The organism is Pseudomonas sp. ASL3 (assembly GCF_056680425.1).
This window is the reverse complement of sequence record NZ_CM155281.1, coordinates 4,287,501-4,402,843: the sequence shown is the minus strand read 5'-3', so window position 1 is coordinate 4,402,843 and position 115,343 is coordinate 4,287,501. Positions and strand designations below refer to the sequence as shown.

At 57.8% G+C, this 115,343-nt stretch carries 95 protein-coding genes and 7 pseudogenes (2 of these 102 cut by a window edge); 56 read left to right on the top strand and 46 right to left on the bottom strand.

Translation table 11 applies throughout. From position 1 onward, the window contains the following. Positions 1–558, top strand: partial view of an amino acid ABC transporter permease gene (locus AC1MEE_RS20365; RefSeq protein WP_480411365.1) — the 3' portion only. Its footprint begins 540 nt before the window's first position; 558 of the gene's 1,098 nt are visible here — the last part of the coding sequence; its start codon lies beyond the left edge, outside the window; it ends in the stop codon at positions 556–558. 10 nt (positions 559–568) lie between these two features. Beyond that, positions 569–1,333, top strand: coding sequence for an amino acid ABC transporter ATP-binding protein (locus AC1MEE_RS20360; RefSeq protein WP_480411364.1), 765 nt, complete (start codon positions 569–571; stop codon positions 1,331–1,333). 93 nt (positions 1,334–1,426) lie between these two features. On the opposite strand, the gene AC1MEE_RS20355 is transcribed toward AC1MEE_RS20360, so the two are convergent. The 4 genes from AC1MEE_RS20355 to AC1MEE_RS20340 form a co-directional block, all read right to left on the bottom strand. Then, positions 1,427–1,744: a hypothetical protein gene (locus tag AC1MEE_RS20355; protein WP_480411363.1), complete on the bottom strand. Its 318-nt coding sequence runs from the start codon at positions 1,742–1,744 to the stop codon at positions 1,427–1,429. Positions 1,745–1,832: 88 nt separating this feature from the next. Beyond that, entirely contained in the window at positions 1,833–2,138 is a 306-nt protein-coding gene (locus tag AC1MEE_RS20350; RefSeq protein WP_480411362.1) for a hypothetical protein, read from the bottom strand. Beyond that, complete coding sequence (locus tag AC1MEE_RS20345; RefSeq protein WP_480411361.1) at positions 2,135–2,848, bottom strand: DUF4225 domain-containing protein; 714 nt, start codon at positions 2,846–2,848, stop codon at positions 2,135–2,137. The genes AC1MEE_RS20350 and AC1MEE_RS20345 overlap by 4 nt, the downstream gene beginning before the upstream one ends. Next, complete coding sequence (locus AC1MEE_RS20340; protein WP_480411360.1) at positions 2,836–3,330, bottom strand: Hcp family type VI secretion system effector; 495 nt, start codon at positions 3,328–3,330, stop codon at positions 2,836–2,838. Before AC1MEE_RS20340 ends, AC1MEE_RS20345 begins: the two co-directional genes overlap by 13 nt. Before the next feature lie 119 nt (positions 3,331–3,449). Between AC1MEE_RS20340 and glnQ the strand changes: the two are divergent. The 7 genes and pseudogenes from glnQ to AC1MEE_RS20305 form a co-directional block, all read left to right on the top strand. Then, positions 3,450–3,545, top strand: a pseudogene (glnQ, locus tag AC1MEE_RS20335) (glutamine ABC transporter ATP-binding protein GlnQ); the annotation flags it as partial. A gap of 354 nt (positions 3,546–3,899) precedes the next feature. Further along, complete coding sequence (locus AC1MEE_RS20330) at positions 3,900–5,324, top strand: IS1182 family transposase (protein ID WP_480410535.1); 1,425 nt, start codon at positions 3,900–3,902, stop codon at positions 5,322–5,324. Between the two features lie 602 nt (positions 5,325–5,926). Continuing rightward, a complete protein-coding gene (locus AC1MEE_RS20325; RefSeq protein WP_480411359.1) occupies positions 5,927–7,222 on the top strand; it encodes a CynX/NimT family MFS transporter in 1,296 nt (431 codons plus the stop codon). An 89-nt stretch (positions 7,223–7,311) separates the two neighbouring features. Further along, positions 7,312–7,788 (top strand): nuclear transport factor 2 family protein, encoded by a 477-nt coding sequence (locus AC1MEE_RS20320; RefSeq protein WP_480411358.1) that lies wholly within the window; start codon positions 7,312–7,314, stop codon positions 7,786–7,788. Positions 7,789–7,997: 209 nt separating this feature from the next. Continuing rightward, positions 7,998–13,430 (top strand): NEL-type E3 ubiquitin ligase domain-containing protein, encoded by a 5,433-nt coding sequence (locus tag AC1MEE_RS20315; protein ID WP_480411357.1) that lies wholly within the window; start codon positions 7,998–8,000, stop codon positions 13,428–13,430. 114 nt (positions 13,431–13,544) lie between these two features. After that, positions 13,545–13,862, top strand: coding sequence for a GIY-YIG nuclease family protein (locus tag AC1MEE_RS20310; RefSeq protein ID WP_480411356.1), 318 nt, complete (start codon positions 13,545–13,547; stop codon positions 13,860–13,862). A gap of 84 nt (positions 13,863–13,946) precedes the next feature. Then, the gene (locus AC1MEE_RS20305) at positions 13,947–14,879 is read left to right on the top strand and encodes a glutathione S-transferase family protein (protein WP_480411355.1); all 933 of its coding nucleotides are present in this window, start codon (positions 13,947–13,949) and stop codon (positions 14,877–14,879) included. Positions 14,880–15,208: 329 nt separating this feature from the next. On the opposite strand, the gene AC1MEE_RS20300 is transcribed toward AC1MEE_RS20305, so the two are convergent. Further along, entirely contained in the window at positions 15,209–15,559 is a 351-nt protein-coding gene (locus AC1MEE_RS20300; RefSeq protein WP_480411354.1) for a glutaredoxin domain-containing protein, read from the bottom strand. A gap of 6 nt (positions 15,560–15,565) precedes the next feature. Further along, on the bottom strand, positions 15,566–16,567 hold the full coding sequence (gene yejK, locus AC1MEE_RS20295) for a nucleoid-associated protein YejK (protein WP_480411353.1): 1,002 nt from the start codon (positions 16,565–16,567) through the stop codon (positions 15,566–15,568). A 416-nt stretch (positions 16,568–16,983) separates the two neighbouring features. On the opposite strand from yejK, the gene AC1MEE_RS20290 reads away from it, so the two are divergent. Further along, entirely contained in the window at positions 16,984–17,265 is a 282-nt protein-coding gene (locus AC1MEE_RS20290) for an HU family DNA-binding protein (protein ID WP_480411352.1), read from the top strand. A 146-nt stretch (positions 17,266–17,411) separates the two neighbouring features. Here the strand turns inward: AC1MEE_RS20290 and rlmF are convergent, their stop codons facing one another. The 5 genes from rlmF to AC1MEE_RS20265 form a co-directional block, all read right to left on the bottom strand. Beyond that, positions 17,412–18,380 (bottom strand): 23S rRNA (adenine(1618)-N(6))-methyltransferase RlmF, encoded by a 969-nt coding sequence (gene rlmF / locus AC1MEE_RS20285; RefSeq protein WP_480411351.1) that lies wholly within the window; start codon positions 18,378–18,380, stop codon positions 17,412–17,414. Positions 18,381–18,560: 180 nt separating this feature from the next. Continuing rightward, positions 18,561–21,407, bottom strand: coding sequence for a valine--tRNA ligase (locus AC1MEE_RS20280; RefSeq protein ID WP_480411350.1), 2,847 nt, complete (start codon positions 21,405–21,407; stop codon positions 18,561–18,563). A gap of 151 nt (positions 21,408–21,558) precedes the next feature. Continuing rightward, complete coding sequence (locus tag AC1MEE_RS20275) at positions 21,559–22,032, bottom strand: DNA polymerase III subunit chi (RefSeq protein WP_480411349.1); 474 nt, start codon at positions 22,030–22,032, stop codon at positions 21,559–21,561. 7 nt (positions 22,033–22,039) lie between these two features. Beyond that, the gene (locus AC1MEE_RS20270) at positions 22,040–22,468 is read right to left on the bottom strand and encodes a DNA polymerase III subunit chi (RefSeq protein WP_480411348.1); all 429 of its coding nucleotides are present in this window, start codon (positions 22,466–22,468) and stop codon (positions 22,040–22,042) included. Positions 22,469–22,538: 70 nt separating this feature from the next. Further along, positions 22,539–24,029: a leucyl aminopeptidase gene (locus tag AC1MEE_RS20265; RefSeq protein WP_480411347.1), complete on the bottom strand. Its 1,491-nt coding sequence runs from the start codon at positions 24,027–24,029 to the stop codon at positions 22,539–22,541. A gap of 328 nt (positions 24,030–24,357) precedes the next feature. Between AC1MEE_RS20265 and lptF the strand changes: the two genes are divergently transcribed. Both lptF and lptG read left to right on the top strand, forming a co-directional pair. Further along, complete coding sequence (lptF, locus tag AC1MEE_RS20260; RefSeq protein ID WP_480411346.1) at positions 24,358–25,479, top strand: LPS export ABC transporter permease LptF; 1,122 nt, start codon at positions 24,358–24,360, stop codon at positions 25,477–25,479. Beyond that, positions 25,472–26,533: an LPS export ABC transporter permease LptG gene (lptG, locus tag AC1MEE_RS20255; RefSeq protein WP_480411345.1), complete on the top strand. Its 1,062-nt coding sequence runs from the start codon at positions 25,472–25,474 to the stop codon at positions 26,531–26,533. The genes lptF and lptG overlap by 8 nt, the downstream gene beginning before the upstream one ends. Before the next feature lie 129 nt (positions 26,534–26,662). On the opposite strand, the gene AC1MEE_RS20250 is transcribed toward lptG, so the two are convergent. The 18 genes and pseudogenes from AC1MEE_RS20250 to gap form a co-directional block, all read right to left on the bottom strand. Then, a complete protein-coding gene (locus AC1MEE_RS20250; RefSeq protein WP_480411344.1) occupies positions 26,663–27,151 on the bottom strand; it encodes an RDD family protein in 489 nt (162 codons plus the stop codon). A gap of 95 nt (positions 27,152–27,246) precedes the next feature. After that, a complete protein-coding gene (locus AC1MEE_RS20245) occupies positions 27,247–27,459 on the bottom strand; it encodes a cold-shock protein (RefSeq protein WP_480411343.1) in 213 nt (70 codons plus the stop codon). Between the two features lie 329 nt (positions 27,460–27,788). Then, entirely contained in the window at positions 27,789–28,913 is a 1,125-nt protein-coding gene (gene gcvT, locus AC1MEE_RS20240; protein WP_480411342.1) for a glycine cleavage system aminomethyltransferase GcvT, read from the bottom strand. 73 nt (positions 28,914–28,986) lie between these two features. Continuing rightward, positions 28,987–30,363, bottom strand: coding sequence for an L-serine ammonia-lyase (locus tag AC1MEE_RS20235; RefSeq protein ID WP_480411341.1), 1,377 nt, complete (start codon positions 30,361–30,363; stop codon positions 28,987–28,989). Positions 30,364–30,574: 211 nt separating this feature from the next. Continuing rightward, positions 30,575–33,439, bottom strand: a complete 2,865-nt coding sequence (gene gcvP, locus AC1MEE_RS20230) for an aminomethyl-transferring glycine dehydrogenase (protein WP_480411340.1) — start codon at positions 33,437–33,439, stop codon at positions 30,575–30,577. Positions 33,440–33,448: 9 nt separating this feature from the next. After that, entirely contained in the window at positions 33,449–33,832 is a 384-nt protein-coding gene (gcvH, locus tag AC1MEE_RS20225) for a glycine cleavage system protein GcvH (protein WP_480411339.1), read from the bottom strand. A gap of 335 nt (positions 33,833–34,167) precedes the next feature. Further along, a complete protein-coding gene (locus AC1MEE_RS20220; RefSeq protein ID WP_480411338.1) occupies positions 34,168–35,676 on the bottom strand; it encodes a sigma-54-dependent transcriptional regulator in 1,509 nt (502 codons plus the stop codon). Between the two features lie 337 nt (positions 35,677–36,013). Continuing rightward, positions 36,014–36,367: a DUF5064 family protein gene (locus AC1MEE_RS20215; RefSeq protein WP_480411337.1), complete on the bottom strand. Its 354-nt coding sequence runs from the start codon at positions 36,365–36,367 to the stop codon at positions 36,014–36,016. A gap of 75 nt (positions 36,368–36,442) precedes the next feature. Further along, positions 36,443–37,372 (bottom strand): carbamate kinase, encoded by a 930-nt coding sequence (arcC, locus tag AC1MEE_RS20210; RefSeq protein ID WP_480411336.1) that lies wholly within the window; start codon positions 37,370–37,372, stop codon positions 36,443–36,445. A gap of 166 nt (positions 37,373–37,538) precedes the next feature. Continuing rightward, positions 37,539–38,546, bottom strand: a complete 1,008-nt coding sequence (locus AC1MEE_RS20205; protein WP_480411335.1) for an ornithine carbamoyltransferase — start codon at positions 38,544–38,546, stop codon at positions 37,539–37,541. 24 nt (positions 38,547–38,570) lie between these two features. Further along, on the bottom strand, positions 38,571–39,827 hold the full coding sequence (gene arcA, locus AC1MEE_RS20200) for an arginine deiminase (protein WP_480411334.1): 1,257 nt from the start codon (positions 39,825–39,827) through the stop codon (positions 38,571–38,573). A 33-nt stretch (positions 39,828–39,860) separates the two neighbouring features. Further along, positions 39,861–41,288, bottom strand: coding sequence for an arginine-ornithine antiporter (gene arcD / locus AC1MEE_RS20195; RefSeq protein ID WP_480411333.1), 1,428 nt, complete (start codon positions 41,286–41,288; stop codon positions 39,861–39,863). Between the two features lie 304 nt (positions 41,289–41,592). After that, on the bottom strand, positions 41,593–43,845 hold the full coding sequence (gene secF, locus AC1MEE_RS20190; protein ID WP_480411332.1) for a protein translocase subunit SecF: 2,253 nt from the start codon (positions 43,843–43,845) through the stop codon (positions 41,593–41,595). Positions 43,846–43,998: 153 nt separating this feature from the next. Continuing rightward, positions 43,999–44,442, bottom strand: a complete 444-nt coding sequence (locus AC1MEE_RS20185; RefSeq protein WP_480411331.1) for a YbaN family protein — start codon at positions 44,440–44,442, stop codon at positions 43,999–44,001. 65 nt (positions 44,443–44,507) lie between these two features. Then, positions 44,508–44,711: pseudogene (locus tag AC1MEE_RS20180) on the bottom strand (biliverdin-producing heme oxygenase); the annotation flags it as partial. Then, entirely contained in the window at positions 44,692–46,950 is a 2,259-nt protein-coding gene (locus AC1MEE_RS20175; RefSeq protein ID WP_480416285.1) for a TonB-dependent hemoglobin/transferrin/lactoferrin family receptor, read from the bottom strand. The pseudogene AC1MEE_RS20180 and the gene AC1MEE_RS20175, both read right to left, overlap by 20 nt. A gap of 554 nt (positions 46,951–47,504) precedes the next feature. Further along, on the bottom strand, positions 47,505–48,023 hold the full coding sequence (locus AC1MEE_RS20170; RefSeq protein ID WP_480411330.1) for an RNA polymerase sigma factor: 519 nt from the start codon (positions 48,021–48,023) through the stop codon (positions 47,505–47,507). 103 nt (positions 48,024–48,126) lie between these two features. Next, positions 48,127–49,128 carry a type I glyceraldehyde-3-phosphate dehydrogenase gene (gene gap, locus AC1MEE_RS20165; protein ID WP_480411329.1) on the bottom strand — a complete coding sequence of 334 codons (1,002 nt, stop codon included), beginning with the start codon at positions 49,126–49,128 and terminating at the stop codon, positions 48,127–48,129. A 221-nt stretch (positions 49,129–49,349) separates the two neighbouring features. Between gap and edd the strand changes: the two genes are divergently transcribed. From edd to AC1MEE_RS20110, 11 genes are all read left to right on the top strand, one after another. Next, the gene (edd, locus tag AC1MEE_RS20160) at positions 49,350–51,176 is read left to right on the top strand and encodes a phosphogluconate dehydratase (RefSeq protein ID WP_480411328.1); all 1,827 of its coding nucleotides are present in this window, start codon (positions 49,350–49,352) and stop codon (positions 51,174–51,176) included. After that, on the top strand, positions 51,173–52,129 hold the full coding sequence (locus AC1MEE_RS20155) for a glucokinase (RefSeq protein WP_480411327.1): 957 nt from the start codon (positions 51,173–51,175) through the stop codon (positions 52,127–52,129). Before edd ends, AC1MEE_RS20155 begins: the two co-directional genes overlap by 4 nt. Positions 52,130–52,192: 63 nt before the next feature. Then, complete coding sequence (locus AC1MEE_RS20150) at positions 52,193–52,930, top strand: response regulator (RefSeq protein ID WP_480411326.1); 738 nt, start codon at positions 52,193–52,195, stop codon at positions 52,928–52,930. Then, positions 52,920–54,380: an ATP-binding protein gene (locus tag AC1MEE_RS20145; RefSeq protein ID WP_480411325.1), complete on the top strand. Its 1,461-nt coding sequence runs from the start codon at positions 52,920–52,922 to the stop codon at positions 54,378–54,380. The genes AC1MEE_RS20150 and AC1MEE_RS20145 overlap by 11 nt, the downstream gene beginning before the upstream one ends. Before the next feature lie 150 nt (positions 54,381–54,530). Then, the gene (locus AC1MEE_RS20140; protein WP_480411324.1) at positions 54,531–55,823 is read left to right on the top strand and encodes an ABC transporter substrate-binding protein; all 1,293 of its coding nucleotides are present in this window, start codon (positions 54,531–54,533) and stop codon (positions 55,821–55,823) included. A gap of 126 nt (positions 55,824–55,949) precedes the next feature. Further along, positions 55,950–56,858 (top strand): carbohydrate ABC transporter permease, encoded by a 909-nt coding sequence (locus AC1MEE_RS20135; RefSeq protein WP_480411323.1) that lies wholly within the window; start codon positions 55,950–55,952, stop codon positions 56,856–56,858. Further along, a complete protein-coding gene (locus AC1MEE_RS20130) occupies positions 56,851–57,696 on the top strand; it encodes a carbohydrate ABC transporter permease (protein WP_480411322.1) in 846 nt (281 codons plus the stop codon). Before AC1MEE_RS20135 ends, AC1MEE_RS20130 begins: the two co-directional genes overlap by 8 nt. A 4-nt stretch (positions 57,697–57,700) precedes the next feature. Then, positions 57,701–58,864, top strand: coding sequence for an ABC transporter ATP-binding protein (locus AC1MEE_RS20125; protein WP_480411321.1), 1,164 nt, complete (start codon positions 57,701–57,703; stop codon positions 58,862–58,864). A gap of 120 nt (positions 58,865–58,984) precedes the next feature. Further along, a complete protein-coding gene (locus AC1MEE_RS20120) occupies positions 58,985–60,334 on the top strand; it encodes a carbohydrate porin (protein WP_480411320.1) in 1,350 nt (449 codons plus the stop codon). Between the two features lies 1 nt (position 60,335). Further along, on the top strand, positions 60,336–60,419 hold the full coding sequence (locus AC1MEE_RS20115) for a carbohydrate porin (RefSeq protein WP_480416284.1): 84 nt from the start codon (positions 60,336–60,338) through the stop codon (positions 60,417–60,419). A gap of 160 nt (positions 60,420–60,579) precedes the next feature. Beyond that, a complete protein-coding gene (locus tag AC1MEE_RS20110) occupies positions 60,580–61,446 on the top strand; it encodes a D-hexose-6-phosphate mutarotase (protein ID WP_480411319.1) in 867 nt (288 codons plus the stop codon). Between the two features lie 122 nt (positions 61,447–61,568). Here AC1MEE_RS20110 and AC1MEE_RS20105 read toward each other — a convergent pair whose 3' ends face one another. Then, on the bottom strand, positions 61,569–62,429 hold the full coding sequence (locus AC1MEE_RS20105) for a MurR/RpiR family transcriptional regulator (RefSeq protein ID WP_480416283.1): 861 nt from the start codon (positions 62,427–62,429) through the stop codon (positions 61,569–61,571). A 228-nt stretch (positions 62,430–62,657) separates the two neighbouring features. Here AC1MEE_RS20105 and zwf point away from each other — a divergent pair, with 228 nt between their 5' ends. The 4 genes from zwf (at position 62,658) to AC1MEE_RS20085 (ending at position 66,602) form a co-directional block, all read left to right on the top strand. Further along, the gene (zwf, locus tag AC1MEE_RS20100; protein WP_480411318.1) at positions 62,658–64,127 is read left to right on the top strand and encodes a glucose-6-phosphate dehydrogenase; all 1,470 of its coding nucleotides are present in this window, start codon (positions 62,658–62,660) and stop codon (positions 64,125–64,127) included. Then, positions 64,114–64,827, top strand: a complete 714-nt coding sequence (pgl, locus tag AC1MEE_RS20095; RefSeq protein WP_480411317.1) for a 6-phosphogluconolactonase — start codon at positions 64,114–64,116, stop codon at positions 64,825–64,827. The genes zwf and pgl overlap by 14 nt, the downstream gene beginning before the upstream one ends. Next, positions 64,824–65,525: a bifunctional 4-hydroxy-2-oxoglutarate aldolase/2-dehydro-3-deoxy-phosphogluconate aldolase gene (locus AC1MEE_RS20090; protein ID WP_480411316.1), complete on the top strand. Its 702-nt coding sequence runs from the start codon at positions 64,824–64,826 to the stop codon at positions 65,523–65,525. The genes pgl and AC1MEE_RS20090 overlap by 4 nt, the downstream gene beginning before the upstream one ends. Positions 65,526–65,756: 231 nt before the next feature. After that, positions 65,757–66,602, top strand: a complete 846-nt coding sequence (locus AC1MEE_RS20085) for an intradiol ring-cleavage dioxygenase (protein ID WP_480411315.1) — start codon at positions 65,757–65,759, stop codon at positions 66,600–66,602. Positions 66,603–66,643: 41 nt separating this feature from the next. Here the strand turns inward: AC1MEE_RS20085 and AC1MEE_RS20080 are convergent, their stop codons facing one another. Beyond that, positions 66,644–66,871: a DUF3820 family protein gene (locus AC1MEE_RS20080; RefSeq protein WP_480411314.1), complete on the bottom strand. Its 228-nt coding sequence runs from the start codon at positions 66,869–66,871 to the stop codon at positions 66,644–66,646. A 229-nt stretch (positions 66,872–67,100) separates the two neighbouring features. Between AC1MEE_RS20080 and AC1MEE_RS20075 the strand changes: the two genes are divergently transcribed. Further along, complete coding sequence (locus tag AC1MEE_RS20075; RefSeq protein ID WP_480411313.1) at positions 67,101–67,571, top strand: PA2169 family four-helix-bundle protein; 471 nt, start codon at positions 67,101–67,103, stop codon at positions 67,569–67,571. A 64-nt stretch (positions 67,572–67,635) separates the two neighbouring features. Here the strand turns inward: AC1MEE_RS20075 and AC1MEE_RS20070 are convergent, their stop codons facing one another. Both AC1MEE_RS20070 and AC1MEE_RS20065 read right to left on the bottom strand, forming a co-directional pair. Further along, entirely contained in the window at positions 67,636–69,165 is a 1,530-nt protein-coding gene (locus AC1MEE_RS20070; RefSeq protein WP_480411312.1) for a sensor domain-containing diguanylate cyclase, read from the bottom strand. A gap of 362 nt (positions 69,166–69,527) precedes the next feature. Further along, the gene (locus AC1MEE_RS20065) at positions 69,528–70,061 is read right to left on the bottom strand and encodes a BRO-N domain-containing protein (protein ID WP_480411311.1); all 534 of its coding nucleotides are present in this window, start codon (positions 70,059–70,061) and stop codon (positions 69,528–69,530) included. 515 nt (positions 70,062–70,576) lie between these two features. Here AC1MEE_RS20065 and AC1MEE_RS20060 point away from each other — a divergent pair. The 3 genes from AC1MEE_RS20060 to AC1MEE_RS20050 are packed head-to-tail and all read left to right on the top strand — an operon-like array spanning position 70,577 to position 75,365. Continuing rightward, a complete protein-coding gene (locus tag AC1MEE_RS20060; RefSeq protein WP_480411310.1) occupies positions 70,577–72,946 on the top strand; it encodes a type VI secretion system Vgr family protein in 2,370 nt (789 codons plus the stop codon). Continuing rightward, on the top strand, positions 72,946–73,812 hold the full coding sequence (locus AC1MEE_RS20055; protein WP_480411309.1) for a VRR-NUC domain-containing protein: 867 nt from the start codon (positions 72,946–72,948) through the stop codon (positions 73,810–73,812). The genes AC1MEE_RS20060 and AC1MEE_RS20055 overlap by 1 nt, the downstream gene beginning before the upstream one ends. 2 nt (positions 73,813–73,814) lie before the next feature. Beyond that, positions 73,815–75,365 carry a type VI immunity family protein gene (locus tag AC1MEE_RS20050; protein WP_480411308.1) on the top strand — a complete coding sequence of 517 codons (1,551 nt, stop codon included), beginning with the start codon at positions 73,815–73,817 and terminating at the stop codon, positions 75,363–75,365. A gap of 1,149 nt (positions 75,366–76,514) precedes the next feature. Here the strand turns inward: AC1MEE_RS20050 and AC1MEE_RS20045 are convergent. From AC1MEE_RS20045 to AC1MEE_RS20025, 5 genes are all read right to left on the bottom strand, one after another. Next, a complete protein-coding gene (locus AC1MEE_RS20045) occupies positions 76,515–76,727 on the bottom strand; it encodes a hypothetical protein (protein WP_480411307.1) in 213 nt (70 codons plus the stop codon). A 270-nt stretch (positions 76,728–76,997) separates the two neighbouring features. Further along, on the bottom strand, positions 76,998–78,362 hold the full coding sequence (locus tag AC1MEE_RS20040) for a heavy metal sensor histidine kinase (protein WP_480411306.1): 1,365 nt from the start codon (positions 78,360–78,362) through the stop codon (positions 76,998–77,000). Further along, a complete protein-coding gene (locus AC1MEE_RS20035; RefSeq protein ID WP_480411305.1) occupies positions 78,352–79,029 on the bottom strand; it encodes a heavy metal response regulator transcription factor in 678 nt (225 codons plus the stop codon). Before AC1MEE_RS20035 ends, AC1MEE_RS20040 begins: the two co-directional genes overlap by 11 nt. 10 nt (positions 79,030–79,039) lie before the next feature. Continuing rightward, entirely contained in the window at positions 79,040–82,153 is a 3,114-nt protein-coding gene (locus AC1MEE_RS20030) for a multidrug efflux RND transporter permease subunit (protein ID WP_480411304.1), read from the bottom strand. Next, positions 82,150–83,310: an efflux RND transporter periplasmic adaptor subunit gene (locus AC1MEE_RS20025; RefSeq protein ID WP_480411303.1), complete on the bottom strand. Its 1,161-nt coding sequence runs from the start codon at positions 83,308–83,310 to the stop codon at positions 82,150–82,152. The genes AC1MEE_RS20030 and AC1MEE_RS20025 overlap by 4 nt, the downstream gene beginning before the upstream one ends. A gap of 389 nt (positions 83,311–83,699) precedes the next feature. Between AC1MEE_RS20025 and AC1MEE_RS20020 the strand changes: the two genes are divergently transcribed. The 8 genes and pseudogenes from AC1MEE_RS20020 to AC1MEE_RS19985 all read left to right on the top strand — a co-directional run bounded on the left by AC1MEE_RS20020 (position 83,700) and on the right by AC1MEE_RS19985 (position 90,869). Continuing rightward, entirely contained in the window at positions 83,700–84,062 is a 363-nt protein-coding gene (locus tag AC1MEE_RS20020; RefSeq protein ID WP_480411302.1) for a hypothetical protein, read from the top strand. A gap of 404 nt (positions 84,063–84,466) precedes the next feature. After that, positions 84,467–85,048: a fimbrial protein gene (locus AC1MEE_RS20015; RefSeq protein WP_480411301.1), complete on the top strand. Its 582-nt coding sequence runs from the start codon at positions 84,467–84,469 to the stop codon at positions 85,046–85,048. Between the two features lie 60 nt (positions 85,049–85,108). Further along, positions 85,109–85,858 (top strand): fimbrial biogenesis chaperone, encoded by a 750-nt coding sequence (locus tag AC1MEE_RS20010; protein ID WP_480411300.1) that lies wholly within the window; start codon positions 85,109–85,111, stop codon positions 85,856–85,858. Positions 85,859–86,102: 244 nt separating this feature from the next. Continuing rightward, a pseudogene (locus AC1MEE_RS20005) lies at positions 86,103–87,659 on the top strand (fimbria/pilus outer membrane usher protein); the annotation flags it as partial. A gap of 35 nt (positions 87,660–87,694) precedes the next feature. Then, positions 87,695–88,726 (top strand): annotated as a pseudogene (locus AC1MEE_RS20000) (fimbria/pilus outer membrane usher protein); the annotation flags it as partial. Then, positions 88,723–89,514 carry a fimbrial biogenesis chaperone gene (locus AC1MEE_RS19995; RefSeq protein WP_480411299.1) on the top strand — a complete coding sequence of 264 codons (792 nt, stop codon included), beginning with the start codon at positions 88,723–88,725 and terminating at the stop codon, positions 89,512–89,514. The pseudogene AC1MEE_RS20000 and the gene AC1MEE_RS19995, both read left to right, overlap by 4 nt. Then, positions 89,511–90,500 (top strand): fimbrial protein, encoded by a 990-nt coding sequence (locus AC1MEE_RS19990; protein ID WP_480411298.1) that lies wholly within the window; start codon positions 89,511–89,513, stop codon positions 90,498–90,500. The genes AC1MEE_RS19995 and AC1MEE_RS19990 overlap by 4 nt, the downstream gene beginning before the upstream one ends. A 117-nt stretch (positions 90,501–90,617) precedes the next feature. Beyond that, entirely contained in the window at positions 90,618–90,869 is a 252-nt protein-coding gene (locus AC1MEE_RS19985; RefSeq protein WP_480411297.1) for a hypothetical protein, read from the top strand. Between the two features lie 3 nt (positions 90,870–90,872). On the opposite strand, the gene AC1MEE_RS19980 is transcribed toward AC1MEE_RS19985, so the two are convergent. From AC1MEE_RS19980 to AC1MEE_RS19965, 4 genes are all read right to left on the bottom strand, one after another. Next, complete coding sequence (locus AC1MEE_RS19980; RefSeq protein WP_480411296.1) at positions 90,873–91,634, bottom strand: YkgJ family cysteine cluster protein; 762 nt, start codon at positions 91,632–91,634, stop codon at positions 90,873–90,875. A 294-nt stretch (positions 91,635–91,928) separates the two neighbouring features. Next, entirely contained in the window at positions 91,929–92,249 is a 321-nt protein-coding gene (locus AC1MEE_RS19975) for a hypothetical protein (protein WP_480411295.1), read from the bottom strand. Between the two features lie 69 nt (positions 92,250–92,318). Further along, on the bottom strand, positions 92,319–92,774 hold the full coding sequence (locus AC1MEE_RS19970) for a GNAT family N-acetyltransferase (RefSeq protein ID WP_480411294.1): 456 nt from the start codon (positions 92,772–92,774) through the stop codon (positions 92,319–92,321). 44 nt (positions 92,775–92,818) lie between these two features. After that, positions 92,819–93,718, bottom strand: coding sequence for a chemotaxis protein CheW (locus AC1MEE_RS19965; protein WP_480411293.1), 900 nt, complete (start codon positions 93,716–93,718; stop codon positions 92,819–92,821). A gap of 351 nt (positions 93,719–94,069) precedes the next feature. On the opposite strand from AC1MEE_RS19965, the gene hmpA reads away from it, so the two are divergent. The 7 genes from hmpA (at position 94,070) to cyoE (ending at position 101,328) form a co-directional block, all read left to right on the top strand. Then, positions 94,070–95,251, top strand: a complete 1,182-nt coding sequence (hmpA, locus tag AC1MEE_RS19960) for an NO-inducible flavohemoprotein (RefSeq protein WP_480411292.1) — start codon at positions 94,070–94,072, stop codon at positions 95,249–95,251. A gap of 289 nt (positions 95,252–95,540) precedes the next feature. Further along, entirely contained in the window at positions 95,541–96,050 is a 510-nt protein-coding gene (locus AC1MEE_RS19955; protein WP_480411291.1) for a disulfide bond formation protein B, read from the top strand. A 474-nt stretch (positions 96,051–96,524) separates the two neighbouring features. Next, on the top strand, positions 96,525–97,463 hold the full coding sequence (cyoA, locus tag AC1MEE_RS19950; RefSeq protein WP_480411290.1) for a ubiquinol oxidase subunit II: 939 nt from the start codon (positions 96,525–96,527) through the stop codon (positions 97,461–97,463). Between the two features lie 3 nt (positions 97,464–97,466). Further along, positions 97,467–99,446: a cytochrome o ubiquinol oxidase subunit I gene (cyoB, locus tag AC1MEE_RS19945; RefSeq protein ID WP_480411289.1), complete on the top strand. Its 1,980-nt coding sequence runs from the start codon at positions 97,467–97,469 to the stop codon at positions 99,444–99,446. A gap of 3 nt (positions 99,447–99,449) precedes the next feature. Next, on the top strand, positions 99,450–100,067 hold the full coding sequence (locus tag AC1MEE_RS19940) for a cytochrome o ubiquinol oxidase subunit III (RefSeq protein WP_480411288.1): 618 nt from the start codon (positions 99,450–99,452) through the stop codon (positions 100,065–100,067). After that, entirely contained in the window at positions 100,068–100,430 is a 363-nt protein-coding gene (gene cyoD, locus AC1MEE_RS19935) for a cytochrome o ubiquinol oxidase subunit IV (RefSeq protein ID WP_480411287.1), read from the top strand. Between the two features lie 10 nt (positions 100,431–100,440). Further along, the gene (gene cyoE, locus AC1MEE_RS19930; protein ID WP_480411286.1) at positions 100,441–101,328 is read left to right on the top strand and encodes a heme o synthase; all 888 of its coding nucleotides are present in this window, start codon (positions 100,441–100,443) and stop codon (positions 101,326–101,328) included. Between the two features lie 144 nt (positions 101,329–101,472). On the opposite strand, the gene AC1MEE_RS19925 is transcribed toward cyoE, so the two are convergent. Continuing rightward, the gene (locus tag AC1MEE_RS19925; protein ID WP_480411285.1) at positions 101,473–101,727 is read right to left on the bottom strand and encodes a type II toxin-antitoxin system Phd/YefM family antitoxin; all 255 of its coding nucleotides are present in this window, start codon (positions 101,725–101,727) and stop codon (positions 101,473–101,475) included. A 171-nt stretch (positions 101,728–101,898) separates the two neighbouring features. On the opposite strand from AC1MEE_RS19925, the gene AC1MEE_RS19920 reads away from it, so the two are divergent. After that, the gene (locus AC1MEE_RS19920) at positions 101,899–102,537 is read left to right on the top strand and encodes a phosphatase PAP2 family protein (protein WP_480411284.1); all 639 of its coding nucleotides are present in this window, start codon (positions 101,899–101,901) and stop codon (positions 102,535–102,537) included. A 275-nt stretch (positions 102,538–102,812) separates the two neighbouring features. After that, on the top strand, positions 102,813–104,444 hold the full coding sequence (locus AC1MEE_RS19915) for a diguanylate cyclase domain-containing protein (protein ID WP_480411283.1): 1,632 nt from the start codon (positions 102,813–102,815) through the stop codon (positions 104,442–104,444). Positions 104,445–104,534: 90 nt separating this feature from the next. Here the strand turns inward: AC1MEE_RS19915 and AC1MEE_RS19910 are convergent. After that, a pseudogene (locus AC1MEE_RS19910) lies at positions 104,535–105,362 on the bottom strand (extracellular solute-binding protein); the annotation flags it as partial. A gap of 442 nt (positions 105,363–105,804) precedes the next feature. Here AC1MEE_RS19910 and AC1MEE_RS19905 point away from each other — a divergent pair. The 5 genes from AC1MEE_RS19905 to AC1MEE_RS19885 all read left to right on the top strand — a co-directional run bounded on the left by AC1MEE_RS19905 (position 105,805) and on the right by AC1MEE_RS19885 (position 109,665). Beyond that, the gene (locus tag AC1MEE_RS19905) at positions 105,805–106,572 is read left to right on the top strand and encodes a COG4705 family protein (protein WP_480411282.1); all 768 of its coding nucleotides are present in this window, start codon (positions 105,805–105,807) and stop codon (positions 106,570–106,572) included. 29 nt (positions 106,573–106,601) lie between these two features. Beyond that, on the top strand, positions 106,602–107,051 hold the full coding sequence (locus AC1MEE_RS19900; RefSeq protein ID WP_480411281.1) for a hypothetical protein: 450 nt from the start codon (positions 106,602–106,604) through the stop codon (positions 107,049–107,051). Between the two features lie 144 nt (positions 107,052–107,195). Further along, positions 107,196–107,861, top strand: coding sequence for a response regulator transcription factor (locus tag AC1MEE_RS19895; RefSeq protein WP_480411280.1), 666 nt, complete (start codon positions 107,196–107,198; stop codon positions 107,859–107,861). Further along, positions 107,837–109,270, top strand: coding sequence for an ATP-binding protein (locus AC1MEE_RS19890; protein WP_480411279.1), 1,434 nt, complete (start codon positions 107,837–107,839; stop codon positions 109,268–109,270). Before AC1MEE_RS19895 ends, AC1MEE_RS19890 begins: the two co-directional genes overlap by 25 nt. 23 nt (positions 109,271–109,293) lie before the next feature. Next, on the top strand, positions 109,294–109,665 hold the full coding sequence (locus AC1MEE_RS19885; protein WP_480411278.1) for a hypothetical protein: 372 nt from the start codon (positions 109,294–109,296) through the stop codon (positions 109,663–109,665). Between the two features lie 116 nt (positions 109,666–109,781). Here the strand turns inward: AC1MEE_RS19885 and AC1MEE_RS19880 are convergent. Continuing rightward, positions 109,782–110,770, bottom strand: a pseudogene (locus AC1MEE_RS19880) (LysR substrate-binding domain-containing protein). Between the two features lie 117 nt (positions 110,771–110,887). Between AC1MEE_RS19880 and AC1MEE_RS19875 the strand changes: the two are divergent. Continuing rightward, positions 110,888–112,057 (top strand): M20 aminoacylase family protein, encoded by a 1,170-nt coding sequence (locus AC1MEE_RS19875; RefSeq protein WP_480411277.1) that lies wholly within the window; start codon positions 110,888–110,890, stop codon positions 112,055–112,057. Positions 112,058–112,138: 81 nt separating this feature from the next. Then, positions 112,139–112,927, top strand: a complete 789-nt coding sequence (locus tag AC1MEE_RS19870) for an ABC transporter substrate-binding protein (protein WP_480411276.1) — start codon at positions 112,139–112,141, stop codon at positions 112,925–112,927. A gap of 193 nt (positions 112,928–113,120) precedes the next feature. Here the strand turns inward: AC1MEE_RS19870 and AC1MEE_RS19865 are convergent, their stop codons facing one another. Next, a complete protein-coding gene (locus tag AC1MEE_RS19865) occupies positions 113,121–114,518 on the bottom strand; it encodes an amino acid permease (RefSeq protein ID WP_480411275.1) in 1,398 nt (465 codons plus the stop codon). An 813-nt stretch (positions 114,519–115,331) separates the two neighbouring features. Here AC1MEE_RS19865 and AC1MEE_RS19860 point away from each other — a divergent pair. Beyond that, positions 115,332–115,343 (top strand): annotated as a pseudogene (locus AC1MEE_RS19860) (L-talarate/galactarate dehydratase) (its annotated part continues 174 nt past the right edge of the window); the annotation flags it as partial.

Here is a 115,343-nt window from a genome sequence, read left to right as displayed (position 1 = left end):
CTTGGACGGCGCTCGAACCTGCCGGCGATTCGGGTCGTTTGCGTGACCTTCATCGAGTTCTGGCGCGGTGTGCCATTGATCACCGTGCTGTTTATGTCCTCGGTGATGTTGCCGTTGTTCCTGCCTGAAGGCATGAGCTTCGACAAGTTGCTGCGGGCGCTGATCGGGGTGATTCTGTTCCAGTCGGCCTACGTCGCCGAAGTGGTGCGTGGCGGTCTGCAGGCGATTCCCAAAGGTCAGTACGAAGCGGCCGCGGCGATGGGCCTGGGTTACTGGCGCAGCATGGGCCTGGTGATCCTGCCGCAGGCGTTGAAGCTAGTGATCCCGGGGATCGTCAACACCCTGATCGCGCTGTTCAAGGACACTTCCCTGGTGATCATCATCGGCTTGTTCGACCTGCTCAACAGCGTCAAACAAGCGGCCGCCGACCCGAAATGGTTGGGTATGGCCACCGAAGGCTATGTCTTCGCGGCACTGGTGTTCTGGATCTTCTGTTTCGGCATGTCCCGCTACTCCATGCATTTGGAGCGTAGATTGGACACAGGCCACAAGCGTTAGGAGTTTTGTGATGAGTGAAGCGATCAAACAGCCTCTGGGCGCCGAAGGCATGATCCAGATGCAGGGCGTACACAAGTGGTACGGCCAGTTCCATGTATTGAAAGACATCAACCTGAACGTACGTCAGGGCGAGCGTATCGTCCTGTGCGGGCCGTCGGGTTCGGGCAAGTCGACCACCATTCGCTGCCTCAACCGTCTGGAAGAGCACCAGCAGGGTCGTATCATCGTCGACGGCACCGAGTTGACCAGCGATCTCAAGCAGATCGAAGCGATCCGTCGTGAAGTGGGCATGGTGTTCCAGCACTTCAATCTGTTCCCGCACCTGACCATCTTGCAAAACTGCACGCTGGCGCCGATGTGGGTGCGCAAGATGCCCAAGCGCCAGGCCGAAGAAATCGCCATGCACTACCTTGAGCGTGTGCGGATTCCAGAACAGGCAAACAAATTCCCGGGCCAGCTTTCCGGTGGTCAGCAACAACGGGTGGCGATTGCCCGCGCGCTGTGCATGAAGCCGAAAATCATGCTGTTCGATGAGCCGACCTCGGCCCTCGACCCGGAGATGGTCAAAGAAGTACTCGACACCATGGTCGGCCTCGCCGAAGACGGCATGACCATGCTCTGTGTCACCCACGAAATGGGCTTTGCCCGTACCGTGGCGAACCGGGTGATCTTCATGGACAAGGGTGAAATCGTCGAAGAAGCCGCGCCAAACGACTTCTTCGACAACCCGCAAAGCGACCGCACCAAGCTGTTCCTGAGCCAGATTTTGCATTGATTCAGCGGCAGGTTGCATAAAGAACCCGGGCTTAGGTCCGGGTTTTTTATGGGTCGTGAGGGGACTGATTTATTTTCAGCGCTTCATCGAAAATTAATCTGCTTTTGATTGCTTTCGTGAAAACCATCGTTTGCTTTTCCACGGAAAAGGAATTGCATAGGTATAAGCAAAGGTCATAAAAAATGATAGCCATCCCATCACTGAGTTGTCTTTTATGCCTATGAATGGGATGTATTCTTTTTCAATAAATTTCATGTGCATAAACATAAAGATAGAATTGTATATGACGACTCCCCAAAATTTAGGAGTGGAAAAATTGCTGCCGGAAAATGCAAATTTAGCCCACAATGATGGCAGGTAAAAAAGGATGCTGAGGAACGTGAATCCGGTATAGAACATAATGTTGTTCATTGTTTATCTTTTCATTCTTTCCGCATCCTATCTGCTATTACTACTTCCGTGTTCTTGCTGGACGAATACTAATGGTCATCGACGACAGTTATTTTCGCGAAAGCCACCATTTGACGTTCCTTTTGACAGGGAGCGCGAAGGCATGAGCAAATATGCAAAAAAATGCAACCCACCCAATAAGTGGATATTCTGAAATTATGTCGGGACGATGCCCCAAGAACAAAAAATCATTATTTTTAACGATATCTATGTAAGGAATGGCGAAGAGCGCATTGAATGCCAGGCAGAAATAAAGCTTGATATGGTTTAAGTCGTCCCCGGATATACGTATTTTTAGATAGTAGGCAGCGGCAATACCACCAGCAGCCAGTAAAGGGAAAAGCCAAGAAATCATTTGTCAATCTCTTGATGTATTTGCATTACTGTTTGGGCGTCGATAAATACCTCTAGGCCCATTGCGGGAGCTCCCATCTGTGTATATGACCGGACGAAGTCTGTTCGAACATATCTAAACAAGCGCCAGGCATCCGGTTTTAATACCAACCGACCAAGACTATATGCGGCCAATCCTAGATCGGTTATACCGTAGACGACATTCCCTTCGCGAACGCCGTACCCAAAGAGTTTTGCTGCTCCTTGATAGCCCTTCCTAACTAGTCCCTCTGTATCCGTACGACGCTCCTTAAGATTAATTCCGCTTTCATACACGTTATTGGCACCATGTAACATCAGCGGAACACCGACGAATGCGCACAAAGTTCCCAAAGAGGCATAGCAAATCCCACCACCTGTGACGACTTGCACAGTACCAGCGATAATTCCAGCCCCTTTTTGCGCTATATCCCAAGACTGACCTATCAAGCTGTCCTGCTCTTTCTTTATCTCCTTAAGCCCCTGCTCAGGACTTTTCACCCCCTGCTCAACATCCCTGACAATACTCCGCGCATAATAAGCAACCTCACGGTTGAATTGCAGCCGAAGTGTTCCATCCTGTAGGTATCGCGCCCCGAGCGTGCAGGCTTGGTTCATCAAGTAACTGGCCGCGTGGCTGACTTGCCAAAAATCAAAGCTGCTGGGTGTTTGGTGTTTACTTAACTGTCCCATTCGGTATCGCTCCATATACTCCACCCACTGGTTTTTGCCAGATGGTGTGTCCAGGTAATATCACGGTAGCGAATAGCAATATGCTCTTGAGCCTCCGCGTCGTTTTGCAAGATGGCATGGGGGATGTCCATGGTCAGATCAGCAATCAGGCCACCATTTATTTTGACCGTATAGAATTTTTCATAAGTGCCAGACGAAGCAATTCGGTAGAAGTTAATCTCGCAGGTGACAATTTCTCGGGTTGCTAGAGCCTGAGCCAGCAAAGGAGATGATTTGTCAATATTCTTGGTGATGACTATCGGTCGGTGTGTGGTGTGATTGACATTTCCAATGTTAGACATGTTGTGGCTGAAAGACAGCACCATTATTTCGTCCAGGTGCCCAATCTGGCACTTGTTACCAATAGAGTCCTGGCTTGAGCAGCCTGCTGAAATAAGACCTTGAGTCTTGCCCGTGATAGTCATGTAACCGTGATTAGCCATAAAGCGATTATCCTGATGAGTTTGCCGACTATTCTATTGCGAATAGTTTTGGGGGGTATGTAGGAGGTTTCCGAATTTCTTGCGCTTATTTGGGAAAACTTATGAAACGTGCATACCCCCGTTTTTTCGTCATGGACAAGGGTGAAATAGTCGAAGAAGCCGCGCCAGACGACTTCTTCGACAACCCGCAAAGCGCCCATACCAAGCTGTTCCTACGCCTGGACACAAGCGGGCTTGTAACTACGCGTCCCGCCGTGAAGGCGGTCTATCAGGCACGCCGCGTCAAGGGATTCGCAGGCAAGCCTGCTCTCATCAAGTAACCTGTAAGTCATTGGTTTTAATTAATTATCTTCGGATATTCTGGATCGACTGTGGGAGCAGGCTTGCCTGCGAAGAGGCCAGTCGTGCAAAGAAGAGCGTCATGACTTGCGGAATATTTGAGCCTGATCCAATGCATTCGCAGCGGGACGCGTAGTTGCAAGCCTGCTCTCACACAGACTGTGTGAAAACCTGGCAATTCTTGCAACGGTCTAAGAAAATGCCTTCATCGGAAGATTGGGGGCATTTTTGTGGCATACATCCAAGGCATAGCGCGCGATCAGAGCAGTCTTTTTCCGGTGTCGCTGGAAGAATCCATTCCGGTAGACCACTTGGTCAGAGTCATTGATGCCTATGTCACCCAGCTCAATCTGCGGGAGCTGGGATTCGACAAGGCTGTCCTCAAGGGCAACGGGCGCCCGCCCTATGATCCGGCAGACCTGCTCAAACTTTATCTCTACGGCTATTTCCTCAGCATCCGTTCGTCACGCCGCCTCGAAGCCGAATGCCTGCGCAACATCGAAGTCATGTGGCTGCTCAATCAGCTCGCACCTGACTTCAAAACCATCGCCGATTTCCGCAGAGACAACGGTGCCGCATTCGCCGCCATCTGCCGACTCTTCATTCTTTTTTGCCGTGAAGTGGGGCTAATCGCCGGCAAGCTGGTTGCTATCGACGGCAGCAAATTCAAAGCCGTGGCCTCCAAGCGCCGTCATATGAGCCTCAAGCACCTTAAGCGCGATGAGGAAATACTGAACAAGAAGATTACCCAGTACCTGGCGGAGCTTGATCGGGCGGACAAAGACGACGCCGATCAGCCTGTGGATAAGCAGAAAGTCAAAGCCGCTTTGGCCCGTCTGAGCAACAAACGAGACAACAACCTGACCCGTCAGCAGGTGATGAAGGCGCTGGAAGTCGAGCAGTTCATCAGCACCGAAAGCGAGGCGCGGATGATGCGGGCGCCGCAAGGCATGGCCGTGGCGTACAACGTGCAGACGGCGGTGGATGCCGAGAACGGCTTGATCCTGCACCACGAAGTGACTCAGGACGGCGATGACCGCAAACAGCTTGAACCCATGGCCAAAGCGGCTAAAGAAGTACTGCAACAGTCAGAGCTGACGGTAGTGGCCGATGCCGGATATTCCCACGGCAAACAATTCCAGGCCTGTGAAGACGCGGGTATCACGGCGTATGTGCCGCTGAATCGAACGATCAACACGCGGGGCGGGGACGTAAAATTCTTTGACCGCACCCAGTTTACGTATGAGGCCCTGGACGATCAGTACCGGTGCCCGAATGGCAAGCTACTGACGCTGACGCAACTGAATCGCGGCACGCGTATTTACCACGCACTGCCCAGTGACTGCGCCCACTGCCCGCTGAAAAGTCAGTGCACCAAGACCTCCCGCCGGAAAGTAACGCGGCATGCGCATGAGGCCGCTTTTGAGCGAATGGAGCAGCGCATGCAGGCGCATCCGGAGAAGATGGTTGAACGAAGGTCCATCGTTGAACACCCCTTCGGCAACCTCAAGCAATGGATCATGGGCAATGGACGGTTCTTGCTACGCCAACTGAAAGGCGCGCGAATAGAGATGTCGCTGGCGGTGCTTGCCTATAACTTTAAAAGGGCGATCAATGTGCTGGGTGCGCGTGAAATGATGGCGAAGATGGGCTAAGCAGCCTTTTTTTGCGCCTGACAAACGTCCCAGGACTGGCCATGGAGCGCTCAAAACGCTTTGTCCCGGCGACGTGAAAACGAACAGCGATGATTTCGGGATCAAAGGCCAAAAACCAACGCCCCGACAAGTCGGGGCGTTGGTTTGAAACATGATCGTCAGGTTTTCACACAGCCTGCACAGATTCAGAGCGAACCCAACACCGTGTTTGCTGCGCGACAGCGCAGCGTCGAAAACGCGGCGAGGCCTCTCATCAAACAACCTGTAACTGATTGAAACATAAGGGTGGGTTTTCTACAGTCTGTAGGAGCTGACTTGAACTGCGATAGGCCGGGGTCGCGTCCGACACGAAGGACCTTCCAGCGATATCGTGTCCACCCTATTTGCGACTGCTTCGCAGCCGATCGCAGACAAGTCAGCTCCTACGCCCTCCCGGGCAGAAGCGGGACCGAGTTTGCTGCGCGACAGCGCGGCGTCGAAGACGGGGCGGGGCCTCCCACAGACAGTTGAAAGTGTGTGTGCAATCCCGCCCCAAACTTGTGTTCTCTGCCGATCTACAACAGGATGCCCAGCCAGCCTATAAATCCTGACCAGATAATCAAATGACGACCCAGTTGCCTCAGGCGAGCACCCTCCAAGCCAATGCTTCCTTGCCTCACGAGCTCGATGAGTTGCTGATCGATGCCGAGGCCGACGATGAACAGGTGCAACAAAGCCACCCGGTATTGAAGCGTCCCTGGTTGCTGCTACTGGGTCTGGTGCTGGTGGCCTTGAACCTGCGTCCGGCGCTGTCGAGCATGGCGCCGCTGCTCAGCGACGTGTCGAAAAGCCTCGGGTTGTCGGCGGCCAAAGCCGGGTTGCTGACCACCTTGCCGGTGCTGTGTCTGGGCTTGTTCGCGCCGATGGCACCGCTGCTGGCACGGCGCTTTGGCAGTGAGCGTGTGGTGCTGGGCATTCTGCTGACCCTGGCGGGCGGCATCATCCTGCGCAGCTCATTCGGGGAAGCCGGACTGTTCGCCGGCAGCATTCTGGCCGGGGCCAGCATCGGCATCATCGGCGTGTTGCTGCCGGGCATCGTCAAACGCGATTTCGCCAAACAGGCCGGGACCATGACCGGCGTTTACACCATGGCCCTGTGTCTGGGTGCAGCGATGGCGTCGGGCTCGACCGTGCCGTTGAGTCAGCACTTCGATGACAGCTGGTCCATGGGCCTCGGTTTCTGGGTGATCCCGGCGCTGGTCGCGGCGGTATTCTGGTTGCCCCAGGCGCATCAGGGGCACGGCTTGCATCAAGTCGCCTACCGTGTGCGCGGATTGCTGCGTGATCCGCTGGCCTGGCACGTCACCTTTTATATGGGCCTGCAATCATCGCTGGCCTATATCGTGTTCGGTTGGTTGCCATCGATTCTGATCGGTCGTGGCCTGTCGCCGACCCAGGCAGGTCTGGTGCTGTCCGGTTCGATCATGGTGCAACTGATCAGTGCCCTGACTGCGCCTTGGCTGGCGACACGCGGCAAGGACCAGCGTCTGGCGATTTTGATCGTGATGCTGCTGACGCTCGGCGGCTGTTTCGGTTGCCTGTACGCGCCGCTCGACGGTCTGTGGGGCTGGGCCATTGTGCTGGGCCTGGGGCAGGGTGGCACCTTCAGCCTGGCGCTGACTTTGATCGTGCTGCGCTCGCGGGATGCCCATGTCGCGGCCAATCTGTCGAGCATGGCTCAAGGTTTCGGTTACACACTGGCCTCCCTGGGACCGTTCGCGGTGGGCATCATCCATGACCTGACGGGGGGCTGGAATGCCGTGGGCTGGGTCTTCGGTGTGCTCGGTCTGGGGGCCACCGTCTTCGGGCTGGGTGCCGGGCGCGCACGGTATGTACAGGTCACCAGCGAGAAAGTCTGACTGCCGGTATTCCCGAGGCTAATGCCGATGGTCAGGTACTGGATTGCCGACTATCGTGCACGCATCTTTCTTTCCTATAGGGCTGCTACATGAGCGATGCCAACAGCGCGGTGATCACTGAGTTCTACCAGGCCTTCAACCGGCTGGATGCCGAGGCCATGAGTGCCTGTTACACCGAGGATGTAGTGTTCAGTGATCCCGTGTTTGGCGAGCTGCGCAGTCGGCAAGCCGGTGATATGTGGCGCATGTTGACCTCGCGGGCCAAGGACTTTTCCGTGACCTTCGACAACGTGCGCGCCGATGAACGAACCGGCGGTGCCCATTGGGTCGCGACCTACCTGTTCACCCAGACCGGCAACACCGTGGTCAACGATATCCAGGCGCGCTTTGTGTTTCGCGACGGCAAGATCTGCGAGCACCACGACCACTTCGACCTGTGGCGCTGGTCGCGTCAGGCGCTGGGCACCAAAGGCCTGCTGCTGGGTTGGACGCCGCTGGTGCAGAACGCGATCCGGGCGCAGGCGCAGAAGGGATTGAAAGTCTTTCAGGCCGGACGAGGGGACTGATTTATTTTCAGCGCTTCATCGAAAATCAATCTGTCCCCGTCCTGGCTCCTGATCTCAAAAGCGTTGGGGACAGATTGGTTTTTAAAAAAGCGCAAAAACAAATCAGTCCCCTCACGTAGTACTGCACACGTAGTATTTATCTAAGCTTTTTTGTGCGCCGCTATCGATACCGTCACTTCCTTATTGTTCAGCAGTAAGGAAAGTGCGACATGACCATCACCCCGATTTCACCGACGCTCGAACGGCTACAGCAACAATTCAAGCAAGACCCGGTGCTTGAACTCATCCAGAAAAACCTGCCTCCCGCCTTCGTCCAGGCTTCGCCTCAAGCGCAACAAGACTACTGCCGCGCGCTGTTGGCCAGTCGGCTGGCCAAGGCCAAACTGAAACAGCTACTCAAACCGCTCAAGGGCCTGACCGAGTTTGCCGCGCCACTGCTGAGCAAGGCGCTGGACGACCGATTCGGGCCAGGCCTCGACATCACGAACGACACGCTGGCGACCAAAGCTCTTCGCTTTAAGGAGTTGTCACTCTTGGAAGCGGCCCTGCATAACTTTGAGGCGAAAGAGTCCGTGGCAGGCGGCTTGCGGGCTGACTTGGTTCTCCGGGGCGGGATGGACCAGCCGAAAAAGATCACCCCCGAACAATTCGCCGATGTATGCCGCCATGTGAATCTGGGTCGCCAATACCAGGACCACCTCGCCAGCGTGCTCGAACCCGACGCTGCGCCGGGGGACGCTTCGGATGCCGCCCGTTTTAATGCCCGGTCGGTATTCATCCTCAACGACAAAGCCGAAATGGAGGTTTGCGCGCGCGCGGCCCTGATCAAAAAGACCATTAGCGAGGCGGCATGCTCGGCGGTGGTGGCGGTCGCCAGGCAGCAACCTGAGCCCCGGTTCAACGGCGAACTTATTCTCCTGGAGCGTCTGACGCTGTTCGACTTCGATATCCCGAGGGTAGTGCTGATCAGGCCGCAGCGTACATGGACATTTACCCAAGTGCCGCTGGTGCTGTACATACCGCAGGACCCGGTCAACCCGCTGAAGGAGTACGCCAACCTCACTGAACTGGAGGACGATCTTCGAAGCCGATTGATGGACGCGTCTTATCGTTCGTTTTTTGCGCGCTTTATCGGTGAACGAAAACGCGTCGAATTCTTCAGTCGACTAGAGCGGCATCTGTTCCCCCTCACTCCCCTCGATGGCAATCGCTGGACCACGGGCCTCTGGGAACGTTTACCGGATTACAAGGCTGATCTGGTCCTCGATACCGAGGTGATTGAAGGCAACCTGTTCAGATGGATGTACACCTATCAAATGTTCTTGCTCAAGGACAATGCTCGGTTCCTGGCCGTGCCGACCGAAGACGAAGACGCAAAAAGCCGTCAGGAACGACTCAAGTCCTGGTTGGCTATGGGCATGAATATCGCCAATGTCGCCGCCTTTTTTGTGCCGGGTCTGGGTCAGATCATGTTGGCCCTTGCGGCAGTGGATCTGGTCAGCGAGGTGTACCACGGCCTCGAAGACCTGAGCCACGGTGACCTTGAAGAGGGTCTCGATCATTTGATGGGGGCTGCCGCGAATCTTGCGTTCATGGTCGCGTTGGGCAAAGCCGCGGGTGCGGCAGAACTGCCTGAACCTGCGCCGCTGACCAGCAATCAGTTCGTGGGTCAGGTGATCCCCATCAAACTGCTTAATGGCAAGACTCGACTCTGGAAACCGGAGCTGACGCCGTTTCAGTCCTCGATGAAACTTCCCGAAGGGGCGACGCCGGATATCGAGGGTGTGTTCGAGCAGGAGGGGAAAAAGTACCTGTCGATCGATGATCAACTCTACGAAGTCCAGCACCGGCGTGACCTGAACAAATGGTCGATAAAACACCCGGACAATGGCTATCTTTTTTCTCCCGAGCTGGAGAGCAACGGCGTCGGAGCCTTCCGGCACGCAGGCGAGAAGCCGGAGCAATGGGCCAGGGACAGGCTGTTCAAGCGCCTGGGGCATTCCGTGTCGGGGCTGTCCAACGCCACCGCCGAGCAGATTCTTGCGGTGACGGAGGCCGACGAGTCGTTACTGGTCCAGGTTCATGCACAAAGTGCAGTGACGCCCGGCCAACTGAGCGACACGATCAAGCGTTTCCAACTGGATCTCCAGCTGGAGACCTTGGCAACATCGTCGACCAAGACTCGCGCTGAGCTGTTTGAACAACGCTACCGCGCCAGCGAGGTGTCCAGCGACCCCTTGGTGCAATTGCTGCAGCGCGACTTCCCTACACTGCCGTTGTCGGCGGCCGAAGATCTGCTGGCCACCTCTCTTCCTGCTGAAAGACAACAGATGCTGGAGATGGCGCGCGTTCCGCTGCGTTACGCCGAAGCCGCTGCCTGGCATGTGCGACAAACGCGACTGAACCGTGCCCTTGAAGGCTTTTACCTGAAGTCAGTCGTGAGCCCCGACACCGAAACCCTCAGCCTGCACTTATTGGAGTCCCTGCCGGGTTGGTCCGATCAGGTGCGGCTTGAAGTTCGTCAGGGTTCTGTTCATGGAGTAGTGCTCGACAGCATTGGCAGCGAACACGCCGCGGAGTTCAAGACGCTGGTCAAATTCGAGGGCGGTTATCAGGCCTTCGACGCACAGGGCCATGCACTGAACAACCTGGCTCGCGAAGGCAACAACCTGTATGACTCCATTCTGCATGCTTTGCCGGACGGGCCTCGTCGGGCGATGGGGTTCCCTCATGTCGCCCAGGGTCCGGCGCTGGCCGAAGCGCTTGCAAAGCTCGCGACCAGTGATCGCATCCGAACGGCTGGTCTGCTCGGGCAACGCGAGGAACTGCTGAAGTTCAACGCGCCCAAGCGCATGAAAGAGGGGCGTCTGGGTTATGACCTGAGCGGCAGGGGCAGGCTTTCGGGGGATATTCTCGAAGAGCACTTGCTGGACAAGATCCGTCTACTCGACCTGCAATGGCTGACCCCGGAGCAGGTTCTCGCCGACATGCGCAGCACCGGCCTGTCCAACGCGGACATCAATGCCCGATTGTCTGTGCTGATGGACGAGCGGCATGCGTTACGCAACAGCCTGTCGAACTGGGCCGAGGCCACCAGCACGTTCCCGAGCATGAGCGAAGCGCGAGTGGCAGGCAGAACCCGAATCGGTAACACGATCGAGTCCTTTTGGCAGCTCTCCAGTGTACCCATGACACCGGCGTCTTCAACGTTGAGCCTGAACGGCGTGGCCTTGTCGGATTTTCCGACGCAACTGCCGGATTTTTTCTACTCGCGTATTCAACGTCTGCAACTCGTTGATACGGTTCGCACTGTCGATCCGGTTGCTTTTCCGGCGCGTAGCCAGGCTCATCCGCACCTGTTGGAACAATTCCTGAGTCGTTTTCCACACATCACATCACTGGAGATCACACGGTCGGGGTCCGCTATTTATCGGCTGCCCAACTACTATGACCTCCCGCGCGTGATTTCAACCAGCCTGCCGCGGTTGAGAACGTTAAGCCTGATCAACCAGAATGCGTTGCTCAGCCCCAGGGATATCAACCTGTTCGGCGGATTATCCGACCTTGAGCGCCTGGATCTGAGCGGTAATTTCGTTTCGACAGAGCCCGGTGATGTCCATCTGAACCTTCAGCAGTTGAGTCTGGACCGAGCAGGCATGGCAAATTGGCCCGCGTGGCTCGACACGCTAGTGCCCGGGCAGATACGGGAGCTGTCACTTGTCGACAATCACATCACCCACTTGCCTGATCATCTATTGAGCAATCCGCTCAACCCGCAACACACGACGGCTGTCTCGCTCCAGGGCAATCGATTACCCCGCAGTACCATCATTGAAGCTCGCCTTCGCGAAGCGGGGCCCAATCGCTCATTCCGGTTCAGTCTGGATATTCCTGCCGACCTCCAGTCGCAGTTGGAGACATTGCTGGACGAGCAGGCCGCATTAGACGATGCATTGCGTGATTGGCCAGCTGCCTCGAGCTCGACGGCGCCTTTGAGCGAGGCGACAGTGCAGTCCAGAAGACAGATCGGTGACACCGTGATGAGGCATTGGCGTAATACCGTTACAGGGCAAGCGTCGCTGCCGGTACGCCTGGAGTCCATCGAGCTGGCCGACTTTCCGCGGCTATTGCCCGAAACCTTTTATCGCAACGTCAACGGCATCGAACTGCGCAATGTGGCGGCCAGTGTGGAGCAGCTCAGTCAGTTCCTTCGACAGTTTCAGCAGCTCACCAGTCTCGACATCGTGGGCCATGTTCCGCCGTTAGTTACGCCTCCCCAAGTATTGGCCGAGCTGCCCAACCTCAGGGAATTGGGGCTGGTGAATCAGGGCATGCTGTTGGACCAACAGGCCATGGAATTCGTCAGTCGCTTGAGCAGGGTGGTGCATCTTGATCTGAGCGGCAATCGAATGGGGCAGGTTGTAGATTCGCCGGTGTTGAGAGACCACTTTTGGCAGTCACTGGCGCTGGACAATACCGGATTGCAACACTGGCCTGAATGGCTCACCGAATTGCTGCCGGGAAACATCAGTTCGTTGTCACTGGCGCGGAATCAAATCACTGAACTACCGACGGAAATCCTCGATAACCCCTATAACGATTGGTCGCATACTGAGATATCGTTGGAAGGTAATCCATTGTCAGGGGAAACGATGATAGCGGCTCATGTCTCTGACTACGGGAACCGTAGATCCTTCAGTTTCTATATGGATTTACCGGACGATATCCTGAGCATGCCGACTGAAAGGACCTCCTCGGAATCGGATGCTTCGGAACATGGACATGCCGCTGTCAGTCCGGTCGCTGTCAACCCGGCGCTATGGATCGTGGGTTCAAGCGAACAAGTCGTCGCGCGACGGGCCTTGTGGGACCAGCTCGAAACGGCTGACGATGCGCCCTTCTTCATGGCATTGATCGGTCGTCTGCAGGAGTCAGCCGATTTTCAGAGGGCGCGTGACGCACTGACTCATCGGGTCTGGCACATTCTCGGCGCCGCAGCCCAAGACGCGGAGCTGCGTGCGCTGCTCAACGCCATGGCCGAAGAAGCCATTGCCAGCCGAACCTGCGGCGACGGTGTCAGGCTGGAGTTCAATCAGATGGAAGTGCAGGTATTCACCCGTGATTCGCTGCGTGACGTGGTGCCTGCCGAGCGAGGCTCAACGCTTTATCGACTCATGCGACGGTTGTTCCGCCTGGATGAAGTCGATCGTTTCGCACGCCGCAATACGCGTAACCGAGATGAAGCAGAGGTGCGGCTGTCCTACCGTCTGGGCCTGGCAGAGCGGCTGGATTTACCGCTTCCTCCCGGAAACATGCTTTATCGAACGTTGGCCGGCGTTACCAACGAAGAGCTGCTCGACGTTCAGGCCAGTGTGTTGGAGAGCCAGAATGGCGAAGCATTTCTGAGCGCCGCCGCGAACCGCGACTTCTGGACTGTCTATCTCCGAGAAGAATACTCCCTGGAGTTCACGCAGCTGCAGGCCGGCTTTGAGCTGAAGCGAGTACAGCTGGAAGACCAGTTCCCCGAGATCAACGATGAATATCTGGAGTGGGCCAAGGCCCTGGATACTCAACAAAAAGAGAAGGAGTTGAACCTGATCAAACAACTGACTCATCGCGAGGGTGTCAGGTACAACGAATAAGGTTTGGGTGCCCTTGAAGCCTGCTTCCACAAAAGTGGGAGCAGGCTTGCCTGCGAATGGCCTGATGGGATGTGTCTGTTAGAATCGCCCAGCCCATTTTTGTCGACAGGCGCCATGCCAGAATCACTCTCTACTGCCCGCTGCGAAATACCCATAGCGACCAGCGCCGCAAAGCCCTGGTTCGTCTACCTGGTGCGCGCGGCCAACGGTTCGTTGTACTGCGGGATCAGCGATGATCCCCAGCGCCGCTTCGCCGCCCATCAACGCGGCAAGGGGGCACGGTTTTTTTATTCAAGCCCTGCCGTAGCGCTGGTGTATGTCGAGGCTTGCGTGGACAAAGGCGAGGCGTTGCGTCAGGAGCGGTTGATCAAAAAACTGAAGAAAAGCGCCAAGGAAGCACTGGCCCTGAGCATGGTTCATCTACCTCGGTGATAAGCAGGTATCAGGTGTATCGGGTAGGCTGCCAAGGGTTTGCGCGCTAAGCTGGGGTTTCCATCTCGCTTGGCGGAGTCCAGCATGTCCGAATTGATCCTGCACCATTACTCCACGTCGCCGTTCTCCGAAAAAGCCCGCTTGATGCTGGGTTTCAAAGGGTTGTCGTGGCGGTCGGTGGTGATCTCGCCGATCATGCCCAAGCCTGATCTGACAACGCTGACCGGCGGCTATCGCAAGACACCGGTGCTGCAAGTGGGCGCGGATATCTATTGCGACACGGCGATCATCGCTCGCCGTCTGGAGCAGGAAAAAGCTTCGCCAGCGTTATTTCCCGAAGGCCAGGAATTCACGGTCGCAAGCTTCGCGGCCTGGGCCGACTCAGTGATCTTCATGCATTCCATCAGCCTGGCCTTTCAGCCAGCGTCCGTTGCTCAACGTTTCGCCAGGCTGCCACCTGAAGGCGTCAAAGCCTTCGTCACCGACCGTGCCGGGTTGTTTACGGGGGGCAACGCCGTGCGCGTTCCTCTGGAGCAGGCACAACACCAATGGCCGACATTGATGGCGCGCCTGGAGCAACAGCTCGAGCGCAACGGCGACTTCCTGTTCGGGGAGCCGTCACTGGCTGACTTCTCCATGGCCCATGGCCTGTGGTTCCTCAAGCAAGCCTCGGTTACCGCACCGTTGGTCGATGACTACCCGGCCATCGCTGCGTGGTACAAGCGCGTGGAAGGTCTGGGGCATGGCGCGTTCAAAGCGCTGGACTCGGCCGAAGCGCTGGACATCGCACGTAACGCCACACCGGCACCGCTGCCGGATGAAGACTTCACCGACCCGAACGGCTTCACCGTCGGCCAGAAAGTCGCCATCAGCGCGACGGACTATGGCGTCGACCCGGTAGAAGGCGAGTTGGTGTTCAACGGCAGCGAAGAACTGATCCTGCGTCGCGAAGACGAGCGTGCCGGTGTGGTGCATGTGCACTTTCCGCGGTTTGGGTTTCGGATCGAGGCGCGCTGAGTCCATCTTCTGTAGGAGCGGGGGGGACGCCTAGTTCTTGCCCGCGATGGACCGCGCAGCGGTCCTGGAATCAGCGAGCGCGATTCTGGCAGTAGAACTGTGTTCAGCATTTTGGGGATCGCTTCGCAATCCATCGCGGGCAAGCGCGCTCCTACACAGGCTGTGTGAAAACCCCAACAGAAAACTGAACTGCGCGTTCGTACGTCAATTCAGAAATAGATCGGCTGCTGGACAGACCTGGATTTCACGTAGGAACGCGATTTTCAGGTCGGTTTTTAATCAGTTAATCGGTCGCGGAGGTTTTCACACAGCCTGTACAGGTGAAGCTTTTACTTCAATGCCGCCAATATCGCCTCTTCACTGAATCCCCTGATCAACGTGCCATTCACATCGATCAGCGGGATGCCACGTCCACCCAACGCTTCGTAGGTCTTGCGGCCCTCAGCTGATTTCTCGATATCGAACTCTTTGTACGGGATGCCCTTGCTGTCGAGGAAGCGTCGGGTCTGTTTGCAGTAGCCGCACCAGTCGGTGGCGTACAGGGTGACCCTGGCCTGCGCCTGGCTTTGCGTCGCCACGGCGGAGGATGGGTTGAAGAAGTGTTCGATCTTGCCCCAGTTCTGGTAGGCCACAACCACCAGCATGATCAAGACGAACTTCTTCAGCGTGCGCATGAGCATGGGGGCTTACCGCCGTTTCAACTGGTCGGTCAATTGGGTCGGCAGGCCCTTGATGATCAAGGTGCCCGCTTCTTCGTCGTATTCGATCTTGTCGCCCAGCAGATGGGCTTCAAAGCTGATCGACAGGCCCTCTGCGCGGCCGGTGAAGCGCCGGAACTGGTTGAGGGTGCGCTTGTCCGCCGGGATCTCCGGCGACAGGCCGTAGTCCTTGTTGCGGATGTGTTCGTAGAACGCCCGTGGCCGCTCTTCGTCGATCAACCCGGAAAGTTCTTCCAGGCCCATAGGCTCACCCATCTTGCTCTGGCTGCTGGCGTAGTCCACCAGGGTCTTGGTTTTTTCGCGGGCGGACTCTTCCGGCAGGTCTTCGCTTTCGACGAAGTCGCTGAACGCTTTGAGCAGGGTGCGGGTTTCACCCGGGCCGTCGACACCTTCCTGGCAACCAATGAAGTCGCGGAAGTATTCAGAAACCTTTTTCCCGTTCTTACCCTTGATGAAGGAAATGTACTGCCTGGACTGCTTGTTGTTCTGCCATTCGGAAATATTGACCCGTGCGGCCAGATGCAATTGGCCCAGGTCCAGATGGCGCGAGGGCGTCACATCCAGGTCGGCATTCACCGCCACGCCTTCGCTGTGGTGCAGCAGGGCGATGGCCAGGTAGTCGGTCATGCCTTGCTGATAGTGGGCGAACAAGACGTGACCACCGACCGAGAGGTTGGATTCTTCCATCAGCTTTTGCAGATGCTCGACCGCGATCCGGCTGAACGCGGTGAAGTCCTTGCCGCCATCCAGGTACTCCTTCAGCCAGCCGCTGAACGGGTGCGCGCCGGATTCGGCGTGGAAAAAGCCCCAGGCCTTGCCTTGCTTGGCGTTGTAGCTCTCGTTGAGGTCGGCGAGCATGTTCTCGATGGCCTGGGACTCGGCGAGTTCGGAGTCGCGTGCGTGGAGGACTGCTGGCGTACCGTCGGGTTTTTTGTCGATCAGGTGGACGATGCAATGACGGATCGGCATGGGCTTCTCGGCTGGGGTAATCGGAGTATGAAGAGCGGCGTGGGAGCCTGCGCTCAATTCAAAGTCGGCAAGTGTAACGCACCTTGGGCACTGCAGATGTGTCCCGCAAGCCCCGGTTTTTCGCCTGAATCGGGCATTTCCCCGGCATTTTTCACGCGATAGCACTCTAAAGCTGACCAAATGGGTAGGTAGGTGCGGATATTTGATCGTCTCTGTGCTAGTTTTGCCCGGTCTTGCGCATCTGAAGAGCGCTGAGCATGCAGTTTGTACGCGTCAGGTCGAACCAAAGTCCGATTTCAGTATCTACATTTCGCGATTAATCGTGGCTGCAACTGGAGGGCCAGGTACATTGCCTGGCCCCAGGCCGACGCCTCATTCTGCAATCCACATGAATTTGATAGGGAAGGAACACCACCATGGCAATGACTAAAGACCAACTGATCTCCGATATCGCTGAAGCCATCGACGCGCCGAAAACCACCGCGCGCAACGCTCTCGATCAACTGGGTCAAATCGTTGCTGATCAATTGGAAAATGGCGGCGAAATCACTTTGCCAGGTATCGGCAAACTGAAAATCACCGAGCGTCCAGCTCGCACTGGCCGTAACCCATCGACTGGCGCAGCCATCGAAATCGCTGCCAAGAAAGTCGTCAAGTTCGTACCGGCCAAAAGCCTGAGCGACTCGGTTAACAAGTAAGCATCTGCTTGCTGTAAAAAAGCCGTGCTCCGGATCACTCCGGGCACGGCTTTTTTGTGTCCGCTATTCGCAGGCAAGCCTGCTCCCACAGGGTATGTGATCTTCTGTGGGAGCAGGCTTGCCTGCGAATGGCTCGACGCGGTGCGTCAGCCTTTCGCCGCCGCCCAGCGCGTCTCACGCCAGATCCGCTGCTGCGTGTTGTCGAGAAAAGTCCAGGCCACGAAGCGGCTTTGCTTCTGACCCTGCGACATCTCAACCACGCGACTGTCGAAAACCCCGGCTTTCTTCAGCGTGCTCCGAATCGTCGGCAAGTTCGAAGCCTTCGACACCAGGGTGCTGAACCAGAACACCTGACGCGCCACCTGTTTGCTTTCGTTGATCAGTTGCGTGACGAAGCCGATCTCGCCGCCTTCGCACCACAACTCCTGCGACTGCCCACCGAAATTCAGCACCGGCAATTTACGCTTGGGATCAGCTTTGCCCAGGGCGCGCCATTTGCGTTGGCTGCCACGTTGCGCTTCGTCCAGGGACGAGTGGAACGGCGGGTTGCACAGGCTCACGTCAAAGCGTTCGTCGCTGTGTAGCAGGTCCAGCAGGATCTGCTGGCGATTGCCCTGCAGGCGCAGGCTGATGGCCTTCTGCAGGCCATTGGACTTGACGATAGCGGTCGCGGCGGCAACGGCGGTGGGATCAATCTCCGAGCCGAGGAACTGCCAGCCGTAATCGCTGTGGCCGATCAGGGGATAGACGCAGTTGGCGCCCATGCCGATGTCCAGCGCCTTGATCGAAGCGCCACGGGGAATCACACCCTCATTCTTCTCAGCCAACAGGTCGGCGAGGAAGTGCAGGTAATCAGCACGGCCCGGGATCGGCGGGCACAGATAGTCTGCCGGAATGTCCCAATGGGCGATGCCGTAGAACGACTTGAGCAGCGCGCGGTTGAACACGCGGACGGCGGTCGGGTTGGCAAAGTCGATACTTTCCTTGCCGTATGGGTTGATCACCACGAACTGCGCCAGCTCCGGGCTGCTTTTGATCAGTTTCGGAAAGTCGTAACGGCCCTGGTGGCGGTTGCGCGGGTGCAGCGTGGCTTTGGGTTTGTCTGGGGTTGTCATGGCATTCGATTCTGTGGGTGCAGGTGCATCACGCTGTAGGAGCGCGCTTGCCCGCGATTGCTATAGATCAGGCACCGCGTTTTATGATCAAAACCTTCGGTGTCAGGGCTGGCCATATCGCGGGCAAGCGCGCTCCTACAGAGAAGCTGGCCCGCGAACGAGCCAGCGTTGATGTCGCCCTTACAAACTGGCGATGCGTGCGTGTTGCTCAGCCAGTTTGCCCAGCGCCTGTTCGGCTTCGGTCAGCTTGCTGCGTTCCTTGGCGATGACGTCAGGCGGTGCCTTGTCAACGAAGGCGGCGTTGGACAGCTTGCCGCCCACACGTTGCACTTCGCCCTGCAGACGCTGGATTTCCTTGTCCAGACGCGCCAGTTCAGCAGCCTTGTCGATCAGGCCCGCCATCGGCACCAGCACTTCCATCTCACCCACCAGCGCCGTGGCGGACAGCGGCGCTTCTGCGCCAGCAGCCAATACGGTGATGGATTCGAGCTTGGCCAGTTTTTTCAATAGGTGGTCGTTTTCGTCCAGGCGACGCTGATCTTCGGCGTTGACGTTCTTGAGGAACAATTGCAGCGGCTTGCCTGGGCCGATGTTCATTTCCCCACGAATGTTGCGGGTGCCGAGCATCAGGCCCTTGAGCCATTCGATGTCGTCTTCGGCGGCCTGATCGATGCGCGTTTCGTTGGCCACGGGCCACGGTTGCAGCATGATCGTCTTGCCGCTCACGCCAGCCAATGGTGCCAGGCGCTGCCAGATTTCTTCGGTGATGAAGGGCATGAACGGATGAGCCAGACGCAGCGCCACTTCCAGTACGCGAACCAGCGTGCGACGGGTGCCGCGCTGACGCTCGATCGGTGCGGTTTCGTCCCACAGCACAGGTTTGGACAGTTCCAGGTACCAGTCGCAATACTGGTTCCAGATGAACTCGTACAAGGCCTGGGCGGCGAGGTCGAAACGGAACTGGTCGAGTTGACGGGTCACTTCGGCTTCGGTGCGTTGCAGCTGCGAGATGATCCAACGATCCGCCAGCGACAGCTCCACGGCTTCGCCGTTCTGGCCACAGTCTTCGCCCTTGTCCAGAACGTAGCGTGCCGCGTTCCAGATCTTGTTGCAGAAGTTGCGATGGCCTTCGACGCGGCCCATGTCGAACTTGATGTCGCGGCCGGTGGAGGCCAGCGAGCAGAAGGTGAAGCGCAGGGCGTCGGTGCCATAGCTGGCGATACCGTCGGCAAACTCCTGACGGGTCTGCTTCTCGATTTTCTTTGCCAGTTGCGGCTGCATCATGCCAGTGGTGCGTTTCTGCACCAGTTCTTCCAGCTCGATGCCGTCGATGATGTCCAGCGGGTCAAGAACGTTGCCCTTGGACTTGGACATCTTCTGACCCTGGCCGTCGCGCACCAGACCGTGCACGTAGACGGTCTTGAACGGAACCTGCGGCGTGCCGTCTTCGTTTTTCACCAAGTGCATGGTGAGCATGATCATCCGGGCGACCCAGAAGAAAATGATGTCAAAGCCGGTGACCAGCACGTCGGTGGAGTGGAACTTCTTCAGGAACTCGGTCTGTTGTGGCCAGCCCAGGGTGGAGAAGGTCCACAGGCCCGAGCTGAACCAGGTGTCGAGAACGTCGTTGTCCTGTTGCAGCGCAACGTCCGGCCCCAGATCGTGCTTGGCACGGACTTCGGCTTCATCGCGACCGACGTAGACTTTGCCCGACTCGTCGTACCAGGCCGGAATGCGGTGGCCCCACCAGAGCTGACGGCTGATGCACCAGTCCTGAATGTCGCGCATCCAGGAGAAGTACATGTTTTCGTATTGCTTGGGCACAAAGGCGATGCGGCCATCTTCCACGGCGGCGATGGCGGGTTCCGCCAGCGGCTTGGTGGAGACGTACCACTGATCGGTGAGCCACGGCTCGATGATGGTCCCGGAGCGGTCGCCCTTGGGCACTTTCAGTGCGTGATCATCGACGCTCACCAGCAAACCGAGGGCATCGAACTCAGCGACGATCTGCTTGCGCGCTGCGAAGCGATCGAGGCCGGCATAAAAGGCGGGCAGGGTGCCATCGACCTGCTCATTGAGCGTGCCGTCGATGTTGAACACTTGCGCGACAGGCAATACGGCGGCGTTCTTGTCGAAAATATTCAGCAGCGGCAGGTTGTGGCGCTTGCCGACTTCATAGTCGTTGAAGTCGTGGGCCGGGGTGATTTTTACGCAGCCGGTGCCGAATTCGGGGTCGCAGTAATCGTCAGCGATGATCGGGATGCGCCGGCCTACCAGCGGCAGCTCGACAAACTTACCGATCAGGGCCTTGTAGCGCCCGTCTTCCGGGTTCACCGCAACGGCGGCGTCGCCGAGCATGGTTTCCGGGCGCGTGGTGGCGACGATCAGGTAATCCAGGCCATCAGCGGTTTTGACGCCGTCGGCCAGTGGATAACGCAGGTTCCACAGGTGACCTTTCTCGTCGTGGTTTTCCACTTCCAGATCGGAAATCGCTGTGTGCAGCTTGGTGTCCCAGTTGACCAGACGCTTGCCGCGATAGATCAGACCGTCTTCATGCAGGCGCACGAACGCTTCTTTCACCGCTTCCGACAGGCCGTCGTCCATGGTGAAGCGCTCGCGGCTCCAGTCCACGGATGAACCCAGGCGACGGATCTGCCGGCTGATGTTGCCGCCAGACTGGTCCTTCCATTCCCAGACTTTCTCGAGGAATTTCTCACGACCCAGGTCGTGACGGTTCAAGCCCTGGGCTTCGATCTGACGCTCCACCAGCATTTGCGTGGCGATACCGGCGTGGTCGGTGCCCGGCTGCCACAGGGTGTTGCGACCCTGCATGCGGCGGAAGCGGATCAAGGCGTCCATGATCGCGTTGTTGAAGCCGTGACCCATGTGCAGGCTGCCGGTGACGTTCGGCGGCGGAATCATGATGGTGTACGAGTCACCCGCGCCTTGCGGAGCGAAATAGTTCTCGGACTCCCAGGTCTGGTACCAGGAAGTTTCAATGGCGTGCGGCTGGTAGGTCTTATCCATGCGCGGCGGGACCCTAATAGGCATTAATTCAGGAAAGCCGGCAAGTATAGCGGGAGGGGCAGTTGCAAGCCATAAGCGGCAAGCCGCAAGCTACCAGCGGTGGGCCGGTGGCACGGAATCCTCTTGCAGCTTGAGGCTTGCAGCTTTTAGCTCAGCCCTGATATTGACTCAACAACCGCTCCATCCGTGCATCGAGGCGGCGTTTGATTTCGGTTTCGATATGCGGGGCGAAGTCGTCGATCACGTCTTGCATGATCAATTGCGCGGCGGCGCGCAGTTCGTCGTCCAGATGCAGCAGAGTGTCCGGATTGGAATTGGCTTGCTCGGATTGCACCGCTTCGGGTTCGGGCGTCAGGGTCGGAATGTCCGCCTCGTCGTCTTCGAAGTCTAAAGCCTCTACGGCAACAGGCTCAGTTTCAACATGCCTGGTTTCAACGACGTCGGCCCGGGCAGCAGCGGCCGCCTGAGCACCCACCACGTCGAACAACAGCGGAATTTGCACCTCGGTGGCGACGGTGTCGGTCAGCAATGGAGGTTGCAGTGAATCATCGCCGAGCAGTTGGCGGATCGACTCGAGGTCATCCAGCAGATGCGCGGAGTCTTTCAGGTGTTTTGAAGTATCCATCATGTGCTCAGAAACGCTGTAAACGGTGATCTTGCGGAGGATAACCCTGTTCACGATAGAAACGGAAACTCTCTCGTGCGGCCTGACGAATTGCAGGATCTTCTACGACGACTTCCGCCACGCGGGCAAAACGCTTGAAAAAATCGGGGATGCGCAGGTCCAGATTGATCAGCAAATCCTGATGTTGCCCTGGGTCATCACCCAGGCCCAGCACGATGGGGGCGTCCTGATCGTCTTCCGCGGCGCCATGGGGCACGAAACTTTCGCCTTTGAAGCGCCACAGTCGTGCGTCAAGGTCCTCGCGCTGGGCGGCATCGCTGCAATGCACGTACACCTGATGCCCCAGGCGCCAGGCTTTTTCGCTGAGTTTGCAGGCGAAGTCCAGGCGCGCCAGAGGATCGGCGCTGGGCAGGATATAAAAGTCGACTTGGGTCATGTCAGTTGTCAGTTCCAAAGCGCAGGGCGCAGGGCGCATCAGCCAGGCGGCCAACACGCCCACAGGCGCTTTACGCGCCGACGCGGTCGAGCAGGTATTGAGTCAGCAACGGAACCGGACGGCCAGTGGCGCCCTTCTCCTTGCCGCCGCTCAGCCACGCGGTGCCAGCGATGTCCAGGTGCGCCCAGTTGTAAGCCTTGGCGAAGCGTGACAGGAAGCAACCCGCCGTGATGGTGCCACCTTTGGGGCCGCCAATGTTGGCAACGTCGGCGAACGGGCTATCAAGCTGCTCCTGGTACTCATCGAACAACGGTAATTGCCAGGCGCGGTCGTCGGCCTGTTTGCCGGCGTCGAGCAGTTGCCCGATCAACGCATCGTTGTTGCCCATCAGGCCGGAGGTGTGGCCGCCCAGCGCGACGATGCAGGCGCCGGTCAGGGTCGCGATGTCGATCACTGCTTGTGGCTTGAAGCGTTCGGCATAGGTCAGGGTGTCGCACAGCACCAGACGGCCTTCGGCGTCGGTGTTGAGGATTTCGACGGTCTGGCCGCTCATGGTGCTGACGATATCGCCCGGGCGCGTGGCGCGGCCGCTCGGCATGTTCTCGGCGCAGGCCAGCAGGCACACCAGGTTGATCGGCAATTGCAGCTCGAGCACAGCACGCAGGGTACCGAACACACTGGCGGCGCCGCACATGTCGTACTTCATTTCGTCCATGCTGGGGGCAGGCTTGATGCTGATGCCGCCGGTGTCAAAGGTGATGCCTTTGCCGACCAGCACGTACGGCTGTTCGCTTTTCTTGCCGCCCTGGTAGTTCATCACGATCAGGCGCGGTGGTTGTTCGCTGCCCTGAGCCACAGCCAGGAACGCGCCCATGCCCAGTTCCTTGAGCTTCTTCTCGTCGTGGATCTCGACTTTGAGGTTCTTGTGTTCTTTACCCAGAGCCTTCGCTTCTTCGGCCAGATAGCTCGGGTGGCAGAGGTTAGGCGGCAGGTTGCCCAGGTCACGGGTGAAGGCCATGCCCGTGGCGATGGCGGCTGCGTGAGTCGCGGCGCGCTCAGTGTCAGCCTGTGCTGCTTTGGTGGTCAGCAGGGTGATTTTTTTCAGGGCGCGAGGGTCGGCTTTCTGGCTCTTGAAACGATCGAACACGTATTCACCGTCGGCCAGGGTTTCTACCAGCAGGCGCGCTTTGCCATAGGCATCGCGATTCTTGACGACCAGTTCATCGAGGGCCAACACCGCATCGCTGCCACCCAGGCCTTTGAGTACGGACAACACGCCGCTGACGACTTTGCGGAACTGACGGTCAGACAACTCGTCTTCTTTACCCACGCCAACCAGCAGCACGCGCTCGGCTTTCAGGTTGGGCAGGCTGTGCAGCAACAGGCTTTGACCGACTTTGCCAGCCAGATCGCCACGCTTGAGAACGGCGGCAATTGCGCCACCACTGAGGGTGTCGAGGCTTTTTGCGACGACGCCGAGTTTACGACCTTCTGCGACGGCGACCACCAATGTGGCGGTTTTCAAGGTTTCTGGACTTGCACTTTTTACAACGAATTCCATGTCGGGGTCCCCGAATAAACTGTGAGTTTTCGCAGAATAAATGACGCGCGCAGTCACAGAGAGGTATCTCGTATCTGTGAAACTTGCGGCAAGGCCCGCAGTTTGACCCTGACGCACGGACCCTGACAACCCTTCGCTCGCTACGTTACACACTGTCAGGATATTGCTGTATCGAGCGTCTATAGAGAGTGCGCAGTGACATACACCCCCAATCACAGGATAATGCCGCATATTTTTTAGGTGGTTCGCCTTTGCGAACCTGTAATCATCGTGGCTGATTGGTTTTTTTGTTTGGCCGCCTGAGCCTGACAACCCTGGAGTGTCTGGTTTGATTGTTTTTCGTTATCTGTCCCGAGAAGTGCTGGTTACCTTGAGCGCTGTCAGCGCTGTGTTGTTGGTAATCATCATGAGCGGACGTTTCATTAAATACCTGGCGCAAGCCGCATCGGGCATGCTCGACCCCGGCGTGCTGTTCATGATCATGGGCTTTCGTATGCCCGGTTTTTTGCAACTGATCCTGCCACTGGGTCTGTTTTTGGGCATTCTTCTGGCGTATGGGCGGCTGTATCTGGAAAGCGAGATGACCGTACTGGCCGCCACCGGCATGAGCCAGCGACGCCTGCTGTGGATGACCCTGGCGCCAGCGACATTGGTTGCGTTGTTGGTGGCCTGGTTGAGTCTGGGGTTGGCACCGCAAGGATCCGCGCGGGTTGCGCTGATCGCCAATCAGCAGGATGCGCTGACTGAATTCGACACGCTGGTCCCCGGCCGATTCCAGGCGCTGCGCGACGGCTCACGGATAACCTACACCGAGACGCTTTCCGAGGACCGCGCGCGTTTGGGCGGGGTATTCATCTCGGAAAAACGCATGTCCCAGGACAAGACCAAGCAGCAGGGGATCTCTGTGCTGGTCGCCGAGAAGGGGCACCAGGAGGTCCGGCCTGACGGTACCCGCTACCTGATTCTGGAAAACGGTTATCGCTATGACGGCAACCCTGGTGAGGCCAATTACCGCGCCATCAAATACGACACCTACGGTGCGCTGTTGCCCAAACCGGAGATCAGCGAGGAAGTCACCGACCGCGAGGCAATTCCTACCCGCGATCTGTTCGGCAATGACAACCCTCGCTACAAGGCCGAATTGCAGTGGCGACTGTCACTGCCGTTGCTGGTGTTCATCGTGACATTGATGGCGGTCCCGCTGTCCCGGGCCAACCCGCGTCAGGGACGTTTCCTCAAGCTGCTTCCGGCGATTCTTCTGTATATGGCTTATCTGACCATTTTGATTGCCGCTCGAGGCGCGATGGATCGCGGCAAAATTCCGTTCGGTCTGGGGCTGTGGTGGGTGCATCTGCTGTTTCTGGGTATCGGACTGATGTTGCTGTACTGGGAACCTCTGCGGCTGACGATGGCGAGTCGTCGCAGCCTGAAGGAGGTGGCCCATGGTTAAAATCGATCGCTACATAGGCAAGAGTGTTTTAGTCTCGATTCTTGGGGTACTGGGCGTCATTCTGGCGCTGGCCTCGCTGTTCTCGTTCATCGATGAAGTGAACGATATCAGCGAAAACTACACCTTGGCCGACGTTTGCTCCTTCGTGCTGTTGACCGCGCCTCGGCGTGTCTACGATATGTTGCCGATGGCTGCTCTGATCGGCTGTCTGGTCGGCCTGGGCAGTCTGGCCAGCAACAGCGAACTGACCATCATGCGCGCAGCGGGTGTCTCCATCGGGCGCATCGTCTGGGCCGTGATGAAGCCTATGCTGGTGCTGATGCTTGCTGGCGTGCTGATTGGCGAGTATGTCGCCCCGGTCAGTGAAAACAAGGCTCAGGCCAACCGTTCCTATGCTCAGGGTATCGGTGACGCACAAACCGGCAGATACGGCCTGTGGCACCGTCAGGGCGAAGAATTCATTCACATCAACACCGTGCAGCCCAACGGGTTGCTGTATGGCGTGACACGCTATGGCTTCGACGATCAACGCCATATGCAGTTCGCAAGCTTTGCCAAAAAGGGCACGTTCCACAACGACTACTGGGAACTGAACGACGTGACGACGACGTTCTTCCACGACGGCAGTACCGAAGTCATCACTGCCCCGTCCCTGCGCTGGGACGTCGCCCTCAGCCCGCAATTGCTTGACACCGTGGTCCTGCCGCCGGATGCGCTGTCGATCAGCGGCTTGTGGAGTTACGTGCATTACCTCGCTGATCAGGGCCTGAACAACAGCAGTTACTGGCTGGCATTCTGGACCAAGGTCTTGCAACCGCTGGTCACGACGGCGCTGGTGTTGATGGCGATTTCGTTCATCTTCGGTCCATTGCGCTCGGTGACCCTGGGTCAGCGAGTGTTTACCGGGGTGCTGGTCGGGTTCACGTTCCGCATCGGCCAGGACCTGCTCGGGCCGTCGAGCCTGGTGTTCGGTTTCTCGCCACTGTTCGCGGTGCTGGTTCCTTCCGGGATCTGTGCCGTGGTCGGGATCTGGCTGCTGCGTAGAGCTGGTTGAGGTCAAGGGGACTGATTTATTTTTCGCGCTCTTTGAAAAATCAATCTGTCCCCGGCGGCACCAGGGACAGATTGATTTTCGATGAGGCGCTGAAAATAAATCAGTCCCCTCACGACTGATTTCCCCTTCTTACTTCTTCTGCTTGGGTATCTGCACCAACTGGCTGTTGGAATAGATGTCATGCCAGCTGCGCTTCTGCTTGTCGACCAGCACCCAGACAAAACCCAGTCCCCCACACAGCCATGAGCCGATGGCGACAACGAAGCGCAACAGTGCCTGCCACAGGCTGATGCCGGTACCGTCTGCGTTCTGCACGCGAATGCCCCACACCTGCATGCCGAGGGTCTGACCTGAGTGGGTCCAGAACTTGGCGAAGAAGCCGAACAGCACAAACAGTAGAATCGTCGAAAGCAGCGGATCGCCATCCATTGAGCCGGATTCGGACAAGGCGCGCAATTTGGCTTCGCCCATAAAGGCCATCAGGATCAGCTTGTAAATGAAGGTCGTGACCATGAGCAGGGCGATGCACAGCAGGGCGTCATAAAACATCGCTGCCAGGCGACGGCCCAGGCCCGCAATGGGGAAGTCGCCTTGTGGGCGGAGCAGGTGTGTCGACATGGCGGACTCTCGGCAGCAAAAGAATTCATTTTACGGAATCCCGGCCATAAAAAAGCCCCTAATGTCACCATAAGGGGCTTTTTCGCTTCTGCTATTTAGTCTGCGGCTTGCACTTCATCTGCCTGCAGGCCTTTCTGGCCCTGAACCGAAATGAAGGTCACTTTCTGGCCTTCTTTCAGGCTCTTGAAGCCGCTGCCCTGAATAGCGCGGAAATGGACGAACAGATCCGGACCGCTCTCTGGAGTGATAAAACCAAAACCCTTTTCGTCGTTAAACCACTTGACGGTACCGCTCTGACGATTCGACATTTTCTTATTTCCCTGGAGCTTGAATTAATGACAGCCCCTTTCACCTGAAAGAGTACTGGGCTGGTTGCAGGAAGTAAGAAGCGTAGAGCGGGATGTAGCAAATATTGGCGCTACTGCCCAGGTCACGATTCAAGCGACCCATGCAAACACAGTTCAGAAACTCTACGCTAACTTCGGCCGAAAAAACAACCCCTGCCCAGGCCCGGTTTCAGGCGCTCTCAGGGGGTGTTTGAAAAGTTTTACCGATGGGAGAGGATCGATAGTTTTTGACCCATTTCCGCCGTTATAAGCAAAAAGCGCTGTGGACTAACAGCGCTCTTGAATCGCCCTTAACCGCGATAGTAACGCTGCGCCACGAACGGCATTTTGCTGACTTTCATCGGCACTTTCTTGCCCCGTACGATGGCCCAGACTTCGCTGTCTAGAGCGGTGTGAGCAGTGTCCAGGTAGGCCATGACCAACGGCCCGCCGAGGCTCGGACCGAAGCCGCCGCTGCTGACGGTGCCGATGACTTTGTCATGGGCATCGACGATTTCCGCGCCTTCACGTACCGGCGTGCGCTCTTGTGGCAACAGGCCGACGCGCTTGCGGCTCACACCGGTTTGCTGTTGGGCGAAGATCTTTTCTGCACCGGGGAAACCGCCGGCACGCGCGCCATCGGCACGTCGAACCTTGGAGATCGCCCACAACAGGCTGGCCTCAATCGGCGTGGTCTCGGTATTCATGTCGTGGCCATACAGGCACAGGCCGGCTTCCAGACGCAGAGAGTCCCGGGCACCTAGGCCGATGGGCTCGACTTCCGGCTCAGCCAGCAGATGGCGGGCCAGGTTTTCTGCTTGATCGGCCGGAACCGAGATTTCAAAACCGTCTTCACCGGTGTAGCCGGAGCGGCTGACGTAGCAGTCGGTGCCCAGCAAGCTGACACGGGCAAACTGCATGAAGGTCATCTGAGCCACTTCCGGGGCCAGACGCGCGAGGACGGTCACCGCTTCCGGACCTTGCAGAGCCAGCAGGGCGCGCTCTTCGAACAGTGACTGGATCTCGCACTGGCCAGCCAGATGCTTTTGCAAGTGCGCCAGATCGTCATCCTTGCAGGCTGCGTTGACCACCAGGATCAACTCGTTGTTGCCGAGGTTGGCGACCATCAGGTCATCGAGGATGCCACCGCTCTCGTTGGTGAACATTGCGTAGCGCTGCATGCCCCTGGGCAAGTCGATGATGTCCACCGGTACCAGGGTTTCCAGCGCCTTGGCGGCGTCGGCGCCGGTCAGGCGAATCTGGCCCATGTGCGACACATCGAACAGTCCGGCCTGGGCGCGGGTGTACAGGTGTTCCTTGAGTACGCCAGCGGGGTATTGCACGGGCATGTCGTAACCGGCGAACGGCACCATTTTGGCACCGAGTTCGCGGTGCAGGGCATGAAGTGGCGTGGTTAACAGTTGTTCGGTGGACATTGAAGGACTCCTTGGATTTTTCCCGGACTCGCCTGCAGAAAAGACGAATCCAGTCGATGTCATGAGGCTGTTTTCAGCACTCGATAATATTCACGGCCAGCCCGCCTCGGGCGGTTTCCTTGTACTTGCTTTTCATATCGGCGCCGGTCTGGCGCATGGTGCGGATCACTTTGTCGAGGGAGACATAGTGCTGACCGTCGCCACGCAACGCCATGCGCACGGCATTGATGGCTTTGACCGAACCCATGGCATTGCGCTCGATGCAGGGCACCTGCACCAATCCACCAATCGGGTCGCAGGTCAGGCCCAGGTTATGCTCCATGCCGATTTCGGCAGCGTTTTCCACCTGCTGGACATTGCCGCCCAATACTTCGCATAACGCCCCGGCCGCCATCGAGCAGGCCACGCCCACCTCGCCCTGACAGCCGACTTCGGCGCCAGAAATCGAGGCGTTTTCTTTGTAGAGGATGCCAATCGCCGCCGCCGTGAGCAGAAAGCGCACGACGCCGTCTTCGTTGGCGCCGGTAATAAAGCGCATGTAGTAATGCAGCACCGCCGGGATGATGCCCGCCGCGCCGTTGGTGGGTGCGGTGACAACCCGGCCGCCATTGGCGTTTTCTTCATTGACCGCCAGGGCGTACAGGTTGACCCAGTCGAGCACCGACAGCGCATCGCGCAAGGCCGCTTCCGGGTTTTGGCACAGCTGACGGTGCAGCGCTGCGGCCCGGCGTTTGACCTTCAAGCCGCCTGGCAAGATGCCTTCATTGCGGCATCCCGCTTTCACGCAATCCTGCATGACCTGCCAGATGTGCAGCAGGCCCTGGCGGGTTTCCGCTTCCGGGCGCCAGGCGGCTTCGTTGGCCAGCATTAACTGACTGATGGACAAGCCATGAGTGGTGCAATGGCTGAGCAAATCCTTGGCGCTTTTGAACGGGTAGGTCAGCGGCGTGCTGTCTTCGACGATCCGGTCAGCGCCGGCGGCGTCTTCATCGACGACAAAACCGCCACCGACCGAGTAATACTCGCGGCTGCGAATCTGCAAGCCGGCGCCATCGAAGGCACGAAAGATCATGCCGTTGGGATGGTATGCCAAGGGTTTGCGGATCATGGCCAGGTGTTGTTTTTCGACGAATTCGATGCTGTGTTCGCCGAGCAGGTTCAAGCGTCCGCTGCTGCGAATCTGATGCAGGCGTTCGGCGATGGTCTCGGTATCGACCGTGTCGGGGTGCTCGCCTTCAAGGCCCAGCAGCACCGCTTTGTCACTGCCATGGCCCTTGCCGGTAGCACCCAGCGAGCCATACAGCTCGACCTTGATGCAGGTCGTTACCGCCAGCAAGTCGTCGCGGCGCAGACCTTCGGCGAACCGGGCTGCAGCCCGCATCGGGCCCACGGTATGCGAGCTGGAGGGGCCGATGCCAATCTTGAACAGGTCAAACACGCTCAGTGACATGGTTGCACTCCGGTTTTTTGTTGTTGTGAGTGAGGTGTATCTGACACACCGCGTGAAGCCATTCGCGAATAAATTCGCTCCCACAGGATCCGGCTCTCCGGATGATTTGTGGCAGGCGCAGAACCTGTGGGAGCGAATTTATTCGCGAAGGCGGCGTGTCAGGCACACCGCATAAACAGGGGCCACTGCTTGCACAGTAGCCCCATCCCGATCAGGCGTCTTGATAGCTCTCGATGGACGGGCAGGCGCAGACCAGGTTGCGATCGCCAAACACGTTGTCGACGCGACCCACCGGTGGCCAGTATTTGCCTTCGATCAACGAGGCAACCGGGTAAACCGCTTGCTCACGGCTGTACGGATGCGTCCACTCACCGACGATTTCGGCAGCGGTGTGTGGCGCGTTTTTCAACGGGTTGTCTTCCTTGTCCAGCGCACCGTTTTCCACTGCGCGAATCTCTTCGCGAATGCGGATCATGGCTTCGCAGAAGCGGTCCAGTTCTTCCTTGGATTCGCTTTCGGTCGGCTCGATCATCAAGGTGCCAGCTACCGGGAACGACATGGTCGGGGCGTGGAAGCCAAAGTCGATCAGGCGCTTGGCCACGTCATCGACGCTGATGCCGCTGCTGTCCTTGAGCGGGCGCAGGTCGAGGATGCATTCGTGAGCCACCAGACCATTGCTGCCGGTGTACAACACGGGGTAATGCTCTTCCAGACGACGGGAAATGTAGTTGGCATTGAGGATTGCCAATTGCGAAGCGCGTTTGAGGCCTTCGCCACCCATCATGCGGATGTACATCCAGGTGATCGGCAGAATGCTTGCGCTGCCGAACGGTGCTGCGCTGACCGCGCCTTCCTTGCGCTCCATGTGGCCGTGGCCAGGCAGGAACGGGGTCAGGTGCGATTTGACGCCGATCGGGCCAACGCCCGGGCCGCCACCACCGTGGGGGATGCAGAAAGTCTTGTGCAGGTTCAAGTGCGACACGTCGCCGCCGAACTTGCCCGGTGCGCAGAGTCCGACCATCGCGTTCATGTTGGCGCCATCGATGTACACCTGGCCGCCGTTGTCATGGATGATCCCGCAGATTTCGCGGATGCCTTCCTCGAACACGCCGTGGGTCGACGGGTAAGTGATCATCAGCGCCGCCAAATGTTCGCGGTGCTCGATGGCCTTGGCGCGCAGGTCTTCGATATCGACGTTGCCGCGTGCGTCGCAAGCGGTCACGACAACACGCATGCCAGCCATGTTGGCGGTGGCCGGGTTAGTGCCGTGGGCCGAAGACGGGATCAGGCAGATGTCGCGACGGTCTTCGCCACGGCTTTGGTGGAAGGCACGAATCGCCAGAAGGCCAGCGTATTCACCCTGGGAACCGGCGTTAGGCTGCAACGAAATGGCGTCGTAACCGGTGGCGGCGCAGAGCATCGCCTCCAGTTCGTCAGTCAGTTGCTGGTAGCCCTGGCTCTGCTCGGCAGGCGCGAATGGGTGCAGGTTGCCGAACTCGGCCCAGGTCACCGGGATCATTTCGCTGGCGGCGTTGAGCTTCATGGTGCACGAGCCCAGCGGGATCATGGTGCGGTCCAGCGCCAGGTCCTTGTCAGCCAGACGACGCAAGTAGCGCATCAGCTCGGTTTCGGAGTGGTAGCGGTTGAATACCGGATGGCTGAGGATCGGCGATTGACGCAACAGCGCGGCAGGCAGGCGCGATTCGACGCTGGAGGCCAAGGCGGCGAAGTCCGGCAGGCTCTGGCCATCAGCCGCGAACACTTGCCACAAGGCTTCGACGTCGGCCTGTTGGATGGTTTCGTCGAACGACAGGCCGAGGCGCTGGGCGTCGATTTCACGCAGGTTGATCTGTTGTGCGCGAGCCTTGGCATGCAGCGCGGCCGTGTCGGCACCGGTGACCAGGGTCAGGCTGTCGAAGAAGAACGTCTGTTCGACGCTCAACCCCAACTGGCTCAGGCCCTGGGCGAAGATCGCGGTCAGTTGATGGGTGCGTTTGGCGATTTTCGTCAAGCCGCGTGGGCCGTGGTAGACCGCATACATGCTGGCGATGTTGGCCAACAGAACCTGCGCGGTGCAGATGTTGCTGGTGGCCTTTTCGCGACGGATATGTTGCTCGCGGGTTTGCATGGCCAGGCGCAAGGCTGGCTTGCCGTGACGATCGACCGACACGCCGACCAGGCGGCCCGGCATGTCGCGCTTGAACGCATCGCGCGTCGAGAAGTAAGCGGCGTGCGGGCCACCGAAGCCCAGTGGCACGCCAAAGCGTTGCGCGCTGCCGATGGCCACGTCTGCGCCGAACTCACCCGGTGGGGTCAGTAAGGTCAGGGCCAGCAGGTCAGCAGCAACGGCTACCAGTGCATGAACCGCGTGGAAGCGCTCGACCAGCTCGCGGTAGTCGAACAGATCACCGTTGCTTGCCGGGTATTGCAGCAGTGCACCGAAATATTCGCTGACATCGCTCAATTCGCTTTCATCAGCGACCACGACAGTGATGCCCAGAGGTTCGGCACGCGTGCGCAACACGTCGAGGGTTTGCGGGTGGCAATGGCTGGAGGCGAAGAACAGGTGGCTGCTCTTGTTCTTGCTCAAGCGTTTGCAGAAGGTCATGGCTTCAGCGGCAGCCGTGGCTTCATCGAGCAACGAGGCGTTGGCGATGGGCAGGCCGGTCAGGTCGCTGATCAGGGTCTGGAAATTCAGCAGCGATTCCAGACGGCCCTGGGAAATCTCTGGCTGGTAGGGCGTGTAGGCGGTGTACCAGGCCGGGTTTTCCAGCAGGTTGCGCAGGATCGGTGCCGGGGTGTGGCAGTTGTAATAGCCTTGGCCGATGTAGGTCTTGAACAGCTGGTTTTTGCTGGCGATGGCCTTGATCGACGCCAGGGCGTCGGCTTCGCTTTGCCCGGCAGGCAGGTCGAGCACGCTGGTGCCCTTAATGCTGTCGGGGATGACGCTGGCGCTCAACGCTTCCAGGGAGTCGAAGCCCAGGGTGGCGAGCATGGCTGTTTCGTCAGCCTGGCGCGGGCCGATGTGGCGCGCGATGAATTCGTTGGCGGTGCTCAACTCGATACGGTCAGTCATGTCTGTTCCTCAGGCGTCGGCGTTGGCTTTGATCAGGCGGTCGTAGGCGTCTTGATCGAGCAAGGCGTTGATGGTATTGGCGTCTTCCGGGATGAAGCGGAAGAACCAGCCGGCGCCCAGTGCGTCTTCGTTGACCAGTTCAGGGGTTGCATCGAGCGCGGCGTTGACTTCGACCACTTCGCCATTGAGCGGCATGTTGATGCTGCTGGCGGCCTTCACTGATTCAACCACCGAGGCTTCGGCGTGTTGCGTGTAAGCCTGCAGTTCCGGGAGTTGCACGAACACCACATCACCCAGCGACTCTTGCGCGTAAGGGGTAATGCCAACAGTGATGCTGCCATCCGCTTCGGCACGCAGCCATTCGTGATCGACCGTGAATCGCAACTCGCTCATAAAAACTCCTCAAGGGGCAAAAGCTCGTGACCTGCACGAGTGTCATGGGCAAGTACATAGCAAGTTTGCGGCCAATGTTGGTTAATCGTTATAAATCAACAAGTTACTGTGTTTGTCGAAGGAGGGTATGCTTGTGCTGTAGCGAAATCGCTACAGTTGATAGGCGATATAAAGCCCTTACAGAATCAAAGCCTTACTGAGCACGGGCAAGGGGGCTCTGTAGCGAAATCGTTCCGCTGTAGTGGTTTCAGTACAGATTTGAGGCGGCTTTTCGCAGGCAAGCCTGGCTCCCACAGGGTGCGCGTGATTTTTGTGGGCAGGCTTGCCTGCGAATATCAACCTTTCCCCGGTATCCCATACTTGCGCAGCCGATGGGCGATGGCGGTGTGGGAGGTTTGCAGGCGGCTGGCGAGTTGGCGGGTCGAGGGGTAGTTGACGTAGAGCTTTTCCAGCAGGGTTTTCTCGAAGTCCTCGACGGCCTGTTCGAGGCTGGCGACTTCGCCGTCGCTTTGTCGGGCCACGGAGGTGCCGGCGATATCCAGATCGCCGATATCCACCAGCGAGCTTTCGCAAATGGCCGCTGCGCGGAAGATCACGTTCTGCAACTGGCGCACATTACCCGGCCAGCGATTACCCAGCAGCGCCGGATAAGTGCCTGGCGTCAGGCGGCACACCGGTCGTTGAATCTGCGCACAGGCCTGCTCCATGAAGTAACGCGCCAGCAGCAGGATGTCCTGTCCGCGTTCACGCAGTGGTGGCACTTCCAGGTTGAGCACGTTCAAGCGATAGAACAAGTCTTCGCGGAAGGTACCTTCGCTGACCATCTTTTCCAGATCGCGATGGGTGGCACTGAGAATCCGCACGTTGACCTTCACTTCACGATCGCCCCCGACGCGGCGAAAACTGCCGTCATTCAGAAAGCGCAGCAGTTTGGCTTGCAGGTACGGCGACATTTCACCGATCTCGTCGAGAAACACTGTGCCTTGGTTGGCCAGCTCCATCAGCCCCGGTTTGCCACCTCGTTGCGCTCCCGTGAAGGCGCCGGGGGCGTAACCGAAGAGTTCGCTTTCGGCGAGGTTTTCCGGGAGTGCCGCGCAGTTTAGGGCAAGAAAGGGGGCGCTATGACGGGTACTGATGGCATGGCAGGCGCGGGCCACCAGCTCTTTACCCGTACCGGTTTCGCCCTGAATCAACAAAGGCGCGTCGAGGGCTGCCACTCGCTGCGCGCGGGTCTTGAGCGTACGGATCGGTGGCGATTCGCCCAGCAGTGAGTCGAAACCATCCGTGTGATCATGGTGCAGCGCGGCCAGACGCTCGCCGATCCGGCTGGGTAGATACAACGTCAGCAGCGCGCCGGCATCGGTTATTGGCGTGGCATCAAGCAGCAACGCCTCGCCATTGAGCGTGACTTCGCGCAAGGGCAGGCGAAAGCCGTTTTCCAACAGCGCGGTTTGCAGGCTGGGGTCAGCGAACAATTCGGCGACGGATTCACCGGCAGGTTCGCGTCCGCACAGCGCAATCAGCGCCGGGTTGGCCAGCAGCACATGGCCGGCGCTGTCCAGTGCCAGCACCGGGTCGGCCATGGCGGCGAGCAGGGCATCCAGTTGCAGGTGGCGACGCTGGCCGGGAAGGATGTCCACCACGGTAATCGCTTCGACACCACGCACCCGGAACAACGCATCCTTCAACTCTTCGAGCACCTCTGGGCTGAGGGTCGGGGCATCGATGTAAACGTTGGGTGGTACCATCTCCACCGCGTCCAGATTCAGATTCCGTCCACCCAGAATGGCCAGTACTTCCTGGGTGATACCAACGCGGTCGATAAAGCAGACATGGATACGCATGGGGCGAATAAGGTTCTGGACAGCAGGGGCGGCAAGTATGCCAGCAAATTGATGGGTGGCGCGTCAGGCACTCTGCGCTGGATCATTCGCAGCGGGACGCGTAGTTGCAAGCCTGCTCCCACAGATTCTGTGGGCGACGCTAATCCTGTGCAGGCTGTGTGAAAACCCCAACAGAAAACTGAACTGCATGTTCGTACGTCAATTCTGAAATAGATCGGCTGTTGGACAGACCTGAATTTCACGTAGGAACGCGATTTTCAGGTCAGTTTTTAATCAGTTAATCGGTCGCGGAGGTTTTCACACAGCCTGTGTGGGAGCAGGCTTGCCTGCGAAGCGGTCACTCCAAATGCTCGGGCTTCACCGGGTCGCCTGACTTGATGTTGAGCTTCTCGCGGATGTCTTCGAACATCGCATCGTATTGACCGTGCATCGTGCGCAGGTCTGCGCCCTTCGGCATACCATGCTTGACGGCGATGTGGAACGCTTCGCTGGCAAAATTGAAGGCCATATCCTTGGGCAATTCAAACTCGTCCTTGAACGCGTTGCCTTTGATCTCGCCCTCCATGACGAAATGCATCGAAGCACCTTCCTTGGGGTCCTGTCGCACTTCGTAGTGGATGTGGATGTCGTAGCCAAAATCGTGGGGCTGCATCGGAGCGCGAGTGATATGCAAATGACCAGGCTCGAACACGTGCGTTGCTCCTTTACGGGACATAAGTGAGGGGTAGACCTTGCGGTCTACCCCGGGTTCACTGGTGGGTAGCGCTCAGCGGTAGGTAATGCCGTGGGTGGCGCTGCTGATCCGGGTCCCGGCGTTACCGTTGACGATGTCTTCGATATCCGCCAGTGAGCCGATTACCGCTACTTTGCCGGTGTTGCGTGCGAACTCGCAGGCTGCCTGCACTTTAGGCCCCATGGAGCCGGCGGCAAAGCCCAGTTTTTCCATTTCATCGGGGTGGGCGTGGGCGATGGCTTTCTGCGTAGGCTTGCCCCAGTCGATAAAGGCGGCATCGACGTCGGTGGCGATCACCAGCAAATCACTCTCCAGCTGCTCCGCGAGCAAGGCCGAGCACAGGTCTTTGTCGATCACCGCTTCCACGCCCTGCAGCTTGCCGTCCTCACCATACATCGTCGGGATGCCGCCGCCACCGGCGCAGATCACGATGCAGCCTTTCTCCAGCAGCCACTTGATCGGGCGGATCTCGAAGATGCGCTGGGGTCTCGGACTGGCCACCACGCGTCGATATTTGTCGCCATCCGGGGCGATGGTCCAGCTTTTTTCCTCGGCCAGGCGCTCAGCATCCTGCTTTGAATAGACCGGGCCGATGGGCTTGCTCGGGCGCTGAAAGGCCGGGTCTTTGCCGTCCACTTCGACTTGTGTCAGCAGGGTGGCGAAGGGCACTTCGATCGGCAGTATATTGCCCAACTCCTGTTCGATCATGTAGCCGATCATGCCTTCGGTTTCGGCGCCCAACACGTCCAGCGGGTAAGGGGAGACCGACGTATAGGCCGCTGCCTGCAAAGACAACAGACCCACTTGCGGACCATTGCCATGGGCCACCACCAGTTCGTTACCGGGGACAATGTTGGCGATTTGTTCGGCGGCGATGCGGATATTCAGCCGTTGATTGTCCGCAGTCATCGGCTCGCCACGGCGGAGCAGGGCGTTACCGCCCAGTGCAACGACGATACGCATGGTGTTTTTCCTTTATGAGGGAGTAGCGCAAAACCGTGTAGGAGCTGCCGAAGGCTGCGATAAGGTCGGCACGACCTTCGCGATTTCAATAACACGACCGCTTCGCGCTGGAGCGCCAGCCCGGTCGATCGCAGCCTGCGGCAGCTCCTACAAGTTTTGCGGCGTATCAACCGGCCAACGCCGACACCAGAATCGCCTTGATCGTGTGCATGCGGTTTTCCGCCTGCTCGAAGGCAATGTTGGCCGGTGACTCGAAGACCTCTTCGGTGACTTCAACCCCGTTGGCCAGATGCGGATAACGGCTGGCGATGTCTTTACCGACCTTGGTCTCGCTGTTGTGGAACGCCGGCAGGCAGTGCATGAATTTCACCCGGGGATTGCCTGATGCTTTCATCATCTTGGCGTTGACCTGATACGCCAGCAGTTGCTCGATGCGCTCGTCCCAGGCTTCCACCGGTTCGCCCATGGAAACCCAGATGTCGGTGTGAATGAAATCCACGCCCTTGACCGCTTCCCTGGGATCTTCGGTGATTGTGATGCGCGCGCCGCTTTCCTCGGCGAAGGCTTTGCACTGGGCAATGAAGTCAGGATGAGGCCAGAGTGCCTTGGGGGCGCCGATGCGTACGTCCATGCCCAGTTTGGCACCGATCATCAGCAGCGAATTGCCCATGTTGTAGCGCGCATCGCCGAGATAGGCGTAGCTGATGTCATGCAGCGGCTTGTCGCTGTGTTCGCGCATGGTCAGGGTGTCGGCAATCATTTGCGTCGGGTGGAATTCGGCGGTCAGGCCGTTGAACACCGGCACGCCAGCGAATTTGGCCAGCTCCTCGACGATTTCCTGTTCAAAACCACGGTACTCGATGGCATCGAACATCCGGCCGAGCACGCGAGCGGTGTCTTTCATGCTCTCTTTGTGGCCGATCTGCGACGACACCGGGTCGATGTAGGTGACGTGGGCGCCTTGGTCATGGGCCGCGACTTCGAAGGCGCAGCGGGTGCGGGTCGAGGTTTTTTCGAAGATCAGTGCGATGTTCTTGCCTTTGAGGTGCTGCTGCTCGGTACCGGTGTACTTGGCGCGCTTGAGGTCGCGGGACAGATCGAGCAGGTAGTGCAGCTCACGGTTGGTGTGGTGCATCAAACTCAGCAGGCTGCGGTTGCGCATATTAAAAGCCATCGTAAATCTCCCTTAAATAAACGATTAGTAATCGATCGGATCGCGAATGATCGGGCAGGTCATGCAGTGACCGCCGCCGCGACCGCGGCCCAGTTCGCTGGCGCTGATGGTGATGACTTCGACGCCGGCTTTGCGCAGCAGGGTGTTGGTGTAGGTGTTGCGGTCGTAGCCGATGACCACGCCTGGTTCCAGCGCGACCACATTGTTGCCGTCATCCCATTGCTCGCGTTCGGCGGCGAAGCTGTTGCCGCCGGTTTCAACCACGCGCAGGGCTTTGAGATTGAGCGCCGCGGCCACGGTGCAGAGGAAAGAGGTCTCTTCGCGACGGATGTCGATGCCGCCTGGCTTGCTGTCATCGGGGCGCAGGCTGAACGCGACAATCTGGTTGACCACTTCCGGGAAGATCGTCACCAGGTCGCGGTCGCAGAAGCTGAACACGGTGTCCAGGTGCATCGCGGCGCGAGATTTCGGCAGGCCGGCGACGATCACCCGCTCAACCGCTTTGTTCTTGAACAGGTTCTGCGCCAGTTGGCCGATGGCCTGGCGTGACGTACGTTCGCCCATGCCGATCAACACCACACCGTTGCCGATGGGCATGACGTCACCGCCTTCGAGGGTGGCGCTGCCGTGATCCTGGTCCGGGTCGCCGTACCAGATCTGGAAATCGGCGTTGACGAAATCCGGGTGGAATTTGTAGATGGCGCTCGCCAGCAGGGTTTCCTGACGACGCGCAGGCCAGTGCATGGGGTTGAGCGTGACGCCGCTGTAGATCCAGCACGTGGTGTCGCGGGTGAACTGGGTATTGGGCAGCGGCGGCAGAATGAAGCTTGAATGGCCGAGAAAGTCGCGGAACATCTCGATGGTCTTGCCACCAAAACTGTTTGGCAGATCGTCGGCGGACACACCGCCAATCAGAAATTCGGCGATCTTGCGCGGCTCCAGGCTACGCAGCCAGCCACTGACTTCATTGACCAGGCCGATGCCGACTGTATTCGGTGAAATCTTGCGTTCGAGAATCCAGTCCAGCGCTTCGGGAATGGCGACGATGTCGGTCAGCAGGTTGTGCATTTCCAGCACGTCGACACCGCGCTCACGCATTTTGGTGACAAAGTCGAAGTGGTCGCGCTTGGCCTGATTGACCCATATCACATCATCGAACAGCAGCTCGTCACAGTTGTTTGGGGTCAGGCGTTGATGGGCCAGGCCGGGTGAGCAGACCATGACTTTTTGGAGTTTGCCGACTTCAGAGTGGACGCCGAGTTTGACTTTATCCGTGGACATATCAGTGCTCCTCCATTGACTTAAGCAGGGGGGTTACAGGGTCAGGAAGCCGTCGTAGAGACCATAGGCGGCGACCAGCGCGCCAATGACTACGGCGGCAAAGATCAATTTCTCCAGGTGGGTGAAAACGGGTTGGCCAGTCTCATGTTTGGCCTTGGCGAACAGAATCACGCCGGGGGCGTAGAGCAGGGCCGACAGCAGCAGGTATTTCACCCCGCCGGCATACAGCAGCCACAGTGCGTAGATCAGCGAGACGGCGCCGATGATCAGGTCTTTCTTGCGCTCGGCCAGCGCTTTTTCGTAGGTCTCGCCGCGCACCGCCAACAGCAGGGCATAGGCCGCCGACCACAGGTACGGCACCAGAATCATTGAGGTGGCGAGGTAGATCAGCGACAGGTAGGTGCTGGCCGAGAACAGGGTGATGATCAGGAACACCTGAACCATGGCATTGGTCAGCCACAGGGCATTGGCGGGCACCTGATTGGCGTTTTCCTTTTTTAGGAAAGCCGGCATGGTGTGGTCTTTGGCCGCGGCGAACATGATCTCGGCGCACAGCAGCACCCATGACAGCAGCGCCCCGAGCAGGGAAATGACCAAGCCAACGCTGATCAGCACCGCGCCCCAATGCCCGACCACGTGCTCAAGTACCGCGGCCATGGACGGGTTTTGCAGTTTGGCCAGTTCGGGCTGGGTCATGATCCCCAGCGACAACACGTTCACCAGCACCAGAAACAGCAGCACGGTGATAAAGCCGATGATCGTAGCTTTACCCACATCCGAACGTTTTTCGGCGCGGGCCGAGAAGATGCTCGCGCCTTCGATGCCAATGAACACCCAGACGGTGACCAGCATCATGTTGCGCACCTGATTCATCACACTGCCCAGATCCGGGTTACCTATGCCCCAGATGTCAGCGGTGAAGATGTTCAGCTTAAAGGCGAAGAAGGCAATCAATACGAACAACAGCAGCGGCACGACTTTGGCGACGGTGGTCACCAGGTTGATCAACGCCGCTTCCTTGATCCCGCGCAACACCAGAAAATGCACGGCCCAGAGCAAAACCGAAGCGCCGATGATCGCGGCCGGTGTGTTGCCCTGACCGAAAATCGGGAAGAAATAACCGAGGGTGCTGAACAGCAGGACGAAGTAGCCGACGTTGCCCAGCCAGGCACTGATCCAGTAACCCCAGGCGGACGAGAAACCCATGTAATCGCCGAACCCTGCTTTAGCGTAGGCGTAGACCCCGCCATCAAGATTGGGCTTGCGATTGGCCAGCGTCTGAAACACGAACGCCAGGGTCAACATGCCCACTGCGGTAATGGCCCAGCCAATTAAAATCGCCCCTGCGTCAGCACTGGCTGCCATGTTCTGCGGCAGCGAGAAAATGCCCCCGCCAATCATTGAACCCACGACCAGGGCGACTAATGCGCCGAGTCGAAGTTTGCCGGGAGATTCAGACATTGCGCAGCTCCATCCAGGAGAAGTAATGCTGAAAAGGTAGGTCCGATAGCCGCGCTGAACGATGACCCAGATCAACTAACTGCCTTGTTTTTCGTGACAGTTAATGATCCAGTGAGTTTTCCGATTGAAAATGTCGCATGACGATAAAAGCCCTGCACAGCGCTATTTCATTGGGCATTCCAGTACCGCGGCATAATAAAAAAGTTCAAATTTTATTCAGGTTAGTTATGAGCGTAGTGTGAGTGTGTGTGCGCTATTAAACGTTCGACTGATTGACATAGTTAACCCGGTTGAGGGTTGTAATCTATCCGTGTGTCAAAACGTGGGCTTGTGCCTGGGGTGCTTGTTTTCGGGCAATTTGCGCCAAAAGCCCTTGTAACGCTGCAACGCAATCTACGGGTACCGGCCTGCTCGAGCGGACCTGTGACAAGGCCCGGTCGATCGCTTTGTCCACGATAGTCCAATCGGACGTGTTAAGGCTGCGCAGGTTTTCCTCGGCCAGATCCCATTCGTCTTCAAGCTGTTCCATGCGCATCCTGGCACCCGTCATATCGCCTTTCTGGACCAGGATCAGAGAATCGCGGGCGATTTTCGCAAAGGCGGAAAGATCGCCCAGGCTGGTGTTTTTATCCTGACTGGTGCCAGAGGGGGTGGCTGGCGGAATGAGTACCCAGCCGGTGGCGCCGACGGCAACGAGGACCATGATCGATGACAGCAGCAGGATTGAAGCCTTGCGTGAGTCGCCTTCTGCCGCACGCTGGGTAGCCGGTTGCAGCGCCAGCCACAGGTAGCTGGAGATAAACAGTGAGGAGCAGGTGCCGCACATCAACCCGATCAACAGGGCAATCGAGAACATTTGCAGCGGCGCGCAGGCGAAAAAGTACAGACTGGCAGAGGTTATCAAGACGGTCAGCAAGGTATATATCGAACGTCCAAGTGTCTGCTCGATACTGCGATTGACCAGTCCCGACAGCGGCGTCTGGCTGTCGGGTCCCTCTAAACGCAGGTTTTCACTGATACGGCTGAACATCACGACTTTGTCATTGAGTGAATAGCCGATCACCGTGAGGATCGCTGCGAAGTAGGTGATGTCCACCTCGAGTTTGCCCAGGGCGAAGATGGCTGACACCAACAGAATATCGAGAATCATCGGCACGATGGTCGCCACAGCGATACGCCAGGTGAAGCGTGCGCTGATGAACGCGGTGATGCTCGCCAATGCGATCAAAATGGCCAGGACGGCATGACGGGTGAAATCGCGAGCGATCATCGGATCGATGACGCTTTCTTCAAACACAGCCTTCGGATGCTTGACCTGGAAAGCGCTGATCACATTCTTCAGTTGCTCAGGCTGCAAGACTTCATCGAAGCGCGCGGCAATATGAGTGTTCTGCACGCCGCCTATCGCGAGGGCAGAGGGCACGACCCCGGCGTCGCTGAAGATTTGCGAGGCATGCTGTGGACCGATACGGTGAGGCAAATCGATATCCAGCGCTGTGCCTGCCGTGGAGTCGATCTCCATGTTCAAGCCATGGGCGCGGTAGTACAGGCTGCCGCTGATGATGGTCAGCAGCGCCACCAGGATAGCCACCTTGCCGATGCCGGCGAAATCGAAGGGACTGGCGTTTTTTTCCGTCGTTGGCTTGGGTTTGCCGATCAACCTCCGGGAGGTCAGCCAACCGCTGTCTGCCAGCCACAGCGCCAGTTGTCGGACCAGCAGGAAGTGGGTGGTGATGCCGACCACGATGCTCGCCAGTATCGTCAGGGAAAAGCCCTGAATGGGTCCGATACTGGCGGCAAAAAGCACGATCATTGCCAGAACGGTCACCAGATTGGCGTCGCGGATGGTGAGCAGCGACTGATCGAAGCCGCGCATCACCGCTTCTTTAAGGTCGTCGGTATGGTTCAGCTCTTCGCGGATCCGTTCGAAGCAGATGATGCTGGCGTCTACGGCAATACCAATGCCGAGAACGAACGCCACGACCGCCGAGAGTGAGAAGGTGGCATGGGCGGAGTTGAACAGGATCAACAATCCCCACACATAGACGATGGTCGCCAGCGAGGCGATCAGCCCCGCTGTCCGGTAGAGACCGATCAGCAGCAGGAAGACGGCGCCAATCGCGATCAGACCGGCGAGTACGGTTTGTTCGAATGCGGTAGGGCCGAGTACGCTGCCGACGGTTTGCGTGTATTTCTCGGTCAGCTGCGTCGGCAACCCTTGAGGATCACTCAGGCTGGAGCGTGATTCCTCGGCGGATGTCAGCCCGGCCAACCTGAGGCGTATATGATTTTGTCCTTCGATTTTTATCTCTGGCTCAGGCATGCCAAGGCTGTCAGCCCGTTTGCGCAGCGTATCCACCGTATCCTGCAAGTCTTGCTGGATGAGCGGCCTGTGCCCGGCCAGGGGATCGACGACGTAATAAATTTCATAACCGCCGCGAAACTCCAGCCCCATGCGGACCTGTTGCACCACCGAGGTAAACGTCAGGCCAACCAATGCGACCAGAACGGTCATCACGAGGGTAAACAAGAGCCTGCTTTGCAGCGTGCGGGTCATGGGGTGAGCTCTGGCAATTTCTGAAGTCAATTCGCAGGAACAGATGATCCCCGAGAACGTTTTTCCCCGAGCTTATACAGTGAGTGGTCAACGTTGCGTTAAAAACCTTGGTAAACGATCTGACGGTGAGATGCGAATTTCCCTTCACACCACTCAGGCGGGATCCGATAGTCCGGCCGGGGGAACCGGCTCTGGCCGCGACCAGATCCACAGATTGCCCAGGCTCATGCCGAAGAGGGCGAGGTAGACCGGCCAGCCATGATCGAGCAGGGTCAACATGACCCCGGCGCACAGCAGCATACTGATCGTGGCGCTGATTTTGGCGCGGCGGGCGACTAGGCGGCCATTGCGCCAATTGCTCAGGATCGGCCCGAACAGACGATGGTTTTCCAGCCAGGCGCTCAGGCGCGGCGAGCTTTTAGTCGCTGCCCAGGCGGCCAGCAGGATGAATTCCGTAGTGGGCAAACCGGGCACGACGATAGCGATCAAGCCTATCCCCAGGCTGACGTAAGCCAGGATGCCGAACAACAGGCGTGAAAGCCTGGACCCTGGAGGTTTGCCGGTCTTGGTCTCGATGGTCATGAGGCGTCTGTCCATTTAACAACCCGGCAAGTTTAACAGGGCTGGCCGGGCTTGATGCATTCAGGCCAGTCAGGGCTTGGGCGTGCATAACTCCCCAAGGTGTCGAACGGGGCGTTGGCTTTGACCGCCTTGTCGAGTCGCTCGTGAGGTGCGTGGGTGATCTGGTTCAGGCGTTGCGAGCGCAGGGCAGGGCGATTCTGTTGAGTGGTCATCATGTCTTCCTTGCAAAAAAATGCGCCACGATAAGCGGCGCAGCGAACGGGCCTAGATATTCCACACCACATTGACGCCGAAGTTGCGACCCGGTTGGGTCAGGCGATCGAGGCTGGCCGGGCTGGTGGCACCCGCTTCACCAGTGCTGTCGTAACCGCGCACGTCATCCCAACGCCAGTATTTCTTGTCGGTCAGGTTGTACAGGCCGGCATTGACGGTCACGTCGTCGGTAACTTTGTAGTACCCGGTCAGGTCGAGTACGCCGAAGCCCGGCGACTTGAATTGATTGGAGGTGCCATCCGGTGCTTTGAACACGGCTTTGCTGTCGTCGACCCGGTCCTTGCGCTTGACCAGGGTCCAGCTCAGCAAACCGCCGTAGCGGTTCTGGTCATAGCCCAGACCAAAGACGCCGGTCAGCGGGTTGACACTGTTGATCGGCTTGCCGGTGTCGTCGTTGCGACCATAGGCATAAGCCACCGAACCCTGGGTGTACAGACCTTCTGGTGCGCCAAAGGCGTCGAGGTTCAAGCGGCCCTTGACCTCGGCGCCCTTGATGGTGGCGTGCTTGATGTTGTTGGCCTCGAACGCCGTTTGAGCGTCCCCCGGTTTGATCGCGTCCTCGTTGATGAAATCGCGGTAGGTGTTGTAGAACACTGCGACGTCAAAGGACCCGGATTCGAAATTGCCCCGTAGGCCGGTTTCGTAACTTTTGCTTTTTTCCGGTTCCAGGTTCGGGTTGGGTTCGACGGTGTAGCCCTGAGGGAGGTTTTCAAAACGGCCATACAGCGCTTTGGCGGTCGGCGTGCGGAAACCCTCGGCGTATTGGCCATACCAGGTGTATTGGTCAGTGATCGCGTAGGTCACGCCAAGCTTGGGCGACAGGCGATGCCAGGTCTTGTTTTTGTCGCTGACCTGGCCTTTACCATCCGAGGCGACGGTGTTGAGAAATTCCTGGGTGATGTGCGGATCGAGTCGAGTGTAGTCGTAGCGCACGCCTGGCAGGAAGGTCCAGTCATTCCAGCGAATCTCGTCCTGAGCAAAGAGCCCGTAACTGTTGATGGTTGGGTTGGGGAAGTCACTGGAGGGCTTCAAGCGATCCGCCGGGCTGTCCGCACCGATCGCCCGGCAACTGCCCAACACTGCTGCGCAGGCACCACTGCCGGTGCGCAAACCGGTGACTTTTTGCTGCTTGATGGTGGTGCCGTAAGTCAGCACATGGTCGGTGTCGGCAATCGCAAAGGCCTTGTCCAGTTGGGCGTCGAAGACCCACTGTTTTTCGTTGTAAGCGCTGTTGCGGTCTCGCCAAACGAGGCGCGGCGGAGCGCCACGTGGCGGTACGTTATTGAGCTCACGAGTACTTTGATCGGTCTTGGCGATCTGATAGTTCAGGCTCCATTTGACGTGATCGGCCAGCAGGCTATCGAGGGTAAAGTTGTGCTCAAGACCGAAGCGCTCACGGGTAATGGTGTCGTTACCGTTGCGCGATTGGTACATGCCGGCAGGCATGCCGTTGCGAAACGGCCCACCCACCGCGCTTTTCTGCTGGGTGTCGCGATCATCCTTGTAGTGTTCGTAGATCAGGCCCAGGCGTGAAGCTTCGCCATAGTTCCAGCCCAATTTGGCCAGTACGTTGGTGGTGCGCACGTCTTCGGGGTTGGCTTCGGTGCGTTGCAGGCCCAGAGCATTGTTGCTGCCGTAGGATTCGGTTTCGTGACCGTTGCGCTGGCTCAGGTGCAGCAGGCCGTCGACCTCTTCATGGCGACCCGCGACCGTGGCTGAGGTCAGCCAGCTGTCATCGGCCGAGCTGTAGCCGGTTTTCAAACGGGCGCCGACGTCTTTGCCGGGCTTGATAATGTCGTCCGGGTCCAGGGTGAAGTAACTGACCGCACCGCCGATGGCGCTGCTGCCGTACAACACCGAGGCCGGGCCACGGAGGATTTCCACGCGCTTGACGATTTCCGGGTCGACGTAATTGCGCCGAGTCTGGGCGTAGGGGCCGCTGAAGAAACCGTCCGGGACCTCGACGCCATCGACCTGAGTCAGCACCCGGTCACCGTCGATGCCACGGATGTTGTAACCGGTAGTGCCGGCACGCTGGCCTGCGCCGCCCACCGAAACACCGGGCTCATAACGCACCAGGTCGCGGATATTGTTCACGTTCTGGCGGTCGAGTTCCGCTCGGTCATGAACGGTGACGGTGCTCGGTACCGAATTCACCGCCTGTTCCTGACGCGTTGCGCTGACCGTCATCTGCTGCAAGGCCACTACGCCCGCGGTAGGTTTTTCCAGCACGACGTTGTCGTTGTCCATGCTGCTCGCTGGCTGCTCGCCCGTTGTTGCAGCGATGACAGAGGGGCTGTACGTAGCCGCCGCAAAGACCGCGACGGTGAGCAAAGAGAGGGTGAACGTCTGGCTTTTGTTGAAGGTTTTGTTAACGGCTGTGGCGGGGGAATTGAACGGTGACGGCATCGATAACGTTCCCTGTCGTGCGGGGTTTATAGTTGAGAACTGATCAGTAATGAAAATCAGTTGCATTGGCTATAACTAAACGAACGACAAACGGCTATCGCGTAAAAAAAACTTCTGCTCAGTTCAGGGTTATCAGTGTGGGCAATCTCTGCTCATGCTCCTTCAAATAACCTGTAAGCAATTGATAAATAATATTTTTATTTTCTGATATTTTCGGCTAGGCGCCGATCTCCTGTAGGAGCTGACTTGTCTGCGATCGGCTGCGAAGCAGTCGCAAATAGGCTGGACACGATATCGCTGGAAGGTCCTTCGGCCCTTTTCGCAGACAAGTCAGCTCCTACAAGGGACCGTGTTTGCTGCGCGACAGAGCGGCGTCGAAGACAGCCCGGGAGCCTCTACACATGGTCCAGCCGGGTTGCCACGGCGACACAGATTGCCATGATCAGCTTGAGTTCCTTTTGCACCGTGCTGGGGGAAATATTCAGCTGCTCGGCGATCTCCAGATAGCTGCAACCGTGCAGGCGGCTCAGGGTGAAAATCTTTTGCTGCCGGGCGCTCAGTTGGCTGAGGCTGGCAGCCAAACGCTCCAGCAGGCGCTTGGCATGGGTCGCCTCTTCGGCGGTGCTGTGCTGTTCAACGACTTTCTGGACCACGTCCAGCGGCACGTCCTCGACCAGGGTTCGGGCCTGAATCCGTTGCGCGCGCAAATGGTCCAGCGCCAGATTACGTGCGGTCTGGTAGACGAAGGGTTCCAGATGATCGATCGGCCGTTCGCTCAAGGCTCGAGTAACGCGCAGGTAGGTGTCCTGCAACAAATCCTCAGCGGTACAGTGGTTGCTCACCATCCGGTGCAAGGTGCGCAGCAGAACCACCCGCTGGGCGAGAAAGACTTCGTTGAAGCGTGATTGACTCACGAGAGTACCCGACCAGAAATGCAAAGGACAATAATGATTATCATCCGCAAAACTGATCAAGCACTTATCTGTGACCGTTTATGAACGAGGGCCGGGCGCTGTGTTACCGGGCGTTATGCAGCGCCAGGCAGTTATCCAGCATGCGGTTGGAGAACGCCCATTCGTTGTCATACCAAGCCAGCACTTTGAGCAGCTTGCCGCTGACTTTGGTGTGGTTGGCATCGAAAATTGACGACAGCGGGTTGTGGTTGAAGTCGTGGGAAACCAGCGGCAGGGTGTTGTAGCCGAGGATTTTCGAGTGGCGGCTGGCTTCCTTGAAGATCGCGTTGACCTCATCGGCGGTGGTTTCGCGCTTGAGCTGCACGGTCAGGTCCACCAGTGACACGTTGATCACCGGCACCCGTACCGACATGCCGGTGAGTTTGCCCGCCAGTTCCGGCAGCACCAGGCCAACCGCTTCAGCCGCGCCGGTCTTGCTCGGGATCATGTTATGGGTGGCCGAACGCGCGCGGTATGGGTCGGTATGGTAGACGTCGGTCAGGTTCTGGTCGTTGGTGTAGGCGTGAATGGTGGTCATCAAACCGCTTTCAATGCCCAATTCACGGTTCAGCACCTGCGCAATCGGCGCCAGGCAGTTGGTGGTGCAGGAGGCGTTGGAAATGATCTGGTGCGATTGACGCAACACGTCATGGTTGACGCCGTAGACGACGGTGGCGTCCGCGCCCTTGGCCGGGGCCGAGATAATCACTTTGCGCGCGCCGGCGGTAATGTGCGCCACCGCTTTGTTGCGGTCGGTGAACAGGCCGGTGCATTCGAACACCACATCGATGTTTTCCGCTTTCCACGGCAGTTCGGCCGGGTTGCGAATCGCGCTGACTGCAATCCGGTCGCCATTGACCGTCAGGCTTTCGCTGTCAAACTCGACGGTGCCGCCGAAGGGGCCGTGAACGGTATCGAATTGCAGCAGATGCGCATTGATCGCGCTGTCGCCCAGATCGTTGATGGCGACGACCTGCAGGTCCTGTCGGTAGCCTTGGGTATAGAGTGCTCGTAGGACATTGCGGCCGATGCGGCCAAAACCATTGATTGCGATACGAAGGGTCATACAGCCGTCCTCTTTTGAATTTGTTGTTGGAATTACAAGATTATTCGCATAAAAATAGAAAACAAGCCTTTTTAATGGCAATATTTTGTTTTATCTACAACGAGTAGCCCGTAAGCCCAGTCCAGTTGTTCAAAATTCAGCCTTTGCTCAGCCTAGGCCGGACCGTCGATAATTGGAATAATCTGAACGGGTCACCTATCCGCTAACCTGGAGTTCATCACATGCATCCCCGCGTTCTTGAGGTAACTGAGCGACTGATCGCCCGTAGTCGTGCGACACGCGAGCGCTATCTGCAAATGATTCACGGCGCTGCCAGTGATGGCCCGATGCGCGGCAAGCTGCAATGCGCCAACTTCGCCCATGGCGTGGCCGGCTGCGGTACCGAAGACAAGCAAAGCCTGAAGATGATGAATGCGGCCAACGTGGCCATTGTTTCGTCATATAACGACATGTTGTCGGCGCATCAGCCGTACGAGCATTACCCGGAACAGCTCAAGCAGGCCCTGCGCGATATCGGCTCGGTCGGCCAGTTTGCCGGTGGTGTACCGGCGATGTGTGATGGTGTGACCCAAGGCGAGCCGGGCATGGAGCTGGGCATCGCCAGCCGTGAAGTGATCGCCATGTCCACTGCCATCGCGCTGTCGCACAACATGTTCGACGCGACCTTGTGCCTGGGAATCTGCGACAAGATCGTACCGGGCCTGCTGATGGGCGCCTTGCGTTTTGGTCACCTGCCGACATTGTTCGTCCCGGGTGGGCCGATGCCGTCGGGGATCTCCAACAAGGAAAAAGCCGACGTCCGTCAGCGCTACGCCGAAGGCAAGGCCAGCCGCGAAGAGCTGCTGGAAACGGAGATGAAGTCTTACCACAGCCCTGGCACCTGCACGTTTTACGGTACCGCCAACACCAACCAGTTGCTGATGGAAGTGATGGGCCTGCATTTGCCGGGTGCTTCGTTCGTCAACCCGTACACCCCGCTGCGCGATGCCCTGACTCGCGAAGCGGCGCACCAGGTCACGCGTTTGACCAAGCAGAGTGGGCAATTCATGCCGCTGGGCGAAATCGTCGATGAGCGCTCGCTGGTCAACTCGATCGTCGCCCTGCACGCCACGGGCGGTTCGACCAACCACACCCTGCACATGCCGGCGATTGCCATGGCTGCTGGCATTCAGCTGACCTGGCAGGACATGGCTGATCTGTCCGACGTGGTACCGACCCTGACCCACGTCTATCCGAACGGCAAGGCCGACATCAACCACTTCCAGGCGGCCGGCGGTATGTCGTTCCTGATTCGTGAATTGCTTGAAGCCGGGCTGTTGCACGAAAACGTCAACACCGTCGCCGGTTTCGGCCTGAGCCGTTACACCCGCGAGCCGTTCCTCGAAGACGGCAAACTGGTCTGGCGCGAAGGCCCGATCGAAAGCCTGGATCAAGACATCCTGCGCCCCGTTGCGCGGCCATTCTCGCCCGAAGGCGGTTTGCGCGTGATGGAAGGCAACCTCGGCCGGGGCGTGATGAAGGTCTCCGCTGTCGCGCATGAACATCAGATCGTGCAGGCTCCGGCGCGGGTGTTCCAGGATCAACAAGAGCTGGCTGACGCGTTCAAGGCTGGCGAGCTGGAACACGACATGGTGGCGGTGATGCGCTTCCAGGGGCCGCGCTCCAACGGCATGCCCGAATTGCACAAAATGACGCCGTTCCTCGGCGTGCTGCAGGATCGCGGGTTCAAAGTCGCACTGGTCACCGATGGACGGATGTCCGGCGCGTCCGGCAAGATCCCGGCAGCGATTCATGTCTGCCCCGAAGCGTTCGACGGTGGCGCTTTGGCGCTGATTCGTGATGGAGACATCATTCGCGTCGACGGCGTTAAGGGTACATTGCAAGTTCTGGTCGAACCGGCAGAATTGGCGTCCAGAGAGCCAGCGGTCGGTCTGCTCGACAACGGTGTCGGTTGCGGACGCGAGCTGTTTGGCTTCATGCGCATGGCTTTCAGCTCGGCAGAGCAGGGCGCCAGCGCCTTTACCTCAGGTCTGGAGACGCTTAAGTGAAATTGGCTTTGGTCGGTGATATTGGCGGTACCAATGCGCGTTTTGCCATCTGGGAAGACGATCAATTGCATTCAGTCCGGGTCTTCCCGACCATCGATTACGCCAGCCCGGAAAAAGCCCTCGAGGTCTATCTCGAAGACCTCGACCTGCACCCGGGCGAAGTCGGCTCGGTCTGCCTGGCAGTTGCCGGGCCGGTGGGCGGCGATGAATTTCACTTTACCAACAGCCACTGGCGCATCAACCGCTCCGAGTTCTGTGCGCATCTGAAGCTGGATAACCTGCTGTTGGTCAATGACTTCACGGCGATGGCGTTGGGCATGACCCGTCTGCGTGACGATGAATACCTCACGGTGTGCCACGGCATTCCCGATAAGGAGTGCGCTCGGGTGGTGATCGGGCCGGGTACCGGGCTGGGCGTGGGCACGTTGATAGGCCTCGCCGATAACCATTGGCGGGCCTTGCCGGGTGAGGGCGGGCACGTCGATTTGCCGCTTGGCACGGCGCGGGAAGCGCAGATCTGGGCGCGACTGATGATCGAGCACGAGCACGTCAGTGCTGAAACCATCCTCAGTGGCGCCGGTTTGCTGCTGCTGTACCAGACTATCTGCGCACTGGACAACATCGAGCCTGCGCTAAAATCACCGGCGGCCATTACGTCGGCGGCGGTGGCGGGCGATCCGGTGGCGGCAGCAGTGCTCGAGCAATTTTGCTGCTGGCTCGGACGTGTAGCAGGCAATAACGTGCTGACCGTCGGGGGGCGTGGAGGCGTCTACATTTGTGGTGGTGTCGTGCCGCGTTTCAGCGACTTTTTCATGGCCAGCGGTTTTGCCCGGGCCTTTGCCGAAAAGGGCTTGATGAAGGATTATTTCAAGGGCATACCGGTGTGGCTGGTTACGGCGGAGTACCCGGGATTGATGGGCGCCGGGGTGGCGTTGCAGCAGGCATTCGGCTGACCGTGTACCCTGCGCGACCTCGATCATGAGAAGCATGTTTCATTCAGAACAAGGACGGCGGATGTGAGCTCAGTCAGTAAGTCGATTTTGTTGGTCGATGATGACCAGGAAATTCGTGAATTGCTGCAAACCTACCTGAGTCGTTGCGGCTTTGTGGTGCGTACGGTGGGCGATGGTGCCGGTTTTCGCCAGGCGCTCAATGACGAGCCCAGCGATCTGGTCATCCTCGATGTCATGCTGCCCGACGAAGATGGCTTCAGCCTGTGTCGTTGGGTGCGCCAGCATCCGCGTCAGTCTCAAGTGCCGATCATCATGCTCACCGCCAGTTCCGACGAGGCTGATCGAGTGATCGGCCTGGAGCTGGGCGCCGATGATTATCTTGGCAAACCCTTCAGCCCCCGTGAGTTGCAGGCACGAATCAAGGCCCTGTTGCGGCGTGCGCAATTTGGTCAGGAGCGGGTGAACGGTGAAGTGCTGGTTTTCGATGAGTGGCGTCTGGATATGGTCAGTCACCGGCTCTTCCATCGCGATGGCGAGGAGGTGATCCTCTCCGGCGCCGACTTCGCCTTGCTCAAATTGTTTCTTGATCACCCACAGCAAATTCTCGATCGCGACACCATCGGCAACGCCACCCGAGGCCGTGAGCTGATGCCTCTGGAACGTATCGTCGACATGGCCGTTAGCCGTCTGCGTCAACGTCTGCGTGATACGGGCAAGGCGCCGCGCCTGATCCGTACTGTGCGAGGCAGTGGTTATCTGTTGGCGGCGAATGTCACGTCTCAGACCAGCAATGGCTACTGAAAGAACCTGGCGCCTGCCGGTGCCGCGCTCGTTGTTGGGCCGCATGTTATTGCTGACACTGCTGGTGGTGCTGTTGGCGCAGGCGTTGTCCAGCGTGATCTGGCTGTCGCAATTGCACGCTACGCAAATGGAAGGTCTGGTCACCAGCGCCCGCAGTCTCGCGCACTCCATGGCCGCCAGCGTCAGTTACTTCCGCTCGCTGCCAGTGGCGTATCGCCCACTGGTGCTTGACCAGTTGCGCAGCATGGGCGGTACCCGCTTCGTGGTGTCGCTGAATGACAAGCCACTGGAAATGCAGGTGTTGCCCGAGACGCCGCGCAAGCAGGCGGTACTGACCGCTGTCGACGAAGTGTTGCGCCAGAATGTGGGCAGCCAACCCAATATTCTGGTCAATTTTGTCAGCCCCGAAGAGCTGCGGATTTTTAACAGCGGCATCAAGCTCGATGAACTGCCTCGCTCCTGGGCGCACTACGCCTTGAGCCTTGAGCCGATCAATCCGCCGGTGCTGGTGACGCAAATCGAACTGGCGCCCGGCGAATGGCTATATATCGCCTCGCTGCTGCCCGAACCCTACACCACCCTCGAAGAAGAGAATCTGCCGGCGCAGCAAGTGTGGTTTATCGTGCTGACCAGCGGTTTTCTGCTGTTGTTCATTGGCCTTCTGGTGCATTGGCAGAGCCGGCCACTCAAGCGTCTGGCTCGCGCGGCGCGGGAAATGTCACTGGGTACGGTGGTCGAACCCGTGGTCGAAGGCGGTGGCAGCGAAGTGGTCGAGGTCAGCCGCGCCTTCAACGCCATGCGTGAGCGCATCAGTCGCTACCTCACCGAACGCAGCCAACTGTTCAGCGCGATTTCCCACGATTTGCGCACGCCCATCACTCGCCTGCGGTTGCGCGTCGAGCTGCTGGAAGATGAAGCGGTGCAAGCCAAGTTCAGTCGCGACCTCGATGAGTTGGAGTTGCTGGTCAAAGGCGCGCTGCAATGCGTGAAAGACACCGACATCCACGAAAACATTGAGCCGGTGGACCTCAATCATGTGCTGCATTGCCTGGTCGAGCCCTACCTGTCACCGGCCGGCAATGGCCGCGTCACTCAGCAGGGGCAGGCTGCTGCGCTGTATCCGGGCAAGCCGCTGGCGCTCAAGCGCTGCATGGGCAACCTGATCGACAACGCCCTCAAGTATGGGCAGAACGCCCATCTGCATATCGATGACGACGCTCAGGCGTTCGTGCTGCATGTTGATGACGAAGGCCCCGGCGTGCCCGAGCAGCGTCTGGAACAGGTGTTCGAGCCGCATTTCCGCCTGGCCGGCAAGCAACAGCAGGGCTACGGTCTGGGCCTGGGAATTGCGCGCAATATCGCCCACAGCCATGGCGGCGAAGTGAGCCTGCAGAACCTGCGCGAGGGCGGGCTGCGCGTGACCTTGCGCCTGCCGCGAACCAGCGACTGACAGTGCGCTGAAGCACTGTTTCCTCAATGTAACCAAGCTGTGACCTTTGCGCGTCCCTTCGTTACCGTGACGGCAAAAAGCTTTGGCTAGAATCCTATGCAGCGCAAGCACCAGACTTGCTCATGCATAACAACAAGAAAAGGTAATCAGATGAATTCAATCTCCCGCCTCGCCGCCGTCATTTCTCTCGCCTCGTTGTTCCCTCTGAGCGTTCTTGCTGCCGATGCGCCTGCCGGTCCAAAAGGTACTGTGGAAGTAGTGCACTGGTGGACGTCCGGCGGTGAAGCAAAAGCCATCGGCGTTCTGAAACAGTTGGTCGAGAAAGACGGCTACACCTGGCAAGACAGCGCTGTCGCCGGTGGCGGCGGTGCCGCTGCAATGACCGTATTGAAAACCCGCGCCGTGTCCGGCAACCCGCCTTCTGCTGCACAGATCAAAGGTCCCGACCTGCAAGAGTGGGGCGCTCTGGGTCTGCTGACCAACGTCGACGATGTGGCGAAGGCCAACAACTGGGACAAACTGCTGTCCAAAAAAGTCGCCGACACCATGAAGTACGACGGTCACTACGTGGCTGTGCCGGTGAACATCCACCGCGTCAACTGGCTGTGGATCAATCCGGAAGTCTTCAAGAAAGCCGGTATCGTCAAAGCGCCAACCACCCTCGAAGAATTCTACGCTGCGGGTGACAAACTCAAAGCCGCCGGCTTCATTCCTCTGGCCCATGGTGGTCAACCGTGGCAGGACAGTACCGTTTTTGAAGATCTGGTGCTGAGCATCATGGGGACCGACGGCTACAAGAAAGCCTTCATCGATCTGGATGAAAAGACCCTGACCGGCGCCAAAATGGTCGAAGTGTTCACCGCGCTGAAGAAACTGCAAGGCTACATGGACCCGGACGGCACTGGCCAGGACTGGAACCTGGAAGCTGCCAAGGTCATCAATGGCAAAGCCGGCATGCAAATCATGGGCGACTGGGCGAAGAGCGAGTGGACCGCTGCAGGCAAGGTTGCCGGCAAGGACTACCAATGCGTTCCGTTCCCAGGCACTCAAGGCAGCTTCACCTACAACATCGACTCCCTGGCGATGTTCAAATTGTCTGCCAAGAACAACACGCCGGGTAACCTCGCTGCTCAGAATGACGTCGCCAAGATCATCCTCGAGCCTCAGTTCCAGTATGTCTTCAACCAGAACAAAGGCTCCATCCCGGTTCGTAGCGACCTGGATATGACCAAGTTCGACAGCTGTGCTCAGGACTCGGCGAAGGACTTCGCGGAAGCCGACAAGAACGGCAAGCTTGAGCCAAGCATGGCGCACAACATGGCGACCTCGCTCGCTGTGCAAGGCGCAATCTTCGATGTTGTGACCAACTTTATGAGCGACAAGAAAGCTGACCCGGCCAAGGCCGGCAAGCAAATGTTCTCGGCGATCAAGTCGGCTCAGTAACGTTCATTTGAATGACCGCTGGTACGCCAGCGGTACACCCCAGCCGTAGTTCGTGCTGCTGAAACCATAGTTGGTTTCACGCTCTCGTTCGGTCTGGATTCCTTGTCCTCGAACTGGATTTTTCCGATGAGCTCTGTCGCTGTGTTTAGCAAAGCCTCGCCATTCGATGCGCTGCAACGCTGGTTACCCAAGTTGGTGCTGGCGCCAAGTATGTTGATCGTGCTGGTCGGCTTTTATGGCTACATCCTTTGGACGTTCGTTCTTTCGTTCACCAACTCAAGCTTTATGCCCAGTTACCAATGGGCGGGCCTGCAGCAATACGCGCGTCTGCTCGATAACGACCGATGGTGGGTGGCGAGCAAGAATCTGGCGGTGTTCGGTGGCATGTTCATCGGTATCAGCCTGGTGGTAGGTGTTGTCCTGGCGGTGCTGCTGGATCAACGCATCCGTCGCGAAGGTGTTATCCGTACCATTTATCTGTACCCGATGGCGTTGTCGATGATCGTCACCGGCACGGCCTGGAAATGGCTGCTCAACCCAGGCCTGGGCCTGGACAAAATGCTGCGTGACTGGGGCTGGGAGGGCTTTAGCCTGGACTGGCTGATCGATCCGAATCGGGTTGTTTACTGCCTGGTCATTGCTGCGGTCTGGCAGTCGTCCGGCTTCGTCATGGCGCTGTTTCTCGCCGGCCTGCGAGGTGTCGACCAGTCGATCATCCGCGCTGCGCAGATCGACGGTGCAAGCCTACCGACCATTTACCTGCGCGTGGTGTTGCCAAGCCTGCGTCCCGTGTTTTTCAGCGCGGTGATGATCCTTGCGCACATCGCCATCAAGAGTTTCGACCTGGTGGCGGCGATGACGGCGGGTGGCCCCGGCTACTCCTCGGACCTGCCAGCGATGTTCATGTATTCGTTCACTTTCAGCCGCGGCCAGATGGGCATGGGTTCGGCCAGTGCGATCCTGATGCTCGGCGCGATTCTCGCCATCCTCGTCCCGTATCTGTACTCCGAGCTGAGGACCAAGCGCCATGAATAATCAGGTGGGTAAACCTTCCATCAGCTTCAGTCGGGTCGTGATCTACGCCGTGTTGCTGCTGGCAGCTGCGGTGTATCTGGTGCCGCTGATCGTGATGCTGCTGACCAGCTTCAAAACCCCGGAAGACATCAGCAACGGTAACCTGTTGAGCTGGCCGAAAGTGGTCTCTGGCATCGGCTGGATCAAGGCCTGGGCAACCGTCGATGGTTACTTCTGGAACTCGGTGAAAATCACCGTGCCAGCGGTGCTGATCTCCACTGCCATTGGCGCGATCAACGGCTATGTGTTGTCGATGTGGCGCTTCCGTGGTTCGCAGTTGTTCTTCGGTTTGTTGCTGTTCGGCTGCTTCCTGCCGTTCCAGACAGTGCTGCTGCCAGCGTCGTTCACGGTCGGCAAGATGGGTCTGGCCGCTACCACCACCGGCCTGGTGTTCGTGCATGTGGTCTACGGTCTGGCGTTCACCACGCTGTTCTTCCGCAACTACTACGTGAGCATTCCGGATGCGCTGGTCAAGGCCGCGCGGTTGGACGGTGCCGGATTTTTCACCATCTTCGGTCGGATCATTCTGCCGATGTCGACGCCGATCATCATGGTCTGCCTGATCTGGCAGTTCACTCAGATCTGGAACGACTTCCTGTTCGGTGTGGTGTTCTCCAGCGGCGACTCGCAGCCCATCACCGTGGCACTGAACAACCTGGTCAACACCAGCACCGGTGCCAAGGAATACAACGTTGATATGGCGGCGGCGATGATCGCCGGGCTGCCGACACTGCTGGTCTATGTGCTGGCTGGTAAGTATTTCCTGCGTGGCCTGACGGCTGGCGCGGTCAAGGGGTAATCACATGGCAACTCTCGAATTGCGCAACGTCAACAAGACCTACGGCAGCGGTTTGCCGGACACCTTGAAAAACATCGAACTGAAGATCAATGACGGTGAGTTTTTGATTCTGGTCGGCCCTTCAGGCTGCGGTAAATCGACCTTGATGAACTGCATCGCCGGGCTGGAAAGCATCAGCGGCGGCTCGATCCTGATCGACGACGCTGACATCAGCGGCATGAGCCCCAAGGATCGCGACATTGCCATGGTGTTTCAGTCCTACGCCTTGTACCCGACCATGAGCGTGCGCGAGAACATCTCCTTCGGTTTGAAAATCCGCAAGATGGCCCCGGCGGCCATCGAAGAAGAAGTCGCGCGGGTCGCCAAGCTGTTGCAGATCGAACACCTGCTCAGCCGCAAACCCGGCCAGCTTTCCGGTGGTCAACAACAGCGGGTGGCCATGGGCCGGGCACTGGCACGGCGGCCGAAAATCTACCTGTTCGACGAGCCGCTTTCCAACCTCGACGCCAAGCTGCGCGTCGAGATGCGCACTGAAATGAAGCTGATGCATCAGCGGCTGAAGACCACCACCGTTTACGTGACCCACGACCAGATCGAAGCCATGACCCTGGGCGACAAAGTGGCCGTGATGAAGGACGGGATCATTCAGCAGTTCGGCACGCCAAAGCAGATCTACAACGATCCAGCCAACCTGTTCGTTGCCAGCTTCATCGGTTCGCCGCCGATGAACTTCATCCCCCTGCGTCTGCAACGCAAGGACGGGCGTCTGGTGGCCCTGCTGGACAGCGGTCAGGCGCGTTGCGAGCTGCCGTTGGGCATGCTCGATGCCGGCCTGGAAGACCGTGAAGTGATTCTCGGCATGCGTCCTGAACAGATCGTTCTGGCCCCCATCGAACCCAATGGATTGCCGACCATTCGTGCCGAGGTTCAGGTGACCGAGCCGACCGGACCGGACACGCTGGTGTTCGTCACGCTCAACGAAAGCAAGGTCTGCTGCCGCCTGGCGCCGGATGTCGCGCCGCAGGTGGGCGAAACCCTGAACTTGCAGTTCGATCCCGCCAAGGTGCTGCTGTTCGACGCCAAGAGCGGCGAGCGGCTGGGGGTTCTGGGGAAGTCGCAGCCTGCCGAGCGTGTGGGCAAGGTCACGCAGATCAATCGCAGCCTGTAAACGCTACGCCGAGCACTGTTGGTTGATCGACCCTGCCTGAGCGGGCGGTCAGCCAGCGACACGATGTAAAGAATGAAGACCAAGTACGAAAGCTAATAACAATAAAACGAGGATCTAGGGATGAAAAAGCAACACAACAACACCCGTTTGCTCTGCCAAGTGTCGGCGGTTGCAGCGCTGGTTCTTTCTGCCAATGCGATGGCAGACGACGCTTTTAGCGCCGATTCCAAATGGATGACCGGCGACTGGGGTGGCGAGCGGACCAAGCTGATCGAGATGGGTATCGACATTAAGGCGGACTATGTCGGTGAAGTAGGCGGCAACCTGAGTGGTGGCTACAACCACGACAAGACTGCGCGTTACTCCGACCAGTTTGGTCTGGGCGCGGCGCTTGACCTGCAAAAGCTGGTGGGCTGGGATAACACCCAGGCCAAGATCCAGCTCACCAATCGTAATGGTCAAAACATCTCCAATGACCGTGTCGGCGACCCGCGTGCAGGCACCTTGAGTTCTTCCCAAGAAGTTTACGGCCGTGGCCACATGGTGCGTCTGACCCAATTGTGGGTTCAGCATCAGTTCCTCGACAACAAGCTGGACGTTAAAGCCGGTTACTTCGGCGAAGGCGAAGACTTCAACACCTTCCCCTGCGAATTCCAGAACCTGGCGTTCTGCGGCTCCCAAGCGGGTAACTGGGCGACGAACATCTGGTACAACTGGCCGGTCATGCAGGCAGCTTTGCGCGTGAAGTACAACATCACGCCTGAGTTGTATACGCAAATCGGTGTGTACGACCAGAACCCATCGCAACTGGAGCACGGCAACGGCTTCAAGCTCAGCGGCAGTGGGACCAAGGGTGCCCTGATACCGGTCGAACTGGTCTGGTCGCCGCACCCCAACGGTCTTCCAGGCGAATACCGTGTGGGTTACTACAAGAGCTCGGCCAACGCCAATGACGTTCTCGAGGACGATAACGGCAATAACGCAGCGACCACCGGTAACAGCTACCGCGTTCACAGCAGCAAGCACGGCTACTGGGGCGTGGTGCAACAGCAACTTACCACCCATAACGGCGACGCCTCCCGCGGTCTGCACGTCGCGGCCAACGTAACGTTCCACGACAAGGCCACCAACATCGTCGACAACTATCAGTCGCTGATGTTTGTGTACAAAGGCCCGTTCGATATGCGTCCGAAGGATGACATGGGAATCGGTTTTGCCCGTATCCATGTCAACGATGACGTGAAGAAAAACGCCGAGTTGCTCAACGCCAGCAATGGTGTCACCGACTACGACAATCCGGCGTTCACACCGCTGCGCGACACCGAGTACAACTACGAAATCAACTACGGCTTCCACGTTACCAACTGGCTGACCGTACGTCCTAACCTGCAATACATCACCCACCCCGGTGGCGTGGACCAAGTAGACAACGCTCTGGTGGCCGGCCTGAAAATTCAGACGGTGTTCTAACTTGCAATACGTTAAGAGCCCAGGCGGTGTTGATCAGGTTGACAACGCACTCGTTGCTGGCTTGAAAGTGCAGTCCAAGTTCTAAGAAGCGTTTAACAAAGGGACTTGAGCGCTTTTACAAATCAAGGGTCGTGTGTGCTTTGCGGGCAGCCTTGGCTGCCCGTTTTTTTGTTCTTTTTTCTGTGTGCTTCGTTTTTAAGAGACGATGATTCGCCTTTATTTCAAGCGATATCAGGACGGCGACGATGATCAGCGACACGCTTGAACATCCACTACAGCGATTTTTCATGTCGTCACGGCCCCGGCCGACCTTTGAGTGGGAACGCTTCCAGCAGCGGGATGTGCTGCTGATAGATCACCCGCAATGCCAAGCGGTGTTCAGTCGTCAGGGTGGTCAGTTGCTGCACTTCCAGCCGCGTGGGCAACATCCGTGGTTATGGTGTGCCGCGCAATGGCCGCAAGTCGGCGCGATTCGCGGTGGCGTGCCGGTGTGCTGGCCGTGGTATGGCCGTCATCCCAGCGAAGGCGTCTGGCCGTCCCACGGTTGGGCGCGTTTGCTCGACTGGAAACTGATCGACAGCCGTGAAGATGAACAGGGCGTCAGTTTGCACTGGCGCCTGAAGCTGTGGGATTGGCAGGTCGATCTACACGCGCAACTGGGGCAGGGCATGGAGCTGCGCTTGAGCACCCAGCATGAAGACAGCGAACCCTGCCACTTCAGTCATGCGCTGCATGCTTACTGGCGCATCAGCGATGTCGCGGACGTGGCTCTGGACGGACTGGATGGCGCCAAAGGTTACGACCAGCTCAATCGCCAGGCTTGTCAGCAAGAAGGTGAGTTACGGGTCGAGGGTGGCTGTCAGCGGGTGTTCAACCATGTTGGTCAGCTGCAGCTTCAAGACGAGGCGTGGCAGCGCAGCTTGTGCATCGATACCAGCGACAGCACCAACACGGTGGTCTGGCATCCGGGCAGTCGTCCGTTGATGGGCGTGGCCGGTAACGAAGCCATGGGTTTCATCTGTGTCGAAGCCGCGTCAGGTGGCTCGAATTGCCTGAGCCTGGCGCCCGGAGAACAGGCGCATCTGAGTCTGCAGGCGCATTTGTTGCATTGAGGGGACTGATTTATTTTCAGAGCTTCACCGAAAATTAATCTGTCCCCGTTTTGTTGTTAAGTCGGGGACAGATTGATTTTTCAAAGAGCGTGAAAAATAAATCAGTCCCCTGTGGCGGGGCTTCAAATCAACTCATCATCAATCGGATACCGGCTGGCGTTGAGGCTTTCCTTGATCTTGCGCAAATGCGGCTGGAAATCCACGCCCCGACGCAGGGTCATGCCGGTGGCCAATACGTCGAGTACAGTGAGCTGGATGATCCGTGACGTCATCGGCATATAGATGTCGGTGTCTTCGGGCAGCGGAATATTCAGGCTCAGGGTGCTGGCCTTGGCCAGCGGCGAACCCTCGGCGGTCAGGCCCAGGACCGAGGCGCCGTTCTCCCGGGCGATGCGCGCTACTTCCACCAGTTCGCGGGTGCGACCCGTGTAGGAAATGATCACGAACAACTCACCGGTGTGCGCCACGGAAGCGATCATGCGTTGCATCAGCACATCGGCATGCGCTGTTACCGCCAGGTTGAAGCGGAAGAACTTATGCTGGGCATCCAGCGCCACCGGGGCCGAGGCGCCGAGGCCGAAAAAATGGATCTGTCGTGCCTGAATCAACAGATCCACGGCTTTGCTGATCAGGTTCGGATCGAGTTGTTGAAGGGCACTGTCCAGCGAGGCGATGGCGCTGCCGAAGATTTTTCGGGTATAGGCCTCCGGGTTATCGTCGGCTTCCACTGCGCGGCTGACATAAGCGGCACCACTGGCCAGGCTTTGCGCCAGCTGTAATTTCAGCTCGGGATAACCACTGACACCGAACGAGCGACAGAAACGATTGACCGTAGGCTCGCTGACTTTGGCAGTCTGGGCCAGCGCGGCGATGCTCAAGCGAGTGGCTTGTTGCGGGTTGAGCAAAATCACCTCGGCGACCTTGCGCTCAGCCTTGTTCAATTCGTCGAGACGGCCCTGGATCTGCTCCAGGAGGTTACGCATGCGGTCCATTTTATGTCCTTGTCGTGCAGGCAGCAGACTGTTCTGCCAGTGCCTGTCATCGAGAGTCTTCCAGGTGTTGGCAAAGGTGGCCTATCGTACTGATGGGCCTCGTCTATCACCATCGGAATCTAGTTTTGGACGAAATGTTGTGATTATTACTACATTTGGTCTTGAGTCCTGCCTTTAAAAAGGGTATTTGTAGCCTAACTTGATAAAAGAACAAACATTATGCCTCTGATAACGGTTGAACCGTGCACCTTTGCCTTGTTTGGCGCCTTGGGCGATCTGGCGTTGCGCAAGCTGTTTCCTGCCTTGTATCAACTCGATCACGCGGGGCTGCTGCACGCCGATACCCGCATTCTGGCACTGGCGCGCGAATCCGGCGATGAACAGGAACATCTGGCGAACATCGATACCCACTTGCGCCGCTTCGTGCCGGCCGCAGAGATCGATGAAGTCGTGGTCCGCCGTTTTCAGGCGCGCCTGAGTTACCTGCATGTGGACTTTCTCAAGGCCGACGATTATGTCGCGCTGGCTGAACGAGTGGGTGACGCGGCGTCGTTGATCGCGTATTTCGCCACACCTGCCTCGGTGTATGGCGCGATTTGCGAGAACCTGGCATCGGTGAACCTGACCGGGCGCACCCGTGCGGTACTGGAAAAACCCATCGGCCATGATCTGGCCTCTTCACGTCGGGTCAACGACGCGGTCGCGCAGTTTTTCCCGGAAAACCGCGTCTATCGGATCGACCACTATCTGGGCAAGGAAACGGTACAGAACCTCATCGCGCTGCGGTTTGCCAACAGCCTGTTCGAGACCCAGTGGAATCAGAACCACATTTCCCACGTCGAAATTACGGTTGCGGAACAGGTCGGCATCGAAGGCCGTTGGGGCTACTTCGATCAGGCCGGGCAACTGCGCGACATGATCCAGAACCACTTGCTGCAACTGCTTTGCCTGATCGCCATGGACCCGCCGAGCGACCTGTCCGCCGACAGTATTCGTGACGAGAAGGTCAAGGTACTCAAGGCCCTGGTGCCGTTCACCCCGGAACGCCTCGCGACTCAGGTAGTGCGTGGCCAATACATCGCCGGTTACAGCGAAGGCAAACCGGTACCGGGTTATCTGGAGGAAGAAAACTCCAATACCCAGAGCGACACCGAAACCTTCGTCGCCCTGCGTGCCGACATCCGCAACTGGCGTTGGTCCGGCGTGCCGTTCTACCTGCGTACCGGCAAGCGCATGCCGCAAAAGCTGTCGCAGATCGTGATCCATTTCAAAGAGCCGCCGCACTACATCTTCGCCCCGGAGCAGCGCTTGCAGATCAGCAACCGGCTGATCATCCGCCTGCAGCCGGATGAAGGTATTTCCTTGCAGGTGATGACCAAGGATCAGGGCCTGGACAAAGGCATGCAGTTGCGCAGCGGCCCCTTGCAGTTGAATTTTTCCGATACCTATCACAGCGCACGGACTCCCGATGCCTACGAGCGATTGTTGCTGGAAGTGATGCGCGGCAATCAGAACCTGTTTGTCCGTAAAGATGAAATTGAGTACGCATGGCAGTGGTGCGACCAACTGATCGCCGGCTGGAAAAAGGCTGGCGATGCGCCCAAGCCTTACGCGGCAGGGTCGTGGGGGCCGATGAGCTCCATTGCACTGATTACTCGAGATGGGAGGTCATGGTATGGCGATATATGAACTTGAACTGCCAGAGGGCGTAGTCGCCCACGAATTCGCCAATCCGGCGCTGCTGGCCAACGAACTGGCGGCCGCTGTGGCCGAGCAGTTGCTCACAGCGATCAACGCTAACGGCGTGGCGACCCTGGTGGTGTCCGGTGGGCGTAGCCCGGTGGCATTTTTCCAAAGCCTGGCCCAGCAAGCGCTGGACTGGTCGAAGGTGGTGGTCAGCCTCGCGGATGAACGCTGGGTACCGGTTGAGCATCCTGACAGCAATGCCGGCCTGTTGAAGCGCTACCTGCTGCAAGGCCCGGCGGCCGAAGCCCGCTTTATCGGTCTGTACCGTGCAACGTCAAGCCTGGCAGAAGCGGCGCAGGACGCCGATCAAGCCCTGGCTGAACTGCCACCGATCGATGTGCTGGTGCTGGGGATGGGGGATGACGGTCACACCGCATCGCTGTTTCCCGGCAGCCCGAACCTGAGCGAGGCATTGCGCCTCGATGGTCAGCGTCGTTGCTTGCCGATGCTGGCGCCTACCGTGCCACGTCAGCGTTTGACCATGACACGCCAGTTGCTGGCGTCGGCCCGTCTGCCGATCCTGTCCATTTCCGGGCAGGCCAAACTCGACACATTGCGCACGGCCCTGGCCGGGGATGACCTCGCCCAGATGCCGATCCGCGCCTTCCTCAATTCCTCGTTAGAGATTTACTGGTGCCCATGAGCCAAGGATCAGCCGCCATGAAAACAATCGAAAAAGATCTGCCGCTGAACAGCATGGCGAACAAAATTGCCCAGATCGACGAACTCTGCGCCAAGGCGAAGATTTTGCCGGTGATTACCATCGCCCGCGAAGAAGACATTCTGCCCATGGCTGATGCGCTGGCCGCAGGCGGATTGACCACACTGGAAGTGACCCTGCGCTCGGCGTTCGGCCTGACCGCGATTCGCGTCCTGCGTGAGCAGCGTCCAGAGCTGTGCGTCGGTGCGGGGACTATCCTCGATCGGAAAATGCTGGCAGACGCGGAAGCTGCCGGTGCGCAATTCATCGTGACACCCGGTTGCACCCAGGACCTGCTTGAGGCCGGTGTCGAAAGCCCGTTGCCGATGTTGCCCGGGATCAGCAGCGCCTCGGAAATCATGGTCGGTTATGCCCTGGGCTATCGTCGTTTCAAACTGTTCCCGGCGGAAATCAGCGGCGGCGTCGCGGCGATCAAAGCCCTCGGCGGCCCGTTCGGCGAAGTGCGCTTCTGCCCGACTGGCGGCGTCGGTCCGGCCAACCTGAAAAGCTACATGGCGCTGCCAAACGTGATGTGCGTGGGCGGCTCGTGGATGCTCGACAGCGCCTGGATCAAGAATGGCGAGTGGGCAAAAGTTCAAGCCGCCAGTGCTGAAGCGGTGGCGCTGTTCGATCAGAAATAAGTGGTTTGTTGTTGCTGTAAGTGCTGTTGCTGTCGTTGTTTGTAGTTATTGTGAAACGGCTTTTTACGGTACACCTTGGTCGGGTGTGCCGTGTTTTTTCTCTCGATATACCCCTCCTGCTTACCCCATCTCTGTTTCCGACGTAAGCGTTCGCCGTTTGGCTAAAGCTTGTTCTATCCTCTTTTTGCTACCCGCCAGACGGGTTCAATTTAAGGAAGAAAGGGACATTTTATGAGCAAGGAAAAACCTGATGACAACCAACCGGCCTCGAGCGAACGACGGGATTTGATGAGCGCTGCATTGTGGACGGCTGGCGGACTGGGCCTGGCGTCACTGTTCCCAGCGTCACACGCGGTCGCTGACAAGGGTAAAGGGGCCGCGGATTCGAAGGTCTGTGTGCTGACCCCCGAACAGATCGCAGGCCCTTATTTCAGAAACACCAAACTGATCAGGCGCAATATCAGCGAAGGCGAAAATGGCATTCCGCTGTTGCTGAAACTCAAAATCGTCGACACCGTGAAATGCACGCCAGTGAGCAATGCGTTCGTGGATATCTGGCATTGCAATGCACGGGGCGGCTATTCCGGTTGGGCAAAAATCAGCCCGGACCTAGAGGCGGTGTCGGGCGAAGTGGGCTCGATACAGCGCACCGATGACGAAACCTATTTGCGCGGCTCGCAGTATTCCGACGCCGAGGGGATTGTCAGGTTCACCACCATTTTTCCGGGCTTCTACGCCGGCCGGGCGACCCACATCCACGTGGCTGTTCGCGAACTCGGGCCGACAACTCTTGAGGACCGGCATGTGGTCTTTGTCGGCCAGATGTATTTCCCTGAGCGGGCGTCCAGCGAAATCAATCAGCTGGCGCACTACGCGGGTCGCGAGATCGGGCGCCTGACCAACGACAAGGACGAGTTATACACGCAGATGCGCGGCGCCGCCTCGACCCTGACCGTCAAGCGCATTGCCGAAGACTCAATCGAAGACGGGCTGTTTGCCGAGCTGGTGATTGGCGTGGACATGAGCGCCACCTCGATGCAGATTCAGCCATCGGATTTCAATAAGCACACCGTTTGATGAAGAGAGGGCACCGAGTGAATCGGTACCCTTTGCATCTGTCATCGGCGTGGGGCCTGACGCTTGCGCAATGGGTCAAGCAGCGCACCCAGGCCGTTATGGTCGATCTCATGCATCAATGCCAGCAGGGCGCCCAGCTCGCCGGAAGGAAAGCCTTCCCGGGCGAACCAGTTCAAATACTGCCCGGGCAAATCGGCGATGAGTCGCCCCTTGTACTTGCCATACGGCATTTCGCGGGTGACCAGCAATTCAAGTTTTTCGGGATTCATGTCGACGCCATTCAATGTGGAGGTGCCATCTGCTGTGCACGAAACGACAGCCCTCAAGATACGTGCATTCTGCATGCAGGCCAAACGACAGTTCTTGCAGAAAGAACGATGGGTCTGTCTATTGAAAATATTAACTATTTGAAACTAAAGGATAATTTGTCTAAGCGGAAGCTGGCATGAAGAATGCTGTTTCTACTGTTATCGATCAACACAATGAAGGAGTTGGAAAATGACAGACATTAATAAAGAAGCAATTTCACTGCTCAATGATCTGATCGAAACCAGCAAGGATGGCGAGAAAGGCTTTAGCACCAGCGCTGAGGACGTCACGAACCCGGAAGTGAAGCGCTTTTTTCACAGCCGTGCGCAACAGTGCTCCACAGCCGTTGTTGAGCTTCAGACTGAAGTTCGGGTATTGGGCGGCGATCCAGCTAATTCCTCCAGTGTGGGGGCTTCCCTGCATCGGGTTTGGGTCAATCTGAAATCGGCGGTGACCGGAAAAAGCGATGAGGCGGTTCTTAATGAGGTCGAACGTGGTGAAGACCACGCGCTCAAGGCCTACAAAGAAGCCCTGGAAAAAGCCCGTGCCAAAAATCTGCCAACTGATGTTATTGCATTGATTCAAAAACAACTGGACGGTGTTCAACACAATCACGATCAGATCAAAGTCCTGCGTGACAGCGCTCGCGCCCAGAACTGATCGAAAGCTTGAAAAAGAACGCCAGCCTGTCTGGCGTTCTTTTATGTCTGAAGCAAAACGCAAACTACGTGACAAGTGGGGCAGGGGACGAGGCAGTCAACGCATGTTCCACGCGATTACGGCCTTTGCGTTTGGCTTGATACAGCGCCTTGTCCGCCACCTTGGTCAGGACTGCCGGCGTATCGTCGGGGTGGATGAGCTGAGAGGCGATGCCGATGCTGACCGTAATGGGCTGTTCGTCATTGGCAAAAGGCGGTAGCGCCTCTATTGCTGCCCTGATGGCTTCGGCAATGACCTGTGCGCCCTCGAGAGGTGTCTCGGCCAGGACCACTGAAAACTCTTCACCGCCGTAACGCGCTGCAAGGTCTCCAGGGCGACGAATGCGGCCCAGAATGGTCGCGGCCACTCTGCGCAAGGCCTCGTCCCCACCATTGTGACCGTGGCGGTCGTTGAACGCCTTGAAGTGGTCGACGTCGATCATCAACAGCGAGAGCGGCTTACCTGAGCGCAAACCCCGGGCCCATTCGGTATTCAGCACCTCATCGAGCTTGCGGCGATTGGCCAGACCGGTCAAACCGTCGGTCGCGGCCAGTTCGGCCAGCTCTTCTTCGGCGTTCTGACGCAGACGCAATTCACGGCATAGCAGAAACGTCAGCCACAAAATGCCGATACACAGGACGCTGGTAGCGCTGCCCACTAACCAGGTGTTGCGCTTCCAGACGCCGTACACCTCATCTGCGGATTGGCCCACGACCACGATCAGCGGCAAATCGCCGACGCGCGAAAAGGTGTACAGCCGCTCTTTGTTGTCGCGGCTGGAAACGCTGGTAAAACTGCCGTCGCGTTCTTTGAGGACGCGCTTGAAGTTCTCTTTCTGACTGAAATTCTCGCCAGTCATGTCCTTGCCATCCAACTCCGGTTGCCGTGCCAGCAGAATGCCGTTGGTATTGATCAGGTTGACGTTGCTGTCCGTGCCGATATTCAGGCCCTTGAACAGCTCATTGAAATACACCAGTCGCATTGCCCCCGACGCTACGCCGAGAAACTCGCCCTGAGGCGAGGACACACGGCGACTAAAGCTGATGCACCAATCGAGGTAGCCCGCGCGCAATTTGAACGGATCGCTGATCAGCAGGCCCAGCGCCGGATTGTCCCGGTGCGCCTTGAAATGAGCACGGTCGGAGAAATTGGCGGTTCTGGATTTGACCGACATGGAGTCGGCGAGAACGTCGCCGTTCTTGTCCAGTAGCAGCAAATCACCCTTGTAGGGCGCAGCAGTGGAGCGGTCGAACAGCACCAGCTGACGGATCTGCGGCGAGAGGCTCATGATCTCCGGACGCTGCCACGCGGCAATCATGCCCTGCAGGGACGTGTCGTACAGCTCGGCGTTACGCAGCACATCGGCATCGATCAATTGCACGATATTGGACGCCGAACGGGCGGCAAAATCCTTCGCGCTGTCGCGTTCGCGAAACAGCAACGAGGTGACGATGACAAGAATAGCGAGCACTGCCAGGCTGCTGCCGAAAATCAAAATAATTTCCGGTCTGGACCTTTTGCCTGGCGTTGCATGAACGGTAAACGTTGAATTCATTTCTGAGGTCTGTTTGAAATAACCAGCAATAAAAAGTGTAACTATATGATTTAAAACAAATTAGTGTCGTTAACTAAGCAATTTTGAAGCGCATATCAGGGTTATTTAAAACCTGATATTTCGCGGGGGTGAATCAAAGTGCTTTTTGATAATAATTGCAAGTCGGACGTGTCTTGATATTGCGTATGAAGGCGTGAGCCAGAGGCTAATCCTGCGGGAGATCAGAGCCTATGCAGGCGCTGCCGAAGGCTGCGATAGGCCGGGGTCGCGCTCGACCGGGACGACCTTCATACGGTAGTGAATTCAACCCTTTCACCGGCGTTTGGCACTTGAGTGCAGAGAAGCCAGTTCCAGGCCATCCATCAGTGTTTTGTCTGACTCAACGCATCTGAAACATCTGCGCCGCTCTTTTCCACCACTGCCCCTCGGGCGGGTCTTGCTCCTGTCCACCCAAGGGCATCACATCCGGCATGTCGCGCAATCTGATCCATGGTTCGCTCTGCCAATACAGCAAGCTGAAAGACACTCCAGGCCAGCGCACGATGCTGCTTCGGGATATTAGCGGCCGAGAACTGCTGGGAATCCCGTAGGGTTGGTAGCACTTCATTACTGAGCCATTGCCGCAGGCTGCGGTTTTCCGGGATGTAGTGAAACACCAGCATCGCAAATACACCTGACTCGCTGATCATTGCTGTTTCTTGCAACTCGCCAGCACTTCTCAGCCAGATTTTTCGACGTTGATCCGGGTCAAGCTTTTGCGTCATGCGCTCATTCAGCGGATGTCCCATCAAGCGCCCCAGGTCCCGTATGCAAAACCAGGCCTGCGATTCCAGCATCAAGGTCTGCAAACTGCGTCCGTGCCGAATGAAAAGCATGGCTTCGAAGTAATCGGTCATGGCCTGCCTCCGATGTGAAGGAGGGCGAGTGAAGGGGTGTGGAGTTTTGCTGGATTGAAGGCGTGCATGGGGATCGCTCCTTGATTTGGGGCTGCCACGGACCTTCTCACAAGTTTGGGTGGCAGCTGTGCGCAGGGTGAGAAACCGGAAATCAAGGCACCCGGTAGACCCGAAGGTCTCCCACGCACAGCCGCCATAAAACGCTATTGCGGGCGCAAAAAAAGCGCCTGCAATAGTGTTTGGGGGCGCTGTTGCGCCTTGATTTTTTCGGGTTCTCACGCCCGGTCGTTGATTTTGCAACGACGGTGCGAAGCCTATCGCGCACGCCTCGGTCCTGCAAGGGCGTCATGGACATGCGTTCAAACAGCGGGCTGCGGGCTGCCCAGTCGGTTAGCAACGTCTGATATCGAAATCGGACACTAGAGAATAGTCCGACATGACTCAGGGATTCATCTGATATCTAGATAGTTTGAATCTTTAATACGCTGGGGTTCCCTTCAGGACAGGCCCTCCCCATGCCCCGTCACAGCGACCTGCGTTACACCTTCGAACCCGCCTCGGGTACCACGTTCGAGGTGGTTGCCTTCACCTTGAAGGAAGGCCTGTCCCGGCCGTTTCATCTGGACATCCAGCTGTCTAGCAGCAACCCCAAGGTGGACTTTGGCGCGGTGCTCGACCGGCCTGCGTTGTTCACCCTCTGGCGTGGCGAGCAGGCCGTGCGCCGGGTGCATGGGCTGATCAGCCTGTTTAGTCAAGGCGACACCGGCTTTCGCCGTACCCGTTACCGGGCGGTGGTGGAACCGACCCTGGCCCGCGCCGGTTTGCGTTCGAACTGGCGGATCTTCCAGCAGCAAAGCGTGCCGCAGATCATCGACGCGGTGCTCAAGGCTCAGTCCCTGACCGACCGTGAGCAATTCGTTGGCGCCGCGCACGAGCCTCGTGAGTATTGCGTACAGGTCGGCGAAACCGACCTGGCGTTTCTCGCCCGTCTGGCCGCCGAAGAAGGCCTGCTGTACCGCTTCGACCATCGCGCCGATGGCCATTGCCTGATCTACACCGACAAGGTGCAACACCTCGGCGCCATCGGCCGCAAGGAACAGTGCCAGGTGCTGTACCAGCCCACCCCCGGCGGCGATCAGCCGGAACCGGCACTGTGGCGTTTCGACTATACCGAGCAAGTGCGCACCGCGCGCCAGGTGCAGCGCGACTACACCTTCAAGCACTCGAGCTACGCCCAGGAGCACGTCGCCGAAGGCCGTGACCATGAGCACCAGCAACGTGACTACGAGCGCTTCGATTACCCCGGCCGCTACAAGCGCGATGAAGCCGGCAAACCCTTCACCAAAACCCGCCTGGCCGCCTTACGCCGCGATGCGCGCATCGCCACAGTCGAGGGCGACGACCCGCGCCTGCAACCCGGTTTGGCGTTCGACCTGATCGACCATCCGCGTGAAGAGCTGAATATCCGCTGGCGCCCGGTGTCCATCGAGCATCACGGCACCCAGCACACCAGCCTGGAAGAAGAGGCGGCGGGCAGCGAGCAGGGCACCACCTACCGCCAGACCGCCGAGCTGGTCACCGGCCTGACCGACTGGAAAGCCGAACTGCACGACAAACCGCGCATCGACGGCCCGCAGATGGCCACCGTGGTCGGCCCACCGGGAGAGGAGATTTACTGCGACGAATGGGGCCGGATCAAGGTCAGTTTTCCCTGGGATCGCGCCAGCCAACGCGATGAGCACAGCTCCTGCTGGATCCGCGTATCCCAAGGCTGGGCCGGCACCACCTGGGGCGCGATGGCCATCCCGCGCATTGGCCAGGAAGTGCTTGTCGAATACCTGGACGGCGACGGCGACCAACCGATTGTCACCGGCCGTACCTACCGCGCCGACAACCTGCCGCCGTACCCGCTACCGCAGCACAAAACCCGCATGACGATCAAAAGCCAGACCCACAAGGGCGAGGGCTTCAACGAACTGCGCTTCGAGGACGAAAAGGACCAGGAAGAAATCTACCTTCACGCGCAGAAAGACCAGAACACCGAGATCAAGAATAACCAAACCACCTTCGTTGGCAACGACCGCAGCGAAGAGATCAAGCACGACGAACGCATCGAGATTGGTAACGATCGCAGCGAAAACGTCGGTCATGACGAGCAGGTCACTGTCGGCCACGACCGTCGCCATGAGGTTGGTCAGGACGCCTCACTGAGCGTGGGCCGGAATCAGACTATCCAGATCGACCAGGACCGCATCGAAAACGTGGGCAACAACCGCCAGGACAAGACGGCTGCCAATCATGTGATCGAGACCGGTGGCCATGTCGAGCACACAGTTCGCGGTCATTACCATCTGGAGGCCGGCCAAGCCATCGAGCAAAAAACCACCGTCCATAAAGTGCAGGTCGGACAAAGCCTCGTGCTGCAAGGCCCCGGCGGTGGCATCACGCTGAACGATGCCGGGATCACGCTGGAAGGCGTGGCGGTTTGGTTCAAGGGGCCGGTGACGGTGCAAGAGGGTGGCGTGGGCAATGTGTTCAGCGCGCTGCAAGCCTTCTCGGAAGCGCCACCTGACGCTGCCTTTCTAGGTCGCTACCTGATGGTGAAAAACGATGAACGCTCGTTCGCCGGTTACCGCTACCGCATCACCGACGGCGCAGCCTTGCTCGCCGAAGGGTTGACGCATGCCTCGGGTGAAACCGAGTGGGTTACGACCGATAGCGCGCAAGGCGTGCAAGCTCAGAAAGCGCTTATGCGTGATGACCAGCAAATCACCGAAGCGTGGCAAACCGATGTAGCGAGAGCCGACGACCGGCTTTCAAGTCCCGAACACCATGTCCTCTTCCCTGACGACTTTCTTGATCAACACACTGGAGACCTCGCCTGATGGTCGTACCTGCCGCAGTCGCCGTTGTGATGGGTGCGTACCGTGCCTATCGCGCGTACCAAACTTACGAAGCCAGCATGACCGCCAGCGAACTGGCCCAACTGGCCAGCGACATCGCCCAGCGCAAGGCGCAGATCCAACAAGTCTTGCGTGAGGCCCTTGAAGCGCTGACCCATGAAATCGACGTCAAGAGTTCGACCTTTGCCGTGGTCGATCCGGGAGGCCGCAGCACCGTTTCCCGACGCGGCGATGAGAATGTGAAGTTCAAGGTTTATATCGAACGCAAAATCCCCTTCCGCCCGGCCATCAGCCAGGTGTGCGCCATGGCGTTGAAAGCGCCAATCAAGGTGCCGCGCCGCATCCGCAAGAAAATCCCCGGTGACGTGATAGAGACAACCATCGACATCGCCCTCAAACAAACCACCGCATCGTTGATGTTCGAAGCCGTGGAGGAAGTGCTGGACTGGCGCAGCCCGCTGAAAGCCGAACCCAATTACAACAAACACAGCAATAAAGCGCTGCTGGGCGAACCGCCGACCCGGCCGCATCGACTGGGCAAGGTCTTCCCGTTCTGGCCGCGCCCCAGACAAAGCCTCGCGCCGGATCTGGTGATCGTCGAGTACCGCCAGGAGCCGTTTGAGACCGAAAACGTGTTTGCGGCGGTGGAGATCAAGTTTCCGGGGGATTGGGTGAAGAATAGGCAACTGGAGGACTACGTCCGATTGATGATGCCGAATTCAGGACGGAACCGAGAAAACATAGGAAAGGAAAAAGTTGCGCTGTTGCGCGTGCCGGAAGATTGCACCGTCTACGAACCGGACGAAAAAAAGTCATTCCCCAAAAAGGGTACAGGTGGAAAAAAATAACCATGAGTACAACCCACGAAATGTTTAGCACAGAAGAACGTGATGAGTTTGTCGAGCTGCTCAAGGAGTGGCCTAACTCAGAATGGGGCACGGAAGACGCCATGCACAGCGTCAGCCCTTTTATCAGTTTCTACTTTCCTTACGACCCCAAAAAGCATGTCGAAATATCGCTATTGATGGTGGATATTCACGAAGCCTTTGAAGCGCTGGCCGGCAAGCCTTACACCATGGCCGAGCATCCTGATTCGAAGCGACCCTATCCCTACGGGTCCGAGCGCTTGTCGGATCTGCGTGAGCTAGCCAGGAGTTATTTTTTATCTGACACCTTTGATTTCAATTATACGGATGAAACAAATCATGCGACCTCGCCTGCTACTGCCGGCTATTTTTGGCGCAGTTCGGTTTGGAATGATAAGGAAAAAAAAGTTTATTCCACCATTGAGTTTTATTACCGATGGCAGTGGTGGCAGGACAATCGCGATGCCTGGCGCCGCTTTGTCCTGCAGACCATTGAGTTGCTAAAGGCGGAACAAGTCTACAGCGGCTTCGCCATGGCCAATCCCTTGGAGTACGGCACCCGAGCGGAAGTGACCGTCTGGGAGCGTTCGTTGGCATCACGTTTCTATGGGCTGGATATCAACGATGCGTCTGCGATGAAAGACGAATTGATGAACGGCATTCGCCCCCCCACCTGGGCCTTTCTACTCTCCAACAACTGGCGCAACAAACTAGGTCTGCAACGCGAAGCCGTGCGCACCGCGCTGGCTCATCCGCGGATTACGGTCACCGAACTGGAAAGCGGCCAATGGATCGAACTGGGTGAGCAACCCGAGTTGTACCCGGTCGAGCAGGGTGTCCCTGAACTGCCGATGCTGCTGAACAAGCTGATCAAACCGATCCGTTTCGATGACTTGGGGCTGTTGGGGTTCGGGCAGTGGGACGGCGACCCCAACGAGCGCTTCACTGCTGCCGACAGCCGACGCTGGATGGCCCGTTTCGACGACGACAGCGATTGGCCGGAGCCGACGGTACGTTTCAATGCGCCGCCCGCAACCTCATCCACCGAACCTGCTCTTATCAGCGCCGTCGCGGGCATGCCTTGCCTGCAAGCCGGCTGGTGGTTCGCCGTGGGCCAAGCTGACTCGCGCCGGGAGTTCAAACACGGTGAGACGCTGCCCGCCCTCGACCGCGACGGCACTCACGTCTTCACCCTTTGGCAGCGAGACCCCGACCAGACGCCACCGGAGCCTGCCCGCCACGCTAACAGCGCAGAAGCCGCCCCACGCGAAGGTCGCTGGGAAATGGAGCGCGATCCCTGCGTGGCGTGCGAAGTCAAGTTGAACCAACCCCTGCCACGCCATCAGGGTGAGATCGTCCGCTGGCGCTGGACCCAGTACGGCATGCGCGCCCGCAGCGGCGAGCCTTGCCCGTATCCAGGGTATTGGGTCTGCGACTACCGGCCAGTCAACGAGCAATTCATGGAGTTCGAAGCGCCAATGCCGAAGGTAGACGGTGACGTGGTGGTCTGGCGTTGGGACGGGTTTAGACGATAAGTGCCCGGTAATGGCATTGAAAGCACCGATCAAGATGCCGAGCGCATCCGCAAGAAAATCGCTGGCGAAATGGTCGTGACCGAAACAAATGGGACGGATTACTTATTAGCGAAGTTGACGCTTCAAATTAACCGATCCCTCCCGACTCTCTTCTATATGCATTAAGACCTGCCTATGACAAAACACCCCATCCTGGACCGTACCGAGAAAATACGAGCCGTCACCACCCGCCTGCAACTGGACTGTCTGGACATCGTCTGGCAGGGCTGGCGTGCACGGTATCGATTTGTATGCCCGAAGGGCCATATTGCGTTGAGGCGTCTATCGGCGATCGTCAGTACCGCCGGAAGCTGCTACGAGTGCCGTGTGGATCAACGCACCGAACGGTTTCGGGCTGCTGTGGAGAAGGCCGGCATCACCTGGCTGGACGAGCGGTGGTCAGGCCGCAACGTTGATTATCATTTTCGTTGCAAGCAGGGGCATGAGTGGCAACGGACGAATGTGACCGCTGCCGCACGGTTTGCTTGCCCGACCTGTCCTCCTGTCGTCTGGAGTGACGGGCTTGAGCTGTTGCAACAAGCGGCGGCTCGGCGTGGCGGAGAATGTTTGGCAGAGACTTTCGGTGGGATGTATCAGAACTACCGCTTTCGCTGTGCGGCGGGCCATGTCTTTCAGGTCAAAGGCCGAGCAATATTGTGGGAGGGTTGGTGCATACGATGTTCCAGTTCCTCCAAAGGCAAAGCCACCCTGTTAAAAGATGGGTTGCAACGGCTAAACGAGTGCGCTGAACGACAGGGCGGTGTTTGCCTGAACATCCTTTATCGAGGCATGACACGCCAATACCGGTTCCGATGTCGAGCCCTGCATGAATGGGAAGCCACCGGAAACGCCATTATGGAGGGGAGCTGGTGTCTTAAGTGCCGCCACATAAAGCAAATGATCAGGTCTAGCCTGGACGTCAGGACGTTCGATAGGCGGGTGAATTGATCGGTCGCTCTTTTTTGTGCCCTGCGCGAACAGGTTCGCGCTTACAGCGTTGGTTGTCATACACACAGGCAAAAAAAAGCCACTGATGACAGTGGCTTTTAAAAACAATCGATCAGGTGAAGTACCTGGCCGACTGTCGAGGGAAACTGTGTTTAATAGCGATCAGCTCTTTTCAGTCGTATCGGAAGTACCACGATTCACTGATTTCTCCAGCGTTTTTTCGTTGTTCGGTGTCTTGGCAGTCATCTCAGTCTGCGCTTGTTCTACAGAGGCCTGACGTGAGGCTTTTTGCGAGACAAAGGACTGCGACTCTTCGGCGGAGGCCTGACCGGACAACAGAAATGAAGACAAGACGAAAACGCTGGCGATACCCATACCGGAGGACATTTTTAAAACCTTCTTGCTAGGCAAGTGCTGATTAAGTGCGACAAAAATATAGGTCGGGCGGGGTTTGAAACAGCCGCTTGTGGATAAAGCACTGTTGCGGTTTTGGTAACAAAGGGCGGCCCGTCACAAATACCTGTAGGAGCTGCCGAAGGCTGCGATAGACCGCAAAGCGGTCGCTGTGGATTAAACGCAAAGGTCGTTCCGACCTTATCGCAGCCTTCGGCAGCTCCTACAGGAGATCGGGGGCGACGCGATGCTTCAGAACGGCAGGTTGATGCCGAAGGTATTGATGCCTTTTTGGCTTCGCACGAATACGGTGCCGCCGTGCATCAGGGCGATGGCTTTGACGATGGCCAGGCCCAGCCCGTGGTTGGCGCCGCTGTTGCTGCGTGAGGCGTCGACGCGATAGAAGCGTTCGAACAGCATTGGCAGATGTTCGCTGGGGATTTCGGCGCCGGGGTTGGCGACGCCGATGCTGACGTGATCGTCTTGGGTCTGGATATCGACCCGGATCACTTGCCCAGGCGCGGTGTGTTGCACGGCGTTGTGCAGCAGGTTGATGAGGGCCCGACGCAGGTGGGCTTTTTCGATGCGCACGCTGGCGTCACCCTGGACCTCGACCCGCACATGCGCGTCTTCGAGGATGAAGTCCAGGTAGTCCAGGGTCGTGGCGACCTCTTCGGCGAGTGAGGTGGACGTCAGTTCGGTGGCCTTGCTGCCTTGGTCGGCGCTGGCCAGAAACAGCATGTCGTTGATGATCGTGCGCAGCCGCTCAAGCTCTTCGAGGTTCGATTGCAGCACTTCGAAGTAATGCTCGGCCGAGCGTCCACGGGTCAACGCCACTTGGGTCTGACCGATCAGGTTGGTCAGCGGCGAGCGCAATTCATGGGCGACGTCGGCGTTGAAGGATTCGAGCCTCGAATAAGCTTGCTCGACCCGCTCCAGGGTGGAGTTGAACGAGGTGACAAACTGGTCCAGCTCAGGCGGCAGCGGCGACAGTTGCAGGCGCCCGGACAAGTGTGGGGGTGACAGTTTTCGGGCCTCCAGGGAGAGGCTGGCCAAAGGTTTCAAGCCAATCCGCGCGACCCAGTAACCCAGCACGGAGGCGAACACGATGCCGATGGCTGCCAGGCTGATCAACGCGATCAGCAGCGAGTGCTGGGTCTGCGAGAAGGTTTCGGTGTCGATCGCAGTCAAAAAGCGCAGCGGCGGGCGCTGATCCAGTGCCGGGAATTGGCTGACCCGCACTTTGAACGGAAACTCATGGCCGGCCAGGGTCATATCACGCATGCCCAGCGGACCCTTGGCAAACGCGCGAGTCGCTGCATCCGGGTCACCGAACTCATAGGTCGGGTTGTCGCTGACGACCCAGAATCGAATGCGCTTGTCTTCTTCGCTGAGCTGTTTGAGTTTGGCGTTGATCTTCGCCCAATGCTCCGGCGTGCCAAACCGGGTGACGGCGGACGCGAGCACGCTGTAGCGCGCATCCACCTCGGCTTCGGGTAGCAGACCCAGGCCCTTTTCGACTTGCAGGTATAGGGCCCAGCCGATCAGCATAAATACCAGCAGTGCGACCAGCGCGAACATGCTGCTCAGGCGCAGGGCAATGGAGTTAGTCGGCACTGCGGCTCTCCAGCACATAGCCCATGCCGCGAATGGTGTGCAGTAATTTTTGTTCGAATGGACCATCCAGCTTGGCGCGCAGGCGTTTGATCGCGACTTCGACGACGTTGGCATCACTGTCGAAATTGATGTCCCAGACCATCTCGGCAATCGAGGTCTTCGAGAGGATTTCGCCTTGGCGACGGGCCAGTACGCTGAGCAGGGAAAACTCTTTGGCGGTCAGGTCCAGACGCGTTCCGGCGCGGCTGGCCTTGCGGCTGATCAGATCGATCCAGAGGTCGGCGATGCTGATCTGCACCGGTTCATGACCGCTACTGCGTCGGGTCAACGCCTGTAGGCGCGCGACCAGTTCGAGAAACGAGAAGGGCTTGCCGAGGTAATCGTCTGCGCCTTCGCGCAAGCCGCGGATGCGGTCGTCGACGTTTTCGCGGGCGGTGAGCATGATCACCGGCGTCTGCTTTCTGGCCCGCAGAGCGCGTAAAACCCCGAAGCCGTCCAGGCCCGGCAGCATGACGTCGAGGATGATCACCTCGTAGTCACTTTCCAAGCTCAGATGCAGGCCCTCGATACCGTCACGGGCCACGTCTACCGTGTAGCCCTGCTCGGTCAAGCCGCGATGCAGGTAGTCGGCGGTTTTCTCTTCATCTTCGATAATCAGCACACGCATGGCGCCACACTCACTTGTCTATGACCACAATCGGCGCGGGGTCAGCCGCTGGTTGTGGAGGGCGCCGATGGAACAGCCGTTCCAGCTGCAGGTAGATCACCGGCGTGGTGAACAGGGTCAACGCCTGGCTGACCAGCAGCCCTCCGACCACGGCGATCCCCAAAGGCTGGCGCAATTCCGCGCCGACCCCGTAACCGAGCATCAGCGGCAAGGCACCGAACAGGGCCGCCAGCGTCGTCATCATGATCGGGCGAAAACGCGTCAGGCAGGCTTCATAAATGGCGTCTTGCGGGCTGAGTCCCCGATTGCGCTGCGCGTCCAGGGCGAAATCGACCAGCAGGATACCGTTTTTCTTGACGATGCCGATCAGCAGCACGATGCCGATCAAGGCCATGATCGAGAAGTCCTGACCGAGCATCCAGAGCAGTAACAGTGCGCCGATCCCCGCGGAGGGCAGGGTCGAGATAATGGTCAGCGGATGGACGAAGCTTTCATAAAGCACGCCAAGGATGATGTACACCGCCACCAGTGCCGCCAGTACCAGCCACGGCTGGTTGGCCAATGAACTCTGGAACGCCTGCGCCGCACCCTGGAACGAACCGATGATGGCCGCCGGCATGCCGATATCGCTCTTGGTCTTGTTGAGCATCAGCACCGCATCGCCCAACGCCACGCCCGGGGCGAGGTTGAAGGACAGGTTGGCGGCCGGGAACATGCCGTCATGACTGATGGACAGCGGCCCTTCGCTCGGCGCATCGACTTTGGCCAGGGCCGACAGCGGAACCATTTCGCCACTGAGCGGTGAGCGCAGATAGAAGTAACTCAGGCTCTCAGCCTTGCCGCGTTGCTCAGCGTCGAGTTCAAGGATCACTTTGTACTGGTTGATGTCGGTCTGGAACTCATTGATCTGCCGTTGGCCGAAGGCATCGTAAAGCGCCTGATCGACGTCGCTGGTGGTCAGGCCAAAACGGGCGGCCGCGATGCGGTCGATGCTGATGTGGGTGATGCTGCCACCCAGTTGCAAATCGTTGGACAGGTCACGGAAGGCCGGGTTTTCCCGTAGTTTTTCGGTCAGGCGCTGGGTCCAGGTGTTGAGCAACTGGCCATCATTGCTCTTGAGTACGTACTGGTATTGAGCGCGACTCGGGCCGGCGCTGAGGTTGATGTCTTGCCCGGCGCGCAGGTACAACACGATGCCCGGCACTTTCGCCACCTTCGGCCGCAGACGGTCGATGAATTCGCTGACCGATACGTCGCGGTCGCCACGGTCCTTCAGGGCAATCCAGAAGCGTCCGTTGGCGATGGTCTGGTTGCTGCCGGTCACGCCCACCGAGTGGGAAAAAGCCTGGACCGCCGGATCGTCGCCGACGATTTTGGCCAAAGCCAAGTGTTTTTCGACCATGGCGGGGTAGGAAATATCAGCAGCGGCTTCGCTGGTGCCCAGTACGAAGGCGGTGTCTTGCACCGGGAAAAAACCTTTGGGGATGTAGATATAACCGGCCACTGCGAGCAGCAGGGTCGTGCAGAAAATACCCAGCATCAACCGCTGATGAGCCAGTGCCTTGCGCAGGGCGCGTTCGTACAGTGCCAACAAGCGTTCGCCAAAACCGGGTTTGGCGTTGGCATCATGCTTGGGCGCGCGCATGAACATGGCGGCGAGGGTGGGCGCCAGCGTCAGCGATACCACCACCGAAATCAGAATGGTCGAGGTGGCGGTCAGGGCGAACTCCTTGAATAGCCGACCGACCACGCCGCCCATGAACAGCAACGGGATGAACGCTGCCACCAGCGAGAAACTGATCGAGACCACGGTGAAGCCGATTTCTCCGGCGCCCTTGATCGCGGCTTCGCGCATACCGTCGCCCGCCTCGAGGTGGCGGTGAATGTTCTCCACCACCACGATCGCATCGTCGACCACGAACCCCACCGACACGACAATCGCCACCAGCGTCAGGTTGTTCAGGCTGAAGCCGAATACGTACATCATCGCGAGGCTGGCGATCAACGACACGCCCAGCACGGCGCTGACGATCAGGGTCGCGGACAACTGGCGCAAGAACAGGGCCATGACCGCGACCACCAGCAGCACGGCGATCAGCAGGGTGATTTCCACTTCATGCAAGGATGCGCGAATGGTTTTGGTCCGGTCGATGAGTACCGACACTTCCACCGATGCCGGCAGCATTTCCTGCAGCCGCGGCAGCTCGCGCTGGATGCGGTCCACGGTGTCGACGATGTTCGCTCCTGGTTGACGGAAGACCACCAGGTTGACGCCCTGTTGATCGCCGGACCAGGCCCGGACGTAGGCGTTTTCCGAGCCGTTGATCACCCGCGCGACGTCTTTGAGGTGCACCGGTGCGCCGTTTTTATAAGAGACGATCAGTTGATCGTAATCCTCGGGTTGGAACAGTTGATCGTTGGAGGACAGGGTCGAGACGCTGTCTTTGCCGTAGAGCGCCCCTTTGGCCAGGTTCAAGCTGGTTTGTTGCAGCGCCACGCGAATGTCGGCCAGGGTCAGACTCAGGGCCGCCAGTTTCTCCGGCGCGGCCTGAACCCGGATCGCCGGGCGTTGCTGACCGGTGATGAAGATCTGGCCAACGCCTTCGACCTGGCTGAGCTGGCGAGCGAGCAGGGATTCGGTGATGTCACTGAGTTCGGTGCCGGGCATCAGGTTCGAGCTGACACTGAGGATCAGCACCGGGCTGTCGGCCGGGTTGACCTTGCGCCAGGTGGGCAAGCTTGGCAGATCAGCCGGCAGCCTGCCCGCAGCGGTGTTGATCGCCGCCTGTACTTCCTGGGCTGCGGTGTCGATGCTTTTGTTAAGCGTGAATTGCAGCGTCAGGTTGGTTGAACCCAGTGCGCTGCTGGAGATCATTTGCGTCATGCCGGGGATAGCGCTGAATTGTACTTCCAGCGGGGTCGCGACCGAGGACGCCATGGTTTCCGGGCTGGCGCCGGGGAGGGTGGCGGAGACCTGAATGGTCGGGAACTCAGCTTCCGGCAGAGGCGCAACCGGCAGGCGCGGGAAGGCGATCAGGCCCAGCAACACCATCGCGAACGTCAGCAGCAAGGTTGCGACCGGATGATCGATACACCACGCTGATATAGAGCCCCTGCCTTTCATCGAGCGGTTTCCAGAGTAGTGTCTTGTCCGCCCGCAGGCGGGGTATTGAGTACCTCGATACGCGAGCCGGGCTTGAGCCGGGACTGGCCGTCACTGACCAGTACATCACCGGCGTTGGGGCCTTTGATCAGGGTCAGGTTGCTGTCTTGATACAACACCTGAACCGGGACCACTTCGACCTTGTCGCCGTTGACCCTGTAGGCGAAGTGCTGATCCATACCGCGCTGCACCACTTGCGGCGGTACTTTCAAGGCATCGCGATCGATAGTGGTCTGGATCTTGATGGTCACCAGCTGGCCGGGCCAGAGCTTCTCGCCGGGGTTGTTGAATTCGGCTTTCGCGCGAATGGTACCGGTGTTGGCGGCTACCTGGTTGTCGATCAGGGTCAATTTACCTTCGCCCAACAACGTGCCGTTGTCACCATCGCCAATGTAGGCTTTGACGACCGCCGGTGTACTGGCATGGACCAGCGCCTGCAAGGTTGGCAGCATTTGTTGCGGCAGGGAAAACTCGACGGAAACCGGGTCGATCTGGGTGACGGAAAACAGACCTGCGACGTCGCTGACGCGCAGGAAGTTGCCTTCATCGACATTGCGAATACCGACGCGGCCGGTTACTGGTGAGCGGATCTGCGTGTAAGACAGTTGCACCTGGGAGGCATTGATCGAGGCCTGATTGCCTTGCACCGTGGCTTGAAGCTGATGGACCAGCGCCTGTTGCTGGTCAAACGTCTGTTTGGAAATGCCGTTGTCAGTGGTCAGCAGGCGATAGCGTTTCAGGTCGACCTGCGCCACGTCCAGTTGTGCCTGGCTTTGCGCCAACTGCGCCTGGGCCTGCTCCAGCGTCGCACGAATCGAACGGTCATCGATGGTCGCCAACAGATCGCCACTCTTGACTTGCTGCCCTTCCTTGACCAGCAGTTTGGTCAGAATGCCATCGACCTGAGGCCGGACAATGACGCTGTGCAGCGATAGCACTGAGCCGATGCCGGTGACATAACGCGGCACATCCTCCTTGACCACGCTGATGACCCGTACCGGAATCGCCGCCGGCGCAGGCAATTTTGCCGTCGCGGGTCGGGTCAGGTTCCAACTGATGAGCGAGATGAGCGCAACAATGGAGACGGCGGCGATGAGGGTTTTGGTCTGTTTACGCATGCTGGAAAGGCGCCGGGCAAGTCAACTAGAGAGAGGGTATGAGTGAAAGCATAGAGGGAGGGGCTTTCAATCATCGTGAGTGTCAGCTCTTCCTTTATAGACTGCCAACCCGGTCAGCAGAATGACGGCTAACTGTCAGGATTGTCAGCAAGAGCCGAAGACTGTTTCAGACGTGTCTTGCCTGTGCCGGAGAGAGGCGGGCCGCTGAAAAAATGATGATTTCTGACGATAAAAAACAGGAGTCGTCAGTCGCGTTTTCGAGGTGATTGCCTGAAAGGTTGCTGAAATAAATCTCGGGAAAGTTCCTACGTGTATTTTTGAGTTATCTGGCGAGCGATCTTTTCCTGAGCTTTACTTCTTTGTAAGAGATAGCCACCTATGAGATAGCCATGCGGAATATTGCAATGAAAGGCAAAGCGGTCAGCTTCATGCTGTTTTCGGTCGTGCTCTTCACCTTTAGCGCGGGAGTATCGGCCGGCGGTGGCGTCATCAACTTCAAAGGACAGGTCGTCAATACGGGGTGTGAAGTTCGGCTACGTTCTGACGATCAATCGCTCGAAGATATGCAACAAGTTCAGGTTTCATCACAGATTACTCTCGTCGTGAATACTTATCGCAACGCCTGCAGTGACGATGTCATCCCTTTCAATACGACGTTCACCGCGCTGCCCTCTTCGGAAACGACTGCGGTTACCGGGTTTTCCACGGGCCAGAAATCCAATGTCGGCATTGTCACGCTGACCTATGAGTAGGGGGGAAACGTTCATTCAGCAGCCCTGATCAGCGTCAGGGTTGTTGTGTCGAAGGGCTTCGGACGATGCTCGGGGAGCAATCTGGAAACCTTCGGAAACAACTGTTTTTATTTTCGTCAGTCAAGGTGGAGGAAATGGTTTCAGATCAATACAGTCGATATGTTGTGAAATACGTAAAACCTACCTTTGCTCATGTTGTGCACTTGAACTGTCCGCTGAAAGCCCCGGTTTCCGGGCACCCATCAATAATTCTGAATATCCCTACAGAAAGTTCCTGCTTTGCCTGTTGCAAAATCGCTGTGTTCAATATGGTTTTCCTGACAGCGGGCGATAGGGTCGTGTCGTTATAGTTCTGGCCGTCCAATGATGGGCATACACGAACGAAAGCAAGGAATGTCGTTAGCATGAAAAAGCTCTCTCTTACATTGGCTGTACTGGGTGCTATGGGTTTAGGTGCAGTAGGTACCGCCAATGCTGCAAATAACGGAAAGCTGGTGTTCAACGGGACGTTGACCAACATTTCCTGTGACGTCGGTCCCGGCGCTGGGGTCGGTGCTGGCCCTAATGGCGATATCAACGTCGATCTGGGCAACGTTTCGTTCTCCGATATCGGTGCTTCGAGCGAAAGCAAGTTGGCAACCGCGACGCCTATCCAGCTGCTGGTCAATTGCAGTGCCGGTGTCGAGCAATACGACACAGTGAAAATGCGCTTCGTCGCACGTTCCGGCAGTGGTCTGGATAACAACGACTCCACACTGCTGCGCACAACGGGTGCAGCGGATGGTGTCGGTATCGGCATGATCAACGCTCAGAATAACCTCATGGACTTGAGTGGCACTGAGACCATCGACAAGCCGCTGATCAAGGATGGCGCGGGCGGCGCTACAGCCGAGCTGAACTTTGGAGCGGTCTATGTGCTTAACGGCACCACGACCAACCCAGGCAACGCTGATGGGTTCATGCCTTTCGTACTGGACTACGAGTAAATCCACCGGCGGGGTGAGGTGACTCACCCCGCCGCACCTTGGCTCAAGGCGAATGCCATCATGTTCTACACCGCAATTCGTTATGCCTGCTTCTCGCTGGCGATGGCGCTGGCCGTCAATGTCCACGCGGGCATCGTGCTCAACACCACACGAATCATTTATCCGGCCAAAGACAAGGAAGTCAGTTTCGGCGTACATAACCGAGGCGGCGGAGAAATTCTGCTGCAGTCCTGGCTTGAATCCGACACAGAGGGCACTGTCGATTTGCCGTTTGTGATTACTCCGGCCCTGGCTCGCATGCCGGGCGATGGTAAACAACTGCTGCGCATCATGTATGCCGGCGCGGATATGCCGCAGGACCGCGAATCAGTGTTCTGGCTCAACGTCCAGGAGATCCCGCAGGTCGCTGGCGAGAACGCTTTGCAGATCGCTATCCGTCAGCGCATCAAGGTGTTCTTTCGTCCGCAGGGGCTCAAGGAGGAACCGGCTCAGGCGCCGGATGAGCTTCAATGGCGTCTGCTTGGGGGCGACGTGCTGCAAGTGAGCAATCCGGGGCCGTATTACGTGTCCATGGTCAGAATCGAGGTCCAGGACGGTGCGACTCAAGTGATGAAAAAGGACAGCCAGATGCTGGCCCCGAAACAATCCTTGAACCTGACGCTTGCCAGGTTGGCAGAGGGGCGTCCATTAAACCTGAGCTTCGTCAGCATCAATGATTTTGGTGCGCAGGTGCCTTATCGGGCCACGTTGACTAAACGTGAAGCGAGCAAGGCGATCAGGGTCGCCAAGACCGATATCGTTCCCAGGTAACGATCTCTCCAGAACTTCTTTATTTACCGATCAATCCGGGCTGCGACATCCGCGCAGGCTCGGCAGTTTTGCGCCTGCGCGAAAGGACTCTGCGGCGCGAGAGATCTCCAAGGATTGAGTGAAGCAGCTAATGGAACGGCTAAACCGAAGTACGAAGGGATTTTTCTCAGGTCATCTGCTGTGCGCCGATAAAAGACTCCCCAGTTTCTATGGGGGCGCATCGGTCAGGCTTGGCGCTCTTGGTATGAGTGTCGGCATGGCGTTGACGATGCCGGGCATGGCATCAGCCAATCAAGCCAGCGAAGCCGGGACGAACCCCCCGGTAAAATTCAACACGGCGTTTATCCAGGGCACCGATGAGCCTGCGGACCTCAAGGAGTTTTTGCGGGGTAACAGCGTTGTGCCGGGTACGTACAGCGTCGACGTGTACGTCAATCGCGTTTTGAGTGGGCGCCGCGATATCAAATTCGCTCAAAGCCCGGGTTCAGGATTGATCGAGCCCTGCCTGACGCTGGAAATGCTTCAGGGATTCGGTCTGGACACGGAGCGTTTGCAACCAGACGCAAGTGTTGCCGGCGATCAGCAACCGACGGCGTGTTTCGACTTGGCGGCACAGGTCGAATTTGCCCGTGTCGACTACCAGCCCAACAGCCTGCGCTTGAATATCAGCGTACCGCAGGCCGCCATGGCGCGAAATGCCCGGGGTTACGTTTCCCCCGAGCTCTGGGATCAAGGTGAGACTGCCGCTTTCATCAATTACAACTTCAACGGGGTTCGTCGGCGCATTCATCAAGAGAGCACGGACCAATATTTCCTGGGGCTGCGCAACGGTCTGAACCTGGGAGCCTGGCGTCTGCGCAACGAGTCTTCACTGACCGACGGCGACAATCAGCCTTATCGCTTCAGCAGTAACCGCACATACGCCCAACGCGACCTCACGGGCCTCAAGAGTCAACTGACACTCGGTGAGATTTACTCCAACTCGCTGATCTTCGACAGTGTGCGTTTCAGGGGGGCCGAGATCGGCTCCGATGACGGCATGTTGCCTGACAGCGAGCGTGTTTACGCCCCGACGATTCGAGGCATCGCCGAGACCAATGCCACGGTGGAAGTTCGCCAGAACGGCTTTCTGCTGTACAGCGGCAACGTCTCTCCGGGTCCGTTCGAGATCACCGATATTTATCCCAGTGGCTCCAATGGTGATCTGTTAGTCACGGTGGTGGAGGCGGATGGGCGCACGCGTTCGTTTACCCAGGCGTTCACCTCGTTGCCGATCATGGTGCCGCAAGGGGCGTTGCGTTACAGCCTGGCGGTCGGTCAATACGACAGCAATGCCGATCATCAGGCGTCACCGGCCTTCACCAGTGGCACGCTGGTTTATGGCGTGTCCGAGCGGCTTACCGGCTTCGGTGGTCTGCAATGGGCCGAGGATTATCAGGCGGGTAATGTCGGCGCTGGGATCAATACCGGCCTGGGCGCGTTCTCGGCCGACCTGACACAGTCGATCAGTCAGGTTCGACATCAGAGCCATCAGGGACAAAGCTCGCGGCTGCGCTACGCCAACACTCTCGATGCGACGAGCACCACCTTTGCCGTCGCCGGCTACCGTTATTCCACCGACCGATACCGCACGCTGGAAGAGCACGTCGATGAACTCGATGCTCGCGTCAGCCAAACAGTCATCGGCCGGGCAAAGGATCGACTGGAACTCAATGTCACCCAGTCGTTGCCCACGCATTACGGCTCAGTGAGCCTGACCGCCAGCGATCAGCGTTATTGGAATTTGCCGGGCAAAACCCGTCAGCTTTATCTGGCTTACAACGGTGCGTGGAGGACCGTCAACGACTGGAACTCAATGTCACCCAGTCGTTGCCCACGCATTACGGCTCAGTGAGCCTGACCGCCAGCGATCAGCGTTATTGGAATTTGCCGGGCAAAACCCGTCAGCTTTATCTGGCTTACAACGGTGCGTGGAGGACCGTCAACTACAGCCTTTCGATCGAGCGTAATGAGCAATTGGACGCCGACGGACAGGCCGACACCGATCACCGCGTCTCCTTGAGCCTGACGGTGCCGCTGGGCTCGAGTTCCACATCGTCTCGGGCTTCGTTCAATCTGGTGCGCGATAGCGGCGGTGACTACAACGCCCAGACCGGCCTCCATGGCCAGGTTCTGGACAACAGAAACGCCTTCTATTCGCTACAGGCCGGGCATGACAGCAGTTCCGGCTCGTTCGGCTCCGGCAAGCTCAATACCACCACGACCTATGGTCGTTTCGAGGCCGGGTACAGCCAGGGCCGCGACTACGATGCCATGAGCCTGGGGGCGTCCGGTTCATTGGTCGCCCACGGCGGCGGAGTGAATTTCGGCCAGCCTTTGGGTGAGACTTTTGCCTTGGTTGAAGTGCCCGAGGTCCGCGGCGCGAAATTGACCACCTATAACCACGTCGAAACATCGGCCAATGGTTACGCGATATTGCCGTATGCCCAGCCTTATCGAACCAACTGGATCAGCCTGGATACCCGGAATTTGGGGGCGGATGTCGACGTAGATAACGCCATCGTTCAAGTGGTGCCACGGCGCGGCGCGGTGAGTGTCGTTCACTTCAAGGCGTCGGTCGGCCGCCGCGTGCAATTCGAGCTGATGCGCGCCGACGGCAGCAAGGTGCCATTGGGTGCCAGCGTCGAGGATGAGCACGGCAAGTCATTGGCGGTGGTCGACCCCACCAGCCGTGCCCTGGTGTTGAGCGATCAGGATCAAGGTGTGTTGCGGGTGAAGTGGTCCGATCAAGGCTGTCAGGTGTCCTACAGCCTGCCGCCGAAAGATCCACAGCGCGCCTATGAGCGACTGAAGGTCATCTGCCAATGAACCTGTTGAACAGACTCAATGGGCTGCTGATCTGCGTGGCGCTGACGTTCTTATCCAGCGCAGGTGCTCAGGCCGCTGTTTCCCTTACCGGGACGCGGTTGATCTTCGACGGGGCGTTTCGCGAAGTCAGCATCGAGGCGATCAATCGAAGCAGTCGCGAGGTCTTGCTCCAGGCCTGGTTGGGTGATACGGCGGATGCGGACGGTGGTGTGCCCGATGATCTGCCCTTTGCCGTCACGCCGCATCTGTCGCAACTTCTCCCGAACGGCAAACAGGCGCTGCGGATTCTGTATGAGGGTGTCGGCATGCCGCAGGGGCAGGAGTCGCTGTTGCATCTGTATGTGATGGAAATCCCCCGGCGTGCGGACGGTGAAAACCAGCTGAGCATTGCCATCCGCCAACGTATCAACGTGTTCTATCGGCCTCCGGGTTTGCCTGGAGATCCAGCCGATACCGCACAGGCGCTGCATTGGCATCTGGCCCGCGATGCGGCGGGCGCAACTTCGTTGCAGGTCAATAACCAGACGGTCTATCACGCCTCGCTCCAGCATCTGCAACTCGAGGGCATCTCTGGAAAACAGGAGGTCAGCGATTACCTGTTGCTGCCACCGGGGGCGACCCGAAGCTTGCCTCTGAAGCAGGCCTATACCGATGGGCAGCGCCTGACCTTCACCGCGCTGACCGATTATGGCGGCCAACGCCAGTACCTCGCCGAGGTGAATGGACATGCGCCGTTCAACGCGCGATTGCTGCCGGACTCTGCCCCTTTCAAGGACGTTCTCCCATGACCGATTTTCGCTGGATTCGACTTTTACTGCTGGCGCTGTCGCTCGGCCCTGCGACGTGCTTCGCCCTGGTGTGCAAGGAGCAGAACAGCGGTTCTGCCGTGATTCAGGCCGATCTGGGCAGCACCGTCGCCATTCCGGCCTCGGCGCCTGAAGGGACCATTATCTGGCGCTCCGACCGATTCAACGTTCAGGTCGAGTGCTTCAAGGACGGTCTGCAAGGGCAACAGGAAGAGGTATTTATTTACCTGAACCCGGACAGTCTGCTGATCGGCCAGGGCATTCGTGCGGGTCTGACCGTCGACGGTGTCGATTATCTGCAGGGCAGTGGCCGGATCAGTACGCGTCAGAGCCTCCCGGCTTGCCATGAAGGCAACTCGAACATCGGGGCCTGTCCGCGTATCACGTTCAACCTGGCATTCTCGGTGTTCATTCAGAAATTCGGTCCGACGCCGCCGTCAGGCGTGGGCAGTCATCTGCTGAACTATCGGCTGTTTCAACTCGATAGCGCTGCGGGTTTGAACCCGTTGCCGGGTCATAACCTGAGCTATGTCATCAATAACCTTAACGGCCTGCGGTTTATTGCCTGCGACGCCGAATTGCAGGTTATCCCGGAGACGGTCGAGTTTGGCTTGATAGGGATTCAGCAAGTGGCGATCGGCCGGGTGATCGATCGTCGTCCGTTTTCGCTGGTGACCAGCCGCACCTGCGACACACCGTTCAGCCTCTCCGCGCAGTTCAAGCCAGTGTCGGGTGTGTTGTCCGGCGACTTTTTGCTACCGGTGGCCAACAATGGCATCGGCATTCGCATCGTCAATGCGCGCAACGGCGCGACGCTGCCTTACAACCAGCCTTTCCATCTGGCCGATCTGCTGGAGCAGAGCCAGTCGGCAAAGGCTGATTTCGAGGCCGAATTGGTCTGGCAGAGCACAACACCCAAGGCGGGAGCGTTCGAGGCCGAGGTGATTGTTGACCTGTTTTACAAATAGCAGGCGATAGGAGGCTGTCGGTGATGGCGGCAGGTCGTCGGCGATTCAGGTATGCTGCCCGGCCTTGGGCGACTGCCCATTTAGCCAGACGACCGACTCGACACCTTTGGAGCTTCCATGACTACCCCCGAACACACGCCAGCTCCTGAAGCCGCCACCACCGAAGAGGTGACTGTCGTCGAGTCAGGTACAGAGATCACCGACAAGAAAGCCGCTATTCCGGCGTTCAGTTTTCCGTTCAAGCCGGGCGAGCTGTTGCAAGCCAAGACTCAAGACTCGCTGTATTACAAGAAGTCGGGCAAATCCAGCCACCACAAGATCCCTGGCGCAGCGCCACACGGCACCCGCAAGTCCATGGGCAAACGCTGATTCTCAAGGCGTGCGTTGTAAGGGAATGAAGGTGTAGTTCAGCGGATCGGTTGTCACCACCTGAGCGCCAGCCAATTGCAGCGTATTGGCGATCTCCGTGCCTGATACATGAAAAGCCCAACCCGATTCGACGGACAGCTCGGGCAGTGTGCGGGTCTCGGCGATCTGTTGCGCTGCCGCTGCAAAGGCGTGGATATCCGGCAGATAAGCGGTGAAGCCATCGCCCTTGAGGGCGGCGGCGCGAATCCCCAGCAGGTTGCAGATAGCCTCTTTGGCGGCGATCTCATCGCGATCGGCCTGGCGCGATTGTTCGATCAGCGCCATCAGCTGGGTGTCGACCAGGTTGCCGCCGACGATCAAGTCAGGCCCTTGTTCCCAGGCGTTTGGCGGGCAGCCCTTGGCTTCAGGTTGCAGTGGGATGTGAGGGTTGATCTCCATCGGGTAAATCCGACAGACCAGCGGGCGGCGTTCATAAATGCGGCACAGGTTCTCTGCGTCAAGATTCCGGCAAGGGCCGACGTTATAGGCGGCGAAGGTGATGGCGACATAGACCTGTGTGCTGCCGCTGGGTACCCGGCACGAACGGCGTTGGGCATGACTGCGTTGCAGTGCCGAAACGCCATAGCCATCTTCAAGAAAAGCCTCGGCGAGGACAATCACCGCACCGCCGTCAGCCGCCCACTGCCTGGCCTCCGGCAGTGTCAGGGGAACGTGATGATCGGTGCAACACTTGCCGCAACCTACGCAGGAAAACTGTGTGTTCATTGAGGGGATGGACCGGACGAGACGTGCATTGAGGGTGACAGGTTGCGAACGCTGTCACTGCCGAGACGAGTCTCGAAGCAAGTTATACGCCAGAGACAAGGATAATAGGCATACCCCCTGTAGGAGCTGCCGAAGGCTGCGATCGACCGGGAACCGGTCGCTTTCTTGAGACCGCTGAAGGTCGTGCCGACCTTTTCGCAGCCTTCGGCAGCTCCTACAGGGACCCCGTTTGCTGCGCGACAGTGCGGCGTCGAAGACGGGGCGGAATCTCCTACAGGGTAATCGGTGGCGGCCTTATTTAGGCAACGTAGTCACAGCATCCCACTCGGTCACGGTGGCTTTTTTGCTTTGGCGTTGATACAGGCACAGTTCGGTGCCGGCTTTGTTCTTCATGTGGGGTTGCGGGTAGTGACCTTTGAGCAGGAGCGCGCTGTAACCGACGCTGTCATCGAACAAAGCAGCGGTGCCTGCCGGTTTCACATTTTTTAGTTGGCTGGCTTTCACGCAGCTGTCGATCAGTGCTTTGTCCAGGTCGCTCCAGGCCTGGCCAGTGGATGCAGTGGCCAGGCTCGCAACAGTCGTCAGGCCAATGAACAGCAGAAGGGATGCTTTCATGTCGGTTTCCTTTTCGGGGGCATCGTTTTCGAACGGCGGATTATGCCGGCAGGATCGACAGGAAGCGTTTCAATCGGTCTCAAAACGCTGTACGTAACTCATACCGGATGTTTCATACAGACGCCGAGCGCCATGATTGTCTTCCAGTACTTTAAGGTCGACACAGGCTTCGCCACGCAAGCGAAATGCCTCGAAGGCATGGGTCAACAGAGCGATCGCCAGGCCCTGGCGCCGGGCGCGGGGATGAACCACCAGATCTTTGATAAAGGCGCTGGTCCAACACTGAGTCACACCGATCAGCCCCTGTGCGTCGCGAGCGATAAAGCACAGGGAAGGGTCGAATTCGGGGTCGGTTGCGAACGCGTTGTGCCACGACTCGTAGCCCGGCACGCTGCCCCCTCCTTGTTGATAACCGAGTACCAACAACTCATGCACTTGAGGCGCGAGTTCAGGGCTGAACTCGATCAGGCAGCTGGTGCCTGGCCATTGTACGGGAGGGCTGGCCTGACGCAGATCCCGCCGCATCAGCCAGCACCAGGGAGCCGAGCTCTCTATTAAATGGTTCTTTATTAAAGGCCCTGGGCTTCGACCGTGCGGGCCGCCTGAATCAAGCATTTGGTCAACTCGGGTGAAGAAAACTTGGTCAATACAGCGTTCGCGCCCGCTGCCTTGGCTTTTTCGCTGTTCATCTTGCTGTCCAGAGACGTGTGCAGCAGCACGTACAAGTCCTGGAAGTCCGGTGTTTCGCGCAGGGTACGAGTAAAGGCATAGCCGTCCATTTCCGACATTTCAATGTCGGACACCACCACATTGATCTGCTCGACCGTGCCTTGCAGTTCGAGCAGTTGGTCGATGGCCTCTTTGGCGCTGCGGGCAGTATGGCAATGAACGCCAAGGTTGCGCAGGGTGATCAATGATTGCTGCAAGGCGACCTGGCTGTCGTCGACCACCAGGATCTTGGCCTTGGCCAGCACTTGAGCGTCTTCTTCACTCAGGTGCGCAGGCTCTTGGATGATTTTCACCGGGGCGATGCCGTGAATGACTTTTTCGATGTCCAGCACCTGCACCAGCACGCCATCGACCTGGGTCACGCCGGTGATGAACGACTTGTTGCCGGCGCCGAAGGGCGGCGGACGGATGTCGGTGGTCAAGCAATGCACGATCTTGCTCACTGCCTGCACGTGCAGGCCCTGCTTGGAGCGGCTGACGTCGGTGACGATCAGGCAGCCACCGGACGGATCGACCAGCGGTTGCTCACCAATCGCGCGACTCAGATCGATCACCGACAACGACGCGCCGCGCAAGGTGGCGACGCCTTTGACGTGGGGATGGGACTCGGGCAGGCGGGTCAGGGTAGGGCAGGGGATGATTTCGCTGACTTTGAGCAAGTTGATTGCCATCAGCTTGCCGCTGCGCAAGGTAAACAGCAGGAGTGAGAGGGAGTCTGCGCGGGCATTATTCGAGGACATATCAACCTTCTGGAAGTTAAAGGCGTCGCTACATGGGAGCGGCAAACAGCTTTCGATGACGGGTTATCGACTTGCAAAGGGCTGGCTTTAGGGCATTTGTGTCGCCAGCTCGTAAACAGCCCAGCAAGCAGTTAAGCAGCCTGGAGCCGGTAACGGCTGATTAAGATGAAAACAGGCTTGTGTCCTGGTAGTCATAAAGACGCCAACGGGTCTTTATGACCGCGATCCGCGGTGTGTCATTTTGACTGCTTGATTATAACTTATTGATTTTAAACATAAAAATAATTGGCACGAAACCTGATATGCATAGGGTAACCAGATAGAAGCCTTGCGGCTCAGGAGTCTACCCCGATGTTGAATGCCCACGATCGTGCCATTGTTAAATCCACCGTGCCACTGCTCGAAAGCGGCGGCGAAGCCTTGACCACTTATTTTTATCAAATGATGTTCAGGGAATACCCGGAAGTGCGTCCATTTTTCAATCAGGCGCACCAGGCCAGCGGTGATCAGCCTCGCGCTTTGGCCAATGGCGTGCTGATGTATGCACGGCACATCGACGAACTGGAGCAACTGGGCGATCTGGTGGCGAAGATCATTAACAAGCACGTCGCCTTGCAGATCCTGCCTGAACATTACCCTATTGTCGGCAGCTGCCTGATTCGCGCCATCAAGGAAGTACTGGGTAGCGAAATCGCCACTGACGAAGTACTGCAAGCCTGGGGCAATGCGTACCAGCAATTGGCCGACATCCTGATCGGTGCCGAGGGTGCGATTTACGACGAGAAAGCCGAAGCCGTTGGCGGCTGGCGCGGTGCGCGTGAATTCAAACTGGTGAACCGGGTCGACGAAAGTGCCGAGATCACTTCGTTCTACATGAAGCCAGCCGATGGCGGGCCGATCCTCGCCTTCACCGCGGGCCAGTACATCGGTTTGCAGCTGTTCATCGGCGGCGAAGAAATGCGCCGCAACTATTCGCTGTCCGCAGTGGCCGATGGCAACCAGTACCGCATCAGCGTCAAGCGCGAACCCAATGGCGTGGCGTCCAACTACCTGCATGACCAACTGCAGATCGGCGACAGCATTCAGTTGTTCACGCCATCAGGGGAGTTCACCTTGGCCGATAGCCACAAGCCGCTGGTGCTGATCAGCGGTGGCGTCGGGATCACTCCAACGCTGGCCATGCTTGAGACAGCGCTGGAGACCTCGCGTCCGGTGCATTTCATTCACTGTGCGCGTAATGGCGCGGTGCATGCGTTCCGCGATTGGGTCGATGGTCTGGCCGGTCGTCACCCGCAGCTCAAGCACTTCTATTGCTACGCTGAAGACGATGGCGTGAGCCCTGCGGCCCACGCGGTTGGCCTTCTCGATCAGCAACAGTTGGAGCAATGGCTGCCCGAAGATCGGGATCTGGATGCTTACTTCCTCGGTCCAAAAGGCTTCATGGCCGCAGTCAAACGCCAATTGAAGGCGGCTGGCGTGCCAGAGAAACAAAGCCGCTACGAGTTCTTTGGCCCGGCTTCTGCGCTGGAATAAACAGAGCTGAGTAAAAAGATGCTGCCAGTCACTGAGAAGGGACTGGCAGCATTGTCGTGTCCGCTATTCGCAGGCAAGCCTGCTCCCACAGGTGATCGCATTCTCTGTGGGAGCAGGCTTGCCTGCGATTGACTTGACTCGGTGTGTCAGATACACCGCCTTTGGGCAGCCTAATCCTTCCGTACGGCGGTTTTGCACTTGAGTTGGCAACGTCTGCCCACGATTATCGCGGGCGATCGAATCGTTGTGCATTTACACTCTGGGCCACACCATTTCAAAAGGTAAGGGAATGAGCGACAACACGATGTACCTAAGACGTGAGAAGCGCTTTCTGGTCTTGCTCGGGGTGATCTGCCTCGCGTTGATCGGCGGCGCCCTGTACATGCAAGTGGTGCTGGGGGAGGCGCCGTGTCCGCTGTGCATCCTGCAGCGCTATGCGTTGCTGTTCATCGCCATCTTTGCCTTCATCGGTGCCGCGATGCCTGGCCGCCGTAGCACCACGGTATTCGAGGGGCTGGTCATGCTCAGTGCCATCGGCGGCGTCCTCGCTGCTGGCCGTCATGCGTACATCCTCGCGAACCCGACCGAGAGTTGCGGTCTGGACGTGTTGCAGCCAATCGTCGATGGTCTGCCGCTGGCGTCCTGGTTCCCGCTGGGCTTCCAGGTCGATGGTTTCTGCACGACGCCGTATCCACCGATCCTCGGCTTGTCATTGGCGCAGTGGGCCTTGGTGGCTTTCGTGCTGACCGTGATATTGGTGCCGCTGGGGATCCTGCGTAATCGCCGCAACGCCCGCTGAATTCAACGGATACAGCGCAAAACGCCCTGCTTTTCCTGATGGAAAACGGGGCGTTTTTTTGGCCTGAAATCTCCCATGCGTTTGATTTTTACAGAATTTGAGAAAAACTGTTGCTGAATAAGTCATAGTCAGTAAAAGGTTACATATCTACAATCGCCGGCATTAATCGGTCAGCGCCGCTCGCAATTGGCAAGAAACGAGGTCGAGGGGTCTCTACACACTCTCTGTAGACAGCTCCGGGCCTCAGGCACTGACACCCTTTCAGAATATCCGCACCAAATGGAATTGGTCTGCAAAACAGGCCGTTGCCACCAATCGAATAAGAAATTACAGGTAACTCCGGATTTGTCGACCAGCTGTTGAGCTGCTCTGGCAGGCCCTTATTCAAATCAAAATATATGCCAACACCGGCAGGGTGAAGTGTTGGCGTTCGAAACCCAACTGCACTGCGCAAGCTGCTTTAGAGGTCGTGAGATGAGTAGAAAAAGGTACCCCAGATTGTTTGGCTTCTTGGCCCTTTTGAGCACGCTTGCGCTCAGTGGTTGCAACATGACCCTGCTTGATCCGAAAGGGCAGGTAGGGATCGACGAGAAAAACCTGATCATCACCGCGACGCTGCTGATGCTGCTGGTTGTCGTCCCCGTGATCATCATGACGTTCGTTTTCGCCTGGAAATACCGCGCTTCGAACACTCAGGCGACCTACGCGCCGAACTGGTCGCACTCCACCAAGATTGAAGTCGTGGTGTGGGGCGTTCCGACCTTGATCGTGATCGCGCTGGGCGTCCTGATCTGGAAATCAAGTCACGAGCTCGACCCGTACAAGCCGCTGGAATCCAGCGTCAAGCCGGTGACCATCGAAGTGGTGATGATCGACTGGAAATGGCTGTTCATCTATCCGGAGCAAGGCATCGCGACTGTCAACGAGATCAAGTTCCCGGCGAACGTCCCGGTCAACTTCAAGATCACCTCCGACACCTCCATGGGTTCGTTCTTCATTCCGGGCCTGGGCGGTCAGATCTATGCCATGGGCGGTATGGAAACCCAGCTGCACCTGATCTCCAACGAGGAGCATGTGTACGACGGTATGGCCGCCAACCTGACCGGTGAAGGCTTCTCTGACCAGAAATTCAAGGCGTATGCCACCTCGCAGGCAGATTTCGATGCTTGGGTCGCAGCCGCGAAAAAAGTACCACACCCGCTTGAACTGGCTGATTTCAATGAGCTGGCCAAGCCTAGCGTGAAAAATCCTGTCGAGTACTTCGCCACCGTTCAGCCCAACCTGTTCCAGACCATCATCGATAAGTATGAAGGCATGAACAAAGGCACCGGCATGCACCACGAGGCGGGTGAAGCGAAAGAGATGACGGGCATGGACATGAATATGCATTCGGCTGCCGGGGCAGAGGAGTAAGAGATGTTCGGTAAATTAACTCTGGAAGCGATTCCCTTCCACGTACCGATCGTGATGGTGACGCTGTGCGTCATTATGCTGGTCGGCGCGGGATTGCTCGCTGCTATCACGTACTACAAACAATGGTCCTACCTGTGGTCCGAGTGGCTGACTACGGTCGATCACAAAAAAATCGGCGTGATGTACATCGTCGTTGCGCTGGTCATGCTGCTGCGCGGTTTTGCCGACGCCATCATGATGCGCTCACAGCTGGCCCTGGCCAGCGCCGGTTCCGAAGGCTACCTGCCGCCGGAACACTATGACCAGATCTTCACCGCTCACGGCGTGATCATGATCTTCTTCATGGCGATGCCTTTTGTGGTCGGCCTGATGAACATCGTCGTACCGCTGCAGATTGGTGCGCGTGACGTTGCCTTCCCGTTCCTCAACTCGTTGAGCTTCTGGTTGTTCGTGGTCGGCGCGGTACTGGTCAACCTGTCGCTGGGTCTGGGCGAATTCGCCCGTACCGGTTGGGTTGCTTATCCACCGCTCTCCGGCTTGGCGTACAGCCCTGGGGTAGGGGTTGATTACTACATCTGGGCTTTGCAGCTATCGGGATTGGGTACGTTGCTGACAGGGGTGAACTTCGTTGTCACCATCCTGAAAATGCGCGCTCCTGGCATGACCCTGATGAAAATGCCGGTGTTCACCTGGAACTGCCTGTGCACCGCGATCCTGATCGCCGCCTCGTTCCCGATCCTCACCGCAACTCTGATTCTGCTGACGCTTGATCGTTACCTGGGCATGCACTTCTTCACCAACGAGCTTGGTGGCAACCCGATGATGTATGTAAACCTCATCTGGGCCTGGGGCCATCCTGAGGTGTACATCCTGATTCTGCCGGCCTTCGGCGTGTTCTCGGAAGTGACCTCGACCTTCGCCAAGAAAGCGCTGTTCGGCTACAAATCGCTGGTCTACGCGACCATCGCGATTACTGTTCTGTCCTTCGTCGTTTGGCTGCACCACTTCTTCACCATGGGGTCGGGTGCCAACGTCAACGCCTTCTTCGGGATCATGACGATCATTATTTCCGTCCCCACGGGCGTGAAGATCTTCACCTGGCTGTTCACCATGTTCCGCGGTCGTATCCAGTTCACCACGCCGATTCTGTGGACACTGGGCTTTATCGTGACCTTCAGCATCGGCGGCATGACCGGCGTACTGCTGGCGGTACCGGGCGCTGACTTTGTATTGCACAACAGCCTGTTCCTGATCGCGCACTTCCATAACGTGATCATCGGCGGTGCGGTCTTCGGTTACCTGGCGGGCTTCGCCTACTGGTTCCCGAAAGCCTTCGGCTTCACGCTGAACGAGCGTCTGGGCAAGTACTCCTTCTGGTGCTGGATCGTCGGCTTCTACCTGGCCTTCATGCCGCTCTACGTACTGGGCTTCATGGGCATGACCCGTCGTCTGAACCACTACGACAACCCGGCCTGGACACCTTGGCTGATCGCCGCCTTCGCCGGCGCCGTGATCATCATGTTCGGCATCATCTTCCAGATCGCACAGCTGGTCGTCAGCATCCGTGATCGCGAGAAGAACCGTGATGTGACCGGTGACCCGTGGGATGGCCGTACCCTGGAATGGGCTACTTCGTCGCCACCACCGTTCTACAACTTCGCTGAAGTGCCGCACGTCGATCATCTGGACCACCACTGGGAAACCAAAGTGGGCGCTCCACAGAAGGTCAAAACCGCTGCCGATTACAAAAAGATCCACATGCCGCGCAACACCGGTGTGGGCTTGTACATCGCCTTCGGCAGCCTGATCTTCGGCTTCGCCTTGATCTGGCACATCTGGTGGATGGCAGCAGTCGGTCTGGTCGGCATGGTCGTTACCTTCATCATCCGCAGTAACGATGATGACATTGACTACTACGTCCCTGCCGAAGAAGTGGCGCGGATCGAAAATGCACGCCTTCAAACTTTGGCTAAGCAGGCTTAAACCATGTCGAACTTAGTATTAGAAGAACGTCAGATTGCCCATGCCGAGGAGCATGGGCACGAAGATGCCGGGGCGATGACCGTCTTCGGCTTCTGGATCTACCTGATGACTGACTGCATCCTGTTCGCGACGATCTTCGCCGCGTACTCGGTGCTGAGTAACAACATCGCAGGTGGCCCGTCGGGCAAAGACATCTTCGAACTGCCTTACGTGTTGGTAGAAACCTTCTGCCTGCTGTTCAGTAGTATCACCTACGGCTTCGCCATGCTGGCGATGCACAAGGGCAACAAGAAAGGGGTTCTCTCCTGGTTGTTCGTGACCTTCTTGCTGGGTCTGGGCTTCATCGGTATGGAAATCAACGAATTCCATCACCTGATCGCCGAAGGCTTCGGTCCTGATCGCAGCGGCTTCCTGTCCGGTTTCTTCACGCTGGTCGGTACCCACGGTCTGCACGTGACATCCGGTCTGATCTGGATGGCGGTGTTGATGTTCCAGATCAAGAAGAAAGGTCTGACTGCAACCAACAGCACCCGTCTGAGCTGCCTGAGTCTGTTCTGGCACTTCCTGGACGTGGTCTGGATCTGCGTCTTCACCGTTGTCTATCTGATGGGGACCCTGTAAATGGATCACGCACATATCAGCCATTCCGGTGCCAGTCACGTAAACGTCCACGGTGACGGCGCCGACCACGGCAGCCTGAAGTCTTACGCAATCGGCTTCTTCCTGTCCGTGATCCTGACCGTGATTCCTTTCGGTCTGTTGATGCACCCGATCTTCGCGCAACCGGTCACGCTGGCCATTGTCGTGGCGTTCGCCGTGGTGCAGATCTTCGTGCACCTGGTGTTCTTCCTGCACATGAACAGGTCGTCCGAACAGCGCTGGAACGTCGTCGCTTTTGCCTTCACCGCCCTGATCATCGTGATTGTGGTCGGCCTGTCGTTGTGGGTGATGTACAGCATCCACACGAACATGATGGCGCACTGAGGAACTCCGCATGTCCCTTAAGCACTTTATCCAAATCACCAAACCGGGGATCATTTTCGGTAACGTGCTTTCGGTGGCGGGTGGCTTTTTCCTGGCCTCTAAAGGGCATGTCGACTTCGGCCTGTTCCTGGCGGCGGCGATAGGCACTTCACTGGTGGTGGCGTCCGGTTGCGTGTTTAACAACTGCATCGATCGCGACATCGACGTGAAGATGGAACGGACCAAGAATCGGGTGTTGGTGCAGGGTCTGGTTTCGTTGAAACTGGCCCTGATGTACGCCAGTTTGCTCGGTATCGCCGGGGTCGGCCTGCTGTACACCAAGGCCAACCCGCTGGCCGCGTTGTTCGCCGTGATCGGTTTTGTGATTTACGTCGGCTTCTACAGCCTGTACCTGAAACGCAAATCGGTGCACGGCACACTGGTCGGTAGCCTGTCGGGGGCCATGCCGCCCGTGATCGGTTACGTCGCGGTGAGCAACAGCTTCGACCTGGCGGCACTGACCTTGCTGGTGATGTTCAGTCTGTGGCAAATGCCCCATTCTTACGCCATCGCGATCTTCCGCTTCAACGACTACCTGGCTGCGTCGATTCCGGTCCTGCCGGTGAAGCGTGGCATCGTCGTCGCCAAACGGCACATCCTGATCTACATCCTGGCGTTCCTGGTGGCCACCTTGATGTTGACCATCGGTGGCTACGCCGGCTTCAGCTACCTGGCCGTCGCGGCAGCCATGGGCATGTACTGGTTGTACATGGCCTGGAGCGGCTACAAAGCGGTGGATGACACGGTCTGGGCACGCAAGCTGTTCGTCTTCTCGATCCTCACCATCACGGCCTTGAGCGTGATGATGTCGCTGGATTTCAAGGTGCCTACTGAGTTGCTGCTGACTTACGCACATTGAGCTGAATAGCACGGTTGAATAGAAACGCCCCGTTCTTCGGATGAAGAGCGGGGCGTTTTTTGTTGTGGGTCAATAGTGGTAGCGACATCGTCGTTATGATGAACCAGAGAGAGTCTTCCCAGGCTCCTGAAGTGAACGGCGCCCTCACTCTTCAATCAGACTCCTGACTTGCGCTTTACCTTTGTGAAGGCTATTGATCGATTTGATCAGGCGTTCCGCGTTGGCGGGTGAGCGGAGCAGGTAGGCGGTTTCTTCCAGAGCGTTGAAGTCGGCCAGAGACATCATCACTACTGGCTCGCCCTTCTGGCGAGTTACCAGCAGCGGGGCGCGATCTTCGTTGACTCGGTCCATCATTTCGGACAAGTGCGCACGGGCGGTGGTGTAGTTGATTGTCTGCATGTTGAGGTCCTTCTGAATGCAAAAAAACGTACATAAACACGTACATATTTTCAAGGGTAACGACAAAGCCATTATCGAGATCATGGCAAATTCGCTGTAGCACTGGCGAACGAAGCGCAAATTCTGCTCTCATGCAGGCCTGAGTTGCGCTGATTAGAGGTTGGATTGGGTATGACGCTGGCAGAGTTCTCTCAGTACGGAGGCATTACCGTCATGCTTCCCGCGGCTGTGGTCGTCGGAATCTGGCTTTGGTATTCCAGGTCAAGACGATCATTATTGCTATGGATAGCGACTTTGCTGATCGTCTATTCCATTGTCCTGATCAGCAAAATCATCTTCAAGGGCTGGGGTATTGGGCTGGAGAGCCTGGACATCTCGGTCATCAGCGGCCACGCCATGAACACCTGCCTGGTTCTGACGGTGGCCCTGAGCTTGCTTGCACGACAGATCAGTCATCACCTCCGCTGGCCGGCAGCCGGCTTGGGGCTGTTGATGGGATGGTGGTTCAGTCTCAACTGCGTGGCGCCCTATCTACATCCGCTGTCGGAAGCTATTGCCGGGGCGCTTCTGGGCACTGTAGCCGCCTGTGTGTTCCTGTATTGCCTGGAAGACACAGAGGTCAGAAAAGTCCCTCCTACCGCGCTGGTGCTCGGGATCCTGTTCATGGCCTTCAATACCGCCACGCCAAAACACACAGCCGAGCGGGTGCTGAATCGTATTGCGGTATCGATTTCAGGAGGGCAGAAAGCCTTCAAGCAGCCTGAGTGGCGAACGCCAGAAGAACAATTGCAGATAAGGCCGTCGATCTGATCACCAGCCCGCCTGTGCGGGCTTTTTCAGGTATGAAAGGGCGAACCAGCGCCGAGAAAACGCCTGTGTGTCATTGCATCGACTTGACCACCGTTTAGCTTTTGCGCTCTGGGGTGCAACAGGTAAACGTCCAATCCTCATGCTTAATTATGTTCTGAAGGATGAGCGGGCCGCCTCCGCAGGGAGCGCTACTGCATATATCTGCGGTTCACGCGACAACCTCTCTTCCGGGCCCCGCGGGTCGATAAATGCTGTCCCTCGGGTATACTCCCAAGATGCTAAAAAATTATTATGTGCGCATAAGTCTCTCTCGTATTTTCAATAGCATTGTTACTCGACTGCTGGTACTGGCGCTATGCATTGTCATTTCTGGTTCTGTCATGCGCTATTACGTGTTAACCCAATTTCTTCGGGAGGATTTGAGCTCGGTAGTGGAGAACCACCAATTAGCGTTGGCTACTTATGTCGCCCACGATATTGATGGAAAGATTGTTCAACGTCAGGTCCTGCTTGAGCGCCTTGCTGCCTCCCTGCCGATTCGTTTGCTGGCGCAGCCTGAGCAGCTACGTGCGTGGCTGAAAGAGCGTTTCGAATATCAGCCGTTGTTTTCTGCGGGATTTTTCGTGGTGAGTTCCAATGGGGTTCCAATCGCGGATTATCCCGTTCTGCGGGATTCGGTGAATAGCAATTACGCTGACCGTGACTACATTCAGGCTGGAGTAGCCGGTGCTTCATTTATCGGTCGCCCGGTGGTTGGCGCAGCCGTAAAAGAACCGGTTCTGCCAATGTCTGCTCCGATAAAGAATGAAAACGGTGAGGTTCAAGCTGTTCTGGTTGGCGTCACGGCACTGGCCGCCCCTGGATTTCTTGATTCGTTGCTCCAGAGTCGAATGGGTAATGCAACGGGCGGGCTCTTGCTTGTTTCCCCACGAGATAAATTATTTGTCGCATCCTCGCAGCCTGATATGGTGCTCAAACCAACACCACCCCCCGGCGTAAATGCACTTCATGATCGGGCCATGGCGGGGTTTCGCGGCGCAGGGATAACGGTCAACGCCCAAGGTGTTGAAGAGGTCGCTGCAATGGTGTCTGTCCCAAGCGCTGGTTGGTTCGTCGTCGGCCGTTTGCCGAGTAGCGAAGCGTTTTCCACCGTGGGGCGGATGCAGCAGTTTTTGATTAAACATGCAGTTTTCGCTATTTTGGTATTCGCTGTTCTCTCCTCCGTTGGGCTGTACTTTGTCCTCCGCCATTTGTTTTATGCCGCAGAGCACGCCGACCGCATGACGCGGGATGAGCTGCCGCTCGAACCCTTACCTGTCATTCGTCATGATGAAGTCGGTCATTTGATCTCGGCGTTTAATCGTTTATTGGTCAAACTCAATGACAATCAAGCTGAACTTACCCGCATCGCTCATCACGATACGCTGACGGGTTTACCCAATAGGGCGCATCTTTCTGATCGGCTTCGCCAGGTATTGGCACTCGCACGCCGACAGGAAACACAGGTCGGCCTATTGTTTATGGATCTTGATGGCTTCAAGAGTATCAATGACACTCTTGGGCACGAGGCCGGTGACGAGGTTTTGCGGCAGGTAGCGAAGCGCTTCGCCAAGATCATACGGGAGTCTGATACCTTGGCGCGCATCGGTGGCGACGAGTTTGTTCTCCTGCTAAGTGACCTTGGGGACAATGCCGAAGAGACAGTACACACCGTCGCAGCTAAATGTATCGACGCACTGAGAGTTCCATTTTTTATTTTCGGTACAGCTTGCATCGTGGGCGTTTCGATAGGGATAGCGCTGGGGGACGGGAATAGTTCTTCGGATAATCTCCTGCGGGCCGCAGATCGAGTGATGTATCAAGTTAAAAAGACTGGACGAGGTAGGTATATGGCCTACAAGCTTTAACCAATAACAATCCATTAAAGGGGAGCTCTTGACGGGGCGACATCCTTCTTTGGGTCGCGCCACCGCAACCCAAGGAAGGGGCAGATATCGCTATGTATTGGTTTTCAGTTTGGTCCATAGGCGAGTACTCAGCCGTGCGATTGCGGCGGGGAGGTCCTCTACGGTGAACAGCTTGTCCATGACATTTTTTGGCGGATAAATCGCCGGATCTTGTTTTACGGACGGAGTGACATAGGCATCCGCTGCAATGTTGGGGTTGGCGTAATGGATACTGTTGCTGATATTGGCAATGACTTGAGGAGTCAACAGGTAATTCATGTAGGCATAGCCGTTCTTCTCGTGCGGCGCGCTTTTTGGCATGACCACCATGTCGAGCCATAGGGTAGATCCTTCCTTAGGGATCGAATAGGCGATTTCGATCCCGTTTTTTGCGTCCTTGGCGCTGGCGGCGGCCTGAACAACGTCGCCATTGAAGCCTATCACGGCGCAGATATTGCCATTGGCCAAGTCGCTGACGTACTTGGATGTGTGGAAATACTGGATGTAAGGTCTGATCTTAGGCAGCGCCTGCTCGGCTTTAGCATAATCTGCCGGCTCGTGGCTATGGTGCGGCAGCCCCAGGTAATTGAGGGTGATCGGCAGGACCTGCGTGGGGTTATCGATAATCGCCACACCGCACTGACTCAACTTCTTGATGTTGTTCTCATCAAAAAACATACTCCAGGAACGGGTGATCTCGGTGCTGCCGAATATCGCCTTGATTTTCTCAACGTTGTAGCCAATACCCACTGTGCCCCACATGTAGGGATAGCCGTACTGGTTGCCTGGATCATTGGCCTCCAGTTTCTTCATCAACTCTGGGTCAAGGTTTTTCCAGTTGGGCAACTGACTTTTATCGAGTTTCTGAATAGCCCCTGCTCCCATCGAACTAGATTCAACCCACTGATAAATAAAATATAAATCTTAAGTCCGGCACCGATCCAATGTGGAGCTGACTTGTCTGCGAAGACCATACGCTGCGGTCTTTCAGGCATACCGAGTCACGGCTTTCGCAGACAAGTCAGCTCCTACGCCCTTCGGGCAGAATCGCGACCCAGTTTGCTGCGCGACAGCGCGGCGTCGAAGACGGGGCGGGCCCTCTCATCCAGCGTGCTCGCTGATCATGCAATGGTTCGCACAGCAGGCCGAACAGGGCGAAGGCGGAAGTTGACCCACAAGCGCCGGCCCCATGCGCCAAGTGCCCAGAGGGTGAGCCGGCAACTTTAATCATCGTTACATTAGCCCCTCAGTCCCAGCTAAGTTTGTCAGGGTAGTCTCTCCCTCGCGCCAATTGCAGCGCTGTTATGGAGATGCAACCCACATGAAGCCGCTTACAAAAGCTGACTGGCTCAACAAAGTCCCCGAAGTGACGCTGTCATTCTGGGTCATCAAGATCATGTCCACCACCGTGGGTGAAACCGGCGCCGACTTTCTCTCCGTCGATGCCGGTCTGGGACAGAGTGTGACCAGTATCGGCATGGCCGTACTGCTGGCGATCGCACTCTTCGGCCAACTTCGCACACGCGCCTACACACCCTGGATTTACTGGCTTACGGTGGTGCTGGTGAGCGTCGTCGGAACGCAGATTACCGATGTGCTCACCGACAAGTTGGGCATCAGCCTGTATGCCAGCACGGCAGTATTTTCCGTACTGCTGGCGATCAATTTCATAGTCTGGTACAGGTTGGAGCGCAGCCTGTCCATCAATGAAATCGTCACGCCGCGCCGGGAGTTGTTCTATTGGACGACGGTGCTCTGCACCTTTGCGCTGGGCACGGCGGCCGGCGATCTGGCCACCGAGGCGCTGGGCCTTGGCTTTACACTGGGCGCTATGATTTTCGGCGCGCTGATAGCTATGTCCTTCGCCGTCTGGCGCCTGGGCGGCAATACGGTCCTGACCTTCTGGATCGCCTACATCCTGACCCGTCCTTTCGGCGCCTCCCTGGGAGACTTGCTGACTCAAGCCAAGACCTATGGCGGCCTCGGCATGGGCGCCATGTGGACCAGCGCCATTTTCCTCAGCGTCATCCTGATTCTGGTGGTCGTCGCGCAGATCAGCCTCGGCAATCGCAAATTCGTCACTCAATAACACGTTCAAAAGCTCATCAAGGAATCATCATGGTCTACGTTAAAACCGCCATTCGTAAAGCCGCCATCTTTTCAGCCATCGTCGTGTTTGGCCTGGCCGCTGGGTGTTCCAAACCTGCCGACGCCCCTAAAACGAGCGCTACTTCGGGCGCGGCCAGCGTTCAGGCCGACGCGGTCCCGAGCTCGGCCTCGAAACTGGGCGACCTGTCAGCTTTCCAGAGCATTGCGGTAAACGTCGCCGGCCTCGTCGACAAGAACGACTTGCCGGGTGCGAAAACGCGAATCAAAGACCTGGAATTGTCCTGGGACTCCGCGGAAGCCGGCCTTAAGCCCCGTGCTGCCAGCGACTGGCATGTACTGGACAAGGCCATCGACCTTGCGCTTGAGGACTTGCGCGCCAGCAGCCCGAAACAGAGCGACAGCAAGGCGGCAATGGATGATTTGCTGAAAACCTTCAATTCGCTGCAAGGAAAAAAATGACAGCAAGAAGCGAAGGGGACGGTTTTCAATACCAATAAATCGCTTCGCGCACGCTTGAACAGGTGATTCAATGCAGGCTCGACACTCATCGCGCAGGTGTATACCCGCGTGAGTGTCGAGCCTCACTTATCACCGGAGAGGGACATGCGGATATTGCTGGTCGAAGACGACCCCATGATCGGGGATGCGATCCAGGGCGCACTGAAGGATGCCAGTTACGCCGCCGACTGGGTCACGGATGGTCTGACCGCCCTTACTGCGTTGGACACTCAACATTATGACCTGGTGCTGCTTGACCTCGGCCTGCCCGGCAAGGACGGACTGGAGGTATTGAGCAGCATTCGTGCCCGCAACAACGGCGTTCCACTGCTGATCATCACTGCCCGCGACAGCCTCGACGATCGCTTGCGCGGTCTCGATGGTGGCGCTGACGACTACCTGCTCAAACCCTTTGAAATGGCGGAATTGCTGGCCCGCATGCGTGCCGTTCTGCGCCGCAAAGGTGGCAGCGCGCTGCCCGTGTTCAGCAACGGCGTGGTGTCGCTGGACCCGATCTCGAAACAAGCCTGCACCGAAGAAAATCCTGGCGTCCAGCTCTCCAGCCGCGAGTTCTCGCTACTGCAGGCGCTGTTGATCAGGCCGGGCGCGATTCTTTCGCGCAGCGATCTCGAAGACCGTATCTATGGCTGGGGCAATGAAGTGGAAAGCAATGCGGTGGAGTTCCTGATCCATGCGCTGCGTCGCAAGCTGGGTAGCCACGTCATCAAGAATGTCAGGGGTATGGGATGGATGGTTTCAAAAAGCGACTGAGCGAGTCGGTCCAATTCAGGCTGTCCGTTTCCCTGTCGCTGGCCATCCTGATCGTCGCTATCGTGGCCGGTATTTTCGCCTTCGTCTCTGCATTCGATGAAGCCCTCGAAATGCAGGACAATACCTTGCGTCAGGTGGCCGCGCTGTTCGAGCGTCAGCAGATGACGCTGGCTCATCCGGAGCACGGCAGGGGTATCGAGGGCGACGATGAAGAATCCAGGGTCATCGTTCAGTACCTGACCGATGGCAACAAGGCGTCGGGCAACGTTGATGCAGGAGCACCGCTGCCACTGCCGACCACGCTGGCCGATGGCCTGTCGACGCTGGAGGTCGGTGGCGAACCGTTTCGTGTGCTGGTCAAGACCATGACAAGTGGCGAACGCATAGCTGTCGCGCAGGAAACCGGCGCGCGCGACAAGGGCGCCCGCGAGAGCGCCTGGCGCGGCCTGCTGCCGTTTTTCATCTTGTTTCCCGTGCTCTTGCTGGTGGTTGCCGATCTGGTGCGCAAGCTATTTCGACCCATCGCGGCACTGGCTTCTGAAATCGACCGGCGCGGCGAGCAGGAACTGCACCCCATCGACGAAAACCATCTGCCCGCCGAAATCCGCTCCTTCGTGCTGGCCATCAATCGATTACTCAACCGTGTGGCTCAGTCGATGGAAACCCAGCGCCGCTTCGTCGCCGACGCCGCCCACGAACTCCGATCGCCCCTGACGGCCCTGTCCCTGCAAGCCGAACGCCTGGCCGCGGCAGACATGTCGACATTGGCCCTGGAGCGACTGTTTCCGTTGCGACGGGGGATCGAGCGCAGCAAGAAGCTCATTGATCAACTGTTGGCATTGGCCACCGCACAATCGACCTCGACGCTGCCCACATCGCCGGTTTCCGTGCATGACGTCTATCGTCGCGTGTTGGAGGACCTGCTGCCGCTGGCCGAGATCAAGCAGATCGACATCGGCGTCGAGGATGAACAGGATGTGCAGGTGCTGATCAACGAGATCGACCTGCTCGCCATGGTCAAGAACCTGGTCGATAACGCCATTCGCTATACACCTCCGGGCGGGCGGGTGGATCTTTCGGTGGGCATGGAGGCGGGCGGGGCGCTGTTGCACATCAAGGACTCCGGCCCCGGGATTGCAACTGAGGAACGGGAGCGTGTGTTCGATCCGTTTTATCGCAGCCTGGGGAGCCATGAGCTGGGGTCCGGGCTGGGGCTGTCCATCGTCAAGGCGATAGCGGATCGCACCGGGGCACGGATTCGCCTGGGGTATTGCGATGAGGTGGGAAGAAGCGGGTTGTGTGTCTCGATGTGGTTGCCGTTAGCGATTTCCCGCCGCCCGTCTGTAGGGGCGGATTCATCCGCGAAAAGAACATATAGCCGGCCCATACACCCCCGTCGGCAGCCTTAGATACTCATACAAGGATCAAACCCATGCTTTTAAGCAAACGTGATCAGGCGCGAATCGAGCGTCGCCTGGTGGCTACCCTGACCGAGTCTTGTGAGACGGCCAAAGCGGAAATTGCAGGGTTCTCCTGGCTGACCCACGAGGTGGATTACACGGTATTCCCCTCCAGCCTGATGGTCACCTGGATCTTCGACACGCTGGCCAATAAGGACCAGGCCCTGGCCAGTGGGCAAGGTGAACGCATGGTCGGACTGACTGCCGTGGCGTTAAGTGAAGCGGATATTCTCGTCAGTCCGGTCTCGGCCCATGTGCATTTTGATACTGAAGAGCAATGTCAGCGCGCCAATGCCGGAAACTGGCAGCAACGCTTGGCGCGCAAGCGCTCGACTCGAGGTTGAACCAGGGCTAAGGATATCGAAAACCCTTACAAACGGTTGGTCAGCACGAATGCAGTTGACGGGGCAGTGACAAGCGATACTTCTGTCGCAACGGTAAGACCTCGGTTTCGAGTGTCTCAGACCAGCAGACGCAGCGTTTCGAAGAGTTGGCGGTCCTCTTTTTTTGCGGAACGCGCATGCCGTCGAATCACATCCAGTAAGCAATCGGTAAAGCACACCGCAGGATTGCTGAGCGCCCCATTGCGACGTTTGACGATGCTCAATTGCCTGGGTTCGAACTGTTCGGTCAGTTGCAAGGACGTCAGTCGGCCAAAAAATGACGGGGCCGTACTCAGAATGGACGGCCCCCAGGTGCACATGTCTGCCCGCTCGACCAAGATTTGCAGTATCGCCAGCGAATGGGCCCGAACGATTCGATTCTCATCGATGTGAGCGCCATGTCTCCAGAACATATCCTGCATGAGCGCATCGTGCCCGTCCGGCGCGTAGTTCAATGTCCAGTTTTGGTCGAGCAGATCGTGGATCGATCGACACCCCTGTCGCGGATGGCCTTGGCGCACCAGTACCGAGGTCTGGTAATCGAGCAATGTTTCGCTGGAAAACTCCTGAGTGGCCTGCGAAGGGTGAAGCTGACCAATCGCAAAATCCATGCTGCCATCACGTAGCAGAGGCTGGGCAACGGCCATCAAACTCTCGAACAACTCAAGTTTGACCTCCGGCATTCGCTCTCGAAACAGCATCACCACCTCGGGCAGGAACGTCAGTGCAACCCATGGCGTGACGCCAACGCAGAGTCGCCCGTGGGCCCTTCCACGAAGGTGGTCGAGCTCCGTCTGGGCATGCTCAAGTTGTTTGATAACGAGCCTGGAGTGAGTCAGTAACACCTTTCCATATTCAGTGAAGTTCAGGCCACTGGGCGTCCTGATGAACAGTGGCAATTGCTGCGACGTTTCAAGCTCGCTAAGGCACGGGTCACGGCGGCCTGGGAAATGCCGAGCGAGCGTGCAGCGGCACGAATGCTTCCAGTTTCCGCACTGGCAATCAATGCTTGTAATTGGTGCAGTTTCATCTGTTTACCCAGGTGACAACATTCAGTTGTCATCATAACCAAACTGGGCCTGCCCGGCACGCTGTGGACTCCCTAAGATCGGCACCAGACAGCACGTTGAAGGCGGCCCTGAGGGGCCGGATTTGCTGATTTGGTCGCTTGAGGAGTATCACCATGAACGCCCGCCACGTGCTGCCCGAGATTGCAGTAATAAAAGACGAAATGATCGCGCTGCGTCGGAGTATCCACGCCCATCCGGAGCTTGGCTTTGAAGAAGTCGTCACCAGCGAATTGGTTGCAGAGTGTCTGACACGGTGGGGATTCGAGGTCACCCGTGGGGTGGGCAAGACCGGTGTGGTTGCCACCCTGAAAAACGGCGAGGGGCGCTCACTTGGGTTGCGGGCGGACATGGATGCGCTGCCGATTCAGGAGGCTACCGGTCTGCCCTACGCCAGCCGCGTTGATGGTGTCATGCATGCTTGCGGCCATGATGGTCATACGGCAATGCTGCTGGCGGCAGGTAAACATCTGGCTCAATCACGGACATTCAACGGCACGCTTCACCTGGTCTTCCAGCCGGCAGAAGAAGGGCTCGGCGGTGCCAGGAAGATGCTCGAAGATGGCCTGCTCGAACGCTTTCCCTGCGACGCTATTTTCGCCATGCACAACATACCGGGCTATCCGATGGGGCATTTGGGATTCCTTAGTGGCCCGTTCATGGCGTCTGCCGATACGGTGACCATCAAAGTCAGAGGCAAAGGCGGCCACGGTGCCGTGCCGCACAAGGCGATCGATCCGGTCGTGGTCTGTTCTTCGATCGTGATTGCGCTGCAAAGTATCGTCTCGCGCAACGTCAACCCTCAAGAGATGGCAATCATCACCGTGGGTTCGATCCACTCAGGTGTTGCGTCCAACGTGATTCCTGACGCTGCTGAAATGAGTTTGAGCGTGCGAGCGCTCACGCCTGAAATTCGCCAACTGCTCGAAGTCAGAATTACCGAATTGGTGAAGGGCCAGGCCGCCAGTTTCGGTGCGCATGCCGATATCGACTATCAGCATTGCCACCCGGTCTTGATCAATCACCCCGATGAAACCGCTTTTGCCCGCCAAGTGGCAGTGGACTGGGCCGGGGAAGAGCAGATTATCGACGACCTGCGCCCCTTTACCGCGAGTGAGGATTTCGCATTTATCCTGGAGAAATGCGCCGGCAGTTACCTGGTGATCGGTAATGGGCAGAAGGATAGCAGCTGCCTCCTGCACAACCCCGGTTATGACTTCAATGATGCCTGCCTGCCCGTCGGTGCGAGCTACTGGGTCAAATTGGTTGAGCGTTTTCTGAGCTGAAGCAACAGGTTTCGAGCATCGAGCGTCTGTACACCATTCACCCGGCAACTGGGTTCTGCGGCCATAGAGGGAAGAGAAAACATGAATAAAAAGATCCTTGCAGCTTCACTGGCTTTCTTGACGGCATCATCCATGGCAGGGGCTGCCGACTGGTCTGGAAAAGTATTGAGGCTGGGCGTCGATCCGACCTACCCACCGCTGGAATACAAAACCCCGGAGGGTCAATTGACCGGGTTTGGCATCGACATCGCCAATGCACTTTGCGAAGAATTGCATGCACGATGCGTCTGGGTCGAAAGCAGCTGGGACGGCATGATTCCCGGATTGTTGGCCCGTAAGTTCGACGCGATTGCATCCTCAATGACCATTACCCCAAAACGCATGGAACAGATTGCGTTCACGGACAAGGTGTCCAACGCGCCGGCGCGATTGGTGGTCAAACGGGGATCTGCGTTACTGCCTACAGTCGAGTCATTGCAAGGCAAGCGTGTCGGCGTGGAGCAGGGCTCTACCCAAGAAGCCTATGCCAAAGCCGTTTGGGGCTCGAAAGGTGTCAACATTCTCTCCTATCAGAACCAGGATCAGGTTTACGCCGATCTGGTGGTGGGGCGCCTTGATGCCACGCTGCAAGCCTCTATCCAGGCCAACTACGGCTTCTTGAACAAACCGGTGGGCAAGGACTTCGAGTTCGCCGGTGCCACCCTGAATGATCCGGGATTTTTCGGCGTCGGTGACGGGGTCGGCTTGCGCAAAAATGATGTCGCCCTGCGCGAGGATTTGAATAAGGTACTCGCGACTATTCTTGCCAATGGCACCTACGCGCGCATCAACAAGAAATATTTCGATTTCGACGTCTATGGCGCTCAGTAAAATCAGTTGATCCCTGAGTGACCGATATAGGGGGCAGACCACGATTAAATGATGGCGGCTCGTGGTTTGACCTCTATATGACGTTTAAGACGCTACGCTGCTCGGGCTCCTACGGCCCTGAAAAAGACTTTGCCAAGCAAAGCCCCCTTCAATGCTGGTGTCGTGAGCAAGGAGCTGACCTCGGCTGAGCACCTCAAGCAGCCCTGACTGCCCCCCGGACCAGGCGCAATCGGTACAGCCCCAGAATGAACAAAACCCAGACCGGCATGATGTAGACCGAGATACTGATCCCCGGAATCATCAGCATCATGCCCAGGATCAGCGCCACGAAGGCCAGGCACAGGTAGTTGCTGAAGGGTGTCCAGAAGGCCTTGAAGCCAGGCACGACACCTTGTTGCGTCATGGCCTTGCGAAACTTCAGGTGGGTCAGGCTGATCACTATCCAGTTGATGATCAGCGAAGCGACGACCAGTGCCATCAGTAGTTCCAGCGCTTCATGGGGCGCCACGTAGTTGACCACCACGCACAGCAGGGTGACCAGCGCCGAGACACCAATGGCCAGCACGGGTACGCCTTGTTTGTTCAGTTTCATCAGCGCCTTGGGGGCGTCGCCTTGTTCGGCTAGGCCGAAGAGCATGCGACTGTTGCAGTAGACGCCGCTGTTGTAGACCGACAGCGCTGCCGTCAGTACCACGACGTTGAGGATTTGTGCTGCCGTGTCGTTGCCGATCAAGGCGAAGATCTGCACGAAAGGGCTGCCGCTATAAGCATCGCCGGAAGCGCCGAGGGTTTGCAGCAAGTGATCCCATGGATAGAGCGACAGCAGCACGGTGAGTGCGCCGACATAGAAGATCAGGATGCGGAAAACCAGCTGGTTGATCGCCTTGGGAATGACTTTCCTCGGCTCGCTGGCTTCGGCGGCCGTGATGCCGACCAACTCCAGTCCGCCGAATGAAAACATGATGAAACACAACGACATCAGCAAACCACTGACTCCGTTGGGGAAGAAACCGCCGTGGCTCCACAGATTGCTGACAGACGCCTGCGGGCCGCCGGTGCCGCTGATCAACAGATAACCACCCAGCACGATCATGCCGATGATGGCGACCACCTTGATGATCGCGAACCAGAACTCCGTCTCGCCGAACACCTTGACGTTGGTCAGGTTGATCAGATTGACCAGGACGAAAAATACCGCCGCACTGACCCACGACGGCACCTCGGGCCACCAGAACTGCACGTATTTACCAACGGCCGTGAGCTCGGCCATGCCGACCAGCACATACAGCACCCAATAGTTCCAGCCGCACAAAAAGCCCGCATAGCCGCCCCAGTACTTGTGGGCAAAGTGACTGAACGAGCCGGCCACCGGTTCCTCGACAATCATCTCGCCCAGTTGACGCATGATCAGGAAAGCGATGAAGCCACAGATGGCATAACCGAGGATCATCGCCGGCCCGGCCGACTTGAGGACGCCGGCAGAGCCGAGGAACAGCCCGGTACCAATCGCACCGCCCAGCGAAATCAGCTGGATATGGCGGTTCTTCAAGCCGCGCTTGAGCAAACCCGGCGTCAGGTCTTCACCCGTCATTACTTTACCTTTCTGATGGTTATGTTGAGTCGAGTTGAATCGGGTAGAGGTCGAACCGATACCAAAATCCGCCGCTATTCTAAAACGTGGCTTGCGTAGGAAGTATCTCTAAATTGCGGATGATAGATAGAAACACGTCCAGCAAACTCGGTCTTTGTAGGCGCTGCCAGGCTGCGATAGGCCGGGGTCGCGTCCGACACGAAGGGCCTTCCAGCGGCATGAAGTCTTGCCGGAAAGGGAGTAAGGGCAGGCCGCGCTAGAGTGGCTTCAGTTTCGACCTCAGATCTGCACAATGACGCATAAGCGCTGGGTCTTGTCATCTCGCTACTTATCGGTAACCGTCCGGCAACACATCCGTCACTTTGAAGTCTGCGTTGGTACGTGAAATCTGTAGCCGCCCCGCTTGGTAAGCGGATACCTAAAATTTGCGTAGGGACGAATTTTGACGCTATTTGCGTCCGCCTCAGCTGCTTGAAAATGGTTTACACAGCCTTGGCCGAAAGCTGTCATTCCCGTGAGGCCTGCTACACCTTGGGGGGCAAGCTATTTGCTACTTCCCTTGGCGCGACATTCCACACAGCGTTCAAGCACCGAATGCTTCTCCATTCCACGCCTCCATATGCTCGGAAAGTGAATGGCATCCACCATCCTTCCCTATAGGCCAGTCCCTGGGAGGCTAGGCACCGCAGGGCGCTAAAAACCCGCCAAAGTGGGCGTTTTTTGACGGTTGTCCTTAAATAATGTCCCGTCATTCGAAGATCCAGTGCCGGGTTTTTCATATGGCGTGGGTTCTCGCCGAAGAAAACGGGCTTACCGGCAGAACCA

Coding starts and splice junctions, on each gene's coding strand:
- AC1MEE_RS20315 (WP_480411357.1), top strand. CDS start 7,998: ATGACCATCACCCCGATTTCACCGACGCTCGAACGGCTACAGCAACAA.
- AC1MEE_RS20185 (WP_480411331.1), bottom strand. CDS start 44,442: ATGGACAGACGCCTCATGACCATCGAGACCAAGACCGGCAAACCTCCA.
- yejK (WP_480411353.1), bottom strand. CDS start 16,567: ATGCCGATCCGTCATTGCATCGTCCACCTGATCGACAAAAAACCCGAC.
- gap (WP_480411329.1), bottom strand. CDS start 49,128: ATGACCCTTCGTATCGCAATCAATGGTTTTGGCCGCATCGGCCGCAAT.
- AC1MEE_RS20020 (WP_480411302.1), top strand. CDS start 83,700: ATGCGGAATATTGCAATGAAAGGCAAAGCGGTCAGCTTCATGCTGTTT.
- cyoB (WP_480411289.1), top strand. CDS start 97,467: ATGTTCGGTAAATTAACTCTGGAAGCGATTCCCTTCCACGTACCGATC.
- AC1MEE_RS19985 (WP_480411297.1), top strand. CDS start 90,618: ATGACTACCCCCGAACACACGCCAGCTCCTGAAGCCGCCACCACCGAA.
- AC1MEE_RS19900 (WP_480411281.1), top strand. CDS start 106,602: ATGGTCTACGTTAAAACCGCCATTCGTAAAGCCGCCATCTTTTCAGCC.
- AC1MEE_RS20070 (WP_480411312.1), bottom strand. CDS start 69,165: ATGAATTCAACGTTTACCGTTCATGCAACGCCAGGCAAAAGGTCCAGA.
- cyoA (WP_480411290.1), top strand. CDS start 96,525: ATGAGTAGAAAAAGGTACCCCAGATTGTTTGGCTTCTTGGCCCTTTTG.
- zwf (WP_480411318.1), top strand. CDS start 62,658: ATGCCTCTGATAACGGTTGAACCGTGCACCTTTGCCTTGTTTGGCGCC.
- arcC (WP_480411336.1), bottom strand. CDS start 37,372: ATGCGTATCGTCGTTGCACTGGGCGGTAACGCCCTGCTCCGCCGTGGC.
- AC1MEE_RS20065 (WP_480411311.1), bottom strand. CDS start 70,061: ATGACCGATTACTTCGAAGCCATGCTTTTCATTCGGCACGGACGCAGT.
- secF (WP_480411332.1), bottom strand. CDS start 43,845: ATGACCCGCACGCTGCAAAGCAGGCTCTTGTTTACCCTCGTGATGACC.
- arcA (WP_480411334.1), bottom strand. CDS start 39,827: ATGTCCACGGATAAAGTCAAACTCGGCGTCCACTCTGAAGTCGGCAAA.
- AC1MEE_RS20135 (WP_480411323.1), top strand. CDS start 55,950: ATGAGCTCTGTCGCTGTGTTTAGCAAAGCCTCGCCATTCGATGCGCTG.
- AC1MEE_RS20350 (WP_480411362.1), bottom strand. CDS start 2,138: ATGATTTCTTGGCTTTTCCCTTTACTGGCTGCTGGTGGTATTGCCGCT.
- AC1MEE_RS20265 (WP_480411347.1), bottom strand. CDS start 24,029: ATGGAATTCGTTGTAAAAAGTGCAAGTCCAGAAACCTTGAAAACCGCC.
- AC1MEE_RS20025 (WP_480411303.1), bottom strand. CDS start 83,310: ATGCGTAAACAGACCAAAACCCTCATCGCCGCCGTCTCCATTGTTGCG.
- AC1MEE_RS20110 (WP_480411319.1), top strand. CDS start 60,580: ATGATCAGCGACACGCTTGAACATCCACTACAGCGATTTTTCATGTCG.
- AC1MEE_RS19925 (WP_480411285.1), bottom strand. CDS start 101,727: ATGCAGACAATCAACTACACCACCGCCCGTGCGCACTTGTCCGAAATG.
- AC1MEE_RS20080 (WP_480411314.1), bottom strand. CDS start 66,871: ATGAATCCCGAAAAACTTGAATTGCTGGTCACCCGCGAAATGCCGTAT.
- AC1MEE_RS19955 (WP_480411291.1), top strand. CDS start 95,541: ATGAGCGACAACACGATGTACCTAAGACGTGAGAAGCGCTTTCTGGTC.
- AC1MEE_RS20250 (WP_480411344.1), bottom strand. CDS start 27,151: ATGTCGACACACCTGCTCCGCCCACAAGGCGACTTCCCCATTGCGGGC.
- AC1MEE_RS19970 (WP_480411294.1), bottom strand. CDS start 92,774: ATGCGGCGGGATCTGCGTCAGGCCAGCCCTCCCGTACAATGGCCAGGC.
- AC1MEE_RS20125 (WP_480411321.1), top strand. CDS start 57,701: ATGGCAACTCTCGAATTGCGCAACGTCAACAAGACCTACGGCAGCGGT.
- AC1MEE_RS20205 (WP_480411335.1), bottom strand. CDS start 38,546: ATGGCTTTTAATATGCGCAACCGCAGCCTGCTGAGTTTGATGCACCAC.
- AC1MEE_RS19865 (WP_480411275.1), bottom strand. CDS start 114,518: ATGACGGGTGAAGACCTGACGCCGGGTTTGCTCAAGCGCGGCTTGAAG.
- AC1MEE_RS20030 (WP_480411304.1), bottom strand. CDS start 82,153: ATGAAAGGCAGGGGCTCTATATCAGCGTGGTGTATCGATCATCCGGTC.
- AC1MEE_RS20050 (WP_480411308.1), top strand. CDS start 73,815: ATGAGTACAACCCACGAAATGTTTAGCACAGAAGAACGTGATGAGTTT.
- AC1MEE_RS19980 (WP_480411296.1), bottom strand. CDS start 91,634: ATGAACACACAGTTTTCCTGCGTAGGTTGCGGCAAGTGTTGCACCGAT.
- AC1MEE_RS20305 (WP_480411355.1), top strand. CDS start 13,947: ATGTCCGAATTGATCCTGCACCATTACTCCACGTCGCCGTTCTCCGAA.
- AC1MEE_RS20085 (WP_480411315.1), top strand. CDS start 65,757: ATGAGCAAGGAAAAACCTGATGACAACCAACCGGCCTCGAGCGAACGA.
- AC1MEE_RS20360 (WP_480411364.1), top strand. CDS start 569: ATGAGTGAAGCGATCAAACAGCCTCTGGGCGCCGAAGGCATGATCCAG.
- AC1MEE_RS20280 (WP_480411350.1), bottom strand. CDS start 21,407: ATGGATAAGACCTACCAGCCGCACGCCATTGAAACTTCCTGGTACCAG.
- AC1MEE_RS19965 (WP_480411293.1), bottom strand. CDS start 93,718: ATGTCCTCGAATAATGCCCGCGCAGACTCCCTCTCACTCCTGCTGTTT.
- gcvT (WP_480411342.1), bottom strand. CDS start 28,913: ATGTCCACCGAACAACTGTTAACCACGCCACTTCATGCCCTGCACCGC.
- lptG (WP_480411345.1), top strand. CDS start 25,472: ATGGTTAAAATCGATCGCTACATAGGCAAGAGTGTTTTAGTCTCGATT.
- AC1MEE_RS20290 (WP_480411352.1), top strand. CDS start 16,984: ATGGCAATGACTAAAGACCAACTGATCTCCGATATCGCTGAAGCCATC.
- pgl (WP_480411317.1), top strand. CDS start 64,114: ATGGCGATATATGAACTTGAACTGCCAGAGGGCGTAGTCGCCCACGAA.
- AC1MEE_RS20060 (WP_480411310.1), top strand. CDS start 70,577: ATGCCCCGTCACAGCGACCTGCGTTACACCTTCGAACCCGCCTCGGGT.
- AC1MEE_RS20345 (WP_480411361.1), bottom strand. CDS start 2,848: ATGGGACAGTTAAGTAAACACCAAACACCCAGCAGCTTTGATTTTTGG.
- AC1MEE_RS20130 (WP_480411322.1), top strand. CDS start 56,851: ATGAATAATCAGGTGGGTAAACCTTCCATCAGCTTCAGTCGGGTCGTG.
- AC1MEE_RS19975 (WP_480411295.1), bottom strand. CDS start 92,249: ATGAAAGCATCCCTTCTGCTGTTCATTGGCCTGACGACTGTTGCGAGC.
- AC1MEE_RS20035 (WP_480411305.1), bottom strand. CDS start 79,029: ATGCGTGTGCTGATTATCGAAGATGAAGAGAAAACCGCCGACTACCTG.
- AC1MEE_RS20235 (WP_480411341.1), bottom strand. CDS start 30,363: ATGTCACTGAGCGTGTTTGACCTGTTCAAGATTGGCATCGGCCCCTCC.
- cyoE (WP_480411286.1), top strand. CDS start 100,441: ATGTCCCTTAAGCACTTTATCCAAATCACCAAACCGGGGATCATTTTC.
- AC1MEE_RS20015 (WP_480411301.1), top strand. CDS start 84,467: ATGAAAAAGCTCTCTCTTACATTGGCTGTACTGGGTGCTATGGGTTTA.
- AC1MEE_RS20300 (WP_480411354.1), bottom strand. CDS start 15,559: ATGCTCATGCGCACGCTGAAGAAGTTCGTCTTGATCATGCTGGTGGTT.
- AC1MEE_RS19890 (WP_480411279.1), top strand. CDS start 107,837: ATGGATGGTTTCAAAAAGCGACTGAGCGAGTCGGTCCAATTCAGGCTG.
- AC1MEE_RS20175 (WP_480416285.1), bottom strand. CDS start 46,950: ATGGACAACGACAACGTCGTGCTGGAAAAACCTACCGCGGGCGTAGTG.
- gcvP (WP_480411340.1), bottom strand. CDS start 33,439: ATGACTGACCGTATCGAGTTGAGCACCGCCAACGAATTCATCGCGCGC.
- AC1MEE_RS20220 (WP_480411338.1), bottom strand. CDS start 35,676: ATGCGTATCCATGTCTGCTTTATCGACCGCGTTGGTATCACCCAGGAA.
- AC1MEE_RS19885 (WP_480411278.1), top strand. CDS start 109,294: ATGCTTTTAAGCAAACGTGATCAGGCGCGAATCGAGCGTCGCCTGGTG.
- AC1MEE_RS20055 (WP_480411309.1), top strand. CDS start 72,946: ATGGTCGTACCTGCCGCAGTCGCCGTTGTGATGGGTGCGTACCGTGCC.
- AC1MEE_RS19875 (WP_480411277.1), top strand. CDS start 110,888: ATGAACGCCCGCCACGTGCTGCCCGAGATTGCAGTAATAAAAGACGAA.
- AC1MEE_RS19895 (WP_480411280.1), top strand. CDS start 107,196: ATGCGGATATTGCTGGTCGAAGACGACCCCATGATCGGGGATGCGATC.
- AC1MEE_RS20355 (WP_480411363.1), bottom strand. CDS start 1,744: ATGAACAACATTATGTTCTATACCGGATTCACGTTCCTCAGCATCCTT.
- AC1MEE_RS20320 (WP_480411358.1), top strand. CDS start 7,312: ATGAGCGATGCCAACAGCGCGGTGATCACTGAGTTCTACCAGGCCTTC.
- AC1MEE_RS20045 (WP_480411307.1), bottom strand. CDS start 76,727: ATGGGTATCGCCAGCGTTTTCGTCTTGTCTTCATTTCTGTTGTCCGGT.
- arcD (WP_480411333.1), bottom strand. CDS start 41,288: ATGTCTGAATCTCCCGGCAAACTTCGACTCGGCGCATTAGTCGCCCTG.
- AC1MEE_RS20275 (WP_480411349.1), bottom strand. CDS start 22,032: ATGGATACTTCAAAACACCTGAAAGACTCCGCGCATCTGCTGGATGAC.
- AC1MEE_RS20325 (WP_480411359.1), top strand. CDS start 5,927: ATGACGACCCAGTTGCCTCAGGCGAGCACCCTCCAAGCCAATGCTTCC.
- AC1MEE_RS20105 (WP_480416283.1), bottom strand. CDS start 62,429: ATGCGTAACCTCCTGGAGCAGATCCAGGGCCGTCTCGACGAATTGAAC.
- AC1MEE_RS19905 (WP_480411282.1), top strand. CDS start 105,805: ATGAAGCCGCTTACAAAAGCTGACTGGCTCAACAAAGTCCCCGAAGTG.
- AC1MEE_RS20010 (WP_480411300.1), top strand. CDS start 85,109: ATGTTCTACACCGCAATTCGTTATGCCTGCTTCTCGCTGGCGATGGCG.
- AC1MEE_RS20340 (WP_480411360.1), bottom strand. CDS start 3,330: ATGGCTAATCACGGTTACATGACTATCACGGGCAAGACTCAAGGTCTT.
- hmpA (WP_480411292.1), top strand. CDS start 94,070: ATGTTGAATGCCCACGATCGTGCCATTGTTAAATCCACCGTGCCACTG.
- gcvH (WP_480411339.1), bottom strand. CDS start 33,832: ATGAGCGAGTTGCGATTCACGGTCGATCACGAATGGCTGCGTGCCGAA.
- AC1MEE_RS20145 (WP_480411325.1), top strand. CDS start 52,920: ATGGCTACTGAAAGAACCTGGCGCCTGCCGGTGCCGCGCTCGTTGTTG.
- cyoD (WP_480411287.1), top strand. CDS start 100,068: ATGGATCACGCACATATCAGCCATTCCGGTGCCAGTCACGTAAACGTC.
- AC1MEE_RS20140 (WP_480411324.1), top strand. CDS start 54,531: ATGAATTCAATCTCCCGCCTCGCCGCCGTCATTTCTCTCGCCTCGTTG.
- edd (WP_480411328.1), top strand. CDS start 49,350: ATGCATCCCCGCGTTCTTGAGGTAACTGAGCGACTGATCGCCCGTAGT.
- AC1MEE_RS19915 (WP_480411283.1), top strand. CDS start 102,813: ATGCTAAAAAATTATTATGTGCGCATAAGTCTCTCTCGTATTTTCAAT.
- AC1MEE_RS19940 (WP_480411288.1), top strand. CDS start 99,450: ATGTCGAACTTAGTATTAGAAGAACGTCAGATTGCCCATGCCGAGGAG.
- AC1MEE_RS20270 (WP_480411348.1), bottom strand. CDS start 22,468: ATGACCCAAGTCGACTTTTATATCCTGCCCAGCGCCGATCCTCTGGCG.
- AC1MEE_RS20245 (WP_480411343.1), bottom strand. CDS start 27,459: ATGTCGAATCGTCAGAGCGGTACCGTCAAGTGGTTTAACGACGAAAAG.
- AC1MEE_RS19870 (WP_480411276.1), top strand. CDS start 112,139: ATGAATAAAAAGATCCTTGCAGCTTCACTGGCTTTCTTGACGGCATCA.
- rlmF (WP_480411351.1), bottom strand. CDS start 18,380: ATGACAACCCCAGACAAACCCAAAGCCACGCTGCACCCGCGCAACCGC.
- AC1MEE_RS19995 (WP_480411299.1), top strand. CDS start 88,723: ATGAACCTGTTGAACAGACTCAATGGGCTGCTGATCTGCGTGGCGCTG.
- AC1MEE_RS20090 (WP_480411316.1), top strand. CDS start 64,824: ATGAGCCAAGGATCAGCCGCCATGAAAACAATCGAAAAAGATCTGCCG.
- AC1MEE_RS19990 (WP_480411298.1), top strand. CDS start 89,511: ATGACCGATTTTCGCTGGATTCGACTTTTACTGCTGGCGCTGTCGCTC.
- AC1MEE_RS20310 (WP_480411356.1), top strand. CDS start 13,545: ATGCCAGAATCACTCTCTACTGCCCGCTGCGAAATACCCATAGCGACC.
- AC1MEE_RS20120 (WP_480411320.1), top strand. CDS start 58,985: ATGAAAAAGCAACACAACAACACCCGTTTGCTCTGCCAAGTGTCGGCG.
- AC1MEE_RS20075 (WP_480411313.1), top strand. CDS start 67,101: ATGACAGACATTAATAAAGAAGCAATTTCACTGCTCAATGATCTGATC.
- AC1MEE_RS19920 (WP_480411284.1), top strand. CDS start 101,899: ATGACGCTGGCAGAGTTCTCTCAGTACGGAGGCATTACCGTCATGCTT.